This window comes from Streptomyces sp. NPDC048436 (assembly GCF_043200355.1).
GTDB lineage: Bacteria > Actinomycetota > Actinomycetes > Streptomycetales > Streptomycetaceae > Streptomyces.
This window is the reverse complement of the sequence record NZ_JBICXP010000007.1, coordinates 342,641-454,779: the sequence shown is the minus strand read 5'-3', so window position 1 is coordinate 454,779 and position 112,139 is coordinate 342,641. Positions and strand designations below refer to the sequence as shown.

Below are 112,139 nucleotides of genomic sequence, written 5' to 3'. Positions count from 1 at the left end.
GCCGCGAAGCGGCAAGAGAAGGGGCCCCGAGGCAGGGGGGCGGGCACGCCGGTGTAGGCCCAGGGGCCAGGAGAAGGTAGCGTGCGTAGCGCGCCTGCGGCGGTTGTTCTTGGCCGCGCGCCTCTCGGTCATCCCGCAGAATGGATGACGTAGGTGCGCCCGAGGACGTTCGGGCGCGGACGTCGACGCGGCCCTCCGGTCCGCTCCGTCCGCACCCCCGCGTACTGGGTGGCGCACTCGTGAGACGGCGTAATGGAGAAGCGATACCTGTGAGCGCAGCGACAACGCGAAGCCGTACCCCGCGTACCCCGCGTACTCCCGACCGCCTGTGCGCCGAGGCGGTGGGACTGGCCCGTGACGCGGCCGAGGAGGCCGCCGCGCCCGGTGTGGTCGGTGAGCACGTCGAGGTCGTGGTCGAGGGCGACCGCGTCGTCACGCACCTGTTCGAGTGCAAGGAATTCGGCTACCGGGGCTGGCGCTGGGCCGTGACGGTGGCCCGCGCATCGCGCGCCAAGGTCGTCACGCTCGACGAGACGGTGCTGCTTCCCGGCCCTGATGCTCTGCTGGCCCCCGAGTGGGTGCCGTGGAGCGAGCGGCTCCGCCCCGGTGACATGGGTCCGGGGGACCTGCTGCCGACCGACGCCGAGGATCTGCGCCTCGAACCCGGCTTCTCCGGCGAGGAGGAACCGCCGCCGAACTCCGTGTTCTCGGAGGAGATGGCGGAGCTGGTCGAGGCGGAGGACGCGGAAGTGACGGCGGGTTCGCCCGCCGAGCTGCCGGCGGCTCCGGCGCGCGGCTCGATCGCCGCGATCGCCGACGAGCTGGGCATGCGCCGTGCGCGGGTCCTGTCCCGGTACGGCCTGCATGCCGCGGCCGACCGCTGGGAGGAGTCGCACGGCGCGAAGACGGCGATGGCGCAGGCGGCGCCCGCGTCCTGCGTCAGCTGCGGCTTCCTTGCCCCGATCGGGGGATCGCTCGGGCAGGCGTTCGGGGTGTGTGCGAATGAGTTCGGCCCTGCGGACGGTCATGTGGTGTCCCTCGCGTACGGCTGCGGGGGTCACTCGGAGGCAGCCGTCATGCCGAAGCCGCCGCGGCCGGCGGAGCCGGTCCTGGACGAGACCCGGGTGGACGCCATGCCGCTGAGGCCAGCGGCGGATTCGGGCTCGGTACCGGTGGACGGGGCGCCGGAGGAACTCGGCCACTCCTGAGCTCCTGCTGGGGGCGGCGGATTCGCGGAGCCCCCTGCGGGCGGGGCTGACGGTGTCTCTGCTCCTGCTCCTCGCGCCCGTATCCCCGCAGGTGACCCCCAGCCAGGCGGCGACGTACCGGGCATCGGGGGAACCCCGCGACGCGGTACCGTTCGGCCCGCGAACCGAGCGAGGGAGACGACACCGTGAGCAAGACCGTGCGGCCGGCGGCCGAGGGTACTGACCCGTTCGGCACGGCACGGCTCCGGCGGGGAGTTCTCGATGCCTGGGCGGCCAGTCCTGCCCGGTTCAGGGAGGACGCCAACGCCGAGGAGGACCTCGCCCTCGGCGGCTACCGGGACCGGCTGATCGTCGAGCTCGCCCAGAACGCCGCCGACGCGGCAGCGAGGGCCGGGGCTCCGGGACGCCTCGCCCTCACCCTGAGGGACGGAGTCCTCGCCGCCGCCAACAACGGCGCCCCCCTCGACGCCACCGGCGTCGAGTCCCTCTCCACCCTCCGCGCCTCCGCCAAGCGCGAGGAGCAGAACAACGGCGCCGTCGGCCGCTTCGGCGTCGGCTTCGCCGCCGTGCTCGCCGTCTCGGACGAGCCTGCCGTCGTGGGGCGTACGGGCGGGGTCCGGTGGGCGTTGAGCGAGGCCAGGGAACTCGCCGCCGACACCGCGCGGTTCAGCCCCGGCCTCGGGGACGAGATCCGCCGCCGCGACGGGCACGTGCCGCTCCTGCGGCTCCCCTTCGCCGCCGAAGGAACCGCCCCGGAGGGGTACGACACCGTCGTCATCCTGCCCCTGAGGGATGCCGCAGCCGAGGATCTCGTCCTGCGTCTCCTGGACGGGATCGACGACGCGCTGCTCCTCGCTCTCCCCGGGCTTGAGGAAGTCCTCGTCCAGGTCGGCGACCACGCCCCCCGCACCCTCCGCCGTACCGCCGAGACCGGCTACGTCGACGTATCCGACAGCCGCGACGGCGACACCCGCTGGCGCACCGTCAGCCACCAGGGCCCCCTGGAGCCGAAGCTCCTCGCCGACCGGCCCGTCGAGGAGCGGCTGAGGCCCCACTGGGCCGTCACCTGGGCCGTCCCCACCGACCGCGAAGGCGCCCCCCAGGCGCCCCGCAGCGCCCCCGTACTGCACGCGCCGACGCCCAGCGACGAACCGCTCGGCGTGCCCGCCCTGCTCATCGGCTCGTTCCCGCTGGACACCACCCGGCGGCACGCCGCGCCCGGGCCCCTCACCGACTTCCTCGTGCAGCGCGCGGCCGACGCGTACGCCGAACTCCTCGCCGACTGGCGGCCCGTGGGCGAGGGCATCATCAGCCTGGTCCCCGGCCCCCTCGGCAGGAGCGAGCTCGACGGCGCGCTGCGCCAGGCCATCCTCGACCGGCTGCCCCGCACCCCCTTCCTGCCGCCCGCGGTCGAGCCCGTACCGCCGCGGGACGTCGCGCCGGACGTGCCCGAGTGGGAGCTGCCCGTCGCGCTGCGGCCGCGTGACGCGGAGGTCGTGGAGGGCGCGGGCGCCGAGACCGTACGCGTGCTCGCCGACGTGCTGCCCAGCCTGCTGCCCGCGGGGCTCGAACGGCGCGCCGAGCTGCGCACCCTCGGTGTCGCCCGCGTCCCGCTGACCGAGGCGATCGACCGCCTCGCGGGGCTCGAGCGGGACCCGGGCTGGTGGCGGCGGCTGTACGACACCCTCACCGGCGTCGACCCCGACCGCCTCACCGGGCTCCCCGTGCCCCTCGCCGACGGCCGCACCACGATCGGGCCCCGCCAGGTCCTGCTGCCCCTCACCGGCGACGACAGCGACCCCGCCGCCCTCGCCCGCCTCGGCCTCAAGGTCGCGCACCCCGACGCCGTGCATCCCCTCCTGGAGAAGCTCGGCGCGCTGCCCGCCACGCCCCGCGCCGTCCTGACGACCCCGCAGGTCCGCGCCGCCGTCGCCGCCTCGCTCGACGACGACACGTGGGACGAGGACGCCCTGGACGCCGAGGAGCTCGCGGACATCGTCCTCGCGCTCGTCCGCGACGCGAACCTCTCGCCGGGCGACGAGCCCTGGCTGGGCGCGCTCGCCCTCCCCGACGACGAGGACGGCGACCTGGCCCCCGCCGGTGAACTCGTCTATCCAGGAAGCCCCTTCGCCCAGGTCATGCGCGAGGACGAACTCGCCACCGTGGACGCCGAGCTCGCCGAGCGCTGGGGCGAGCAGCCCCTCGCGGCCTGCGGTGTCCTCGCCAACTTCGCCCTTGTCCGCGCCACGGACATCGTGCTCGACCCCGACGAACTGGAGCCCCGCGAGGGCGACTTCGCCGAGCCCGACGACGCCGGTCTGCTCGACGCGGTCGACGTGTGGTGCGAGGACGTCCTGGACCGACTCCCTGAGACACCCGTCCCGCCGGTCGCCACCGAGATCATCGCCGTACGGGATCTGGACCTGGTCGACGAGGACCGCTGGCCCCAGGCCCTCGCGATGCTCTCGCGCCCGCCGCTGCGGGACGCGCTGACGCAGCCGCTGCGGATCCTGCTCCCGGACGGCACGACGGAGACCGTCCGCTCGTACACGGCGTGGTGGCTGCGCGGGAATCCGGTGCTCGGCGGTCGGCGTCCCGCCGGTCTCCGGGCCTCGGGCGGTGACCCGCTGCTCGAAGGTCTCTACGACGCCGCGGACGCCGCCGGGTTCGACGACGAGCAGGTGCTCCGCGCTCTCGGCGTCCGCACGTCGGTGGCCGCCCTCCTGGAGGAGCCGGGCGGCGCGGCAGAGCTGCTCGACCGGCTCGCGGACCCGGAGAGGACCGTTTCCGCGGCCCAACTGCACGCGCTGTACGGCGCCCTGGCCGATCTGGACCCGGAGCAGGTGACGCTGCCGGACGAGGTGCGGGCCGTGGTGGACGGTGAGGTCGTGGTCGTCGACGTGGCGGACGCGGTCGTCGCCGACGCCCCCGACCTGCTGCCGCTCGCGGAGGGCGTGGCGCTGCTCCCCGTGGAACCGCGCAAGGCGCGCGACCTGGCCGAGCTGTTCCAGGTGCGGGGCCTCAGCGAGACGGCGGCGGTGGAGCCGGCGGGGGAGGGCGCCGAGCATCCGGTGCCGGAGTCCGTCCGTACGCTGCTCGGTCCTGCGACCCCGACGACGTACATCGAGTACGACGAACTGGTCGCGGGCGGCGTCGACCTCGACTGGCGGCGGACACCGGACGGCACCGTCCACGCGTCCACCCTGGAGGGCGTGGCCGCGGGTCTGGCCTGGTCGGCGGGGCAGTGGCCGCGGCGCTTCGAGGTGGCGGCGCTGCTGGAAGATCCCTCGCGAACGGATGAGCTGGAGCGGGACCGCTGGTTCGACTGAGGGCCGGGGCGCCCCGAAGGGGCGCGGGGAACTGCGCGGCCAGCCACGACGCACCCGCGGACAAGAATCCGGCCCGGTCACAGAATCTTCACTTCCCGTACAACCAGAGGCCCCCGTCGAGAGTCTGATCTTCCGAGTCAACAGACTCCTAGATCACCGGGCCCCGCGTGACAGCCCCCACGCACCGCGGAGCCCCCTTCCCACCTGGGGAAACACATGCGCATCCGTGCCACCGTGGCCGCACTGTCCGGCACCCTGGCCCTTTCCGCACTCGTCGTCCCGGCCGCGCAGGCCGCCGACGGTCCGTCGTCCACCCCGCGCCTCGCCGCGAAGGCCGTGCAGGCCGTGGAGGGTGCGAACGTCGGCGACACCGAGATCACGAAGGTCTCCGTCAACGGCGGCAAGAACATCGTCGTCGGCACCAGCAACAAGGTGCAGTTCTCCGTGGCCGTCACCGCCACCGACCCGTCGGGCATTGGGGCCGGCAGCGCCTTCCTCTACCACGGCGACATCGACGCCGCCGACGGCCTCCTGACGCCGGACGACTACAACGGCACGTGCAAGGTCATCAACACCACCACCTCGACCTGCACCGTCACCATCACCGTCGACCCGGTGGGAGACCTCTACAACCACCTGGCCGGGTCGGGCTGGAAGGTCTACGCCGCCGCCGGCGCGAACGACGGTGACCGGGCCGAGGTCGAGGCGTACAAGTCGAACGCCAGCCTTCAGCGCAACGCCCGCCTCACCACCAACGCCTCCCCCGAGCCCATCAAGAAGGGCAAGACCCTCACCGTCACCGGCGCCCTCACCCGCGCCAACTGGGACACCTTGAAGTACGCGGGCTACACCCAGCAGCCCGTGAAGCTCCAGTACAAGAAGAAGGGTGCGGCCTCCTACTCCACCCTCAAGACCATCACGTCCGACTCCAAGGGCAACCTGAAGACGACCCTGACGGCCTCCGCGGACGGTTACTACCGCTACGTCTTCGCCGGTACCTCCACCACCCCGGCCGTCACCTCGACCAGCGACTTCGTGGACGTCAACTAGTCTCCACGCCGGAGCATCACGCCGGAAAGCGGCGGCCCACCCAGCGGAAGATGACCTCGATGATCAGTGAGGCCGCCGCCGCGATCGCGACCGCCGACCATGGCATCGTCGTGCCGACCAGCTTCAGCTGGAAGAAGTCCTGAAGCCACGGCACGGTCAGTACCAGCAGGAAGCCGAGACCCATCGCGCCGAGCAGGCCGAGCCGCCACCACGTGTAGGGGCGGGCGATGATCGCGAGGACCCACATGGCGATCAGGAACAGCGCCAGCGTGGCCGCGCTGGTCTCGGCTTCCCGTGCGCCCGCGCCCGCGTAGTGGTGCCGCGCCAGGAGGTACGTACAGAAGGTGGCGACGCCCGCGACGACCCCGCCCGGGATCGCGTACCGCATGACCCTTCGTACGAAGTGGGGCCTGGCCCGCTCCTTGTTGGGGGCGAGGGCGAGGAAGAAGGCCGGGACGCCGATCGTCAGGGTCGAGAGCAGCGTCAAGTGGCGTGGCAGGAACAGGTACTCCACCTGTGAGCAGACCACCAGCAGCGCGATGACGACGGAGTAGACGGTCTTCACCAAGAACAGCGTCGCCACCCGCGTGATGTTGCCGATGACCCGGCGTCCCTCGGCGACCACGGAAGGCAGCGTCGCGAAGCTGTTGTTCAGGAGCACGATCTGGGCGACCGCCCGCGTCGCCTCCGAGCCCGAGCCCATCGAGACGCCGATGTCGGCGTCCTTCAGGGCCAGTACGTCGTTCACGCCGTCGCCCGTCATCGCCACCGTGTGGCCGCGTGACTGGAGGGCGCCCACCATGTCGCGCTTCTGCTGCGGGGTGACCCGGCCGAAGACCGCGTTGTCGTCGAGCGCCTGGGCCATCTCGCCCTGTTCCGTGGGCAGTCGGCGCGCGTCCACGGTGTCCTTGGCGCCCGGCAGACCGAGCTTCCCGGCCACCGCGCCCACCGAGACCGCGTTGTCGCCGGAGATGACCTTGGCGCTGACGTCCTGCTCCTCGAAGTACCGCAGGGTGTCGGCGGCGTCCGGGCGCAGCCGCTGCTCCAGGACGACCAGGGCGGTGGCGCGGGCGCCGGAGGCCACGTCGGGGTCGTCGAGTTCACCGGCGGCGCGGGCCAGGAGCAGCACCCGCAGGCCCTGTTCGTTGAGGCTCTCGATCTCGGTGAGGGACGGGTCGCCGTCGGGCAGCAGCACGTCGGGCGCGCCGAGCAGCCACGTCGAGTCGTCGCCGTCGCCCTCGGTGAAGGAGGCGCCGCTGTACTTGCGGGCCGAGGAGAAGGGCAGCGACTGGGTGCAGCGCCACTCCTCGCTGTCGGGGTAGGAGTCGATGATCGCCTGGAGCGACGCGTTCGGCCGCGGGTCGGATTCGCCGAGGGCGCCGAGGACTTTACGTACGTACGCCTCGTCCGCGCCGCCCAGCGGGCGCAGCTCGGTGACGTCCATGCCGCCCTCGGTGAGGGTGCCGGTCTTGTCGAGGCAGACCGTGTCGACGCGGGCCAGGCCCTCGATCGCGGGGAGTTCCTGCACCAGGCACTGCTTGCGGCCCAGACGGATGACGCCGATCGCGAAGGCGACCGAGGTGAGCAGGACGAGCCCCTCGGGGATCATGGGGACGATCCCGCCCACGGTGTAGGCGACGGACTCCTTGAAGTTGTCGTCCTTGACGACGAGCTGGCTGATGATGAGGCCGATCGAGGTCGGGATCATCAGCCACGTCACGTACTTGAGGATCGTGGAGATACCGGTGCGCAGCTCGGAGTGGACGAGCGTGAAGCGGCTCGCCTCTTCGGCGAGCTGCGCCGCGTACGCCTCGCGGCCGACCCTCGTCGCGGTGAACGCGCCGCCGCCCGCGACCACGAAGGAGCCCGACATCATCTTGTCGCCGGGCTTCTTGATGACCGGGTCGGCCTCACCGGTCAGGAGGGACTCGTCGACCTCGAGGCTGTCGGTCTCGACCGCGTCGCCGTCCACGGGGATCTTGTCGCCGGGCCCCAGCTCCACCAGGTCGCCGAGGACGATCCGGGAGGTGGAGATCTCGGCGGCCACGCCGTCGCGCCGCACGGTCGGTTTGGCCTCGCCGATGACCGCGAGGCTGTCCAGGGTCTTCTTGGCGCGCAGCTCCTGGATGATGCCGATGCCCGTGTTGGCGATGATCACGTAGCCGAAGAGGCTGTCCTGCATCGGCGCGACGAAGAGCATGATCACCCAGAGCACGCCGATGATCGCGTTGAAGCGGGTGAAGACGTTCGCCCGGACGATCTCGGTGGTGGAGCGGGAACTGCGGACGGGTACGTCGTTGACCTCGCCGCGAGCGATCCGCTCGGCCACCTCGGCGGCGCTCAGACCCCTCGCGCGTCCGGTGGGAGGAGCCACCGGGTGGACCGGGTCGAGCTCGGCGCCCGCGTCGATATGCGTCATGGCATCGACGGTACGGGCGGTATGGGGCCTTCACCCCTTGAGCGGCCCAAAGATCCGACCACGGTAGGACAGGGACACTCCCGTGGTTGTACGCGCGACTCCCCGCGGCGCGTGCTATTCCGCCGCCGTCGCCGCCCTGCTCTCCGCGTCCCGCTTGATGGCGGCCTCGCGGCCCCGCACGTACCAGATGCCGATCAGGCCGAGGCCCGCGCCGGCCAGGCAGGTCCACACCCACCAGGTCGTCCCGCGGTCGTCGAACCAGCCGTAGAACGGCAGCTGCGCCAGGAAGAGGACGAACCAGAGGATCGTGCCGCCCGTGATGGTGGCGACGACGGGGCCTTCAAGGGGCTCGGGCGCCTCGTGCTTGGGGGTCCACTTCTCCATGGCTACAGCTTACGAGTAGCGGGGGCGGGGCCTTCCGCGGGCCGGTGGGCCCTGATGCCCCAAGGGTCTACGCGCGGAGATAGCGATTTGAGCCTTATGTATTCATACTGAAACGGCTCGTTAATGGCTGGTTGTTTTCGTAAGAACAAACAAATCGATCAGCAGTCACCTTTTAACGATCTTCCCCCTTCTCTGCGTTTCTCTGAGTCCACGAGGTCCCGCATGCCTTCCTCGGCCACCACACCGGTCGACGCCAGCAAAGAGCCGCCGAAGCCCCCGCAGGGTGGCCTGGACGGCTACTTCAAGATCACGGAGCGGGGTTCGACCCTGGCCAGGGAAGTCCGCGGCGGCTTCGCCACCTTCTTCGCCATGGCCTACATCATCGTGCTGAACCCGATCATCCTGGGCAGCGCCAAGGACATGTACGGGCACCAGCTCGACAACGGCCAGCTGGTGACCGCGACCGCCCTGGTCGCCGCCTTCACGACGCTGCTCATGGGCGTCATCGGCAACGTGCCGATCGCGCTCGCCGCCGGACTCGGCGTGAACACCGTGGTCGCGCTCCAGCTCGCGCCGCGCATGTCGTGGCCCGACGCCATGGGCATGGTCGTCCTCGCGGGCTTCGTCGTGATGCTGCTCGTGGCGACGGGACTGCGGGAGCGCGTGATGAGCGCCGTGCCGCTCGGCCTGCGCAAGGGCATCGCGATCGGCATCGGCCTCTTCATCATGCTGATCGGCCTGGTCGACTCCGGCTTCGTCTCGCGCATGCCGGACGCCGCGCACACCACGGTCCCGCTCCAGCTGGGCGGCGACGGGCACCTCAACGGCTGGCCCGTGCTCGTCTTCGTACTCGGCGCGCTGCTCACGCTCTGCCTGATCGTGCGCAAGGTGCCCGGCGCGATCCTCATCAGCATCGTCGTCATGACGATCGCCGCGGTGGCCATCAACGCGGTCGCGACCGTCCCCTCCTGGGGCCTGACGACGCCCGAGTGGCCCGGCAACCCCGTCGCGAGCCCGGACTTCGGCCTCATCGGTCAGGTCAGTCTGTTCGGCGGCTTCGACAAGGTCGGCCTTCTCACCGGCATCCTCTTCGTCTTCACCGTGCTCCTGTCCTGCTTCTTCGACGCCATGGGCACGATCATGGGCGTCGGCGACGAGGCCAAGCTGACCGACGCACGCGGCAACATGCCCGGCATGAACAAGGTCCTGTTCGTCGACGGCATCGCCGTCGCCGCCGGTGGCGCCTCGTCCTCGTCGGCCACCACCTGCTTCGTGGAGTCCACCGCGGGCGTCGGCGAGGGCGCCCGTACGGGCTTCGCCAACATCGTCACCGGCGGTCTCTTCACCGTGGCGCTGTTCCTCACGCCCATCGCGACGATGGTCCCGTCGCAGGCGGCCACGCCCGCGCTGCTCGCGGTCGGCTTCCTGATCCTTTCCGGGTCGATCGGTCAGATCGACTGGGCGGACTTCACCATCGCGATCCCGGCGTTCCTGACGATGGTGATGATGCCGTTCACGTACTCGATCACGAACGGCATCGGCATCGGCTTCGTCAGCTTCACCGTGTTGCGTCTGGCCTCGGGCCGCGGCCGTGAGGTGCCGGTCGCGATGTACATCGTGTCGGGCGTCTTCGCCTTCTACTACCTGATGCCGGCGCTCGGCCTCACGTAAGGCGACCGGGTTCTGCGCATACACCTTCTGCGCGTACATCTACGGGGCGGCCATCAGGCCGCCCCGTAGAACTTTTCCGTCTCCTCGACGGCGCTGCGGAAACGCTCGTCGAAGTCACCACGGATGAGCGTCCCGACGACATAGTCCTGGACGCTCATACCCCTTTTCGCGGCGTGCTGCTTGAGCCGGTCGAGCAGCTCACCGTCTATTCGCAGGCTGAGCACTGTCGATCCCATGCCTGCCAGGGTCGCTGCCGCCCCGCTCGCCTTGTCTCACTTTTCGAAGCCGCCTCACTCATATGGGTGACGAAAGGCGTCACTGGACGGGAGTGTGGGAACCGAGTGGTCTTTAGCGAGAGTAATGAGTTATTCTAACGAACATGCCGGACCTCTCCCATGGTGACGACGCCGCCGCCGTGAACTCCCTGCGCTCCGCCGTGATGCGCCTGTCCCGTCGACTCAAGCACCAGCGGGTCGACGAGTCGCTGAGCCCGACCGAGATGTCGGTGCTCGGCACCCTCGCCCGCTGCGGCCACGCCACTCCCGGTGAACTGGCCCGCAAGGAACATGTGCAGCCGCCGTCGATGACCCGCATCGTCGCGTTGCTCGAAGCCAAGGGTCTCGTCCGTCTTCAGCCGCACCCCGAGGACCGCCGCCAGAAGGTGGTGACCCAGACCGAGACCGCCGAGGCCATGCTCGAGGAGAGTCGCCGCAAGCGGAACGCCTGGCTTGCCTCGCTGACCGCACACCTCGACGAAGACGAGTGGGCGCGCCTGCGGGCCGCAGCACCTGTCCTGGAGAAGCTCGCGCATCTGTAAAGGCATATCTCTGTAGACCACGGGCCGACAAGGCCGTACGACGCCAAGGAGGCGAACCCACTTTGAGTACGGGATCCGGAGCAGACTCCGCCCCCGTCCCAACCGCCCTCGACAAAGCCCCCGCCGCCAAGACGTCGATGTTCAGCTCGCTGAAGATCCGCAACTACCGGCTCTTCGCCTCCGGCGCCGTCGTCTCCAACACCGGCACCTGGATGGCCCGCATCACCCAGGACTGGCTGGTCCTGAGCCTCACCGGCTCCTCGGCCGCGGTCGGCATCACCACCGCGATGCAGTTCCTGCCGATGCTCCTGTTCGGCCTGTACGGCGGCGTCATCGCCGACCGCTTCGCCAAGCGGAAGCTGCTCTTCTGCACCCAGGGCGCGATGAGCATCAGCGGCCTCTTCCTGGCCGCCCTCACTTTGAGCGGCAACGTCCAGGTCTGGCACGTCTACCTCGCGGCCTTCTTCACCGGCCTCGTCACGGTCGTCGACAACCCGACCCGGCAGTCCTTCGTGTCCGAGATGGTGGGACCCGACCAGGTCCGCAACGCCGTCTCGCTGAACTCGGCGAACTTCCAGTCCGCGCGCCTCATCGGCCCCGCCGTGGCCAGTGGTCTGACCGCCGCGGTCGGCCCCGGCTGGGCGTTCCTCGCCAACGGCCTGTCCTTCCTCGCGCCGCTCACCGGCCTGATGCTGATGCGCACGCGCGAACTGCACCCGACCCCGCGCAAGCCGCGAGGCAAGGGCCAGCTGAAGGAAGGCCTGAACTACGTCTCCAAGCACCCCGAGCTGATCTGGCCGATCGTCCTCGTCGGCTTCGTCGGCACCTTCGGGTTCAACTTCCCGATCTGGCTGAGCGCCTTCGCGGACGACATCTTCCACGGTGGCGTGGGAATGTACGGCCTCTTCAACACCCTGATGGCGATCGGCTCGCTTGCCGGAGCGCTGCTCGCCGCGCGGCGCGGCACCTCACGCCTTCGGCTGCTCGCCGGGGCGGCGATCGCCTTCGGCGTGCTGCAGATCGTGGCGGCCTTCGCGCCCGAGCTGTGGATGTTCGTGGCGCTGATCGTGCCCATCGGCATCCTCGGTCTGACGGTGAACGTCACCGCCAACTCCTCGGTCCAGATGTCCACGGACCCGGAGATGCGGGGCCGCGTCATGTCGCTGTTCATGATGGTCTTCACCGGCGGCACGCCGCTCGGTGGCCCGCTCTTCGGCTGGCTCGCCGACGCCTATGGCGTCCGGGTCAGCATGGCCGCCGGCGGCCTCATCTGCGCCGTCGCCGCGGTCGGCGTGGGCCTGATGCTGGCGCGCGCCGCGAATCTGCGGCTGAAGGTGGATCTGCGGCGCGGGCAGCAGCATGTGCAGTTCGTACCGCGTGAGCAGCTGGCCACGGCGGCGTGAGCCGTTTCCTGTTCGGCTACACCCGCCGGGCCAGGATCTGGCCCGGCCAGGTGCCGTCCTGCCCGAGGAAGGCCTCGGTCCGCGTGAAGCCGTTGCGTTCGTAGTACGCGACGAGCTTGCCGTCACCGCCCGCGTAGCAGTCGACCCGGAGCAGGGAGATCCCCTGACTCCGGGTTTCTTCTGCCGCGTGCGCGAGGAGGGCGGCGCCGGCGCCCGTGCCGTGCCGGGCGGTCAGCAGGTGGATGTACCGCTCCGGTTCGGCCACCGGCGCGAGGTAGGACCCGGGGCCGTCGGTCAGGGTGAGCGTGCCGACGGGTTCACCGCCGGTCTCCGCCATCCAGGCGGAGCCGGTGGTCAGGTACTTCTCGACCAGAGCGACGGTCTTCGGATTCGTCGACCAGGGCTTGTCGCCCCACTGTCCGGTGCGGCCCTGCGAGACGAGCCAGGTGACGGCGTCGTCGAAGAGGGCGAGGACGGCGGGGATGTCGTCGGGGCCGGCGGGTCTGATCGCTATGTGATCCATGCGGTCTTCTCTCCCCACCCGCGGGCTGGTTATCCAGCCTGTCGTGGGGGCCTCGCGCGGCCGTACGCCGAGGGTCTCCCCGCGGCCGTGCGCCGACGCCCTCGCGGAGGGCGGCGACCAGGCTTCGGAGGCGGGCGGTTAACCTCGACTACGTGGACCCCAAGACCAGAAACCGGATCATGGCCGGTGTGCTCGTGATGATGTTCGTCGTGGTGGCGGTGGCGGCCGCGTTCGGTTAGCCGAACGCGGGCCGCCCCGCCTACCCCGAGGGGGACTACCAGGCGAAGGACTCCGGAGACGGCCCGGGCCCCGGGAAGATCTCGTCGAGCGAGTCGAGGATCTCCCGCGACAGTTCGAGCTCGACGGCGCGCAGCGCGGAGTCGAGCTGCTCCGCCGTGCGCGGGCCGACGATCGGCGCGGTGATCCCTGGCCGCGTAAGCAGCCAGGCGAGTGCGACCTCGCCGGGCGCGAGGCCGTGCTTGTCGAGCAGGTCCTCGTACGCCTGGACCTGCGCGCGGACCTCCGGCTTCGCCAGCTCGGCCGCGGCCCGCCCGCCGGTGCGCCGCGAGCCCTCGACCTCCTTCTTCAGTACGCCGCCGAGCAGGCCGCCGTGCAGCGGCGACCAGGGGATGACGCCCAGGCCGTAGTCCTGCGCGGCCGGGATCACCTCCATCTCGGCGCTGCGCTCACCGAGGTTGTACAGGCACTGCTCGCTGACGAGGCCGTAGCTGCCGCGCTGCCGGGCGATCTCGTTGGCCTGGGCGATCTTGTAGCCGGGGAAGTTGCTGGACCCGGCGTAGAGGATCTTGCCCTGCGCCACGAGGGTGTCGACCGCCTGCCAGATCTCCTCGAAGGGGGTGTGACGGTCGATGTGATGGAACTGGTAGATGTCGATGTAGTCGGTCTGCAGCCGCTTGAGCGATCCCTCGACGGCGCGGCGGATGTTGAGCGCGGAGAGCCGGTCGTGGTTGGGCCAGACCTCTTCCCCGTCTGCCGTCATGTTCCCGTACACCTTGGTGGCGAGCACGACCTTGTCGCGCCGCCCGCCGCCCTGGGTGAACCAGGTGCCGAGGATCTCCTCGGTGCGGCCCTTGCCCGAGCTCTGGCCGTAGACATTGGCGGTGTCGAAGTAGTTGACGCCCGCGCCGAGCGCGGCGTCCATGATCGTGTGGCTGTCGGACTCGTTGGTGAGTGGCCCGAAGTTCATGGTCCCGAGCGTGAGCCGGCTGACCTTGAGCCCTGTGCGTCCCAGCTGCGTGTACTTCATGACTACCTAGCCAACGACCTTGAGTGGGCTCTAGGCAAGGGGGCGACGGCATCGGGCGCGCCGGGCCGGATCACGCCCCACCCAGCCACCCCGCCGCGTCGAGCCGGAACGCGTCCGGCGGCACGACCGCGCGCAGGCCGGACTCCAGGGAGCTGAGGCGCCCGGCGCCCAGGGTCGCGGCCCACTCCGCGTGCAGCTCATCGAAGATCACCGCCGAGCGGCGCAGCGCGTCGATGCCGTGGGGGGTGAGGCGGATGAGCTTGCGGCGGGCGTCGGCGGGGTCGTCGGTGCGTTCCGCGTAGCCGAGGGCGATGAGCCGGTCGACGGTCTTGCCCGCTGCCTGCTTGGAGACACCGAGGCGGCGCCCGATCTCGCTGGCGGTGGCTCCGCGCGCCCCGACGGCCTGCATGGCGAAGCCGTGGGCGGGGCGGATCTCGGGGTGCCCCTGCCGGGCGAGCTCGGCGTGCAGCCGGTCGATGAGCGTGCGGAACCCGGCGAAGAGGAGGAGCGGCAGCTCGTAGCCGCGCCCGTCACCTTCGGACGGCACGCCCTCTCCCGCACTGCTTCCCTTGCGGGAATCGACAACCTGGTTTACCTTTTTATCGTCAACCACGTTGTCCATCGTAGGGGGTACACCTTGTTCACCGAACACACCACGGAGACCGCGCCGGCCGAGTCGCGCGCGGCGATGGAGCGCACGGCCGCCGCCTTCGGCAAGACCCCGGACGCGGTGGCGCGCCTGGCGGAGTCTCCCGAACTCCTCAACGGCTTCCTGGAGTTGAGCGCTTCCTTCGAACGTACGACGCTGGAGCCGGTGGCCCGCGAGGTCGTCGTCATGGTCATCGCCGCGCGCAACGACTGCCACATCTGCGTCACCATGCACACCGGCAAACTGCGGAAGCTGGGCGCGGACTCCACCCTGATCGCCGCCCTCCGCGAGCAGCGTGAGCTGACCGACGAACGGCTCGAAGCGATACGGCAGTTCACGCTGGAGGTGCTCAGGACGTCCGGCGCGGTGGAGGACGCGGAGCTGAAGGATTTCCTGGCGGCGGGCTACACGAAGCGCAACGCCCTGGAGGTGGTGATGGGCATCGGCACGTACACGATGTCCACCCTGGCGAACAGGCTCACACGCGCCGCATGAGGCGCTCGTCGAACGGCGCCTCGTAGCGCGCCCCCACCCCCCACGCCTGATGCATCGCGTCCGCGAAGGCCGCCGCCAGCTTGTGCTCGCCGCTCCCGTTGGGGTGCGTTCCGTCGTAGGTGTCCGCGTCGATCTCGTACGAAACCGGCGACGAGGCCAGGAGCAGCGGGGAGACGCCCGTGTCCAGGTCCGCCACCGCCTTCGCCAGAAGGACGTTGAAGCGGGACACCTCCGCCGCGAACGGGGCGTCCGTCCGCGCCCTGATGTTCGGGATCACCGGCAGCAGGACCATCCGGACGCGGGGGTTCGCCGAGCGTGCCGCCGCGACGAAGCCGCGTACGTTGTCCGCCGTCTGCTCCGCGTTCGTGTAGAAGCCCAGGTCGATCAGGCCGAGGGAGATCAGCAGGACGTCGGCGCGCTCGCGCCGCACCGCGTCGGCGATCTGCGGTGCCATGTGCAGCCAGCCCTCGCCCCAGCCCGCGAAGTGGTGGCGCGGGAAGTCGGGGTCCTCGCAGGCGTACGCGTACGAGGACGGCTCGCCGGAGTCCTTGTCGTGCAGCGCACGGCGCGGTCCCACCACGGCGAACTCCGCGGCACCGAGCGACGCTCGCAAGTGGTGCCACATCCGGTAGCGCCAGGTGTGTTCCCCCGCGCTTCCGATCGTCATCGAGTCGCCGACGAACATGAACCTGAGCATTCGCTCATCATCGCGGATCAACGCCCCGGCCTGCGATGTGAGGCTGAACACCCGCCGAACGCCCGGCCCCCGGCGCCGGGGTGGCAGGCTTGGCCCATGCGTTCACTGCGTTCTTTGATGGGTGCCATGAGTGCCATCGGTGCCGGGGCCTTGCTTCTCCTTGCCGTCGGCACAGTCCCCGCCGCCGCCGACGACAGCCACGACGGGTTCACCATCAAGGACCCCCGCATCATCGAGTCCAGCGGCCTCGCCGCCTCCCGTGCCCACCCGGGCGTGTACTGGACGCACAACGACCAGGACAAGGGCGGGGCGCTGCTCTACGCCGTGGACAGCAAGACCGGGAAGACCGTCGCCACCGTCACCATGACCGGGGTCGGCACGCCACGTGACGTGGAGGCCATCTCCATCGGCGGCGACGGGAACATCTACGTCGGCGACATCGGCGACAACCTCGGCGGCACCTGGTCCCATGTCTGGATCTACAAGCTGCCCGAGCCGAAGAAGCTCCGCGACCAGACCGTCCGGGCCACGCAGTACACGGTGAAGTACGAGAACGGGCCGCGTGACGCCGAGGCGATGATGGTGCATCCCAAGACGGGGCGGATCTACATCGCCGACAAGAAGGAAGAGGGCGGCAGCCTGTACGAGGGGCCCGCCGAGATGACCGCCTCCGGCACCAACGTCTTCAAGCGGATCGGCGCCACCGGGCTCTGGACGAGCGACGGAGCCTTCTCGCCCGACGGCAAGCAACTCGCCCTGCGCGGGTATCTGGGCGGAGTGTCGTACGCCTGGAAGGGCGAGGGAAAGATGCCCGCGCGCGAGGGGCGGCTGAGCGTCCCGCTGCAGAGGCAGGGCGAGTCCGTCACGTACACCCCGGACGGGACGACCCTCATGTATGGCACCGAGGGCGAGCAGAGCGACGTCGAGCCCGTGGAAGTGGAGGGTGCCGGTGGCGGCAACTCCGGGTCCGGCGGCGGGAGTTCGAGCGGTGACGGGGGCAGCGGCGGCTCCGGGGTCGACGGTGACCTGAAGGTGGGTGCGCTGGCCGTCGGCGCCGTGCTCGTCATCGTCTTCGGCCTGAAGCGGGCGTCCCGGCGGAAGTAGCCGTGCGCTGCGCCACCAGGACGTCCAGACCGTCCAGGAGGCGCTGCAGGCCGAACTCGAAGTGGTCGAACCGCGGGCCGAACGCGTCGCTCGAGAGACCGGCGAGGTGGGGGTAGCGGCCACTGTTCATGATCCGTTCGAGGGCCGGGGACTGCGCCTCCCAGAACGCCTCGTCCGTCAGGCCGCTCTTCTTCACCGCCTCCGCCTCGTGCACATGGGTGCGGGCGACCCCGGTGACGTACCCCTCGATCATGACGATCACGCTGATCAGCTCGGGGTCGGCCAGGCCCATGGACTTGATGCCGGCCAGGTTCCGTTCCAGGCCGCCGACCGAGCCGGGGCCGAGCACCGGACGGGCCTGGTTGACCTGGAGCAGCCAGGGGTGGCGGCGGTAGAGGACGAGCGTCTCGCGTGCGTACGCCTCCACGGCCTCGCGCCAGCCGCCGGCCGGGGGTTCGGGCTCCCCCGACGGTGTGAACACCCGGTCCAGCATCAGGTCAAGGAGTTCGCCCTTGCCGGGGACGTAGCGGTAGAGGGACATCGTGCCGGTGCCGAGCTCCGTGGACAGGCGGCGCATCGAGACCGCCGTGAGCCCCTCGGCGTCGGCGAGTCGCACCGCCTCGGTGACGATCCGGTCCAGGGTGAGCCCGGGCTTGGGACCCCGCGTGGGCCGTTCGCCCTCACCCCAGAGCAGTTCCAGGCTGCGGGTGATGTCGCTGCCGGTGCGCTGGACGTCGCCGCCGTTGGTGCTCGTCATGGGCTCAGCCTAATCCTCGGGACGTGAATTGGGTACGGCGTACCCAGAGGATGGCTGGAGGCTGCCGTCGTACGCCGATGGGGGCGCCCGGCAGGTGATCACCCGCCGGACGCCCCCATCGGCGTACGAACTGCTGTTACAGCTTCTACAGCCCTTACAGCTTCTCGATGACGTAGTCGATGCACTTCGTCAGCGCCTCGACGTCCGCCGGGTCGATCGCCGGGAACATCGCGACACGGAGCTGGTTGCGGCCGAGCTTGCGGTACGGCTCGGTGTCCACGATGCCGTTGGCGCGCAGCGCCTTGGCGACGGCGGACGCGTCGATCTCGTCGGCGAAGTCGATCGTGCCGATGACCTGCGAGCGCTTGGCCGGGTCCGTGACGAACGGCGTCGCGTACTTGGACTCCTCGGCCCAGCCGTAGAGCGTGCGCGAGGAGGTCGCCGTGCGGCCCGTCGTGAAGTCGAGGCCACCCTGGGAGTTCATCCAGTCGAGCTGCTCACCGAGCAGGAAGAGCGTGGCGAGGGCCGGGGTGTTGTACGTCTGGTTCTTGCGGGAGTTGTCGATCGCCGTCGGCAGGCTGAAGAACTCCGGGACGTGGCGGCCGGACGCGTGGATGCGCTCGGCGCGCTCGATGGCCGCCGGGGAGAACGCCGCGATCCACAGGCCGCCGTCCGACGCGAAGGACTTCTGCGGGGCGAAGTAGTAGACGTCCGTCTCGGCGATGTCGACCGGGAGGCCGCCCGCGCCGGAGGTGGCGTCCACCAGGACGAGCGAACCCGCGTCCGCGCCGGCCACCCGCTTGATGGGGGCCGCGACGCCGGTCGAGGTCTCGTTGTGCGTGAAGGCGTAGACGTCGACGCCCGCCTCGGCCCGCGGCTCGGGGTGCGTGCCCGGCTCGCTGCTGATCACGGTGGGCTCGGCCAGCCAGGGGGCGAGCTTCGAGGCCTTCGCGAACTTGGAGGAGAACTCGCCGAAGGTGAGGTGCTGCGACTTGTTGTCGATCAGGCCGTGCGTCGCGATGTCCCAGAAGGCGGTGGAGCCGCCGTTGCCCAGGATCACCTCGTACCCCTCGGGGAGGGAGAAGAGGTCGCGCACACCCTCGCGCACCTTGCCGACCAGGTTCTTGACCGGGGCCTGGCGGTGGGAGGTGCCGAGCAGAGAGGTACCGGTGGCGGCGAGCGCGTCCAGCGCCTCCGTGCGCACCTTGGAGGGGCCCGCGCCGAAACGTCCGTCGGCGGGCTTGATGTCAGCGGGAATCTGGATCTCAGCCACGGGGTGAGCCTAGCGGCTTCTGGGGCGGGGACCTCGGGGGCGTCCGGCGGGTGAGATCGCCCCGTGCGTCACGTGGACGCCTCGGGGCTCCGCCCCGGACCCCGCTCCTCGATCCGCTCAGCCGTGGGAGGCGTGTGAATTCGCGGATGCATTCTGCGGGCAGGGATACGGGCATGAGTGATCTCGGAGGCGTGGAAGCGGAACTGCGGGCGGCTGTGCGGGGGGAGGTGGACTTCTCCGTCACCGCGCGGGCCCTGAACACCATGGACGCGTCCAACTACCGGCGTGTGCCGGTCGGCGTGCTCGCCCCGCGCGACGCGGACGACGTGGCGGCGGCGCTCGCGGTCTGCCGGGAGCATGGGGTGCCGGTCGTGGCGCGGGGCGCCGGTACGTCCATCGCCGGGCAGGCGACCGGCACGGGGCTCGTCCTCGACTTCACCCGGCACATGAACCGGATCGTGTCCCTGGACGCGGACGCGCGTACGGCGGTCGTCCAGCCGGGCGTGATCTGCGACGCCCTGCGGGGCGCGGCTGCCCCGCACGGCCTGACCTTCGGCCCCGACCCCTCCACCCACAACCGCTGCACCCTGGGCGGCATGATCGGCAACAACTCCTGCGGCTCGCACTCGGTCGCCTGGGGCACCACCGCCGACAACGTCCACCGGCTCTCGGTCATCACATCGGGCGGTGAGCGGCTCGGCCTCGGGCAGGGCTGGGACGGCGCTCCGGAGGGGCTGCGCCCGCTGGTGGACGCCGAGTTGAAGCTGCTGCGGACCGGGTTCCCCGAGCTGCCGCGCCGTATCTCCGGGTACGCCCTGGACGAGCTGCTGCCCGAGCGGAACGTGGACCTCGCGCGGGCCTTCTGCGGCTCGGAGGGCACGCTGGGCATCGCGACGGAGGCGGTCGTACGGCTCGTCGAGGCTCCACGCGCGCGTGCGCTCGCGGTCCTTGGATACGCCGACGAGAGCGCGGCGGCGGAAGCGGCTGCCGGGCTGCTCGTGCACGGGCCGCTGACGGTGGAGGGGATGGCGGCCGATCTCGTACAGGGGACGCGGGGTCTGCCCAAGGGCGGCGCCTGGCTGTTCGTGGAGACGGGCGGCGGGGATGAGAGGGAGGCACGCGCGCGTGCGGAGGGCATCGCGCGGGCGGCTGCCGGGGACGGTGGCGCGGTGGACTCGATGGTCGTGACGGATCCGGCGGGCCAGCGGCTGCTGTGGCGGGTCCGGGAGGACGCGAGCGGGACGGCGACACGGATGCCCGACGGGAGCGAGGCGTGGCCGGGATGGGAGGACTGCGCGGTGCCGCCGGCCCGGCTCGGCGCGTATCTGCGGGACTTTCGGGGGCTGCTCGCCGAGCACGGCCTGCGCGGCACTCCGTACGGACACTTCGGGGACGGCTGCATTCACGTACGCATCGACTTCGATCTGATGAGCGGGGAAGGCGTACGCCGCTTCCGGCGCTTCTCGGAGGAGCTCGCGGAGGTCGTGGTCGCGCACGGGGGTTCGCTTTCGGGCGAGCACGGGGACGGGCAGGCGCGGGCCGAGCTCCTTCCCAAGATGTACGGGACTGACCTCGTCCGGCTGTTCGAGCGGGTGAAGGGGGTGTGGGACCCGGCGGACCTGCTGAACCCCGGGATGCTGGTGCGGCCCGCGCCGCTGGACGTGAATCTGCGGTTCGACGTGCTGCCCAGGGAGCCGGTGGACGTTGCTTTCGGCTACCCGCACGACGGGGGTGACTTCTCGGCGGCGGTGCGGAGGTGCGTGGGGGTGGCCAAGTGCCGTACGACTACCGCCGGTTCGGGCGGCGGCGTGATGTGCCCTTCGTTCCGGGCCACGGGCGAGGAGGCGCACTCGACGCGGGGGCGGGCGCGGTTGTTGCACGAGATGCTGGCGGGGGATGTGGTGACGGACGGGTGGCGCTCGGAGGAGGTGCGGGACGCGCTCGATCTGTGCCTGTCCTGCAAGGGATGCCGGTCGGACTGCCCGGTGGGCGTGGACATGGCCACGTACAAGGCGGAGTTCCTGCACCACCACTACGAGGGCCGCAGGCGGCCTGCGGCGCACTACGCGATGGGGTGGCTGCCGCGGTGGCTGCGGCTGGCCTCGCGGACGCGGGGGCTGGCCGGTGGCCTGGTGCGGGTGGGGGTGTTGGCGTCGCTGGTCAAGAGGCTGGGCGGGATCGCGCCGGAGAGGGGGATTCCGCGGTTGGCGGGGGAGACGTTTCGGGGGTGGTTTCGGAGGAGGGGGGATTCTGGCGCTTCTGCTTCGGTTTCGGGCCCGGCGGTGGTGCTGTGGCCTGACACGTTCACGGAGTACCTGTCGCCGGCGGTGGGGCGGGCGGCGGTGCGGGTCCTTGAGGACGCGGGGCTGCGGGTGGTGGTGCCGCCGGGGGATGTGTGCTGCGGTCTTACGTATGTGTCGACGGGGCAGTTGGACCGTGCGCGGGGGGTTATGCGGAGGACTCTGGAGCGGATGGGGCCGCTGCTGGACTCGGGTGCGCTGCTCGTGGTCCTCGAACCGAGCTGTGCGGCGGCGCTGAAGACGGACCTGGTGGAGCTGCTGGGGGAGGACTCGGGGGCGAGTCAACTGGCGGGGCGGGTAAGGACGTTCGCGGAGGCGCTTGAGGAGCTCGCGCCGGGGTGGACGCCGCCGAGGGTGGACCGTCCGGTGGTGGGCCAGACGCACTGCCACCAGCATGCGGTGCTTGGGGATGCGGCTGAGCGGCGGTTGCGGGCTGCGGCGGGTCTGGAGGGGGAGTTGAGCGGGGGTTGCTGCGGGCTCGCGGGCAACTTCGGCTTCGAGGCGGGGCATTACGAGGTTTCGGTGGCGTGCGCGGAGGAGCAGTTGCTGCCTTCGGTGCGGGGTTCCGTGCCGGAGGCGAAGGGCGGCCCCGTGATCCTTGCGGACGGCTTCTCCTGCCGGACGCAGTTGGATCAGGTTGCGGGGGTGCGGGGGCGGCATTTGGCGGAGGTGCTGGCGGAGGGGTTGGACGGCTGAGCCGCTGGGGGGCTGGGGGGCTGGGGGGGGGCGGTGCCTGCCTGTCCGTCTTGGGGTGGGGGTGCGGGGGAGCCTGGGGTGCGGTGTCTGTCCGTCTTGGGGGCGGGGGCGCGGTGCGGGTGGCCGGGGGTGCGGTGCCTGTCCGGCTGTGGGGCGGGGCCGCGCCGGTATGTCCGTCCTCGCTATCGTCCGGTGGCCGCGGTGTTGCTGCGGCACCGGAGTGCCGCGAACCGTGCTCCGGGCGGAAATACCGACACGTCCCCTCGCGTGCGCTGCCGACTGCGGGTGCGTGTCGTGTGCGGTGCCTGTCCGGCTGTGGGTGCGGGGCCGCGCCGGTATGTCCGTCCTCGCTATCACGGAGCAGTACACGGCCCTCCTGCTTCCAGGGAACCTTCCGGTGCTGCGTACCTTGCGGGTCGTCTACAGCGATGCGGACAGGCCCACCGAGGCGACCGTCGGCGCAGTCGGGGCTCCCGCTCACTTTCATGCCAAGGCCACCGAGCTCTTTTTTGTGATCGGCGGTTCCCTCCAGGTTCTGGTGGGCGATGAGGTCACCGTCCTGAACGCCGGTGACTTCCTCGCCGTCCCTCCGTACACCCCGCACGCCTTCTCCGCCGCCCCCGGCAGCACGGCGGACGTCCTGTTCGTCTTCACGCCCGGCATGGCCCGCTTCGACTACCTGCGGCTCCTCGGCAGTGTGATGCGCGGTGAGGCCGACCCGAAGAAGATCGCGGAGTCCTCCGAGCGCTTCGACAACCACTACGTCGACAGTCCCGCCTGGCGAGAGGCGCTCGCCGCCTCGTGATGTGGACGCCATTTGCGTACAGCAGTCAATCCGCTCCACAATCCTTACGTAGTCCACTACCTTGGACGAGGTAGTTCAGGAAGATGGACTGGCCGAGGGCTGGGGAGACGGAAGGATTCGCTGTGGAAGCGTCGAGGAGCGGTCAGGAGGCCGCAGCCGGTGGGCGATGGGGTGCCCTCGGGCCCGTCGGGCTCGTGCTCGCCGGTGGTGTCTCCGTCCAGTTCGGCGGCGCCATCGCCGTCAGCGTGATGCCCAAGGCCGGGGCCCTCGGCATCGTGACCCTGCGGCTTGTCTTCGCCGCCCTTGTGCTGATGATCGTCTGCCGGCCCAGGCTGCGCGGGCACTCGCGGGCCGACTGGGGGACCGTCGTCGCCTTTGGTGTGGCCATGGCCGGGATGAACGGGCTCTTCTATCAGTCCGTTGCCCGGATCCCCATGGGGCCCGCCGTGACGCTTGAGGTCCTCGGGCCGCTCGCCCTCTCCGTTTTCGCCTCGCGGCGTGCCGTGAATCTCGTATGGGCCGGGCTCGCCCTGTGTGGTGTCTTTCTGCTGGGAGGCGGGGGCGGGTTCAGCGGGCTCGACCCGGTGGGTGTCGCCTTCGCGCTCGGCGCCGGTGTCATGTGGGCCACGTACATCGTCTTCAGCGCGCGTACGGGGCGTCGCTTCCCCCAGGCCGACGGGCTCGCGCTCGCCATGGTCGTCGCGGCCGTCCTCTTCATGCCGCTCGGGCTCATCGAGTCCGGGGAGAAGCTCGTCAGGCCCGAGGTGCTCGGTCTTGGCGCCGCCGTCGCCGTGATGTCCTCCGTACTGCCGTACACGCTCGAACTGCTCGCCCTGCGGCGCCTCCCCGCCTCCACCTTCGCGATCATGATGAGCCTGGAGCCCGCCCTCGCCGCCGTCGCCGGATTCCTCGTCCTGAACCAGGCCCTCTCCGTGAACGAGGCGCTGGCCATCTCGCTGGTCATCGCCGCCAGCATGGGCGCCGTCCGGACCCAGGTCGGGCGCGGCCGGGGCCGGAAGGCCGGGGGCGTGGTGTCGGGTGGCACCCCCGAAGCCGTGGTGGCGGATGCCGTGGATGGCACCAACTCCGTTGACGCCGTCGAGCGGGTTCCGGAGTCGTCCGGAAAGTAATGCAAGCACGCTTGCTTGTTTCTCCGGGCGCTGCCATGCTCCGGGGCACACCGTCGTGCCCCGAGGGAGCGCTCCGTGCCCGAAGCCGTGCAAGCCGTGCCCGTACTCGACGATCTGCGCCGTGAGAGTGAGGAACTCGACCAGCTGGTAGGTGGGTTGGAGGGCGAGCGCTGGACGCTCCCCACCCCCGCCGACGGCTGGACCGTCGCCCATCAGATCGCTCACCTCGCCTGGACCGACCAGGCCGCCCTGACCGCCGTCACCGACGGCGACGCCTTCGGTCGGCTCGTCGAGGCGGCCCTCGCGGCTCCTGAATCGTTCGTCGACGACGGGGCCGCAGAGGGCGCCGAGCTGCCGCCCGGTGAACTGCTCGCCCGGTGGCGCGCCGGGCGCGACGCACTCCTGGAGGCGCTGACGGCCGCCCCCCGCGGCACCCGCTTTCCCTGGTACGGGCCGCCCATGTCGGCCACCTCCATGGCAACCGCCCGGCTGATGGAGACCTGGGCCCACGGCCAGGACGTCGCCGACGCGCTCGGAGTGACGCGGGCGCCCACCGACCGGCTGCGGCACGTGGCCCATATCGGCGTACGGGCCCGGGACTTCTCCTTCGGTGTACGGGGACTGAGTGCGCCGGATGACCTTTTCCGGGTTGAGCTTCAGTTGCCTTCCGGTGAGCCGTGGGTCAGTGGGCCCGAGGACGCCGGCCAGCGGGTGACCGGGCCCGCACTCGATTTCTGCCTCCTCGTCACGCAGCGCGCACACCGCGACGACCTCGCCGTACGGGCCGAAGGCGCCGACGCCGAGCGGTGGCTCGGCATCGCGCAGGCCTTCGCGGGGCCGGCGGGCGTTGGGCGTCCGGCCAAGAACGGCAAGGACGCCCAGGAGCCCCGCCCGTGACCGCCCCCCTGCGCATCGGCAACGCCTCCGGCTTCTACGGCGACCGCTTCGACGCCATGCGCGAGATGCTCACCGGCGGCCCCCTCGACGTCCTCACCGGCGACTACCTCGCCGAACTGACCATGCTGATCCTCGGCCGCGACCGCCTCAAGGACCCCGCGCGCGGCTATGCGAAGACCTTCCTCCGCCAGCTGGAGGAGTGCCTGGGGATCGCCCGGGAGCGGGGGGTGAAGGTCGTCGCCAATGCCGGTGGGCTCAACCCCGGTGGACTTGCCGACGCCGTACGGGAGTTGGCCGCGCGGCTCGGCGTCGATGTGCGGGTCGCCCACGTCGAGGGCGATGACCTCGGAAGCCGCTTTCCCGACGCCCTGACCGCCAACGCCTACCTCGGCGGCGCCGGAATCGCCGCGTGCCTGCGCGCCGGAGCCGATGTCGTCGTCACGGGACGCGTGACCGACGCCGCCCTGGTCACCGGGCCCGCCGCCGCGCACTTCGGGTGGGGGAGCGGGGACCACGACCAGCTCGCCGGCGCTGTCGTCGCGGGGCACATTCTTGAGTGCGGGACACAGGCCACCGGAGGCAACTACGCCTTCTTCGCGGGGCGTTCGCCGAGCGAGCTGCGCCGGCCCGGATTTCCGCTCGCCGAGATCCATGAGGACGGTTCAAGCGTCATCACCAAGCACGACGGAACGGGCGGCTTCGTCGACATCGGCACGGTCACCGCGCAGCTGCTGTACGAGACATCCGGCGCCCGGTACGCGGGGCCCGACGTCACCGCCCGGCTCGACACGGTCACGCTCACCCAGGAGGGGCCCGACCGGGTCCGCGTCTCCGGGGTGCGCGGTGAAGCTCCGCCGCCCGCCCTGAAGGTCGGCCTGAACCGCCTCGGCGGCTTCCGCAACGAAGTCGTCTTCGTCCTCACCGGGCTCGATGTGGAGGCCAAGGCGGATCTCGTACGGGCCCAGGTGGAGGATGCGCTCGGGCGGGCCAAGTCGCCCCCTGAGGAAGTGCGTTGGGAGCTTGTACGCACCGATCGGGCGGACGCGCCCAGCGAAGAGACCGCCTCCGCCCTCCTGAGGCTCGTCGTACGCGACCCGCGGCAAGACCCCGTCGGCCGCACCCTCAGCGGCGCCGCGATCGAACTCGCCCTCGGCAGCTACCCCGGATTCCACGTCACGGCGCCCCCGGGCAAAGGCGCCCCCTACGGAGTCTTCGACGCCGCGTACGTCGAGCGCGGCACCGTCGACCACGTGGCCGTCCTGCCCGGCGGCGAGCGCCACCCCGTAGAGTCCCGCGGCGACACCCTCGTACTCGAAGACCTCGACCGGCCGCCCCTGCCCCCACCCCTCCCACCGGGTCCCACGCGCCGCGCACCCCTCGGCCTCGTCGCGGGCGCCCGCAGCGGCGACAAGGGCGGGGACGCGAACGTCGGCGTATGGGCGCGTACGGACGACGCCTGGCGGTGGCTCGCCCACGAGCTGACCGTCGAGCGGTTCCGTGAACTCGTGCCGGAGGCCGCTGAGTTGACCGTCGTACGCCATGTGCTGCCGAACCTGCGGGCGCTGAACTTCGTCGTCGTGGGGATCCTCGGCGCGGGCGTCGCGTCCCAGGCCCGCTTCGACCCCCAGGCCAAGGGCCTCGGCGAATGGCTGCGCGCCCGCCACGTCGACGTACCGGCCGCGCTCCTTGAAGCGACTGAACCGATGACTGGACCGACGCTCGAACCGACGGAGGTACTCCCGTGACCGTCCTCGCCTCCGCACTCGACCCCGCGAGCGCCGAGTACGCCGAGCACCGCGACGCCATGCTGGCCAAGCTCGCCGAGCTGGACACCGAGCAGGCCAAGGCCCTTGAAGGCGGCGGCGAGAAGTACGTCGCCCGGCACCGGGGGCGCGGCAAGCTCCTCGCCCGGGAGCGGATCGAGCTGCTCCTCGACCCCGACACGCCGTTCCTGGAACTGTCGCCGCTCGCCGCCTGGGGAAGTGACTACCCAGTAGGCGCCTCCATGGTCACCGGCATCGGTGTCGTCGAGGGCGTGGAGTGTCTGATCACCGCCAATGACCCGACCGTGCGCGGCGGGGCGAGCAACCCCTGGACCCTGAAGAAGGCCTTTCGCGCGCACGAGATCGGGCACGCCAACCGGCTGCCGTCCATCCATCTCGTGGAGTCGGGGGGCGCCGACCTGCCCTCCCAGAAGGAGATCTTCATCCCGGGCGGTGCGCTCTTCAAGCACCTCACCCAGTCCTCGGCCGCGGGCATCCCCACCGTCGCCGTCGTCTTCGGCAACTCCACGGCGGGCGGCGCCTACGTACCCGGCATGAGCGACCACGTGATCATGGTCAAGGAGCGGGCGAAGGTCTTCCTCGGCGGGCCGCCGCTCGTGAAGATGGCCACCGGCGAGGAGAGCGACGACGAGTCGCTCGGCGGCGCCGAGATGCACGCGCGCGTGTCGGGCCTCGCGGACTATCTCGCCGAGGACGAGCGCGACGCGCTGAGGCAGGCGCGGCGGGTCGTCAAGCGGCTCAACTGGCGCAAGGCGTACGCCGACCCGGCCCCGGCGACGCTCGTCGAACCTCCCAAGTACGACGAGGACGAGCTCCTCGGCATCGTGCCCGGCGACCTCAAGGTGCCCTTCGACCCGCGCGAGGTCATCGCCCGCATCGTCGACGGCTCCGACTTCGACGAGTTCAAGCCCCTGTACGGGACCAGCCTCACCACCGGCTGGGCCGCGCTGCACGGCTATCCCATCGGGATCCTCGCCAACGCGCAGGGCGTGCTCTTCAGCGAGGAGTCCCAGAAGGCGGCGCAGTTCATCCAGTTGGCCAACCAGCGCGACATCCCGCTGCTCTTCCTGCACAACACGACCGGATACATGGTCGGCAAGGAGTACGAGCAGGGCGGCATCATCAAACACGGCGCGATGATGATCAACGCCGTGTCGAACTCGCGCGTACCGCACCTCAGCGTCCTGATGGGCGCCTCGTACGGAGCCGGGCACTACGGCATGTGCGGACGGGCGTACGACCCGCGCTTCCTCTTCGCCTGGCCGAGCTCCAAATCGGCCGTGATGGGACCGCAGCAGCTTGCGGGGGTCCTGTCGATCGTGGCCCGCGCGTCCGCCACCGCCAAGGGGCAGCCCTACGACGACGACGCGGACGCGGCCCTGCGCGCCATGGTGGAGCAGCAGATCGAGTCCGAGTCGCTGCCGATGTTCCTCTCGGGCCGTCTCTACGACGACGGGGTCATCGACCCCCGCGACACCCGCACCGTCCTCGGCCTGTGCCTGTCCGCGATCCACACCGCCCCCTACGAGGGCGCGCGCGGCGGCTTCGGCGTCTTCCGGATGTGAGGAGCTCCCCATGACCAGCACCAAGACCAGCACCAAGACCAGCACCATGATCAGTAAAGTCCTCGTCGCCAACCGCGGCGAGATCGCCTGCCGCGTCTTCCGCACCTGCCGCGAACTGGGCATCGCCACGGTGGCGGTCTACTCCGACGCCGACGCGGACGCCCTGCATGTCCGGGAGGCCGACACCGCCGTACGCCTGCCGGGCGCGGCGCCCGCGGACACGTATCTGCGCGGCGAACTGATCGTGAAGGCCGCGCAGACGGCCGGAGCCGACGCCGTCCACCCCGGCTACGGCTTCCTCTCCGAGAACGCGGACTTCGCACGCGCCGTCCTGGACGCAGGTCTCGTGTGGATCGGACCGCCCCCCGAGGCGATCGAATCCATGGCCTCCAAGACGCGCGCCAAGGAACTCATGGGCATCGAGCCGATGGGCCTGGCGGACGTCACCGAGGCCGATCTTCCCGTCCTGGTGAAGGCGGCGGCAGGGGGCGGCGGGCGCGGCATGCGCGTCGTGCGCGAACTGGGCTTGCTGCAGCAGGAGTTGGTTGCGGCCCGCGCCGAGGCGGCAAGCGCCTTCGGCGACGGTGAGGTCTTCGTCGAGCCCTACGTGGAGGGCGGTCGGCACGTCGAGGTGCAGATCATGGCCGACGCGTACGACACCGTCTGGGCGCTCGGCACCCGCGACTGCACGCTCCAGCGCAGGCACCAGAAGGTCATCGAGGAGTCCCCGGCGCCGGGCCTCGCCGACGATCTTGTGGAGCGGCTGCACGCGCAGGCCGTGCGGGCAGCGCGCGTCACCGGGTATCGCGGGGCGGGCACGGTGGAGTTCCTCGTCGCGGGCGACCGCGCGCACTTCCTGGAGATGAACACCCGGCTCCAGGTCGAACACCCTGTCACGGAGGCCGTTTTCGGGCTCGACCTCGTGGCGCTGCAGATCCAGGTCGCGGAAGGCGCGCGCCTCCCGGAGGAGCCTCCCGCGGTTCGCGGGCACGCCGTGGAGGCGCGCCTCTACGCCGAGGACCCGGCGGCCGGCTGGGCCCCGCAGACCGGCACCCTGCACCGGCTCTCCGTGCCGGACGTCCGGCTCGACACCGGGTACGCGGACGGCGACTCGATCGGCGTGCACTACGACCCGATGCTGGCCAAGGCCATCGCGTACGCCCCCACACGCGCCGAGGCCCTGCGCAGGCTCGCGGGCGCCCTGGAGCGTGCGGTCGTCCACGGGCCCGTCACCAACAGGGAGTTGCTCGTACGGTCCCTGCGGCACCCGGAGTTCACCGAGGCACGCATGGACACCGGCTTCTACGACCGGTACGTGGGCGAACTAGCCTCGGCCGCACCGGATCCGCACGCCCCGCTGGCCGCGGCGCTCGCCACCGCGCACGGCCGCTCGCGGTTCGGCGGCTGGCGCAACCTCGCCTCGCAGCCCCAGGTCAAACTCTTCCGGAGCGAGCCGGACGGGACCGAGCACGAGGTCCGCTACCGGCACACCCGGGAGGGGCTGAGCGCGGACGGGGTGCGCGTGCTCTCCGTCTCCGGCGAACTCGTCGTACTCGAAGTGGACGGTGTGCGACGGCAGTTCGAGGTGCGGACGTACGGCGACGACCGCGTGTACGTCGGCCATGCCGCCCTCACCGCAATCCCGCTGCTCCCCGAACCCACCACCCGGCAGGAGCCCGGCTCGCTGCTCGCCCCGATGCCCGGCACCGTCGTGCGCCTGGCCGACGGACTCACCGAGGGCGCGCGGGTCACCGCAGGGCAGCCCCTCATCTGGCTGGAGGCCATGAAGATGGAGCACCGCATCACCGCTCCCGCCTCCGGCACGCTCACCGCCCTGCACGCCGCGCCCGGCCGCCAGGTCGAGGTCGGGGCGCTGCTCGCAGTCGTAGACGTCGTCGATGCGACAGACGCCGTAGTTGCCGTAGATGCCGAAGTTGCCCAAGTTGCCGTACAGGAGGAGCAATCCGTATGAGCACCGTCCTCGAAACCGAAGAGCACCAGGCCCTGCGCGCGGCCGTCGCCGCGCTCGGCAAGCGTTACGGCCGCGACTACCTCACCCGTGTCGTGCGGGAGGAGGGCCACCCCGACGAGCTGTGGGCGGACGCCGCCAAGCTCGGCTACCTGGGCGTGAACCTGCCCGAGGAGTACGGCGGCGGAGGGGGAGGAATCGCTGAACTCTCCATCGTCCTGGAGGAGTTGGGTGCCGCAGGGTGTCCCCTCCTGATGATGGTCGTCTCGCCCGCGATCTGCGGCACCGTCATCGCCCGCTTCGGCACCCCGGAGCAGAAGCAGGCCTGGCTGCCCGGGCTCGCCGACGGCACCCGCACCATGGCGTTCGGCATCACCGAGCCCGACGCCGGCTCCAACTCCCACCGGATCACGACGACCGCGCGCAAGGACGAAGCGACCGGCGACTGGCTCCTGACCGGCCGCAAGGTGTTCATCTCGGGCGTCGACATCGCCGACGCGACGCTCATCGTCGGCCGCACGGAAGACGCCAGGACCGGCAACCTCAAGCCCTGCCTGTTCATCGTCCCGCGCGAGACGGAGGGCTTCGAGCGGCGGCAGATCGAGATGGAACTCCAGGCACCGGAGAAGCAGTTCGAGCTGACCCTCGACGATGTGCGGCTCCCCGCGGACGCCCTGGTCGGCGACGAGGACGCCGGGCTGCTCCAGCTCTTCGCCGGGCTCAACCCCGAGCGGATCATGACGGCGGCGTTCTCGATCGGCATGGCGCGCTACGCCCTCACCCGGGCCGTCGGATACGCCAAGGAACGCAGCGTGTGGAAGAGCCCGATCGGCGCCCACCAGGCGATCGCGCACCCTCTCGCGCAGTGCCACATCGACATCGAACTGGCCCGCCTGATGATGCAGAAGGCCGCCCGGCTCTACGACGAGGGCGACGACATGGGCGCCGGTGAGGCCGCCAACATGGCCAAGCTCGCGGCGGCCGACGCGTGCGTGAAAACCGTCGACCAGTCCGTGCACACGCTGGGCGGCAACGGCCTGACGAAGGAGTTCGGCCTCGCGTCCCTGATCGTGGCGTCACGGGTCGCGCGGATCGCCCCCGTGAGCCGGGAGATGATCCTCAACTACGTCTCCCACCAGACGCTCGGCCTGCCCAAGTCGTACTGAGCCGCGCCCTCACCGCCAACCACTGGAGATGTGATGGGACTTGTGCACACGCCCCAGGAGCGCGGCATCGTCACGCTCACCCTGGACAACCCCGCCAACCGCAACGCGCTCTCCGCGGGGCTGCTGCGGGAACTCGCCGGGGCGCTCGACGACTGCGGCAAGGACCCCGCCGTACGCGCGGTCGTCCTCACGCACACCGGCTCGACGTTCTGCTCGGGCGCCGACCTGCGGGAGCCGCCGGACCCGGCCGTCCTGGTGGCGCTGCTGCGGCAGATCGTGGAGCTGCCGAAACCGGTGGTGGCGCGAGTGGACGGGCATGTGCGGGCGGGCGGGCTCGGTCTGCTCGGCGTGTGCGACATGGCGGTCGCCGGGCCAGGGGCGTCGTTCGCACTGACGGAGGTACGGATCGGGGTGGCGCCCGCGGTCATCTCCATGCCGCTGCTCGCCCGGCTCGACCCGAGCGCCGCGTCCCGCTACTTCCTCACCGGGGAGCGCTTCGGCGGGGCGGAGGCGGCGCGCATCGGCCTGGTGACGGCGGCAGGGGACGACGTGGACGCCGAGCTGGCGCCCCTGCTCGAAGGGGTGCGCAAGGCGGCGCCGCAGGCCCTGGCCGAGACGAAGAAGCTGCTCACGGCTAAGGTGCTCGACGCATTCGACCACCACACGGACTCGCTCATCGCCCTGTCCGCGCGCCTCTTCGGCTCAGCAGAGGCGCGCGAGGGGATGGCGGCGTTCCTCGAACGACGGGAGTGCCCATGGGTGCTGTGACCGCGGCCGACCGCTCGCCCAAGCAGGACCGCAGCCGTGCGACGCGGCAGCGGCTCCTGGAGGCGGCCGTGGCGTGCCTCGCCGAGAGCGGCTGGGCGGGGTCCACGGTTTCCGTGGTCGCCGAGCGGGCCGGAGTCTCGCGGGGCGCGGCCCAGCATCACTTCCCTACGCGGGAGGACCTCTTCACCGCGGCGGTGGAGTACGTGGCCGAGCAGCGGTCCACGGCTCTGCGGGAGCTTCCCGCGCAGGACCGGGCGTCAGTGGTGGCCGCCCTCGTCGACCTCTACACTGGCCCGCTGTTCCGGGCGGCGCTGCATCTGTGGGTGGCCGCTTCGAACGAGCCCCAGCTGGGGTCGCGGGTGACGGAACTGGAGGCCCGGGTGGGGCGCGAGACGCACCGGATAGCGGTGCGGCTGCTGGACGCGGACGAGTCGCGGCCGGGGGTGCGGGAGACGGTCCAGGGGCTCCTGGACATGGCGCGGGGCCTGGGCCTCGCGAATCTGCTGACGGACGACGGGGCGCGGCGGGAGCGGGTGGTGGGGCAGTGGGCGAGGTTGCTGGACGCGGCCCTGGGGTGAGTGTCCTCAAACGCCGGACGGGCTGATTTTCAGCCTGTCCGGCGTTTGAGGACGAACCCGGCGGAGCCGGTGACTGTCCTACCGCGCGATGTCCCCGTAGCCGATGACCTCCCGCGGGTCCCGCGTCCCGGGGCCCACGTACCGCGCCGAGGGGCGGACGAGCCGCCCCGTCCGCTTCTGCTCGAGGATGTGCGCCGACCAGCCCGCGGTCCGCGCGCACGTGAACATCGACGTGAACATGTGCGCCGGCACCTCGGCGAAGTCCAGGACGATCGCCGCCCAGAACTCGACGTTCGTGGCGAGGACGCGGTCCGGGCGCCGGGCGTGCAGCTCGTCCAGGGCCGCCTTCTCAAGCGCCTCTGCCACCTCGTAGCGAGGAGCGCCCAGCTCACGCGCCGTGCGGCGCAGGACGCGCGCCCGCGGGTCCTCGGCCCGGTACACCCGGTGGCCGAAGCCCATGAGCCGCTCGCCCTTGTCCAGCGCCTGCTTCACGTACGCGACCGCGTCACCCGTGCGCTCGATCTCCTCGATCATGCCGAGGACACGGGACGGCGCACCGCCGTGCAGCGGTCCGGACATGGCGCCGACGGCGCCCGAAAGCGCCGCCGCCACGTCCGCGCCCGTCGACGCGATGACGCGGGCCGTGAACGTCGACGCGTTCATGCCGTGCTCGGCGGCCGACGTCCAGTACGCGTCGACGGCCTGGACGTGCTTGGGGTCGGGCTCGCCGCGCCACCGCTTCATGAAGCGCTCGACGACCGTGTCGGCCTTGTCGATCTCATGCTGCGGCACCATCGGCAGACCCTGGCCGCGGGCGGACTGGGCGACGTACGAAAGCGCCATGACGGCGGCCCTCGCGAGGTCGTCGCGGGCCTCCTGCTCGCTGATGTCCAGGAGCGGCTTCAGGCCCCACACGGGGGCGAGCATGGCGAGCGCGGACTGGACGTCGACGCGGATGTCACCGGAGTGCACCGGGATCGGAAACGGCTCGGCGGGCGGCAGGCCGGGGTTGAACGCGCCGTCGACCAGCAGGCCCCAGACGTTGCCGAAGGAGACATGGCCGACCAGATCCTCGATGTCGACGCCGCGATAGCGAAGCGCGCCGCCTTCCTTATCCGGTTCGGCGATCTCCGTCTCGAACGCGATGACTCCTTCAAGTCCGGGTACGAAGTCGGACATCAGGCGGCTCCTCGTGACGTGTACGACAGATGGTGGTGACAGACAGCTCGTGACCATGTGTCAGAAGTGGGCGATTCCGGTCCGGTTCCGCGGTCTGCCGGTATGTGTGATTACTGCCGGTTTTCGACTCGCGGTCCGGGTCGGTCACCCCGGTGATGCCCCGTGCGGCTGGTGGTCACCCAACCGATTCGGCAGCGGAACGATATCCCTTGGTGCCACCCTTGGCGATGGCACCCGGCACTCAGTGCCACACGTCACCTCTCCTTGGTGAACGGGGGCCCGCCGTCCGCGCCTTCGTATACGGCAGGATGACGGTGTGACCGATCGAGCCGCCGCCTCCTCATCCGCCTCGTCCGCCGCCTCCTCCGTCCCTCCTGCCTCTGAAGCCCCTGCTGCGCCTTCTGCGCCTTCAATGGCCGACCTCGCCGCCATACGTGCCCACTACGGCATCGACGGACTCCTCGAAGGGGAAGTGCCCGCCACCCCCGTCGAACTCTTCGCGCTCTGGTTCGACCAGGCACTGGCCGCGGCCGGTGCGGGCCTGCTCCACGAGCCGAACGCCATGGTCGTCTCGACGGTGGACACCGAGGGCCGCCCCAGCTCCCGCACGGTCCTGCTGAAGGGCTACGACGAGCGCGGCTTCGTCTTCTTCACCAACTACGACTCCCAGAAAGCCCGCGAACTGGCCGCGAACCCGAACATCGCGCTGCTCTTCCCCTGGCACCCGATGGCCCGCCAGGTCATCGTCACGGGCACGGCGACGCGCGTCGCCCGCGAGGAGACGGTGGCCTACTTCCGCTCCCGCCCGCACGGCTCCCAGCTCGGCGCGTGGGCCAGCGCCCAGTCCTCGGTGATCGGCGCGCGCGAGGAACTTGACCGCGCGTACGCCGACTTGGCGGCCCGCTACCCCGAGGGCGAGCAGGTCCCGGCGCCGCCGCACTGGGGCGGCTTCCGGGTGGAGCCGAGGTCGGTGGAGTTCTGGCAGGGCAGGGCGAACCGGCTGCATGACCGGCTGCGCTATGCGCGGGCGGAGGCGGGTGCGGCTACCGGCTGGGCTGTGGAGCGCCTCAGCCCGTGACAGCCGGGCCCGGGCATCCCTACCCCGTGAGGACCCCGTCCAGGAACGGCTGGATCGCCTCGCGCCACGCCTCCGGCTGGTCGTAGTGCACCAGATGGCCCGCGTCCGCCACCTCCGCGTACTGCCCGCGCGGCATCACGCGGACCATCTCCTGGGCCTCGGCGCGGCCCAGCTCGCCGTCCAGGCCGCGGACGACGAGGGCGGGGCACTGGACCTGGGCGAGGTCCTCCCAGTGCGCGTCGTAGACCCAGGTCTCGCGGGACTTCAGCATCTGGTCGCGGTCGAAGACGGGGCGCCAGCCGTCCGGGCCCTCGGCCATCACCTCCGCGAAGAACTCGCCCCGGGAGGGGTTCGGGCGCTCCACCCAGGGGTCGTCCTCGCCGAACCACTTCCTTACGTCGGCGAGCGTCGCGAAGGGTACGGGCCAGGCCTTGAACCAGTCCTCCCACTCGCGCTGCGATGCCGCGCCGAGCGCGGAGGCCCGCATGTCGCAGATGATCAGGGCGCGGACGAGGTCGGGGCGCTTCGCGGCGAGCTGCCAGGCGGTGAGCGCGCCCATGGAGTGGCCGATGAGGACGGCGGGGGCGAGGCCGAGCTGGACGAGCGCGGCCTCGGCGTCGTCCACGTAGGCATCGCGGGTGAAGGGGCCCTCGGGGGGCTTGTCGCTCTGTCCGTGCGCGCGCTGGTCGAGTGCGACCGCGCGATGCCGCTCGGCGAGCCAGCGGGCGGTGTCCGCCCAATGGGACGCACGGCCCATCAGGCCGTGCAGTAAGAGCACCCCACCGGGTGACACGTCGGCCTCCCTGGACTTGGGAGGATCGGCGAACTCCCAGGCGGCGAGGCGTACGCCACCCGCACCCGTCACGTCGATGCGCCGCACCATGGTTCCTGGCACCCCCCTTGAATCCACTCGGGCTGAACGCCTGGTTCTGTCACGCACCCCCGCACGCTATCGAACTCTTTTTCGAAAGCGGGCGGATCGCCGGCAACACCCCTCGTTCGAGTGACCACCCTCAAGGATTGGCCTTCGGCGCCGAGGGGAGATCTTCATCGGGAGGCGGACCGCTCGGGGAAAACGGTCCGAGGGGGACGACCCTGGGAGCTCGGGGCTCCGGGTCGAAGCAGGGGAGGACAGGCCCCGGCGCCCAAGGGCGCCGGGGCCCTCTGTGCGCACCGGAGGTGCCGGTGCGCACCACTCCCGCAGGCGCTCACCAGATGGGCACATCCTCCTGCCCCCTCTCACGGCCGTGACGGCCAGACCCGGTGCCGACGCGGTCAAGAGCCCTCAGGTCATATGCCTCTCGCGACAGCCTCGCACGCAAAACGTCCCGCCGCTGCGATTCCGCACACTGAATCTTGGACTCCATACGAACCTGGAGCCTTCACAACTGACCGGTAAGCAACGCCAGTTGACGTGAACACCCGGTAACGGCCGGATTCCGTCAGCGCTTGGCCACGAAGACGTGCGACGCGACCTCCGCGTCGAGTTCCGCCGCCTCACCGCTGCTGCCCACGAGCACCCCGCCCGCGGACTCCGTCACGCTCACCACGGAGCCGGGCTGCACGCCCGCGCGCCGCAGCGTGTACATCAGCTGGGCGTCCGTCTGGATCGGCTCGCCGATGCGGCGCACCACGACGGTCTTGCCCTCCGTGCCCGGGTCGAGGTCGACCAGGGAGACCATGCCCTCGTCCAGGAACGGATCGGCGCCGTCCTTCTCGCCCAGCTCCTCAAGGCCCGGGATCGGGTTCCCGTACGGAGACTCGGTGGGGTGGCGCAGGAGCTCCAGGACACGGCGCTCCACCGCCTCGCTCATCACGTGTTCCCAGCGACACGCCTCCGCGTGGACCTGCTCCCACTCCAGGCCGATCACGTCGACAAGGAGGCACTCCGCGAGGCGGTGCTTGCGCATCACGCGGGTGGCGAGCCTGCGGCCCTCCTCGGTCAGCTCCAGGTGACGGTCGCTGGCGACGGCAACCAGGCCGTCACGCTCCATGCGCGCGACCGTCTGGCTCACCGTCGGCCCGCTCTGGTCGAGCCGCTCGGCGATCCGGGCGCGCATGGGGACCACACCTTCCTCCTCCAGCTCGAGGATGGTGCGCAAATACATCTCAGTGGTGTCAATAAGCCCCGACATGGGTGCCCCTCAGATTTCGCTCGTGCGGCCGGCCCTGCCCTCAATACTGACGCATACCACTGACAACCGGGTCTCGTCGGGGTGAACCCCGGGTCAGGCGGTCGTCGACGGGGTGCCCGGGCCGTATTGACAGGGCACTGGTCCAGACCGCAACGTGATCCGCGGCACACGGGAAACACGTGCAGGAAGTACGTGCGGGCCGTATGTGCAGGACATGCATACAGGACATACGTACCCGGAAAGGTTCCTCGGCGCATGGGCTCGAAGAGCGAGAGCAAGCTGGCCGGTCAGTACATCGACGCCGCGATCGGCCTGCTCGGACGGGTGCGCGACGAGGAGGGCGGGAACGTCGACGCGGCGGGCACGCTCCTTGCCGACGCCGTCGAGGCGGGCGGCAGGCTCTTCGCCTTCGGCGCCGGACACTCCTCGCTCGCCGCCCAGGACGTCGTCTACCGCGCGGGCGGCCTCGCCCTGATGAACCTCCTGGCCGTCCCCGGGGTCGTCGGCATCGACGTCATGCCCGCCACGCTCGGCTCGGCCCTTGAGCGCGTCGACGGGCTCGCGGGCGCCGTCCTGGACTCCTCACCGGCCCGCCCCGGCGACGTACTCGTGATCATCTCCCTCTCCGGGCGCAACTCGCTTCCCGTGGAGATGGCGATGAACGCCCGCGCGCTCGGCCTGAAGGTCATCGGCGTGACGTCGGTGGCGTACGCGACGGAGACGAAGTCACGGCACAAGTCGGGGACCTTCCTCAAGGACCACTGCGACGTCGTGATCGACTCGAAGATCGCCCTCGGCGACGCGGAACTCAGCCTCGACACGGTCGACGCCCCCTTCGGGCCCGCCTCCAGCGTCGTCACCAACGCGATCATGCAGGCCATGATGGCGACGGCCGTGGAGGAGCTCGCCGCGCGCGGTGTCGAGCCGCCATTGCTGCGTTCGGGGAACGTGGACGGCGGGCACGAGTGGAACGGCCGCGTGTTCGCGGAGTACGGCGACCGGATCTTCTACCGCCGCTGAGAGTTCGGAGGCCCCCCGGGGCCCCCCGGGAGGCCCCACCCTCAGTCGCCCAGCACCCGAGCCAGATCAAGCGAGGCCGCGACCCTCGCCGCCACGCTCTCCGCGTACGTCGCGTCCGCCCGCTCGAACTGCGTGCGGCTCGCGCCCCGCAGGAACGTCACCACCCCCAGCGTCCGCCCCCGGCTGCGCAGCACCGCGCACAAGGCGTGCACCGTGTCCTGCGGCCACTGCCTCGCCGCCGCCCACTCCCGGGCACGCTCGGGCGACGCGTTGCCCGCGCTGGCCCGTACGCAACCCACCCGCTCCACGCACTGCGGGGCAGGGTGCCCCTCCAGATAGCGGACGGGCAGCCCCGCCCTGGCCACCGGCAGGCACGGCCCCGGCGCCCCCGCGGGCGTCGCCGCGGCCCGCACGAGCCGCACCGGCTCCGCCTCACCCGCCACCAGATCGATCAACGCGTGGTCGGCGAAACCGGCCAGGGCGAAGTCCAGCTGGACGGTCGCCGCCTCCGTCGGATCCTCGCACTCGGCGGCGGCCCGCGCCGAACGGTGCAACTGCTGCGAACGGAACCGGAGTTGCACCGCCTCCAGCTCCGTCTGCTTGGCCTCCGTCACGTCCTGGAAGAGCCAGCCGACCCCCAGCGGAACCGGCTCCTCCGCGAGCGGCGAGGCAAGCCGCACGAAGCCGCTGCGCCAGCAACGCCGCTCCTGCTCACCGCTCTCCGGGCTCCGCAAGGCCACCCACATCTCCGCGGGAGCGGGCGGCGCACCCTCGGCGAGCACATGGCTCAGCGCGCCCTCCAGCTCCTCCACACCCTGCCCGAGCAACTCGCCAAGAGGCCGCCCCAGCAAGGCCGTACGCCCCATCCCGAGCGCCCGGGCGGCATGTTCATTGACCACGGCGGGCCGCAGATCGGCGTCGACGAGCACCACACCCCACGACGCGTCCTCGAACAGCGCCTCGCTCAAGGCGATGGAACGCTCCAGGTCGATCTGCGCGTGCACCTCGCTGAACGCGCAGTACACACCGGCGGGCTTACCGTCCCCGCCCCGCACGGCGGCGGACTGGGTCCGCACGAGCACCCGCCCGCCGTCCTTCGTGAGCAGAGCGAACTCATGCACCTGCCGCCCCGGAGCCTCCATGGCGGACAACAGCCGCCGCTCGACCTCCGCCGCATCGGCGGTCCGCACCGCCCACCCCGCGAACCCCCGCCGCCCGACGGCCTCCACCGCCGACCACCCGAGGATCCGCTCGGCCTCACGATTCCAGTGCGTCACCACCCCATCGGCATCGAACGCACACAACGCGGCGTCCATGCCGTCCAACAACGCCGCGAGCAATTCGGCCCCACCGGGCTCGGGCTCTTCAGGCCCCAACTCGTCGGTGGTCCCGCTACGCCGGGAAGCACTCACCTGGCACCCCCTGCAGGCCGTGTCCTCATGAGCTGCATGTTCTGCGAGTTCCGCGTGTACCGCACGTCAGATCATTGAACTCGAACGTGACGCAGCCCACAGGTGCTTCCCAGAAGTCAGACGAAATCGTTGCCCCGATTTAACGTCACAGGCCGCCCCCAACGTTCCCGTGGGCATCGAGCCGACAGCATCGAACTGAAGCCCGTCCCTTGCACGGACAGGCCGAGTGAACAGCCCAAGTCATCAAGACAGCCCGCTCTGGAATCCGCGAGAGCAGACACCCTCTGGAGCAAGGACGAAACGGCTCACGGACTCCCCGCCACCGCGCGGGGCACCGGTGGGGAACATGGGCGAGGGGAGACCGGCGGGCAGCGCGTCAGAGCCCGTCGGCGGCACGTCGAATCAGTCGCCACGGCGGCGCAGACGGCAGAGACCGGGAGCGGTGACGCTCCCAAGTCCTCTGGATACACCGGAGGCATCGGTGCGAGCAGAGTCTTCGTACTGGCAAGGGACCGGCGGCCGTTGATGCCCTGCCACCCTGCCCGCGCCCGCGAACTACTCGGCAAAGGACGCGCCGTAGTCCACCGGCAAGTCCCCTTCACTATCAGGCTCAAGGACCGCACGCGCGCCGACTCGGAAGTCACCGGCGTGCAGATGCGCATCGACCCCGGCTCCAAAGCGACCGGCCTCGCCCGCACGGACGAAACGACGGAACCCGACGATGGCCAACCTCCGTTACCGGGCGCCGAGAAGCAACAACCGCACCCGCCCGGAGGGGTGGCTCGCCCCGTCAGTGCGTCACCGGGTCGACACATGAGCGCGGGAAGGCGGCTCAAGGGTGCCGAGTACCAGAACGGCCCACTCGCTGGTATCGGCGCCCGTTCCTACCTGTTCGCTGCCGGGGGCAGAGCCTGCGCCTACTGCGGAGCTACTGGTACTCCTCTGAACATCGACCACGTTCATCCCGTCAGCCGCGGCGGTTCCAGCAAGCTCTCCAACGTTGTGCTCGCCTGCGTTCCCCGGATCGACTCGCTAAGGTCCTGGGGCGGACGCGCACGCCGTTGCGTGATGCCGCCGTCATGAACTCGACCAGGCGGCAGCTCATCGAGCGGCTCGGCGCGCTCGGTCCATCGGTCCACGCCTGGCCCGGCGGCTTAACCCACCGGAACCGCACGGCGGCCGGACTGGACAAGACCCACACCATCGACGCCATCGCCGTCGGCAAGCATTCCGCTGATGACGGCAGGATCGTTCGGGTGCCTGCCCGTGTTCTGGTGATGAATGCCGCCGGACGAGGCTCCTACGCCCGCACGACTCCCGACCGGTTCGGCTTCCCCCGGCTTCGGCGGGCCCGGGCCAAGCGTGCCAGAGGGCAGCACAGCATCGCCACGCCGGCCGGGCGGATCAACGTCTCGCACCAGAACCTGCGGCTGCTTCAGCGCGGCGACGGATACGCCTACGGCACCCGGCAGGAGTCCGTCTCACCACCGGTTCGAAAAACCGGTTGAGCCGAGCCGTCCCGCTTCCTAAGGTGTGTGTCATCACGGAGAGGAGGTGGTTCGGCAGATGTATCGAAACCGGACGCGTGAGGTGACTGCGGGCTAGTGGCCCGTCGTCGCAACTCGATTTCGGCGCCGGACCAGCACGTGTGATGTGCGTGCAGCCGGCCCAATCCCAAGCAGTCACCCGACCCGCGAGCCGCCGGTAAGTCCGGCCGGCTCCCCGCCGTTTCGTACGGCGGGGACCATGGCTCGCGGGTCGTCTGCGTTCCCGGAGAGGCAGAGGTCCTCAGCCCTTGCTTACCGCCGTCAGGATCTCCGGCAGCCGCCGCGCCACCCTCGGTGCCGCGAGCCGCAGGCCGAAGTAGGTGATCACCGCCCCGTAGGCCCCGCCCAGCGGTAGCAGCACCCAGGACCAGGAGCCCCCGCCCGAGACGTGCAGCCAGATGGTGAAGGCGAGCACCGGGGCGCAGAGCAGGGCCGCGGCGACCATGCCGCCGAAGATCGAGATCCAGGCCAGGCCCGCCTGCCCGGGGGCCACGTTCTTGTAGCCGTCCTGGGGGATCGAGTAGGGGAAGCGGGCCGATGACCAGGCGCCCGTCGCCAGCATCGCGCCGAGCAGGGCGAAGGAGAGGCCGAGCGCCTCCGGCAGGCCGGTCCAGTCGCCGAGCACGGCCGCGGTGACCGCCGTGACCAGCGTCGCGTACGGGAGGGTGATCACGAGGAGGGCCAGGGCGCGGGCACGGAGTTCGGTGTAGGCGTCGTACGTCGAGGAGATCGTCATCGCGACCATCCAGAACGCGGAGGTGTCCTGGCCGAACTGGTTGTACATGAGGACGCCGAGCATCCCCGCCGCGAAGCACGCGAAGTAGATCGATCCGGTGCCCTGGAGGGCGTTGAAGAGGGGCACGATGAGGCCGATGGCCAGGGATGTCACCCAGGCGGCCTTCGTCTTAGGGTCGCGCCACACATAGCGCAGGCTGCGCTCCATGACCGTGCCGGTGCGTCCGGCGGGGAGCAGGCGGCCGAGGCCGCGGGCCGAGCGGGCCTTGGTGGGTTCCGCCGCCGCGAGTGTCGAGCCGTCGGGCGTCGTCATGAGGTGGGTGAGGCTGCGCTGCCAGAGGGTGAGGAGGGCGGCGAGGGCAGCGCCGCTCAGGGCGAGTTGGGCGATGCCCATCCCGTACGAGCCCTCGCTCACCGAGTCGACGGCGGCGATCGCGGACGCGGGCGGGATCCAGCGGACGACGTCCGCCGCCGGGTCGAGCTGCGAGAGCCCCGACGAACCGAGTTTCTGTGCCCCGAAGTTGACGAGCTGCGCGCCGATCGCGATGACCAGGCCGCTCAGTACGGCGAGGTCGCGTCCCTTGCGGCTGGTGAGCAGGCGGATGTTGGCGGTGGCGACGGTGCGCGCGAGGGCCACGCAGATCAGGAGGGTCAGTGCGATGGCGAGGACGCCGGTGACGGCCGCCGCCGCGCCGTGCGCGAGCGAGATCACCGAGCCGAGCGCGAGGCAGAGGGTGAAGAGCGGGCCGATGCCGACCAGGGACGCGACGAGGAGTGCGCGGGTCAGCGGCCGGGGGCGCAGGGGGAGCATGACCAGGCGCGTGGGGTCGAGGGTCTCGTCGCCGCTGGGGAAGAAGAGCGGCATCACGGCCCAGCCGAGCGCGAGGACGGCGGTGAGCAGGATGGAGAGGGTGGCGGCGTGTTCGTTGCCGCGCAGGGCGATGAGCCCGAGGAGCTGGAGCGCGGCGACGAGGAGGGCCGCGACGACGGATGCGATGTAGGCGGCGCGGCGTCCGCTCGACTGGTGCAGGCCGTTGCGCAGGAGCGAGAGCTTCAGTCGTACGAAGACGGGGGTGATGGAGGGTGCGGATGCGCTCTCCCGGGCGCCGCTCATCGGGTGCCGCCGCCCAGCCAGTCGAGGTGCGAGCCGGTGTCGCGGCCTCCCGCGCCGACGAGTTCGAGGAACGCCTGCTGGAGCGAGGGGGCGGCGCCGCGCACCTCGGCGAGGGTGCCCTGGGCGCGGATGCGTCCCGCCGCCATGACGGCTACCCAGTCGCAGAGCGATTCGACGAGTTCCATGACGTGCGACGAGAAGACGACGGTCGCTCCGGATGCGGTGTAGCGCTCCAGGACGCCGCGGATGGTCTGCGCGGAGACGGGGTCGACGCCTTCGAAGGGCTCGTCGAGGAAGAGGACTTCGGGGTTGTGGAGGAGGGCTGCGGCCAGGCCGATCTTCTTGCGCATGCCGGTCGAGTAGTCGACGACGAGTTTGTGCTGGGCGCCGCCGAGGTCGAGTACGTCCAGGAGCTGGGTCACCCTCTTGTCGACCTCGTCGCCGGGGAGTCCGCGCAGCCGGCCGGTGTAGGCGAGGAGTTCGCGTCCCGAGAGGCGTTCGAAGAGGCGCAGGCCTTCCGGGAGGACGCCGATGCGGGCCTTGACCTGGACGGGGTCGGCCCAGACGTCGTGGCCGACGACTTCGACCGTGCCGCGGTCGGGGCGCAGGAGCCCGGTCACCATGGAGAGGGTGGTGGTCTTGCCCGCGCCGTTCGGGCCGACGAGCCCGATGAACTTGCCCGCGGGGAGGGTGAGGTCGATTCCGGCGACGGCGACTTGCTGGCCGAAGGCCTTCCACAGGCCCTGCACTCGTACCGCTGCGGGCGGCGCCGCCGGATCTGCCTGCGTCACGGTGTCCGCCCGCCCTTCGTCGTGGCCGTCTCGGACTGTGCACGATACGTCTTGGGCACCGTCATCACCGGCTTCGCCGAGTTCGTCCTCAAACGCCGGACGGGCTGAAAAAGTCCCGCGAGGCCGCCTCTACCGCCGGGCCTCGCGACCGCACGCGTACGCCAGAGGCGAGATGATCTCCTCCGCGTCCGGCAGCCACCGGTTCGCCTGTGTGGGGCGGCAGGCCCACTGCACCGCGCCCGAGGCGCCGAAGCGGGTGGGGGGCGCGGCCACGTACGCACCTTCGCCGAGCGAGATCAGGTCGATCGCGGCGGGCGGCCAGCCCAGCTTGCGTACGAGGTCGGGCACCTTCGCCGTGGCTCCGGGCAGGACGAAGAACTGCATCCGGCGGTCGGGGGTGCACGTCACGGGGCCGAGGGTGAGCTCCATGCGTTCCATGCGGGCCAGGGCGAGGAACCCGGCGATCTCCGGTACGTCGATCGCGTCGAACGTACGGCCCGTCGGTAGCAGGATCGAGGCCTTCGGCTGCTTCGCCCAGAGCCTGCGCGCCGCGGTCGCGCTGCCCGTCGCCTGCGTGGCCCAGTCCTCGCGCGCCGGGTGCGAACCGGGGGTCGCGCACACCGTGTCACCGCACGAACAGATTTCGGCCCCCTCGACGGACTCGAGCCACGTCCCGGGAAACACGTCCCAGTGGCGCTCTTCCGCGTATCGCACGGCCGTGTCCAGCAAGGATTCTCCGCGCTGCTTCGGGATGTGCGCGGCTGACGTGACTCCCATGGTCTCTTCCACGGAGTTCTCAACTCCGCCCGCCACCTACGGTTACGGCCCGCGCGTGCGCGGGGGCGGAGCATCGATCCTGCACCTGGGGCGCATGGGTGCACGGGTGGGGGCGCGCATGGGCAATGGGTTCCATGTGCGGGTAGCCAGGTGTGAGGCGCCCTTCGGGGCGCACAGAAGAAGCCCAGTTGCTGACTTATCGTCCGTTTGTGGTGCATCTTCCGTTTGCTCCAAGGGCATTGATCACCGCGGGCGGCTGATTCCGGCCCCTGTCCAGGTGATCCACAGTGCACATCAGGGGGTACGCCATGGCCGCAAGGCCGCTCGTCGCGCGGCAGCCCAATGAAAGGCTGCAGGCACTCATTCAGGAAGCGGGTTGCTCGAACGCGGGCCTGGCCCGCCGCGTCAACATGTGCGGCGCGGAGCACGGTCTCGATCTGCGCTACGACAAGACGTCCGTCGCCCGGTGGCTGCGCGGTCAGCAGCCGCGCGGCAGGGCGCCCGGCATCATCGCGGAGGCGCTCGGCCGCAAGCTCGGCCGGACGGTCACGATCGACGAGATCGGCATGGCGAACGGCAAGAACCTCGCCTCCGGTGTCGGACTGCAGTTCTCGCCCACCGTGCTCGGCGCCATCGAGCAGGTCTGCGAGCTGTGGCGCAGCGACGTGGGGCGGCGGGACTTCCTGTCCGGTTCGTCCGTCGCCGCTTCCGCGCTCGTCGAGCCCAGCCGCGACTGGCTGATCTCGTCGCCGGACGCGCAGGTCGGGCGGATGGCCGGGCCGCGGGTCGGGCTCTCCGACGTGGCGGCGGTGCGGGCCATGACGGAGGCGCTGACGCAGCTCGACCACCAGTACGGCAGCGGGCATGTGCGGCCGGTGGTGGTGCACTACCTCAACAGCGTGGTGTCGGGTCTCCTCGCCGGTTCCTACCGGGAGTCGGTGGGGCGTGAACTGTTCGCTTCCGTCGCCCGGTTGACGGAGCTCGCCGGGTACATGGCCGTGGACACGGGCCAGCCCGGCCTGGCCCAGCGCTACTACATCCAGGCGCTGCGGCTCGCGCAGGCGGCGGGCGACCGGGGCTACGGCGGTTACGTACTGGCCGCGTCCATGAGCCATCTCGCGGCGCAGCTCGGGAACCCGCGGGAGATCGCGCAGTTGGCGCGGGCCGCCCAGGAGGGGACGCGCGGGCGGGTGACCCCGCGCGCGGAGGCCATGTTCTACGCCGCCGAGGCGAGGGGGCACGCGCTGCTCGGGGACGGGCGTTCGACGCAGGCCGTCGCGGGCCGGGCGGTCGAGGCGATGGACCGGGCCTCGGGAGAGGCGGATTCGGGCGACGACCCGGTGTGGATCCGGCACTTCGACCATGCGTATCTGGCCGATGAACTGGCGCATTGTCACCGTGACTTGGGTCAGGCCGACGCGGCGGCGCGCAGCGCGGAGGAGTCCCTCGCGGGGCATCCCCAGACGCGGGCGCGGCGGCGGGCGATCGGCCTCGTCCTGCTCGCCACGGCGCAGGTGCAGCGGCGGGACATCGAGCAGGCGTGCCACACGGGCCTGAAGGCGGTGCAGCTCCTCGGCACGCTGCGGTCGAACCGCGGCGCCGAGTACCTGGAGGACCTCCAGCAGCGGCTCGAACCGTACCGGGAGGAGCCGGTGGTAAGGGAGTTCGGTGCGCGCATGGACGTCCAGGCGGCGTGAGGAGCGCGGTCCTGCCGGTCCGCGATGAGGAGCGTTAAGGGTTTGTGACGTGCGTCGCGTGTATGTGAACGCGGCTCGTCCTTGCCCTTTCCGCACCGTGAACGGCCAACTCCCGTACGCGATCGGCCTTCGCGGTGCCTTAATCAGCGTTTCGCCGAGAGGTTTTGTTACTTCCGAGATTGAGGCGGTGGCGGAGGTTTGAGCTGCGTGGCAGACGGCTGGGCCGACCCGGTAGCGTGAGCCGACGGTTCCGTAGGTCCCCCATTCGTAGGAGTCCCGGTGACGCAGCAAGGCGGGCAGGGCGCCGCTTCCTCCGATCCGCAACCCGCGGACCGGCACGCGCACGAAGGCATCGTGCTGCCTGCCGACGGAAGCGAGCCCCTGATGCCGGGCACCACCGGCGACCAGGTCGCCCCGGCGGGCGGCAGCCCCTGGGGCCAGCCGTGGGGCCCCGCCCCGGCGGACCCGCCGCCCGGCTCCGGCCAGGCGTGGGGCGCACCGGAGGGCGCGGCACCGGGCCAGGGCCAGGGCCAGGGTCAAGGCCAGGGGCAGGGCGCGGCGCCCGGCGGGCAGCAGCAGACCTATGGCGGGGCCTCCCCGCTGCCCCCCGAGGGCACGCCGCAGCCGCCTCAGTACGGGGCACAGCAGCCTCAGTACGGGGCACAGTCACCCCAGTACGGAGCACAGCAGCCCCAGTACGGGGCGCAGCCGCCCGCGGCCGACACCGCGTACGGAGCGCAGTACGGCAGGCCCGCAGATGCCTCGTACAGCGACGCCTCCTACGGCGGCCAGCCCGCGGGTGGGGCGCACGCGAGACCGTCGGCCGGTGGGGCGCACGCCGGGCCGCCCGCGGCTGCCGCGTACCCCGAGCAGTCGGCGCAGCCCTCCGGCCAGCAGCTCCCCGGCCAACTTCCCCCCGTCGCGCAGGCGGGCCAGCTTCCGCCCGCCGTGGGCGCGATGCCGCTGCCCCCGGCCGGGGCCGCCGCGGGTGACGCCGACGCCACGCAGTACATCCCGCCGGTGCCCGCGGGACCGCAGCCTCCCTACGGGGCGCAGCCGCAGCCGCAGCCGCAGCCGCAGCACGCGGCGCCGGACGAAGGCGCCACCCAGTACATACCCCCGGTCGCCCCCGGCGCCCTGCCGCCCGAGGCCCCCGCGGGGGAGGCCACGCAGTTCCTGGGCCGCGGTCCCATGCCCAGCGCGCCCATGCCCAGCGGCCCCATGCCGCCGGCCGCCGGTTCCGACAGCGAGCCCACGCAGTACATAGCCCCCGTGCCCGCCGAGCCCGGCACCGCGCCCTTCGGGATCAGGCCGGGCGCCCCGGGTGACCGGCAGCCGCCCGCCGAGTTCGACAGCCTCTTCCGCACCGAGCAGCCGGAGGCCGAAGGCCCCGCCTCGACGCAGCAGATGCCCCGCTTCGAGCCGCCGCAGCCCGCCGCCGCCCACGCGGGCCACGGAGCCCACGGCGCCCACGGAGGCGACGGCGGGGGCCGCGCCGCACGCCGGACCGCCGCGGCGGCGCCCGATCGCGGCGGCCGTACGGGGTCGAAGGTGCCGCTCATCGCGGCCATCGGCGTCGTCATCGCACTGCTCGGCGTCGGAGCGGGCGCACTCCTCAGCAGCGGCGGAGGCGACGAGAAGAAGGACAGCCCTCAGACCGTCTCCGAGTCCGCGCCCGCCGACGACAAGCCGTCGCCGTCCGTCGACCCCGCCAAGGAGCAGGCCGTCGCCCTGGACAAGCTCCTCGCCGACAGCAACAACAGCCGTGACTCGGTGATCGCCGCCGTACGCAATGTGGGCAAGTGCACCGACCTCGGCAAGTCGGCCACCGATCTGCGGAACGCGGCCAAGCAGCGCAACGGCCTGGTCACGCGCCTTTCGGGGCTCACCGTGGACAAGCTCCCCTCCAACGTCCGGCTGACCGCCGCCCTCACCAAGGCGTGGAAGGCGTCCGCCGCGGCCGACAACCACTACGCCGCGTGGGCCGACCAGGTCGCCGGCAAGAAGGGCTGCAAGAAGGGCCGCGCCCGCATCACCCCGCAGGCCGCCGCCGCGAACAAGTCGAGTGGCGAGGCGACGACGGCCAAGGAGGAGGCGGCGGGGCTGTGGAACCCCATCGCCCAGCAGCACCAGCTCACCACGCGAGACAGGTCACAGCTGTAGGCGGGCGGGGGCGAGGTGGCCGCCGCACCCCGCCTCGCCTCACCTCACCTGCTCCAGCGTCTTCGCCACGTTCACGAAGCCCTTCCGCGCGGGTACGAGGCGGCCGTCCCGCACCACCTGGAACGTGACGTCCGCGTTCACCAGGCGCGGGAAATCGCTCGCCGCCAGCATGTCCTTGAAGCGCCAGCTCAGGGTGGGCGTCAGTCCGCCCGTCCGGACCTGGAGCCCGTCGTCGAGGGCGCGCCGCAGCGTCCGTGCGGAGACCTCGCCGCCGTCGAGCGACTCGACGGTCCGCTTCAGGACGGTGTAGGCGATCCACGTCGTCTGCACGCCCGCGTCCGTCGCGTCGACGCGGTTGTCGCCGAAGGCCTGCTGTCGGATGACTTCGCGCATGTCGCCCCACCGGGCGTCGCTTGCCGCCGGGTACCAGCCGGTGACGTAGGCGCCTTCGTACGGTCCTTCGCCGCCGCCCGTGCGGTCGATGAGGGACTGGTCGACGCTGCCGAGCACGGAGGAGATCTTCGCGGGCGGGTACGCGTCCTCGGTGCGCCGGAAGGAGTCGTAGAACGTGTCCGTGCGGGCGCCGAGAGCCGCCGTCACACAGCCGCTGGTGCCCGCGCGGGTCAGCGCCTGCTCGGCCTGCGCCGTGAAGTCGGTGCCGTCCTCGGGCGCCCGGACGTCGGAGGCGGGCTTGCGGCGGCCCTCCGCGAGGCCCGCGTCCAGGAGCCCCGGCAGGTCGTCTCCGGCGATGGTGTCGGGACGTACGAGGGATACGCGCTCGCAGCTGGCGGCGAGCTGGCGGCCGTTGCCCGCCATGAGCGCCGGTTCGCCGCCGTTGACGGGGTACGACAGGGGGCTTGTGAACTCCTCGTCGGTGACGCCGTAGCCGCCGATGTAGGGGATTCCGGCGACTTCGAGGGGGGAGAGGAAGGACCGGCCGTGCTGGCTGTAGGAGCCGACGACGGCCGCCACCTTCATGTCGACCGCCTTGCGGGCGCAGTCGGCGGCGCCCACCGGGTCGTTGTGGTCGTTGCAGGTGACGACCTTGAGCTGACGGCCGTCGAGGCCGCCGTGGGCGTTGACCCAGCGCGCGTACGCCTGCGCCATCGCGGGGATGCCGGGTTTGTTCGTCGCCTTGGTCTTCTCCGGGGCCCAGGTCATGACGGTCACGGGGTCTTTCCCGGATGCCTGTGCGGAACCGGGGATGACCCCGCACCCGGCGGTCAGGGACGCACACGCCGCCACCAGGGCGATCGCGGTGAGCGCTGCGGACTTGGAGGGGCGGGGAAGCAGGGTGCGTCGCGAGACGGGCATGGTCATGCACGATTCCGCCGCGTGACCAACCAAGGAGTGACGCACTCTCAACGCATGGTGACAAGAAGGTGAATGGCAGGGTGCGATTCAGCCGCGCGATGGGGGAACGTACGATCGATGACCGTGCAAGGTTCGGAGAACTCTTCCCGTCGTGGCCGTCGCTCAAGCACCATGGGCGGCATGCCGACGAATGACATGCCGTGGTGGCGCTGGCGCAGCAATGTGCGCTCGGCGCTTCACATGCTCTCCGACCCGGGGTTCCAGCGTGAGTGCTGGCTCGCCGGGCGCGAGGAGTACGGGGACGTGACCGACGCCGTGTACCGGCTGGTCGAGGACACGTGGCTCGACAACTGGTCCGCCGAGAAGTACGTCGGGACGATCTTCCGTGACGAGGAGGAGGCGGCCCTCGTCGACGCGGCGGTCCTGCGGGTGCTGCGGATCATGCACGAGGTCGGGCCCGACGCGTTGGTCTCCGCCTATCTCGACCACCCCGGGTGGCCGGAGGCGGTTCACGCCGCACGGGAGGCGCATGTGCGGCTCGCCGTGAGCGACGGGGAAAGCCCCGACGAGGCCCCCCGAACGCTTGAGGTGCTGCGGATTCTGACTCGGTCGCCGGGCTAGGTACTTCCCGCGGGTGCGTCGTGGCTTGTCGCGCCGTTCCCCGCGCCCCTTCGGGGCACGGACCGTGGTCCCGTGGGGTGCCGTGGCTGTGGGAACCTTGGGCGCATGAATGAGAAGGTCCCCGCCCCCGCTGAGCAGTACGTCCTCACCCTCTCCTGCCCGGACAAGCAGGGCATCGTGCACGCCGTGTCGAGTTACCTCTTCATGACCGGCTGCAACATCGAGGACAGTCAGCAGTTCGGCGACCACGACACCGGACTCTTCTTCATGCGCGTCCACTTCTCGGCGGAGCCGCCGGTGTCGGTGGAGAAGCTGCGGGCGAGCTTCGCGGCGATCGGTGACTCCTTCCACATGGACTGGCAGCTGAACCGCGCCGACGACAAGATGCGGGTCGTCCTGCTCGTGTCGAAGTTCGGGCACTGCCTGAACGACCTGCTGTTCCGCTCGCGTATCGGCGCGCTGCCGGTCGAGATCGCGGCGGTCGTCTCCAACCACACGGACTTCGCCGAGCTGGTCGCCTCGTACGACATCCCCTTCCGCCACATCCCGGTGAACAAGGAGAACAAGGCGCAGGCCGAGGCCGAGCTCCTGGAGTTGGTGCGCGCGGAGAACGTCGAGCTCGTCGTCCTCGCCCGCTATATGCAGGTCCTCTCGGACGACCTCTGCAAGCAGCTCAGCGGCCGGATCATCAACATCCACCACTCCTTCCTGCCGAGCTTCAAGGGCGCGAAGCCGTACCACCAGGCGCACGCGCGCGGTGTGAAGCTGATCGGCGCTACCGCGCACTATGTGACGGCGGACCTCGACGAGGGGCCGATCATCGAGCAGGAGGTCGAGCGCGTCGGGCACGACGTCACGCCGAACCAGCTGGTCGCGATCGGCCGTGACGTGGAGTGCCAGGCGCTTGCGCGGGCCGTGAAGTGGCATGCGGAGCGGCGGATCCTGCTGAACGGCCGCCGCACGGTCGTCTTCGCGTAGTCCCTCTGCGGGTCGGTTGCGGGTATTACATCCGGCTCAGCGAAGCCGCCGCGAACAGCACATCCCTGATCGCCTGGCGGTCCCCGTCCTGCCCCGCCGCAGCCTCCTCCGGAGACACGTGGCCCGCGGCCAGGCGGCAGAACTCGACGCCGTCCAGGGCGATATGGGCCACCTCACGGTCCGCCGACGCCTCGGCGCCGGGCGAGTCGAGCGGGATGAACCACTCGCCGCCGCCCATGCCCTCGACCTCAAGGCGCAGGCTCCTGCCGGGAGCGCCCGCCGCCACCAGGCCGTGCGACGGGGCGGCGAGCCCCGCGCGGCGGCGCTCGGCGAGCGTGCCGGGGAGCAGCCGGGCGGCGAGATCGATCATGCGGTGCAGATGGCGCGGGGACGGCGGGTCGTACGGATAGTCCACCGCCTCCGCGATGTCACCGGCGTGGATCCAGCACTCGAAGGCGCGGTCGAGCATCGAGTCCCGCAGCGGCAGTTCGACGCGGCGGCCCTCGTCGTCCGGGCCGCTGTACGGAACGGCGAGGCCGCCGGACCCTGCTCCCGCGCCGCCGCTCGTGAAGGAGACCGTGCGGATCAGTTCGTGGGTCTGCTCGCGCCAGGGGCCGCGCACCGCGCGGGTGGGCGGGAAGTACGAGGCACGCCAGTACGCCTCGGTGCGACCGCCCGGGTCGGCAGGTGAGAGCGCGGGCCTGTCCAGCGGGTCGTCGAGGCCGAGGGCGAGCGCGACCAGGCCGTCGACGGCCAGGAGATGGGCGATGACCCCGGCCACCGTCGTCTTGCGGCTTGCCGGGCTGTCCTCGTCGAACCACCGCAGCCGCACCGGGGCGTGCCACTCCGCGTCGCCGATGTCCCGCAGGAGAGCGTCGAGGCGTGCGGTCTCTGCGTCGTACGGAACGGCCCACTCGGGCACCGGGATGCGGGGCGGGCGCCGGCCGAGGCAGCTCTCGATGACGCGGTTGCGCAGGCCCGGGTCGAGGTCGAGGCTCTCCTCCCGATGCAGCAGGCCCACCGCGTCGCGCAGCCGCAGCGCCTCGTCCGCGCAGGGCCCGCAGTGGCCGAGGTGCTCCTCGACGGCGACGGCTTCCTCGGCGGAGCAGGCGGCGAGCGCCCAGGCGCCGAGGAGGGACTTCAGGACGCGGTGGTCGAGGGCGAGCGGAGGATCGGGCAAGGGATTTCCGGTGTCCTCTATGGAGGTGCGCGGCAGCGGTATGCGGGCCGGGCGAGGGGCGTCCTGCTGCCCGTCGCCGCTGCCGTCCCCGGAGCTGCTGCCCCCGCCACCGTTCTCGTACGGCTCCTGCGGATCAGGCCCGTTCACAGCGCTCTCCCGTAACCGGGGGGCGGCCCGGATGAGGAGTGGGGTTCCGTCGGGGCGGCGGCCGTGTCGTTGGCGGTGGAGAGCAGCTGGAGGCCCAGGCGGAGGCGGCGGCGGGCCTCGTCCTCCGTCACGCCGAGGTCGGCCGCCGTCTGGCGGTAGTCACGGCGCTGGAAGTAGGCGAGTTCGAGCGCGGCGCGCAGCGGGGCGGGCATGGCCGTGACGATGTAGTCCGCGCGGGCGGCGGCGGACGCGCGGCGCACCTTGCGCTCCAGGTCCTCCGTGGTGCCCTCGCCGCCACGGGCCAGCGCGGCGGACTCGGTCTGGCGCAGGCGCCGGACGGCCCGCTGGTGGGTGAGCGTGGCGACCCAGGACCGCAGCGGGCCCTGCTTGGGGTCGTAGGCGTCAGGGTTCTCCCAGACGTGGGCGAAGACCTCGCGGGTGATCCGGTCGGCGGCGTCCTCGTCGCCGAGCACGCGATGGGCGAGGCCGTGCACCAGCGAGGCGAAGCGGTCGTACAGCTCCCCGAGCGCGGCGGCCTCGCCGTGCGCCAGGCGCTGTTGCATGCGGCGGTCCCAGCGACGCGGCGCGTCCTTCGCCATGCGGCCCCCTCTGAGCCCGTACCGACAACTACGTCTCGTCGTCTCGTTCGAAACCTTCCATCGAATGTAGTCGCCACCACCGACAACGCACTCCCTTTACCGCAAAGTACGCCCGCACCCGGCCTCGGATGATAGAGACCGGTGTTCCTGGTGTTTCATGGTGGGGAGGCGGGGCAGTCGCGACGAAGGAAAGCGTAGGGACGGCTTCCGGATCGGGCCGGGCACGAGCGAGCGGAATCAGCGAGCGAGAGGCGTGCGAGTGACGCTACGAGTGGCGGTGGACGAGCAGGACGGCTGGGCCGTGCTGAGGGTGTCCGGCGAGATGGACATGGTTTCCTCGCCAGTAGTGCGCCAGCGCGTGCACGACGCGGTCGCCGACGGCCGCCACAGCCTCGTCCTCGACCTCTCCGACGTCCTCTTCTGCGACTCCAGCGGCGTCAGCGTATTGATAGCGGCCCGCCGCCTGTTCCGCTCCTGCCAGGGTCACCTGCGCCTGATACTGCCCGCCAAGGGCGCGGAGGACGGCTCCCACGTGAACCGCGTCCTCGCCGCCCTCGGCGTACGCCGCCTGTTCGATGTCTACCCGGACGTGACGGCGGCGGTGGACGACGAGGCGCTACCGCTTTCCGCTTGACGCCGCTCTCCGTGTGACGCCGCCCCCCGCACGTATCCGCTGACTCAGTCCCGCCTCAGTCCCGCCGGATCAGCTCCGGGTCGATGCGCCGCCCCACCAGCGGCAGCGTCCCCACGACCGCGAGGACGAGCACCCCGGTCATGGCGGCCACCAGGAGCGGAACGCCCGCTCCGTCCCAGAAGACCTCGCCGCCGCCGGTGACCAGATAGGCGGACTCCGCCAGCTTCCCCGCGAGCAGCGCGAGCACCAGGCCCACGGCCAGCGGCAGCACGACCTGCGTGCACTGCACCAGGCGCAGGGTGCGGGCGCGCGCGCCGATCAGGGAGAGCGCCGTGACCTGGGGGCGGCGCTCCACGGCGCGGTCGGTGACGGAGACCAGGAAGGCCGCGACACCGATGACCAGGCCCATCACCATGCCGAGGGCCAGCAGGGTCTCGATGACGGTGATCTGCTGGAGGCCGTCGATGTTGATGCCGACCGGGTCGACGGCCACGGTGGGCGCGACGGCGCCGATGCGGTCGAGGGTGTCGCGTACGGCGCCGGGGTCCGAGCTTGTGGCGAGGATCAGTGTGGCGGCGGCGGGCGCCGCGTGCTTCGGAATCCTGTCGGGCGGTATGAGGAGGCCGGGGCTCGGCAGGTCGGTGACCTCGTAGCCGTCGAAGAGGACGGTCTCCTCGGGCACCTGGATCTTCAGCGAGGTGCGCTTGTCGCCCCGCTTCATCACGTACGTCGATGTCTTGACGGGCGACTCGGAGGCCTTGGGGTCCTGGAGCCGCAGCACCTTGCCCTCCTCGCAGCCCGCTGAGTGCCGCACCAGCTCGGCGAGTTGGGCGCAGGTGGCGACCAGGGCCGGCGCCTGCCAGTCGCCGCCCTCCTTCTCCGGGTCGATGCGGGGTTCGAGCAGGAGCGCGTCCCCGTGGACGCCGGGCAGGTCACGCAGCCGGTGCTGCCGGCCCGCGTCGAGCTGGGAGAGCGGCAGCCCGTACTCCTGCACCGGTGAGTCGGAGCGCGTGATCTGCCGCTCCTCGACCAGGACGCCCTGGGCGAGCGAGGCCGAGAACACGAGCAGGACGAGCCCGGTGACCACCCGCATCGCGCTGCCCGGCTCGACTTCGTTGCGCCGCATGGCGAGGCTCAGGGCGAGGTTCCCGGAGCGGGCGAGCCGGGTGGCGATCGCGTACGAGAGCAGCGGCATGACGGTCACCAGGCCGAGGCCGGTGAGCAGTACCCCGGCGGGTACCAGGAGTGAGTTGGCGCCGGTGCTCTGCGCGGGGTGGTCGGTGAACCCGGTCGCGCAGTAGCCGATGACGATGCCGAGCCCGGTGACCAGCAGCAGGCCGCCCCAGACGCGGGGTGCGCGGGGAGCCGCCGTGCGCCGGGTGGAGAGCGGGTTGGTGGCCGCCGCGCGGGCGCCGGCCCGGCCCACGAACCAGCTCAGGGCGGTGCAGCCGATCAGGCATACGGCGATGGTGGGCAGGGAGAGCGCGCCGTCGGCGGGGTACCACTTCAGGCCGGGGAGTCCGGTCCTCGCCATGATCTGGTTGAGGAGCCAGAACTCGGCGAGGCCGAGGACCGCGCCCAGGAAGGCCGCGACGACGGTCTCCGCGGCGTTCACGCGCTGGGTGCCCTTGGCGCTGAGGCCGAGCAGGCGCAGGGCGGCGAGGCGGCGGTTGCGGCTGGCGGCGGAGAGTTTGGCGCAGACCGAGAGGAAGACGGCCAGCGGCAGCAGCACGAGGACGGCGAGGGTGAAGCGCAAGATGTCGAGGGTGGACTTCTCGACGGCGGTGGTGGGCGGATGCTCGGAGCCGAAGCTCTTCAACGCGCGTGCGTCGTCGCCGAGTTCGGCCCTGGTGGTCCCGACGTAGGCGTAGAGCTCGTTCGGGTCGGTCAGTCCCGCCGGGCCGATCAGGCCCTTCTCCTTGCCGGGCAGGAGACCCTTGAGGCCGGGTTCGCCGCGGAGCTGGTCGTGCAGGGCGGGAGAGACGAACACCTCGCCGGCGGCGGGGAGTTCGTCGAGGCCGGGCGGCGGTGCGATGGCCGTGCCGTCCTTGCCGGGGGCGATGAAGACCCGGCTGAAGGGTTTGGAGCCGTACGGGTCGGAGCGCTCGACCACGAGGGTCGCCCCCGCGGACTGCCGGCCGGTGTGGACGCGGGGGTCGCGGTCGGCGGCCCGCCCGTCGTGCGCGTCGAGGATCGCCGGGATGGTCAGGACGAGCGCGAGGCAGCACACGCCCAGCGAGCCGCCGAGGGTCATGAGCAGGAAGCGGACGCGGCTGCCGCGTCCGGAGCCGAAGAGCAGCCGCAGGCCGAGCAGGAACTCCCTCATACCGAGGCGCCCTTCGCGGTGAGGATGCCGTCGGCCATCGAGTAGTTGCGGTCGGCCTGGGCGGCGACCGTGGCGTCGTGCGTGACGAGCAGGACGGAGGTGCCCTGCGAGCGTGCGAGGCCGAGGAACTCCTTGAGCACGGTGGAGGCGTTGGCGCTGTCGAGGGAGCCGGTCGGCTCGTCGGCGAAGACCACGGCGGGCCGGTGTACGAGCGCCCGCGCCACGGCGACGCGCTGGCTCTGCCCGCCGGACACCTGGGAGGGCCGCCGCTCGCGCAGGTCGGCGATCCCGAGACGGTCCAGGACCTCGGCTGCCGCCTTGAGCGCGGGCCGCTTGCGCTGTCCGGCCAGGCGCAGCGGCAGGGCGGTGTTCTCCTCGATGGTCAGCTCGGGGAGCAGCTCGCCGTACTGGAAGACGAAGCCGAAGCGTTCGCGGCGCAGCGCGCTGATGCCCTCGTCGTCGAGTGAGCCGTACGCCGTGCCCTCGAACCGCACCTCACCGCGCGCGGCCGGCAGCACACCGGCGAGGCAGTAGAGGAGCGATGACTTGCCGGAGCCGCTGGCCCCGGTGATCGCCGCGATCTCGCCGCGGGCCAGGCTCAGATGGGCGCCGCGGACGGCGGGCGTGCTGCCGTAGGAGAGGTCGACTCCCGTGGCGCTGAGGACTTCTGACGTACTGATCGCTTCCCCCAAGAAGGCGAAGGGCCCGGGGCGGGGGCCCGGGCCCGGCGTGCACCGGTGGCGGCTGGTCAGGGCCGCCGGTCATGCGTGGCAGCTGGTCGGGGCTGCCGGGTTCTGCGGGTGGTGACTAGCGCGTGTACTTCTTGGTCACCGAGCAGTTGTCCGGGTGGAAGGAACCCCGGTCGCGGCAGGCGCGTATCCAGGCGTCGCTGGTGTAGCGGGCGGCGCCGTCGTACACGAGCTTGTCCTTGTGAACGGTGTGCTTCTGCTTGCCGTTGAAGCGGTTCCAGTCATAACCCTCGACCTTCACCTGCATGTAGACATTGTTGCCGTCACCGGCCGACGTGTCCTGGAGGTCGCCCTTCCAGTGAAAGGCACCGTGGTTGACGCCCGGCGCCTCGAACTTGTAGTAGCCGTTCTTGAACTTGACGCCGCTGCTCGACAGCGTCGGGATCTTGTGCCACGAGGCCGTCGCCTCGACGTCCCCGTTCCCCGCCCCCGCGGTGGCGAAAGCGGTCCCCGCGCCCGTCAGAAAGAGCCCTGCCGAGAGCAGACCGACGGCCAGCTTCCGATTCATTTGTGTTCTCCCGTTTTTGATGGTCATCCCCTTTGTGATCAGGGGAGGCAGGAACGTAACACCCCTGTACGACAGCGTCCGTTGGGATTCCCCGCGCATGGACCGTCCGGCGGCCCTCACCATGCGTTCGCTTTGTGCGTACGTAAATGATCTTTGGTCGAGACATGGGGCGCGGGAGGTTTGGACCACGGAGCGTGATCGCGTGGGAGCGCGCACATCGACGGCATGTGACAGAAGGTCAAGCGGGCCCCAAAAGATCACCAAGGGTGGGCCCCTGGTACAACCTCTCTTGTCCCGGTCTTGGCACAAGCGCCGGCTTCGCGCCTCCGGGTGCCCGCCGAAGACGTACGCTCGCTGCCAGGACAGCCAGGGAAGACCCTGTGCACACGTACCCAACCGCAGAAGTGAGGCGGCCCGAACACCATGGACAGTGCCGAGTACGAGCGTAAGATCGCGGCCCGGTTCGCCACCTTTGACCAGGACGGCAACGGCTACATCTCCCGTGAGGACTTCAGCACGGCGGCCGCCGCCCTGCTCACAGAGTTCGGCGCCACGGCACGCTCCGAGAAGGGCCAGGCCCTCTACATCGGGGCCGAGGCCTTCTGGCAGGGCATGGCGGGGATCGCCGACCGTGACGGTGACCAGCGGATCACCAAGCCGGAGTTCGTGGGCGGTGCCGTCAAGCGCCTGCGGGACAACCCGGCCCGGTTCGCCGAGATCGCGCGGCCGTTCCTGGACGCGATGATCGCCGTGGCGGACGGTGACGGGGACGGCGCGGTCAGCCCCCAGGAGGTCGAGCGCGCGCTGAAGGCACTCGGCGCCGAGGCCGGCGTCGCGGGCGCGGCGGGGGCCTCGCTGGACACGGACGGGGACGGGCGCGTGACGGAGCAGGAGATCGTGGCGGCGTTCGCCGCGTACTTCACCGTTCCTGAGTGAGCGAGTGAGTTAGTGAGCGAGTTAGTGCTTCGGTGAGCTGGAGCGCTACTGAGCCGAACCAACGGCCTGGAGCGTCCCCGCCGCCGTGAACGCGTCGGTGATCGGCGCGATGAGCGAGGCGAAGCGGCGGGCACCCTCGTTGCCGATCGGCGCCCAGAGTGCGGCGCAGTGCTCGTCCGTTTCCACCTCGATCCGCTCGCGGGCCGCGCTGCCCGCGTCGGTGATCATGGCGTTGGAGTCGACCCAGCCGCGTGTGGCGAGACGGGCCGTCGCCGCGCTCCACTCCTCGTCGTCCCACTGGCGGGTGGCCCGCGCGAGAGCCGTCGGGAGGATGCCCGTCGCGGTGTGCAGAACGAGGCAGTCGCACGGCCCGAGGCCGTTGTCCGCGAGCACGACGAGATGCGCGTCGCCGCGCCATTCGCGCGCCACCGCGATCTGCTGCCACAGCGCGACGAGGGGATCGGACGGAAGCGCGACCGAGGCGTTCGCGGCGGCCAGCACCTTGCCGGCGTAGTCGGCACCGGCGACGACCTGGTCTATCAACGAGCGGGCCTCGGTGAGTTGGCCGTCCGTGAGGCGTGCGCCGACGCGCCGCATCGCCCGCTCGGCGGCCAGGAATCGCGCGGCCTGCCACCGCTCGGGCGGCGCGGTGTCCCACACACCCGCCATGGCCCGCACCGCCCGCGGGCTGAAGTTGTAGAAGGCCGCCAGCGTGACCTGCCACGGAACCGCGCCCATCGCGGCCGACCGGAAGGCCAGGTACGCCACTCCGCGGTCGGTCACGCCGAGTGCGCCCGCTTCCTCAGCGCTCTCGGGGGCGAAGTAGATGAACAGGTGGGCGGCGCTGATGGCGCGGCTGACGTCGCGGACGGCGTTCAGGTCAAGGTCGTCAAGGTGCATCGCGGTTACTTCTTCCTGGAGTCGGGGGCGCCTGTCAGGCGGCGGTTTCGGCGGTGGCAGTCAGCACCGCGCGGCCATGAATCGACCATAGCAGCAATAATCGATTATCGAGGGGGTCGTTTACGCTGACTCCATGACTGGCACCCCCCACACCTCGGCTCCCTCCGGGAAGCAGATGCTTTCCGAGCAGGTCTACGCACACCTGCGGGACGCGATCATGCGCGGGGAGTACGCCCCTGGTGCTGCCCTCAAACCGCAGGACCTCGCCAAGGCGCAGGGCGTAAGCCTGGCCGTCACACGCGAGGCGCTCGTGCGGCTGGTCGGCGAGGGGCTCGCCGACCGGCTGCCCAACCGCGGATTCGCGGTCCCGTCCTTCTCCGACCGCCGCTGGCAGGAGATCGGGGAGGCCCGCCGGACCATCGAACCTGTCGTACTGCGCATGTCGATCGAGCGCGGCGACGTCGACTGGGAGGTCCGCGTTCGGGCCGCCCACCATCGACTGGTTCGCACTCCGGCGTACGCGCCGGAGGAGGGCGAGCACTACACCGCCGCTTGGGCCGAGGCCCACAGAGCCTTCCACCGCACGCTCCTGGAGGGATGCGAAAACCCAGCCCTGCTGGAGACCTTCGACCGGTTGTGGACCGCGAGCGAGCTGGCCCGCCGCTGGTCGGCGCACCGCAACCCCGACCGGGACGGTGCGATGGAACACCGCAGGCTGGAGGAGGCCGCGTTGGCCCGCGACGCCGACACCGCGGCCGCGGTCCTGCTTCAGCACCTCACCTTGACCGCGGCCGCTCTGACCGACCTTCGCCCGCTTGGTTGACGGCCGCCACCAAGGACTCGAAGTCCGATGCGGCACTAGTCCTGCGTGAACCGCTCACGCAGCTTGTACTTGAGCACCTTGCGCAGCGTCTCGTTGCGGGGCAGGGCCTCCACCAGCTCCAGTTGCTCCGGCAGCTTGTACGTGGAGAGCCCTTCCCCGCGCAGATACGCGGTCACGGACCCCAGAGTGAGCGTCGACGCGCCCGGTGACTGTTCGATCACCGCGCAGACCCGCTCGCCCCGTTCGGGGTCCGGGAGACCGATGACGGCCGCGTCCCCCACGGCGGGATGCCGGTGGAGCAGATCCTCGATCTCCTTGGCGGAGATGTTCTCGCCCTTGCGGATGATGATGTCCTTGGCCCGCCCGGTCAGGACCAGATGCCCGCTCGGCCGTACGTGGCCCAGGTCGCCGGTGATCAGGAAGCCGTCCGCATCGAAGACCCCCGCGCTCTGCTCGGGGTCGAGGTACCCCTGGCAGACCGCCTCCCCGCGCAGCCGCACCTCACCGTCGACCCCGGCGGGCACCTCCTTGCCCTCGGCATCCGTGACCCGGATCTCCATGCCCTGAGGCGGAAGTCCCTCCGTCGTCGCGAGGTTCTCTGCGGTGTCGTCCGGTGCGCCCATGGTGATCATCGGCACCTCGGTCATGCCGTACCCGTGGGTGAGCTGGCACCCCATCTCGCGTACGACGGCGTGATAGATCTCCGGCGGCTTCGGCGCCCCGCCGCCCGCGAGGAGGCGCAGGGTGGGGATGACCTTCTCGCCCGGCGGAAGCTTGCGCTGCTCGGCGAGGAACATCGAGTAGAACGCGGTCGACCCGCCCGCCACCGTCACGCCGTGCCGCCGGTAGCCGTCAAGGGCGTCCGGCAGCGCGAACTGCTCGAACATGACCGCGGGGAAGCCGTACAGGAGCAGCATCACGGTGTAGTCGGGGCCCGCGATGTGCGCGAAGGGGAACGCCATCGAGCCGATGTCGTCCGCCGAGAGGTGCAGTGCGTGAGCGAGGCACGAGCCGCCCGCTATCAGTGAACGGTCCGTGTGCAGTACGCCCTTGGGGTCGGACGTCGTGCCCGATGTCCAGTAGATCCAGCGTACGGATGTGCCGTCGGATGGCGGCGGGGGCAGGGTGGATGGATCGGCGTCCGGCAGATCCTCGTACGCGTACGCCTTGAAGACGTTCCGCGCACCAACGCGCCCCGCCATCTCCGTGTGGTCGAAGCCCCGCCACACCCCGGGCACGGCGAAGAACTCCGCCTCCGACTCCCTTAGCGCGAAGCCGACTTCGCGGTCCCGGTAGAAGGGGATGACCGGCGACTGGACCGCGCCGATGCGGGCGAGCGCGAAGGAGAGCAGGGCGGTCTCGATGCGGGTGGGCAGCTGCCAGGCCACCACGGTGCCGGGGCGTACGCCCATCTCGTAGAGCCCGGCCGCCACCCGCTCGCAGCGGTCGCGCAGCTCGCCGAAGGTCAGCGTCCGGTCGTCGGCGGGGTCGGCGGCGGCCTGGATGAGGACCGGTGCGTCGGGTGTGAGCGCGGCGCGGCGCTCGATGAGCTCCCAGAGGGTGCGGGACGCGCCGAGCGCGTGGGCGGTCTCGTTCTCCGAGGTCCTCATGCGATCCCCTCATGGCAGGACGTGAACTGAATGGCAGGACGTGAACTGACGGCCAGTCAGATCGTGCCGAGAGCGTAAGCCTCACCGCCTTGTCGGTCCAGAGGTGCGGGGCTAGCCTGCTTTCTGACGGGTCATCAGATCGCCGGGAGTGGCCGGAGAGATGACCGGAGGCGCCTTGAAAGGCAGGACACCATGACCGAGCTTCCCCGGATCGTCAGCGTCGACGACCACGTGATCGAGCCCGCGCACCTCTTCGACACCTGGCTGCCCGCCAAGTACCGCGACCGCGGACCGAGGCCCCTCACGGCCGGTATCGGCGAACTCGCCTACGTGGCGGGCAAGTACCAGATCACGATGGACCCGGACGGCCCTCCCACCGACTGGTGGATCTACGAGGACCTCAAGTTCCCGTACAAGCGCAACATCGCGGCCGTCGGCTTCGACCGCGACGACATGACGCTGGAGGGCATCACGCGCGCCGAGATGCGGCGCGGCTGCTGGGATCCGGTCGAACGCCTCAAGGACATGGACCTGAACCACGTCGAGGCGTCCCTCTGCTTCCCCACCTTCCCCCGCTTCTGCGGCCAGACCTTCGCCGAGGCGCACGACAAGGAGGTCGCCCTCGCCTGCGTACGCGCCTACAACGACTGGATGGTGGAGGAGTGGTGCGGCGACAGCGGAGGACGGCTCATCCCGCTCTGCATCATTCCGCTGTGGGACATCGAGCTCGCCGTCGCGGAGATCAAGCGCAACGCGGCGCGGGGCGTCCGCGCGGTCACCTTCTCCGAGATCCCCACCTACCTGGGCCTTCCGTCCATCCACTCCGGCTACTGGGACCCGTTCTTCGCGATCTGCCAGGAGACCGGCACGGTCGTCAACATGCACATCGGGTCGAGCTCCCAGATGCCCGCCGCCTCACCGGACGCCCCGCCCGCCGTCCAGGCCGCGCTCTCCTTCAACAACGCGATGGCCTCGATGATGGACTTCCTCTTCAGCGGGGTCCTGGTGAAGTTCCCGACGCTCAAACTCGCCTACAGCGAGGGCCAGATGGGCTGGATCCCGTACGCCCTCGAACGCGCCGACGACGTCTGGGAGGAGCACCGCGCCTGGGGCGGCGTCCGCGACCTGATCCCCGAGCCCCCGTCGACGTACTACTACCGGCAGATGTTCTGCTGCTTCTTCCGCGACAAGCACGGGGTCGCCTCACTGGACGTCGTCGGCCGCGACAACGCCACCTTCGAGACCGACTATCCGCACGTCGACTCGACCTTCCCCAACACCAAGGAAGTCGCACTCGACCACGTGAAGGGCCTCGACGACGAGACGATCTACAAGCTGATGCGCGGCAACGCCATCCGCATGCTGGGCCTCGACCTCGACCGGGGCCGGGTCGGCTAGTGGACCTCACCTACACACAGGAGGAGGAAGCCTTCCGGGCGGGGCTGCGCGAGTGGCTCGCCCGGACCCTCCCCGAACTGCCGCCGCGCCCCGACCCGCTCGACTGGCCGGGGCGCCGCGCGTACGACATGGGGTGGCAGCGCAGGCTGTACGACGCCGGGTACGCGGGACTGCACTGGCCCGTCGACGCGGGCGGCCGTGGAGCCACCCCCACCCAGCACCTCATCTTCCTGGAGGAGACGGAGAAGGCGGGCGCGCCCTACGTAGGGGCGGGTTTCGTGGGGCTGCTGCACGCGGGCCCGACCATCGCCTCCGAAGGGACGCCAGAACAGCGGGCCCGGTGGCTGCCGCCGGTCCTGCGCGGCGACGAGGTGTGGTGCCAGGGATTCAGCGAACCGGACGCCGGATCGGACCTCGCGTCACTGCGCACGCGCGCGTGGAGGGACGGCGACGACTACGTAGTGAGCGGGTCCAAGATCTGGACCTCGCACGCAGAGGTCGCCGACTGGTGCGAACTCCTCGTGCGTACGACACCGGTGAGCGAGGACGTGCCCAAACACCGGGGCATCTCCTGGCTCGCGATGCCGATGGACGCCCCCGGGATCACCGTCCGCCCGCTGCGCACGCTCGCCGGGTCCACCGAGTTCGCGGAGGTCTTCCTCGACGAGGTGCGCGTCCCGGTCGCGAACCGGGTCGGGGCGGAGAACGACGGCTGGCGCGTGACCATGGTGACGCTGTCCTACGAGCGGGGGACGGCCTTCGTGGGGGAGGTCGTCGCCTGCCGCCGGGTCCTCGGCGAGCTGGCCCGCGAGGCCCGCAAGAACGGCCGCTGGGACGACGCGGTCCTTCGCCGCAGGCTCGGCAGGCTCAGCGCGGAGTTCGGGGCGCTGTGGCGGCTCACGCAGTGGAACGTGAGCGAGTCGCAGCGGGCGGGGAGCGGGGTGCCGGGGGGTGGGGTGCCCGGGATCGCGGTGCCGGGGATCGGCGGCTCCGTCTTCAAGCTGCGGTACTCGCACGCCCGGCAGGAGCTGTACGAGGCCGCGGGCGAGGTCCTCGGGGCCGGCGCGCTCGACCTGGGCCACGAGTGGACCCTGGACCGGCTCTCCTCCCTCTCGTACACGATCGCCGCCGGGACCTCGCAGATCCAGCAGAACATCGTGGCCGAGCGGATACTCGGCCTGCCGAAGGGGCGGTGAGTCAGCGCGTGGACTTCCAACTCACGGAAGATCAGCGGGCGTTGAAGTCCGGGGTGCGGGAACTCCTGGAGGGGCGCTTCGGTGCGGACGCGCTCCGGGAAGCGGCGGCGGGCTCGGGGCTCCCTTCGCTGGACCGGGACCTCTGGCGGGAACTGGGGGACGCCGGGTTCTTCTCGCTGCGGCTGCCGGAGGCGGAGGGTGGCGTCGGGCTGGGGCTCGCGGAGGCCGTCCTCGCCTTCGAGGAGGCGGGGCGGGTGCTGCTCATGGGGCCGCTGGTGTCTACGTTCCTCGCGGCGCGGAACGTCACGGGCGCGGCACAGGGCGTGACCGTGGTGACGGCGGCCTCCGGGGGGCTTGTTCCGTGGCTCGACGCGGCGGACGTCGCTCTGGGTGACGTCTTGGGTGCGGTCCCGCTGTGGTCGGTCGACCCGCTGACGCCGCTGCATCGGGTGCCTGTGCCCAGTGCTTCGAGCGAGGCCGAAGCTGAGGCGGAGGCCGACCTCCTGCTCGCCGCCGAACAGCTCGGCAGCGCGGCGAAGACCTGCGAGCTGGCCGTCCGTTATGCCCGAGAACGTACCCAATTCGGCCAGCCCATCGGGGCGTTCCAGGCCGTCAAGCAACTCTGCGCGCAGATGCTCGTCCGCGCGGAGGTCGCCCGCGGTGCCGTGTACGCCGCGGCCGTCACCGGCGACGTACTGGAGATCGCGGGAGCCAAGCTGCTCGCCGACGACGCGGCGGTGCGAAACGCCCGGGACTGCCTGCAAGTGCACGGCGGGATGGGCTTCACCTGGGAGGCCGAGGTGCATCTGCACCTGAAGCGGGCCTGGGTGCGGGCGGGCCTTGGGCGGTCGGCGGCCGGGGCGGAGGAGGAGCTCGCGGCGGCGCTTTGATCGACTTGTGCGGATACCGAAGTGGGGGGACGCTACTGAGCGTCGATATCGGGTTGTGTCCTAGGCGTGACTCGTCACGGCATGGAGTCGGGCTTCCGCTCCGGTACCTTGTGTGAGATGCGAGTGGTTCTGAGGTTGAGCCATCACGGTGTTGCTCCTGAGGCAACCCCGGACCCGGCGATGCGCGCCGCTCGCAGTGCAGGAAGGGGCTATATGCCCGCCTGTTCGACCCCCCGCAGTGCGCGTCGCACAGTATGCCGCACGCGTACTCCTTCGCGCTGGAATATGCCTGAAGCGCTTGTTGGGGTGACTGAACGTCAACCATGCTGTCTCTCAAGGGGATCACGTTCCGTGACCCCGTGGAGTCGCGAGGCGATGTGTCCGCCGGTTCGGATGGTGTGAGCGGTGCAGGTGCTTCAAGTTCAGCTGGAGGTCAGGCCCGACCCCGCAGAGGTGGGGCGGGCCCGGAGGTGGGCGCGTTCGCGTCTCGCCGGGTCCGGGATAGGGGTCGACGAGCCACTTGCCGAGACGCTGATTCTGTTGATCTCGGAGCTGGTCACCAACGCGGTGGTGCACACGGGCTGTCCGGCCGTGCTGCGCATGCGGCTCCCTGACTCCCCTGACGTCGCCGAGGAGGCCGCGCCGGGCGCGGAGGGCGCGGCGGCCGGCCTCGGGACGGTCCGGGTCGAGGTCGCCGACGCCAGCGCCCGCGCTCCGAGGCCGCGACACGCGGACGGCGACGCGACCAACGGCCGGGGCCTTGAACTCGTGGACGGCCTCGCGGACCGCTGGGGCTGGCAGGCCGAAGGCGCGGGCAAGAGCATCTGGTGCGAGGTGGACCGGTGTGAGCCGGGTGTCGAGGCGGCGGCGTTCCATGGGACGACGTACGAGGACGTGGCGTACGAGGCGGTCTGAGCCCGCAGTCATGGTTCAGTCCCGCCCGGCACTTCGCAAGCGGGTATTGACGTACCGTGTCCGATTGATCACGCTTGTGTGCAGCGATTCGCCGCGAGGGGACGTCGAGGACGGTGGCCTGTGCCCCCGGACCTCGGCGAGATGTGAGTCGCCGTCGGCGGCAGTCCCTTCGTGGCCGAAAGGGCAGGACTTGTGCGCCGGGGTCGGATGGCGGCGCGTGCGGCAGCGCGCTCGGGGCGGTGGCCGGGTGCCGCCATCCGAAGGCTCGGGGGTTGTGGGCTGTGGGTTGCGACGTTGTGGGGTTGCGGGCTTATGGGTCGGTCGGGCCTACAGGACCGCCACGGGTGCCACCGGTGTTCCCGTGCCGCCGATGAACGGCTCGGGCATCGCGGAGAGCAGGAAGCTGTAGCGGGAATCTTCTGCACAGGCTGTGGACAACTTTTCCAGATTCCAGTTCTGGCCCTGCAGCATGCCCATCTCGACCAGGTCGAGCGCGTGCACCGGAAGCCAGAGGTTCTCGATCTCGGGCGGGAAGATCTCGAAGGTCAGGGTGTCGTTGGCGACCGCCGCGACATCGCGCGCGTGGAACCACTCCGGGGTGCGGACCGAGAGGCCGGGGGACGGGTAGCCGTACGCGTGCTTGTCGCCCGCCAGGTAGGTCTGGATCTGCCCGGTGCGTACGAGGACGATGTCGCCGGCGCGCACGGTGACCCCCGCGAACTCCTCGGCCTCGTCCAGGTCTTCGGGGGTGACCGCGTGATCGCCGGGAAGCCGGTCGACGCCTTTGGCGCGGGCGACGTCGAGCAGGACGCCGCGCGAGACGAGGTGCGCCACCTTGTCGATGCCGCTGAACTGGGCGCCGGTGTGGGCGGTGATGGTGCCCGCCGGGCGGCCGTTGTAGATCTTCCCGGAGTGGGAAGCGTGGGTGAGCGCGTCCCAGTGGGTGGCCGTCTGCAGCCCCATCGTGACCGCGTCGTCGCTGGTGGCGATGGTGCCGGGGCCGAAAAGCTCCTGATTGATCTGCACCATCGTGTGCAGGGGGTTGATCCGGCCGGGTATCAGGCCCGTCTGTACGCCGTCCTCCTTGAGGGGCAGCGCGAGCGGGATGCGGCGGCCCGAGCGGATGGCGGTCGCGGCCTCGCGTACGACGGCGTCGGTGATGAGGTTGAGGGTGCCGATCTCGTCGTCGGAACCCCAACGGCCCCAGTTGTTCACGCGTTTGGCGATGTCGAAGAACTCCGGAGGCAGTGCGGGTTGCGCGGAAGCTGCGGGTGCCGAGTCTGACATGGGTCCTCCGCGGGGCTTGTCTTTGAGTATCTGACGGGTCATAAAATCTAACGGTCCGTCAGAAACCGCGGGAAGGGGCCGGACGTGGGGAACTTCTTGGCAGGCAAGGTGGTGGCCGTGACCGGCGCTGGGCGCGGCATCGGCCGGGCGGTCGCGCTCGCCGCCGCGGCCGAGGGAGCCAGGGTCATCGTGAACGACTACGGCGTCTCCATGGAGGGCGGCGAACCGACGAGCGAGATAGCCGACGGCGTGGTCAAGGAGATCCAGGCGGCGGGCGGTGAGGCCGTCGCCGTCGCCGACGACATCTCGACCATGGCGGGCGGACAGCGCATCGTCGACGTCGCGCTCGCCGAGTACGGACGCGTCGACGGCGTGGTGTGCGTCGCCGGGATCCTGCGCGAGCGGATGCTCTTCAACATGTCCGAGGAGGAGTGGGACCCGGTGGTCGCCACGCATCTGAAGGGCACGTTCACCGTCTTCAGGGCCGCGTCGGCGGTCATGCGCAAGCAGGGGACGGGAACACTGATCGGCTTCACCAGCGGCAACCACCAGGGGTCCGTCGCACAGGCCAACTACAGCGCGGCCAAGGGCGGGATCATCTCGCTGGTGCGGAGTGCGGCGCTCGGCCTGCACAAGTACGGGGTGACCGCCAACGCGGTCGCGCCGGTGGCGAGGACCCGGATGTCCGCCAACGTGCCCATGGAGCTGAAGGAGATCGGGGAGCCGGAGGATGTGGCGGCCCTGGTGACCTATCTGCTGAGCGAGCGGGCGCGGGAGGAGGGGATCACGGGGCAGGTCTACACGGTCGCGGGCCCGAAGATCGCCGTATGGGCACAGCCGCGTGAGCTGCGGGCCGGGTATGTGGAGGGCGGCTGGACCCCGGAGAAGATCGCGGACTTCCTGCCGGGGACGGTGGGAGTGGACCCGATGCCGATGCTGGCGCAGCTGGAGGCGATGGCGGAGGCTGCTGCTGCCGCGAAGGCTGAGGCCGCGAGGGCTGACGCCGCGAAGGCTGCGGCTGCTCGCCCTGGACGCCCTGCCCGCCCTGACCGGCCGAACGCGTAGGCGGGGGCGTGGAGTTCGGGTTCGGGGCTGCGGATGAGGAGTTCCGGGCGGAGGCGCGGGCGTGGCTGCGTGAGCGGTTGGAGGGGGCCGGGGCTTTCGTCGGCGTGGTGGGGCGGGGTGGACCCGGCAGTGAGCATGTCGGGGCCGAGGAACGGCGGGCCTGGGAGCGGGAGTTGGGCCGGGGCGGATGGATCGGCCTCGGGTGGGACTCGGACGCGTACGGGAACCGGCGGGCGACGCTGACCCAGCAGGTCGTCTGGGCCGAGGAGTACGCGCGGGCCCGGGCCCCCGGGAGGTACGGCCACATCGGCGAGAACCTGCTGGCCCCGACCCTCCTCGCCTACGGCAGCCAGGAGCAGCGGGACGAGTTCCTGCCGGCGATCGCCCGGGGCGAGGCGCTGTGGTGCCAGGGGTACAGCGAGCCGGGGGCCGGGTCGGACCTGGCGGGGCTGCGGACCGTGGCGGTGCGGGAGGGCGATACGTACCGCGTGACCGGACAGAAGGTCTGGACGTCGCTCGCGCAGGAGGCGGACTGGTGCTTTGTGCTGGCGCGGACGGAGGGGGCGGCGGGTTCGGTTGCCGGGGGGCGGGGGCATGCGGGGATCTCGTTTCTGCTGGTGCCGATGGATCAGCCCGGTCGCGTCGAGGTGCGGCCCATACGGCAGTTGACGGGGACTTCCGAGTTCAACGAGGTCTTCTTCGACGGGGCCGTCGCACGTGCCTCGCACGTGGTGGGCGGTGCCGGCAACGGGTGGCGCGTGGCCATGGGGCTGCTCGGGTTCGAGCGGGGCGTCTCCACGCTCGTACAGCAGATCGGCTTCGCGGAGGAGCTGGCCGGGGTGGTGCGGGAGGCGGTCGACAGCGGGGCCGTCGATGATCCCGTACTGCGGGAACGGCTTGTGCGGCAGTGGGCTGAGCTGCGGGTCATGCGGTGGAACGCGCTGCGGACGTTGGGGGGTTCGGGGGCAAGCAGTGGTGTGGGCTCGCCCAGTGTGGCCAAGCTGCTGTGGGGCGGGTGGCATCAGCGGCTGGGGGAGCTGGCCATGGCGGTTCGGGGGGTGGGGGGTGCGGTCGGGCCCCTGGACTGGAGCGAGGACGCCCCGTACGAACTCGACGCACTCCAGCGGCTTTTCCTCTTTACGCGGGCCGACACCATCTACGGCGGCTCGGACGAGATTCAGCGGAACATCATCGCCGAGCGCGTGCTCGGCCTGCCGAGGGAGGCGCGATGAGGGGTGTTGTGTTCGACGGGAGCAGGGCCGAGGGGAGCGGGGGGCTGGGGAGCAGGGTCGAGGTTGTCGACGATCTTGAGGTGCGGGGTCCGGGGCCGGGGGAGGTGCTGGTGGCCATCCGGGCCGCGGGGTTGTGCCACAGCGACCTCTCGGTGATCGACGGGACCATTCCGTTCCCCTCGCCTGTGGTGCTCGGGCATGAAGGGGCGGGGGTGGTGGAGGAGGTCGGTGCGGGGGTGACTCATGTGGCGGCCGGTGATCACGTGGCGCTCTCCACCATCGCAAGCTGCGGGGCGTGCGGGGAGTGCAACCGGGGGCGGCCGACGATGTGCCGGCGGGCGATCGGGATGCCGGATCAGCCGTTCTCGCGGGGCGGCAAGCCGGTGTACCAGTTCGCGGCGAACTCCGCGTTCGCGGAACGCACCGTGGTGAAGGCCGTGCAGGCGGTGAAGATCCCGGAGGACATTCCGCTGACGTCGGCGGCGTTGATCGGGTGCGGGGTGGTGACCGGGGTCGGAGCCGTGCTGAACCGGGCGAAGGTGGACCGGGGGGACAGCGTGGTGGTGATCGGGACCGGCGGGATCGGCCTGAACGTGCTGCAGGGGGCTCGGATCGCGGGGGCGACGAAGATCGTGGCCGTCGACGCGAACCCCGCGAAGGAGGCGGTGGCCCGGCAGTTCGGAGCGACGCACTTCCTGTCGTCGGCGGCGGAGGGCGGCGGGGTGAGGGAGATCCTGCCGAGGGGGGCGGACCATGCCTTCGAGTGCGTGGGCAGGGTGGAGCTGATCCGCCAGGCGATCGACCTCCTGGACCGGCATGGGCAGGCGATCCTCCTTGGAGTACCGGCGGCTACAGCCGAGGCGTCGTTCCTGGTCTCGTCCCTGTTCCTGGACAAGTCAATCCTGGGCTGCCGCTACGGCTCGGCCCGACCGCAGCGGGATTTCGCGCTGTACGCGGAGCTGTACCGGGAGGGGCGGCTGCTGCTGGACGAGCTGGTGACGACGACGTATCCGGTGGAGGACTTCGCGAAGGCGGTGGAGGATGCGGAGGGGGGGAGGGTGGCTCGGGGGGTTCTGACGTTCTGAGGGGTCTGGCCGGGGGCGGGGCGCGTGCGCTGGCTTGAGCGGGGGCGCGGTGCCGTTTCGTCTTGGGGGCGGGGCCGTGGTGCGGGTGGCCGGGGGTGCGGTGCCTGTCCGGCTGTGGGGCGGGGGCGCGGTGCGGGTGGCCGGGGTGCGGTGTCTGTTCGTCTGTGGGTGCGGGGCCGCGCCGGTATGTCCGTCCTCGCTATCGTCCGGTGGCCGCGTGGGTGCTTCGGCTCCGGAGTGCCGCGAACTGTGCTCCGGGCGGAAATACCGACACGTCCCCTCGCGTCTCGCTGCCGACTGCCACCGAGTGGAGGCCGTCCCCCGCCCGCCGCTCGCGCGGGAAAGGCGGCACCCTGCCCCGTCTCGATGCCGACTGCTACCGAACGGGCCGTCCCCTCCCCCCTCCCCCTCCCCCCGGCCGCTCGCGCCGGATGGGTTTTTTGCCCACCCACCCCCCACCCGCCCCCCTCAACCACGGTTTGTTCGCAGGGGTGTTGATGCGGGGCAATCGGGTGGGTGGGCGGGAAAGGCTTGTTCGTCCAGGGCTGGATGCGGGGGGAACGGGCGGGTGGGTGGGAGAGGTCCTTGGGTGGGGCCCGCCCCCGGGAGGAATTGAGTGGCCGCTGGCCCGGCGGGAGCCCTAGCGTCACCGCATGAGCTATCGCGACGTCGCCACGAAGCCCGTCCTCGCCTGGGCCACCGTAGCCATCGGCGCAAGGATGCCCGTCGCCATGGCCCCCCTCGCCCTCGTGTTCCTCACCCGCGAACGCCCCGGCGGCTACACCCTGGGAGCGATCCTCGCCGCCGTGTACGTCATCGGAGAGATCGCCGGTGCGCCCCTCCTGGGGATGAGGATGCGGGCCGCGAAGGCAAGGCCCCAGCTCGCGGCGGGCCTGACCGTGGGAGCCCTCGGCTTCGCCGCGCTCGGCGCGCTGCCGGACGCCCACCCCCTCGTACTCGGCGCCGCAGCCTTCCTCGCGGGCGCCGCCCCCGCCGCCGTACCCGGCGGCCTGAGGGCCCTGCTCACCAGCCTCGTGCCCGAACGCGCCGTCGCCCAGGCGCTGTCCGCCGAGTCCGTGCTGACGTTCAGCGTGTGGGCCGTCTCGCCCGCGGCCGTCACGGGACTCGCACTCGGCGTCGCGCCCCAACTGCCGCTGGTCCTGGCCGCCGTACTGATGGCCCTCTCCGTGGCGGGCCTCTGGCTGCTGCCCGTGGGGTGGAAGTCGGATGAGGACGACCGGGGAGGTGAGTCGATGCTCCGCATCATGGTGCGGGCCTGGCCCATCTACGTCACCGGCGCCGCGAGCCTCTCGCTGCTCGCCCTCGCCGAACTCGTGCTGCCCGCGCTTCTCGAACAGCGGGGGATAGCCGTGGGGTGGGCCGGGCCCCTGCTTGCGGGGCTCGCCATCGGGTCCGCCGTCGGCTCGCTCGTCTACGGGCTTCGGACATGGCCGGGACAGCTCCGTACGCAGAGCATGGTGCTCATGTTCGCGGTCTCGGCCTGCATCGCCGTCGTCGCCGTACTGCCGACGACGGGACTGCTCGCCACCGGCCTTGTCATGGCCGGGCTGCTGCAGGCCGGGGCCATGCTCACCCGGAACCTGAGCCTGCGCGAAGTCCTCCCGCCGAGCGCGCTCGCCGCCGGGTACTCCGTCATGTACGCGGCCGTGGGCGCCGGTTACGCGGCCAGCGGCTCCCTCGCGGGCGCCCTGCTCAGCGTCGTCGCGCCGTCGACGGCGATCCTCGCCGGGGTCGGCCTCACCCTCGTACTCACGGTCGTGGGCGTACTCGGCGAGGTCCGGCCTGCCGCCTCAGCGGGCGGGCACACCACCGACGGTGTCCCGGAACGTGCGCCGGTATGCGGTGGGGGTGACACCTAGAGCCGCCTGTAGGTGCTGCCGCATCGACTGCGGCGTGCCGAAACCCGCGTCCCGCGCGACCTGGTCGACGGACAGATCGCTGGACTCCAGGAGGTGGCGGGCCCGCTCGACGCGCTGCTGTGCGAGCCACTGGCCGGGGCTGATGCCCACCTCCTCGCGGAAACGGCGCGTGAAGGTGCGTACGGACATGGATTCCTGCTCGGCCATGTCGCGGAGCTGGATCGGCTCGTGAAGGCGGCCGAGTGCCCACGCGCGTGCCGCTGTGGTGGACGCCAACTGGGGCTCCGGGAGCGGGCGTTGGATGTACTGAGCCTGGCCGCCGTCCCGGTGCGGGGGCACCACCGTACGGCGGGCCACCTCGTTGGCGACCGCGGAGCCGTGGTCGCCGCGTACGACATGGAGGCAGAGGTCGAGGCCCGCCGCGACGCCCGCCGATGTGAGGACGTCGCCGTCGTCGATGAAGAGCACGTCCGCGTCCACCTTGACCTGCGGGAAGAGGCTCTGGAAGTGCTCCGCCGATGACCAGTGGGTGGTGGCGGTGCGGCCGTCGAGGTAGCCGGCGGCGGCGAGGACGTAGCCGCCGGTGCAGATGGAGATCAGGCGGGTGCCGGGCCTGATGTGGGCGAGCGCCGCCGCCAGTTCCGGGGTGAGGCGGCCTTCTTCGTAGACCGGGCCCAGTTCGTACGACGCGGGGATCACGACGGTGTCGGCGGTGGCCAGGGCTTTTGGGCCGTTCTCTACGAGGATCGCGTAGTCGGCGTCCGTGCGTACCGGGCCGGGCGGCCGGATCGAGGCCGTCACGACCTCGTAGAGCGGTGTGCGGTCGGCGGCGGTCCGTGCGCGGCCGAAGATGCGCTGCGGGATGCCCAGCTCGAAGGGGATGACGCCGTCCAGGGCGAGGACCACCACGCGGTGCCGGGGGCTCCGGGGCTTCCGGGGCTTCCGGGTGGTGGTGGTCGGGGTGGCGGTCGCTGAGGCCATGGCCCGATCATAGCGAATGCTGTCCTTTGGGCCACTCGTTCGGGGGTGCCCGGGGCCCGATGCTGTTGTCGTGACCCAGACAGACGTGAACCAGACGGACGCGAACCGGACGGACGTGCCGCCGGTGGATGCGGTGGCGGTGGATGCGGTGGCGAAGCCGCGTCGCCGCATCCACCGGGCGTGGTTCGTCGCCGCCGTCACCTTCGTGACGATCATCGGCGCCGCCGCGTTCCGGTCCCTGCCGGGGCTGCTCATCGACCCGCTGCACCAGGAGTTCCACTGGTCGCGCGGCACGATCGGCCTCGCGGTCTCCATCAACCTCGCGCTGTACGGGCTCACCGCGCCGTTCGCCGCCGCGCTGATGGACCGCTTCGGCATCCGGCGGGTGGTGGCGGTCGCCCTGATCGTGATCGCGCTCGGCGCCGGGCTCACCGTATGGATGCAGTCCGCCTGGCAGCTGCTGCTGTGCTGGGGGCTGCTCGTCGGGCTCGGCTCGGGATCCATGGCGCTCGCCTTCGCCGCCACCGTCACCAACCGGTGGTTCACCACCCGGCGCGGGCTCGTCACCGGCATCCTCACGGCGGCCTCCGCCTCAGGGCAGCTGATCTTCCTGCCGCTGCTCTCCTGGATCGTGGAGGAGCACAACTGGCGGCCCGCCGCCGTGACGGTGGCCCTGGCGGCGCTCGCGGTCGTTCCGTTCGTCTGGCTGCTGCTGCGCGACCACCCCGCCGACGTGGGCCTGAAGCCGTACGGCGCCGAGGAGTTCGTGGAGAAGCCCCCGCCCGTCACGGGCGCCGCGCGCCGCGCGGTCACCGTGTTGTTCAAGGCGGCCCGAACCGGCCCGTTCTGGCTGCTCGCCGGGACCTTCGCCATCTGCGGCGCCTCGACGAACGGCCTGATCCAGACGCACTTCGTGCCCGCCGCTCACGACCACGGCATGCCGATCACGGCCGCCGCCTCGCTCCTCGCCGTCATCGGCGTCTTCGACGTCGTGGGCACGATCGCGTCCGGCTGGTTCACGGACCGCTTCGACGCCCGGCGGCTGCTCGCCGTGTACTACGCGCTGCGCGGCGTCTCGCTGCTCTTCCTGCCGCTGCTGCTCCAGTCGTCCGTGCAGCCGCCGATGCTCTTCTTCATCGTCTTCTACGGCCTCGACTGGGTGGCGACCGTGCCGCCGACCCTGGCCCTGTGCCGCGAGCAGTACGGCGAGGACAGTGCGATCGTCTTCGGCTGGGTGCTCGCGTCGCACCAGGTGGGCGCCGCGATCGTGGCCGTCGTCGGCGGTGTCGTACGGGACAACTTCGGGTCGTACGACGTGATGTGGATCGCCTCGGGGGCGCTGTGCGCGGCGGCGGCACTGATGGCCCTGGTCATCCGGCGGCGCGGCGACGAGGCGGGCGTGCCGCCCGCTCTCGTGTAGCGGCGCCCGCTCTCCTCTCAGGTGGCGAGGGTGCCGAACTTGCCCCGGTGGAAGAGGAGCGGGCCGTCGTCGTCGGCAGTGCTTGTTCCCAGGGCGTCCACCCTGCCGACCACGATCAGGTGGTCGCCCCCGGTGTGCACGGCCTGGATGGTGCAGTCGACCCAGGCCGGTACGCCGGCCAGGCGGGGCGAGCCGCTCACCGGAGCCGCGTCGTACTCGACGCCGGCGAACTTGTCGGCGCCGCTCACCGCGAAGCCACGGCAGAGCGGGCCCTGGTCGGCGCCCAGGACGTTGACGCAGAAGACGCCCGCGCGTGCGATCCGGGGCCATGTCGTGGACGTACGAGCGACCATGAACGAGACGAGGGGCGGGTCGAGGGAGAGCGAGGAGAAGGACTGACAGGCGAATCCGGCGGGGCCCGGCTCGCCTTCGGATGCCGGTGCCGTGACAACGGTCACCCCGGTCGCGAAGTTCCCGAGTACGCGCCGGAACTCGCCCGCGTCGAGCGGCGCCCGCTCGTCGTCCCCGACGGCCCGGAGCTGCGGACGCGGCAAGGCCTCGACCGGTCCGGTGGTGGTCGGTTCGCCGACCGACCTGAGGTATCTGATGACGGTGGCCGCCATCCCTGCGTGTCCCATCACATCAGCCATTGAAGCTGACGGGGTGTCAGATTGGAAGGGGTGGGGGCACCGCATCGGGGTGTTCGAGCCGGCGGCTCTGTACGTTCGGGTCAGTGGCCCCTTGCAGCACTCGTACGTTCGGGTCAGCGGCCCTCGTACGAAGGTGAACGGCGCTCCACGAAGCTGGCCACGCCCTCGTTCGCGTCCGCCGTCGTCATGTTGATCTCCTGCGCCGCCGCCTCCGCCGCGAACGCCGTCGTACGGTCCGATTCGAGGGCGGCGTTGACCAGTTGCTTGGTCATGGCGATCGCGCGGGTCGGCCCCGTCGCGAGGCGTTCGGCCCAGGCTCGGGCCGTCTTCTCCAGTTCGTCGGCGGGGACGACGCGGTTGACGAGGCCGAGCCGTTCGGCGTCCGTCGCCGGGACGGAGTCCCCGAAGAACATCAGCTCCTTGGCCCGCTGCGGCCCGATGAGGCGGGGCAGCAGATAGGCACCGCCGCCGTCCGGCACCAGGCCACGACGGACGAACACCTCGATGAACTTGGCCGGTTCGGCGGCGATGACCAGGTCGCAGGCGAACGCGAGATGGGCGCCGATCCCGGCGGCGGTGCCGTTCACGGCGGCGATCACCGGCTTCTCGCAGTCCAGGACGGCGGCGATCAGACGCTGGGCGCCCAGCTTGATCGTGCGGGCCACGTCACCGGGCACGCGCTCACCGCCGCCGGGAGCTCCGCGCAGATCGGCGCCCGCGCAGAATCCCCTGCCGGTCGCGGTGATCACGACGGCGCGGATGCCGGGGTCGGCGGATGCTTGGGCGAGCAGCGATATGACGCGTTCGCGCTGGTCCCAGGTGACGGCGTTCATGGCTTCGGGCCGGTTGAGGGTGATCCACGAGACGGCGTTGTCAGTGGCGTGGAGTACCAATGAGTCGAGGGGATCAGTTCCGGCTTCGGGGGAGGTGCTTGTCATGGGGGAACGGCTCCGTTCGTTCATGTCGCGCTGCGGGGTAATCGGGTGGGTGGGCGGGAAACCTTCGCCGCGAAGCGGCGTCCTGAAAGCCCACTCACCGGCAGACGGCGAGCGCGTCCAACGCCACCGCCCCCTGCCCCTGGGGCAACACCATCAACGGATTGATGTCCAGCTCCGCAAGCTCATCGCCCAGTTCAAGGGCCATCCTCTGCACCCTCAGGACGACTTCGACGAGCGCGTCGACATCGGCAGGGGGCGCCCCCCGAACGCCGTCCAGCAACGCACGCCCCCGCAGCTCGGAAAGCATCGCCAGCGCCTGGGACTCCCCGAAGGGCGGCACCCGCACGGACACATCCCGCAGGACCTCGACGAGGACCCCGCCGAGCCCGACCGTCACCGTCGGCCCGAACAGCTCGTCCTGGGTCACCCCGACCACCATCTCGACGCCCCGCTCCACCATCTGGCAGACCAGCACGCCGTCCAGCGAGATCCCTTCGTAGCGGGCGATGTCGGTCAGCTCCCGATAGGCGTCGCGCACCTGGCTCGCCGACGTAAGGCCGATCTTCACCAGGCCCAGTTCGCTCTTGTGCGCGAGCCGCGCCCCGGACGCCTTCATCACCACCGGGTAGCCGACGAGCCCGGCCGCCCGCACGGCCGCCGCCGCGCTGGTCACCAACTGCTCGCGCGGTACGCGAATCCCGTACGCGCGCAGCAGCTGTTTCGCCGCGTGCTCGCTCAGCTGCTGAGCGGGCCGCATCAGGGCCTGGGCCTTGCGGTAGGAGGGCGAGGCGGTGCGCGGGGCCTCGGCGAAGGGGGAGCGGTAGCGGTCGGTGAAGCGGTGGTGGTCCAGATAGGCGCGCACCGCCGTGATGCAGTTGGCGAAGGTGCGGAAGGTGGCGACGCGCGAGGAGCCGAGCAGCGTCGTGCGGTAGGCATCCTCGGTGCCGACGGGCGAGCCCCACACGACGCACACCAGTTTGTCCGTCTGTTCCGCCGCGTCCACCAGGTCCTGCGCCAGCTTGTCGCTCATGGGCGGAAAGGGCCCGGTGATGGGGCAGATGAGCACCCCCACCTCCGGGTCGTCCAGGATCGCGTCGATGATCTTCCGGCCGCGCCAGTCGCCCACCGGGTGCCCGCCGTTGTCGACGGGGTTGGCGACGTTCAGGTAGTCCGGTATCCACTGGTGCAGCTGCGCCTGCTTGGCCTCGGAGAGCGTGGGGAGCGGCAGCCCCGCCTCGCTCGCCAGGTCGGAGAAGTGCGCGCCCGTGCCGCCCGAGATCGAATACACGACGACGCCTTCGGCCAGCGGCGTCCGCGCCCGCGCCAACAAGGCGGAAGTGTCCTGGAGTTCGTCCAGTCCGTCCACGCGGATCACGCCGTACTGCCGCATCGCCGCGTCCACGACCGCGTCGGCGCCGGTGAGCTTGCCGGTATGTGAGGCGGCCATGCGGGCGCCGGTCTCGGTGCGGCCCACCTTGACCGCGACGACGGGTATGCCGCGCTGGGCGGCGCGGTCGGCGGCGAGCAGGAAGGAGCGGCCGTCCTTGAGGCCCTCGACGTAGCAGGCGATGGCGCCGACCTCGGGCTGTTCGGCGAAGTAGGAGATGAAGTCGGCGGTCTCCAGGTCGGCTTCGTTGCCGGTGGGCGCCCAGTGGGAGAGGCGTACGCCGATCTCCTGCATCGCGAAGACGGGACGGCCCTGGTGTCCCGACTGGGTTATCAGCGCGATCGCCGGTCCTTCGAGGTCGTCACGGAACTTCTCGAAGGCGTTGAGGTTGGTGTTGGGGCCGAGGAGCCGCAGCCCCGAGCGCTCGACGGCGGCGGTCAGCCGGGCCTGCGCCGCCGCGCCCTCCTCCCCGGTCTCGGCGAACCCGGAGGCGAAGGCGACGGCGAACTTCACCTTGGACTCGGCGAGTTCCTCGATGAGAGGGAGGGGGTCACTGACGAGGAGTACGGCCAGATCGACCTGTTCCGGCAGGTCCGCGACGGAGGGGAAGCAGGGGGTGCCGAAGACGGTCCTGCGGGTGGGGTGGACGGGATGCAGCCGGGCGCCGCCCCGCTCGGCCCAGGCCATGAGCTGGCGCGTGATGCCGGTGTTCGGCCGGCCGTCGGCGTCCGAGGCGCCGATGACGGCGACGGACTCGGGTCGGAAGAACCGGTCCAGATCCGGTACGTCGGCGTGCAGGGGCCGGCCGCTGACGTCCAGGTCGTCCGCCGTGGCGGCCTGGCCGTGGACCGCCGGTGCCGGAACTTCGCCGCAGGCCACTACACGCGCGCGGCGGGGGTCGGTGGTGAAGGTGCCGTAAGTCGATCCAAGCATCGGTCCGCCCGCTCCTGTGTGACAGCAACTCAACTGACGCAGTGTCAGATTACTGAACTGACGCTGTGTCAGGAACAGTGCTGCACGCAAAGAGTGGGGTCGGCCCTTTAGCGGTACCCAGGACCTCGGGGGCGCTACCCCTCTCCCGGCGGTCGGTGCCGCCGGGAGGGGGGGGCGCCGACCGCCGCCGCCAGCCCCGCGAAGTGCAGTCGGGCAGCTGCGGCACCATCGTGGCTGGTCGCGCAGTTCCCCGCGCCCCTGGGGGGGGGGGCTTCGCCCGGTCCCGTCAGCGGGCTGCGTCCTGCGTTCTTGCCACTGCCTTCGCGATCTTCTCCGCGTCCCTGGCCAGCTCGCGGAGCATCCCGCTGATGGGGTTGGTGAACCCGGTGAAGTACAGGCCGGGGGCCGACTCCGGGGTGTGGGCACCCTGGACCAGGGGTGCGCCCTTCTCGTCCAGTACGCCGAGGTCGCCGAGCAAGGGCTCAAGGGCGCGGCGGTAGCCCGTGGCCGCGATGACCACATCGGGGCCGATCCGGGTGCCGTCCGCCAGGACGACCTTGCCGTCCTCGAAGGACTCGACGGCCGCGACCGGTCCGACCCGGCCCCTGCGTACGGCGTCGATCAGGCCCACGTCCTGCACCGGGATCGCGCCCTCGCGGACGCGTGAGTACAGGCCGCTGTCCGGCCGGGGCAGACCCCGCGCCGTCAGATCGGGGACGCTGATCTTGGCGATCGGACCCGCGAGACGGTCCACGAGCCGGACGGGCAGTCTGCGGCACAGGATTGCGCTGCGCTGCGCGGGCCACCCGGCCGTGGTGCGGCGCACGATGTGCGGCGCGGTGCGTACGGCGAGGCGGACGCGGGCCGCGCCGCCGTCGATGAGGTCGACGGCGATCTCGGCGCCGGTGTTGCCGACGCCGACGACGAGGACGTCCTTGCCCTCGTAGGGGCGGGGGTTGCGGTAGGTGCTCGCGTGCAGGAGTTCGCCCGCGTACGTGTCCCGGCCCGGCCAGGACGGGAGGTGGGGCGTGTGGTTGTAGCCGGTGGCGATCACCACCGCGCTGCCGGTCAACTCCCGTCCGCCGGTGGCGTGCAGCAGCCAGCCCTTGCCGTCGGCCGTCCGCTCCAGGCGGGAGACCTCGACGCCGGTGACGATCTCCAGCTGGTGGAAATCGGCGTACTTCTCCAGGTAGCGGAGCACGTTGTCACGTGACACCCACCGCCCGAAGGCCCGGGGTATCGCGAGGCCCGGCAGCGCGGAGAGGCGGCGCGTGGTGTGCAGGTGGAGGCGGTCGTAGTGCGTGCGCCAGGAGGCGCCGACCCGGTCGGACTTCTCGAGCACGACCGCGCGGACGCCGCGTGCGCGCAGGGCGGCCGCCACGGAGAGCCCGCCGGGCCCGCCGCCGATGACGTACACGGGGCGCTCTTGCTGGGGTGCCGGTGGGGGAGTGGAGTCGGGCATGGACTGGAGAGTAACCACCCGGTCACTTGATGTGGGCCGGTCAAGGCTGAAACCGGTTGCGAATTGATCACGGGTGCGAGGCGGGCGTCCCTTGCGTGCGCCGCCCGCGTATCGCCTCTTGCGTAACGCCTCTTGCGTACGGGTCGGGCATGCGCTGAACTGACGTACCGTCAGAAAGCTGTATCCGGAGGCCTCAGGGGCATCCAGAGGCATTCAGGGGCATCCGGAGCACCCGGAGTGGGAGAGGCCGCGGCATGGACACGATCTGGCTCACCGGCGCCGAATGGCTCGCCGTGCTCCGCATAGGCCTCGGCCTGTGGTGGCTGGAGAGCTGGCGGCACAAGGACAAGAAGGGCTGGTTCGAGCGGGGCACGGGGATCGCCTGGGCGGCGGACGTGGCCGGAAAGCACAAGTGGAACGCGGTCCGCAGCGGCTTCGACACGGTGGTCAAGCCCCGGCCGAGGACCATGGCGTACGTCGTCGTCTACGCCGAACTCGCCCTGGGTCTCGGCCTGATCGTCGGCTTCCTGACCCCCATCGCGCTGATCGGCGGCCTGCTGCTCAATCTCCTCTACCTCGTCCTCATGATCCACGACTGGGCCGAGCAGGGGCAGAACGCGATGATGGCGCTGATCTCGCTGGTGGCGCTGTTCGCCATGTCCTGGCAGGCGTGGTCCCTGGACAACGCGATGGGACTGTTCCTGTGAGTGCCGCGGAGGCGCGTGGCACGGCAGCCCCGCCGAGCAAGGCGGCCCCCCGCTTCGACCTCCCCGAGCCCGACGCCTTCACGCAGCCCTACTGGGACGCCGCTGCCGAGGGCCACCTGCTGCTGCGGCGCTGCGGCGCGTGCGGCAAGGCGCACCACTACCCGCGTGAGTTCTGCCCGCACTGCTGGAGCGAGGACGTCACCTGGGAGCGGGTGAGCGGCCAGGCCACGCTCTACACCTGGTCCGTCGTCCACCGCAACGACCTGCCGCCGTTCGGCGCCCGCGTTCCGTACGTAGCCGCGGTCGTCGACCTCGCCGAAGGCCCGCGCATGATGACGGAGATCGTCGACTGCGAGGAGGGCGAGGGCGAGGGCGAGCTGCGGATCGGGATGGCGCTTGAGGTGGCATTCCGCAGCGAGGCCGACCATGCCGTTATCCCCGTCTTCCGGCCGCGTAGCGCACGGTGACACGCCGCGCTACAAGCCGCTGCCGCGCGGTACGGCACGCTGGTGGCGTTGACCACCGTGCCCGTATGAGTGCCCGTATGAGTGCGCGGACGTGGTGGCGGTCGGCCTGATCCGGCGGGTGCCGTAATCCGTTTCTGCTGAGGCCGTGATCCGGGGGATCATGGCCCATGACTTCTCCCGACGCGCGCACGGCCTGGCAGTTGACCCATGACCTGGATCAATTCCTTCCCCGCGCTGCGAACTTCCTGCACTCCGAGCCCGCCCTGCACACCGCGCTGCTCAGCGTCACCGACATGCTGCGTACGCGTGGGCTCCATGTGTACGGGGATGAAGATCCGCTCTTCGGGATACGCGCCGACGGCGAAGGCACCGTGAGCGGCGCCTTCGTATGGACCCCGCCGCACGCCCTCGCACTGAGCCCGCTCACCGACGATGCCGCAGCCGACGAGCTCGCCGGGATCCTCGGTGACGCGGGCCGGAAGCCGCCCGGGGTCGGCGGCGAGAGTGCCACCGCCGCCGCGTTCGCCGCGGCCTGGCAGCGGCGCACCGGCGCCGACGCCACCGTCAGCTTCCCCCAGCGGCTGTACCGCCTGGGCACCCTCACCCCGCCCGAGCCCTCACCCGCCGGCAGCGCGCGCGTCGCCACCGGCGCGGACAGGGCACTGCTCGCGCGCTGGCACGGGGAGTTCCACGAGGCCATCGGGGAGAAGGGCGGGATGGACGCGGGCGAGTGGGCCGACGCCCGCATCGCCTATGGGGGCGCCACCCTCTGGGAGACACCGGACGGGACGCCCGTGGCCATGGGGGGCAACACCCGCCTGGTCGCGGGCCAGGTCCGGATCGCCCCCGTCTACACGCCTGCCGCCCTGCGTGGCCGTGGCTACGCGGGCGCGGTCACCGTCGCGGTGAGCCGGGCGGCGCTGGCCGCGGGCGCGGACGAGGTGCTGCTCTTCACCGACGTGGGCAATGCGACGAGCAACGCGCTCTACCAGCGGATCGGGTTCCGCCCGGTGCGGGACTTCACGCAGTACGACTTCACCAGGGCGGGTTGACGCAGGGCGGGTTCACGCAGGGCGGCGCCCCGCGCTGGCCCCTCACGGCCACAGCAGGTCCTTGCCCCAGGTCCCGTCCGTCCCCCTCCGGTACCGCAGCCGCACATGCCGGCGCCGTGCGTCCCCCTGGAAGAACTCGACCTCCTCCGCTTCGAGTACGTACAGGGTCCAGCTCGGCGCCGGTGCGTCCGGTTCCGCCTGCGCGTGCTCCCAGGCGGCCTGGCTGGCGGCCACCAGATCCCCGTACGACGGCAGCACCTCGCTCTGCCTGCCGACCAGTGCCGACGCCAGTGCCCCGGGCGAACGCCGTGCGAGATCGGCGCGGCTTTCGGCGGCGCTCGCCGCCGTGACCCGGCCGCGTACCCGGACCTGACGGCCCTGCACCGGCCAGTAGAAACCGAGCGCGGCCTCGGGGCGTGCCGCGAGCTGGCGGCCCTTCGTGCTGCCCGAGTGCGAGCCGAAGTGCCAGCCCTCCGCGTCCGCGTCGTGCAGCATCAGCGTCCGTACGTCGGGGCGGCCCGACTCGTCCGCCGTCGCCAGGGTCATGGTGTGCGGCTCCACCTGGCCCGCTTCGGCCACGTCCACGAACCACTGCCAGAAGAGGGCCAGCGGGTCGGCGGGGGCGGCCGCCAGGTCGAACGGGGGCAGATCGGTGTCCCAGACCCGCAGGGTGCGCAGGAGGGCGCGGCCGTGGGTGATGTCATCAGGCCTGGTGTCGGAGTCGGAGTCGGAGGCGTCCATGCGGGCGAATCTACGGGAACGGCGGTCGCCACGTGCCGTGCCCGACTGGCGCGGGGAGGGGCCCCTCAGCTCCGTTGCGGGCCGCCTCAGCCCCGCCCCAGCACCACCGTCCCCGAAGAACAGAACCACCCGCCCGTCCCCGACGCCACCGCCACCTCCGGCAGCCTTCCCCCCGCCTTCCGCACCTGGCGGCCCTCGCCCGCGTCCCCCCGCAGCTGCCGTACCGCCTCCACCAGCAGGAACAAGCCCCGCATTCCAGGGTGTTGGGCCGAAAGGCCGCCACCGTCCGTGTTCGTCGGCAGTTCGCCGTCCCTCAGCAGGCGGCCCTTCTCCACGAACGCGCCCCCCTCTCCCTTCGCGCAGAACCCCAGGTCCTCCAACGTCACCAGCGTCATGTAGGTGAAGGCGTCGTAGATCTCCGCCACGTCCACGTCCTCGGGGCGCACCCCCGCCCGCTCGAAGGCGATACGGCCGCTCACCGCGGCCGGGGAGACCGTGAAGTCCTCCCACTCCGACATCGTCGTATGCGAGACGTGCCCGCCGGTGCCGAGGACCCAGACCGGGGTCGACGCGCAGTCGGCCACGTACTCCTCCGCCGCCAGGAGCACCGCGCAGCCGCCGTCGGAACGTATGCAGCAGTGCAGTTTCGTGAACGGGTCCGCGATCATCGGGCCGCTCAGGACCTCGTCGACCGTGATCGGGTCGCGGTACATCGCCTCGGGGTTGGACGCGGCGTTCGCCCGCGCCTGGACCGCCACCGAGGCGAGCTGTTCGAGTGTCGTGCCGTACTCGTGCATGTGGCGGCGCGCGGCCATCGCGTACTTGGAGATCAGGGAGTGGCCGTACGGGACCTCGAACTGGAGGGGGCCACGCGCGCCGAACGACAGGTTCGACGTGCGCCGCCTCGCCTTGATGTCCGCCCTCGCCGTGGACCCGTACACAAGAAGGACGGCGTTCGCGCGCCCCGCGGCGATCGCGTCCGCCGCGTGTGCCGCCATGACCTCCCAGGTGGAGCCGCCGACGGAGGTGGAGTCGACCCAGCGGGGCTTCAGGCCGAGGTACTCGGCGACCTCGACCGGGGCGAGCGTGCCGAGGCCCGCGGACGCGACGCCGTCGATGACCTCGCGGCCGAGGCCCGAGTCGGCCAGGGCGCGGCGGGCCGCCTGGGCGTGCAGGGCGTAGGGCGTGGCCTCGTCGACTCGGCCGCAGTCGGAGAGGGATATGCCGACGACGGCCACCTTGCGAGGCCCGGCTGCCGTCTCACGGGAGCTTGGGGAGAGGGGAGTTGGCATGAATCTGACGGTACATCAGATTCGAGTGGACCAGACAGGGTGTTACGTGGCGTCGCGGGCCTGTGCATCTGACGGGCGCCGTCCTAGCATGACGGCCCGTCAGATCTGGGTCGCCGGTAACGACCGCGACCCGGGGGAGGAGCCCGCCGATGGACGCCGCCTTCACCGCGGAGCAGGAAGAAATCCGCCGCACCCTTCGTGAGCTCGTCACCAAACGCTGCGGCCCGGACGAGGTGAAGGCCGCGGTCCGCACCCCCGCCGGATACGACCCCGCCCTCTGGACCGCCCTCGCCGAACAGCTCGGCCTGCCCGGCCTCGCCCTCCCCGAGACGTACGGAGGCGTCGGGTGCGGCCCGGCCGAGCTCGCGCTCAGCAGCGAGGAGCTGGGCCGTGCCCTCGCCCCCTCGCCCCTCTTCGCCACCGCCGCCCTCGCCGCCCCCCTCCTCCACCTCCTCGGCACCGAGCGGCAGCGGGCCGAGCTGTTGCCCCGGATCGCCGCGGGGGGCCTCACCGCCGCGCTCGCCGTACCCGGCACCGGGCTCGCCACCGCGCTCGGCCTCGTCGGCGACAACCTCGGCGACTGGGCGGGCGGCGGTCGCGCGGGCGGCGTACAGGCCAAGCTGTCGGACGGGGCCTGGCGGCTCTACGGCCAGGCCGAGCAGGTCCTCGACGGGCACAGCGCGGGGCTGCTGATCGTGGCCGCGCACACGGGCGGCTTCGCCCGCTCCCGTACGCTCCTCTACCTCGTGCGCGAGGGCGCCCCCGGTCTCGTACGGACCCGGCAGACCTCCCTCGACGAGACCCGGCCGCAGGCGCGCGTCGAACTGCGGGACGTGGGGGCCGAGTTGCTCGGCGCGGAGAGCGACGACGCCGATGACGCCCAGGTGCCTCGCGCGCTCGCCGCCGTGGGCGACGCCGCCGCCACCATGCTCGCCGCAGAGGCCGTGGGCGCCGCGGACCGGGCCCTTGAGCGGACCGTCGAGTACGTCAAGCAGCGTGAACAGTTCGGGCGCGCGATCGGCTCCTTCCAGGCCGTCAAGCACCGGCTCGCGGATGTGTATGTGCAGGTGCAGGCCGCACGCTCGGCGGCGTACTACGCGGCGTGGGCCGCCGGAGCCGGTTCCGGTCCTGCCGGGGGACTCGCGCTCGCGCAGGCCCTCGACGCGCTGCGGACGGCCGCATCGGAGGCCGTGCAGCTGCACGGCGGCATCGGCTTCACGTGGGAGCACGAGGCGCATCTGTACTTCAAGCGGGCGTCGAGCGACGAGCTGCTCTTCGGCCCCGTGCACCGGCTGCGGGGCCGCGCGGCGGAACGGGCCGAGCTGTTCGCCCCGCCATCGCCGGAGCCGGAGGCGCACCCCGCACCGCACCCCGCGCCGGACCCCGCTCAGCCGACGGTGGCCGTCTGATGGCGCCCGGCGTCAAGCTCATGCAGAAGATGTCGTCCACCCGGACCTTCGCGAAGATCGCGCCGCACTTCATCCCCGCGATGGACCGCACGGTGCACCGCCTCACGCGTGGCAAGGTGCTGCTCAGCGCGAAGATGCTGCCGGGGGTGATCCTGACGGCGCGGGGCGCGAAGAGCGGTCTTCCGCGGCGTACGCCCCTGGCCTGCATGCCCGAGGAAACCGGGAGTTGGATCCTGATCGGCTCCAACTTCGGGCGCCCGGGACACCCCGCCTGGACCGGCAACCTGCTGGCCCACCCGGACGCCGAGGTCAACTGGCTGGGCGCGGACATCCCGGTCAGGGCACGGCTGTTGACGGGGGAGGAGCGGGCGGCGGTGTGGGAGGCGACGCTGGGGTTCTGGCCGCCGTACGCGGCGTACCAGGCCCGTGTGGAGCGGGAGATCCGCCTGTTCCGCCTGGAGCGGCGCACGGACTAGCCGTACGGACTGGCCGTCCGGGGAACACAGCGGCGGATCACAGGTATACCGTGATCCGCCGCCGTGGTGACAGGACTTGAGGAGAGGGAGAGGAAGAGGGAGCGCCAGAAGGGACGTACAGACTGCCCAACGGCTGCCCTATGGATGTCCTACTTCATCGGCTTCTTTCCCGTTACTCCCAGATATACCAACAGCGCCAGGTTCGGCTTGAGTTCGGCCTGCTTGACGCCCCAGGTCTGGAAGCCGCGCTGGTGCGAGGCGACCGCGGCGAGCATCGCCACCAGGGAGCCCGCCATCGCCGTAGGGCTGACGTCCTTGTCGACCTTGCCCTTGGCCTGGAGTTCCTTGACGGTGTCCGTAAGGGAGTTGTTGACCGAGTTCAGGATCTTCATGCGGATCTTGTAGAAGCGTTTGTCGCCCTCGGCGGCGCCAAGATCGACGACCCTGAGGATCGCGTCGTTCTTGCGCCAGAAGTCGAGGAAGCCTTCGACCAGCTCCTGTGCGGTCTGCCATCCCGCCTTGCCGACCCAGGAGCGGCCGTCGAGGAGCTGGGTCAACTCCGCGCCCTCCGCCGCCATTTGCTCGGCGATTTCGAGGACGGCGCCCTCGACGTCGGGGAAGTACTGATAGAAGGTCGCGGGTGAAGTCCCAGCCTTCCGGGCGACGTCGATGACTTTGACGTCCCGGTAGGGCGAGGAGCTGAGCATCTCGCTGAGGCAGTCGAGCAGCTTCTGACGCGTCGCCTGACCGCGCCGACCGGCCACGCGGCCGTCGACGGTACGTACCTGTCCTGTCATGCCGTCAGCTTACCGAGGGGTGATCGGAGCGCGATTCGGCCGAGTGCAAATGGGGTTGAGGGCCGTATTCGTCTCGATCCCGCGCGCCGGTCCGGCGCCCCAGTCGAATGGTTCAGACGTTCGAATCAAGTTTCGCTCACACATCTGATCCCTCTTGCGGTCTTCTTGCGTCTTTTTTGTCCCACAACACCCCGATCCCGCCCCGGGTTCGCCACCACCGCCCCGGACAGGAAGAATCAGGGTGCGTGCCGCCGTAGCGGCTCGGTGGTGAGACGCTGCACGGGGTCGCTCGATACGGCGCCCGCGTACGGGGAGGTGGCAGGGCAAGTGGTGGATCAGCTGACGCAGCACGATCCGAGGCGGATCGGCCCGTTCGAGGTGCTCGGCCGGCTCGGAGCCGGTGGCATGGGCCTTGTCTACCTCGCGCGCTCCGCGTCAGGCCGGCGCGTGGCGATCAAGACGGTCAGGACCGAGCTCGCCGAGGACCAGCTGTTCCGTGTCCGCTTCACGCGCGAGGTCGAGGCGGCCCGGGCGGTGTCCGGTTTCTACACGGCCGCCGTGGTGGACGCCGACCCGCGTGCGGCGGTGCCGTGGCTGGCCACCGCGTACGTGCCCGCCCCCTCGCTCGAAGAAATAGTGAACGAACACGGGCCGCTGCCCACCCAGGCCGTGCGCTGGCTGGCAGCGGGCGTCGCCGAGGCCCTGGAGTCCATCCACGGCGCCGGCCTCGTCCACCGTGACCTCAAGCCGTCGAACGTCCTCGTCGTGGAGGACGGCCCGCGTGTGATCGACTTCGGCATCGCGTCCGGCGTCTCCAACACCCGGCTGACCATGACGAACGTCGCCGTGGGCACGCCCGCGTACATGTCGCCCGAGCAGGCGAAGGACTCGCGCAGCGTCACCGGCGCGAGCGATGTCTTCTCGCTCGGCTCGATGCTCGTCTTCGCCGCCACCGGGCACGCGCCCTTCCACGGGGCGAACCCCGTGGAGACCGTCTTCATGCTCCTGCGCGAAGGCCCTGACCTGGAGGGACTCCCGGACGAGCTCCGTCCGCTCATCGAGACCTGCATGCAGATGGAGGCGGCGCTGCGGCCGAGCCCCAACGACCTCCAGGCCCAGCTCGCCCCGCACCTCTTCGCCTCGGAGAGCGACGACGGCGACAGCGGTACGGCGTCCGCGTGGCTGCCGGAGCGCGCCGTCGCGCTCATCGAGGCGCGCAGGGGCGGTCGGCCGCCCGCGCGCGCCGCGCTCGCCTCCTCGGGCAGGAGCGGGGGACGGGGCGGCGCCCCCGCCGTCGCGCCCCTGGCCCCTCCACGGCACGCGCCGCCCGCGCCGCCGACGCAGCCGCCGCCGTTCGGGGGCGTGCCGGACGCCGGTCCTGTGCATCTGGCCGGGGCGAAGGTGCCGATCGGCCCTGGCCCCCGGGTCGCGGACGCCCGGGCCGCCGCCGTGAGCGCGGTGCCCGCCGACTCGGGGCTCGCCGCCTCGTGGTCGCGGTCCAAGGCCGCGGTGAACGGCGCAGACCCCGTGGTGCCCGCGCCCACCGTGGCGCCGGACGCGGGGTCGGCCTGGCGGCCGTGGCGCTTCCGGATGTCGAACGACGTGTGGGGTACGCCGGCCGTGGCGGGGAATCTTGTGTACGTCACGTCCTTCGAGGTCCACGCCCTGGACGTCGGTACGGGCCGCCGCAGCTTCAAGACGCGGGACGTCGCCTGGTCCATGGCGGTCGCCGACGGCCGTATCCACGCCTCCGACGGCCCCACGCTGTACGCCCTGGACGGCGCCGACGGCACGGACCTGTGGCGCCTGTCGACGGATGCCTGGGTGTACTCCCTCCAGGCCGACCGCGGGACCGTCGTCTCCGGGACGCGCGGCGGCGGCGTACAGGCCTGGGAGGCCGCGAACGGCGAGAAGCTCTGGGAGATCACCGGGGCCCAGACCGACTTCGAGACCCCGGAGGCCGGGCCCGTCGTCCGCGACGGCACGGTTTACGTCTGGAAGGACGCCAGGCTGCGCGCCCTGGAAGCCCGTACGGGCGACGAGCGCTGGTCCTACCCCATCGGCGACGCGGCCTCCTGCGGAGGCGTGCCGGTGCGGATCGCCCCGGCTCCGGATGGCTACGTGTACGTGTCCGCGGGGACCCGGGTCCTCGCGATCGACGTGGCGGCCGGTCACGTGAGGTGGCACTTCGAGGCGCCCGCGGCCTTCCTGTGCCCGCCCGCGTTCGCACCGGGACCTGCCGTCACCGGCGGTGGCGTGTACCTGGCGGACTACCTGGGCACGGTGTACGCCCTCGACGCGGCGGACGGCCGTGATCGCTGGCGCATCGCCACGGAGTCCCGGGCGTCGATCGAGCCCGTGCTGGTCGCCGACGGCCACGTCCACGTAGGCAGCGGCAAGGGGCTCTACACGCTGGACGCGGTGACGGGGACGCCGAAGTGGCGCTTCCAGGCGGGCGGCGAGGTCGTCGGCACGCCTGTCGTAGCCGACCGCCGCATCCACTTCGGCTCGACGGACCACCTGCTGTACACCCTGAAGGCGGACGACGGCCGCCTGCGCTGGAAGCTGGCCACGGGCGGCGAGATCACCGGGGCGCCGGTGGTGCGGGACGGCGTGGTGTACGCGTGCAGCAAGGACCGGTGCGTGTACGCGCTGGACGCGGAGCGGGGGACGGGCACCGCACGGTCGTGACGGCCGTCGCACCAGCTTGGAAGGGGATCCGGACGGCGGCCGTCCATTCCTGACGCTACGCCGAGTGCGTGATCCTTTCCAGGCGGCGGACGGGCCAGCGGCGGACGGCCCTTTGCTACCTGGTCCGGAAGTCCGAGCGGCGCCCCGCGAAAAGACCCGCCTGCCGCTCCGGCGGCAGATTGCCGAGCGCGATGAGGTGCGGCGCCTGCGCGAGGGCCTGGCTGCGGGCCGCCTCCTTCGCCGACCAGAGCGCCCGCACCGTGCCCTGGACGGCCTCGGTGGGGTAGGAGGCGATGACCTCCGCCGCCCGGGTCGCCGCTGCCCGCAGAGCGTCGGGCGCGGCGAGTTCCGACACGAGGCCCATCTCGTACGCCCGCCGCGCGGAGATCCGCTCGGCCGTACCCATCAACGCCATCCGGGCCACCTCACCGAACGGCATGCGCTGCGCCATGAGGATCGCCTCGTACGCGCTGACCATGCCGTACGTGGTGTGCGGATCGAAGAACGTGGCGTGCTCGGCGGCGACGACGAACTCCGCCTCACCCAGGAGATAGAAGGCGCCGCCGCACGCCATGCCGTTGACGGCGGCGACGACCGGCTTCCAGAGGTCGTTGGACTTGGGGCCGACGGAGAGGAGCGGATCGTCCATCGAGTAGGGGGAGCCGGGCTGCGGGACGCTGGTATCGCGGTCGATCCCGGTGCAGAAGGCCTTCTCCCCGGCACCGGTGAGGACGATCGCCCGTACGGTGTCGTCGAACCGGAACTCCCGCCAGGTGGCGATGAGTTGCTCGGCGGCATCGATGTCGACGGCGTTGTGACGGGTCGGGCGGTCGAGTGTGACGACCGCGACGCCCGTGTCCTTGTCGATCTCCGTACGCACACTCATGGCCGCTCCAGGAGCCAGCGGGGCATCGCGATCCCGTCGACGTCGGTGAACGTGACCTGGACCTTCGCGCCGATGCGGAGGCGGTCGGGCTCGACGGAGTTCAGCGGGGCGTCCGGGGAGGTGACGAGGTTCCCGACGAGACGGATGCGGGGGGCTTCGGCCAGCTCGACGATGATCGCGTTGTACGGGGCGTTTGCCGCGTACGCGGGGAGCAGGGGTGGGTGTGGTCTTACGTAGGACCAGATGCGGCCGCGGCCACTCATGCGTTGCCACTCCGCCTCGAAAGACTGGCAGTGGGGGCAGCAGGGCCTTGGCGGGAACCGGAGCTCGCCGCAGGCGGGGTTGGCGCAGGCCTGGATCCTTAGTTCGCCCTGGGCTGCGTAGGCCCAGAAGGGAGCGCCGTCCGTGTCGATGGTGGGGGACAGTAGGGGCTCGGTTGTCGCGTCTGCCATGTTCTCGCCTCTTTCGGGTGCGGGCCGTCGTGGTTGCTCGCGCAGTTCCCCGCGCCCCTACGGGGCCCGCAGCAGTACCGCCGACGTCGGTACGCCCTCGCCCGCGGTCACCAGGCAGGTAGAGGCATCCGGCACCTGCGCCGTGCTCACGCCCCGCAGCTGCTTCACGCCCTCGTTGATCAGGTTGAAGCCGTGTACGTACGCCTCGCTCAGGCCGCCGCCCCCGGTGTTGATCGGCAGCCGCCCCCCGCTCTCCAGCGCGCCGCCCTCCGTGAACGCCCCGCCCTCGCCTCGCCCGCAGAAGCCGTACCCTTCCAGGGACAGCGGGATCAGTGGGGTGAACGCGTCGTAGATCTGGGCCACGTCCACGTCCTGCGGTGCGAAGTCCGCCTGTTTCCAGAGGTGTCGGGCCGCCGTCCAGGCCGGGCCGGTCAGCGGGTCGTCGTTCCAGTAGTTGACCATTCCGTGGTGCTGCGCGGGCAGACCCTGGGCGACGGAGTGGACGTACACGGGCTTCTGCCGGCAGTCACGCGCCCGCTCGGCGGAGACGATGACGCACGCCAACGCGCCGTCTGTCTCAAGGCAGTTGTCGAACAGGCACAGTGGCTCGCTGATCCACCGCGAGGACATGTACATCTCGCGGGTCAGCGGGCGCTCGTACATCATCGCGGCCGGGTTCTGGTTCGCCCGGTTCCTGCACGCGAGCGCGACGTTGAAGAGGTGGTCGCGGGTCGCCCCGTACTCGTGCATGTAGCGGCGCGTCAGCATCCCGATCTCGTCCGCCGGGCGAAGCAGCCCGAAGGGGCGCGTCCACTGTGCGGGTGTGGGGAGTTGGACCGCGGTGTTCTTCCAGGGGCGCGGGCCGCTGCCGCGCTTGCGGGAGCGCCAGGCGATGCCGACGCTCGCCTGGCCGGTGGCGATGGCGGACGCGAGGTGCGCGATGGTCGCGCAGGAGCCGCCGCCGCCGTAGCCCACCTTGCTGAAGAACGTCACGTCCCCCGCGCCGATCGCCTTGGCGACCTCGACCTCGTCCGTCTCCTCCATCGTGTACGAGGCGAACGCGTCGACCTCTGACGGCGCGATGCCCGCGTCGTCGAGCGCGGCGATGATGGCCCGGCAGGCCAAGGTCTTCTCGTCGTCGGGCAGTTGTTTCGCGAACGCGGTCTGCCCGATCCCGACTATCGCTGTAGCGTCTTTGAGTGAAGCCATGGGCAACGACACCTCCGCGTCCGGCGAGGCCCCGGGGCTTCGCCATACGTCGTCCCGACTGCTGACAGCGCGTCAGGTTACAGCTAATCTGACGGATAGTCAGCTACTGCGGCGGAGGGGCTTGCGATGCGCGGCGACCTGGAGTGGGGCAGCATCCCGGGACTGGTCCGGGCGGCAGCCGAGCGGTACGGAGACCGGGAGGCGGTCGTCGAGGGCCGCACCCGCGTCACGTACGCCGAGCTCGGCCGGCGCGTGGAACGAGCCGCCGCCGCGTGTATGGCCCACGGAGTCAACTCCGGTGACCGCGTGGCCGTCTGGGCCCCTAACACACTGGACTGGATCGTCTCGGCGCTGGGCGCGGTGTCGGCGGGCGCGGTCCTGGTCCCCCTCAACACCCGCTTCAAGGGCGCCGAAGCCGCCTACGTCCTGGACCGCAGCCGCGCGAAGCTGCTCTTCGTGACGGGCACCTTCCTCGGCACGTCGTACGTGGCTTCGCTGCGGCGCGCGGCGGCCGACGGAAGCGGCGACGGCCCCCTCCCCGGCCTCCCGCATCTGGAGCAGGTGGTGGTCCTGTCCGACGACGCCCCGGAGGACTTCCGTACCTGGAAGGAGTTCGTGGCCGGCGGTGACAGGGTGAGCGGCGACGACGTACGGGCGCGCGCGGAGGGCGTCGAGAGCGCGGCGCCCTCGGACATCATCTACACCTCGGGCACGACCGGCCGCCCCAAGGGTGCGGTCATCACCCACGCCCAGACCCTGCGCTGTTACGGCGTCTGGAGCGAGCTGGCGGGCCTGCGCGAAGGCGACCGCTACCTGATCGTGAACCCCTTCTTCCACACCTTCGGCTACAAGGCGGGGATCATCGCCTGCCTGATGCGCGGCGCGACGATGATCCCGCAGCCGGTCTTCAACGTGGACACGGTCCTGGCGAACGTGGCGGCGGAACGGATCTCCGTCCTCCCGGGCCCACCCACCCTGCACCAGTCCCTCCTTGACCACCCCGCCCGCGACCAGCACGACCTGTCGGCCCTGCGCCTGGTGGTGACGGGCGCGGCGGTGGTCCCGCTGCGGCTGGTCGAGCGCCTGCGCACCGAACTGCACATCGCCACCGTCCTTACGGCGTACGGCCTTTCGGAGGCGAGCGGCATCGTCACGATGTGCCGCCAGGGAGACCCCGCGCGCGTCATCGCGGCCACCTCGGGCCGGGCCATCCCGGACACGGAGGTACGGGTGGTGAGCCCCGGCGGCGACACGCTCTCGCCCGGCCACGCGGGCGAGATCCTCGTACGCGGACACAACGTCATGCAGGGCTACTTCGAGGACCCGGCGGAGACGAAGAAGACACTCACACCGGACGGCTGGCTGCGGACGGGCGACGTAGGGGTCCTCGACGAGGCGGGCAACCTCCGCATCACGGACCGCATCAAGGACATGTTCATCGTCGGCGGCTTCAACGCCTACCCCGCGGAGATAGAGCAACTCATCGGCATCCACCCCCAGGTGGCGGACGTGGCGGTGATCGGCGTCCCCGACTCGAGGCTCGGCGAGGTGGGCAAGGCATATGTGGTGCGGAGGCCGGGAGCCGTACTCACGGCGGACGACCTGATCGCGTGGTCACGCCGCGAAATGGCGAACTACAAGGTGCCGAGGGCGATCGAGTTCGTGACGGAGCTGCCGAGGAACGCGAGCGGAAAGGTACTGAAACGCGAACTGCGGGGCGCGGGCGCCTAGTTACGACTCCTGCCGCTCGGCGAGGCTGCGCTCGACGCAGAACTCATTGCCTTCGAGATCGCTGAGGGTGACCCAGCCGCGCCCGTCGGGCACCCGGTGGTCGCCCACGACCTCGGCGCCAAGTCCGAGGAGCCGCTCGACTTCCTCGTCGCGGGTGCGGTCCTGCGGCTGGAGATCGACGTGGAGGCGGTTCTTGACGGTCTTGGCGTCGGGCACGGTGACGAAGAGGATGGTGATGCCGTCGGCCTCGACGAGGGCTTCCGGGTCACCGGGAGAGTCGTCGTCGGCGAGTTTCCCGCCGAGTACCTCGGCCCAGAAGGTGCCCTGGCGGTAGGCGTCGGAACAGTCGAACGTGAGGTGGCGCACGAGAGAGGACATGCGCCGCACTATCGGCGAGGGGCGCCGCAGCTGTCCAACGAGTTTCCACTTGCTCGGCGGCCTCGCCGACCGGGCTTTTTGCCGACTCGGCAAAGTTGCTCGCGGGCGGTGGGGGCGGGAGGCCAGGATCATGACGTAGGTACTCATTCCCTGCGTATCCATTGATGTTGTCCCTGATCCGGGAGGAAACATGCCACACCCCGCACAGCACCGATTGGTGGATGTCTCCGGTCGGCGGATCCATCTGGTGGAGCAGGGCACGGGCCCTCTCGTCCTCCTCGTCCACGGCTTCCCCGAGTCCTGGTACTCCTGGCGTCACCAGCTTCCGGTCCTCGCCGAAGCGGGCTTTCGCGCGGTGGCGGTCGACGTGCGCGGATACGGGCGCTCGTCCAAGCCGCGCGAGGTCGAGGCGTACCGGATGCTTGCCCATGTCGCCGACAACGTGGGGGTCGTCCACGCGCTCGGCGAGAAGACCGCGACGGTCGTGGGTCATGACTGGGGCTCGGCCATCGCGGCGAACTCGGCGCTGCTCAGGCCGGACGTGTTCACGGCGGTGGGGCTGCTGAGCGTGCCGTACGCGCCTCGGAACGGGTTCCGTCCCTCGGACGCGTTCGCGCTGATCGGGAGCGAGGACGAGGAGTTCTACGTCTCGTACTTCCAGGAGCCGGGGAGGGCGGAGGCGGAGATCGAGACGGATGTGCGGGGGTGGCTGCGGGGCTTCTACGCGGGGCTCTCGGCGGACACGATGCCGGCGGCGGACACCGCACCGGCCTCCGGCTTGCACTTCGTGGCCAGGGGAGGGCGGATGTCGGACCGCTTCCCGGGCTCCGGGGTGCTCCCGTCCTGGCTGACCGAGGACGATCTCGACGTGTACGCGGGCGAGTTCGAGCGTACGGGTCTGACCGGCGGGCTCAACCGCTACCGCAACGTCGACCGCGACTGGGAGGACCTCGCCGCGTGGGACGGTGCCCCGATCGTCCAGCCCTCGCTCTTCATCGGCGGCGAGCAGGACGCGTCGACGACGTGGATGGCCGACGCGATCAAGGCATTCCCGGAGACGCTGCCCGGGCTGGTCTCCTCGCACATTCTTGAGGGGTGCGGGCACTGGGTTCAGCAGGAACGGGCGTACGAGGTCAATCGGATCCTGGTGGGGTGGCTGAAGGCATTGGAATGAGGGTGAGTGGGTGGGGGCGCGTCCGATTCGTGCAAGAAGACGGGGCCGGTGGCCCACTACCGTCGCCGCCATGAACAGCAACGACGGCAACGACAAGGCATCCCTCCACCTGGGCATCGCCATCGACCGCCCCGCCGCTGAGGTCTACACCTACGCGTCCGATCCGGCGAACCTGCCCGCATGGGCCCATGGGCTGGGCGGTTCCATCCGGAAGGTCGGGGGCCAGTGGATCGCGCAGTCCTCCGCCCTGGGGCGCGTAGTGGTCGCCTTCGCGCCCCTCAACGAGCTGGGCGTACTCGACCACGACGTCACGTTGCCCTCGGGGGAGACGGTCTACAACCCGGTCCGTGTGATCGCCGACGGGGTGACATGTGAGGTGGTGTTCACCCTTCGCCGGCGGCCGGGGATGAGCGACGCCGACTTGCGGCGTGACGCCGACGCGGTCACCGCCGACCTGGCCCGGCTCAAGGAGCTGACGGAGTCCGCCGCCGACTAGGCCACGGTCTGCGCCCGGAACTTCTCCACCAGTTCCGCCGGGGCCTTCTGCGGGGAGCCCGCGTCGTACGGAGGCTGGGGGTCGTACTCGATGAGCAGCTGTACGGTCTGCGCGTGCGCGTCGCCCGCGATCTTCCCGGCGAGGGTGAGGCCCATGTCGATCCCGGCGGAGACGCCCGCGCCGGTGACGTACTTCCCGTCGAAGACGACGCGCTGCCCCGTCGAGTCGACCCCGAATTTCTTGATCTGCTCAAGCGCCAGCCAATGGGACGTGGCACGGCGGCCCTTGAGCAGCCCAGCGGCCGCGAGGAGGAGCGAGCCCGTGCAGACGGAGGTCGTCCAGGTGGTGGTCGCGTCGACGGCACGGAGCCAGCCGAGCAGGGCCTCGTTCTTCAGATCGGGCTCAGGGCCGCCCGGTACGACGACGATGTCCGGGCTGCTGACCTCGGCGAGGGACTTCGTGGCGACGAGGGAGAGGGAGCGGGTGTCGTCGAGGACGGGCCCCGCCTCCTCGGCGACGAAGACGACTTCGGCGCCGGGCAGGTGGGCGAGGGTCTGGAAGGGGCCTACCGCGTCGAGGACGGTGAACCCGTCGTAGAGAAGGATGGCTATCTGCATGGGGATGTGACCCTTCGGGAGGGGGTGGCGATGCGGCCTGGCGCCGATTCTTCCGACACCCACCGACGTCAGCAATGACGAGTGGCCCACCTTTACTGCCATGGCTGGTTGGTCGGCTTGGTCGGCCCCAGTTATCCACAGGCTGATCCGCGCAGCACCGATGTACGGCAGCCTTGGGTGATGGGGGGTTCGAGGGGGTCGCGGGAGGCGGGGCGCTGGGTCGGTCTACGGGAGTTGGCCGTGGAGGGGGTGTTGCTCACGCGCTGGGCCAGGGAAGCGGGTTGGCCGGCGGGCACGCTGTCCAGGAGGCTGGCCGCCGAGGGGTGGACGCGCATCCCGGGCGGGGGTTGGGCGGAGCCCGGGCGCAAAGTCGATCTGGCGGTGCGTCTGTGGGCCGGGCAGTTGACGATGCCGGATCTGGTGGCGAGCCACCGGTCGGCGGCGGTGCTCTGGCGCATCGAAGTGCTGCGGGAAGAGCTGGAGTTCACCGCCCCGCAGGGGGCCCGCCGCAAAACGGGCGCCCGCGTTCACTGGCTTCCCCTGCCGCCCGCCGAGATCACCGTGGTGGGGGAGCTGCGGGTGACGGCGGTCGTGCGTACGTTGGCGGATCTGCTGCGCGACGGCCCCCGGGACGACGCGCTTGTGGCGCTCGACTCGGCGCTGAGCAGCCGCCGCTACGGAGGCCGTTACCGGCGGGGTCCGTTGATCGGCGGCGTCGGTGAGGTGGCCGTGGCCTTGGATTCCCCACTCCCGGCGGGGACGGCGAGGGCGCGTCAGTGGCTGACCCTGGCCGACGCGAGGGCGGGCTCACCGGCGGAGACGATCGCGCGACTCCGGATACATGACGCGGGGCTGCGCCCGGAGTCCCAGGCGGAGCTGTTGACCCCGTCCGGCCGAATTCTGCACCCGGACTTCTTCTTCCGGGAGGCGGGCGTGGTGGTCGAGATCGAGGGCTACGCCTACCACGGCTCCCGCGAGGCCCACCGCCGAGACCTGGCCCGGTACAACGACCTCGCGTCGTGCCCCGAGGTCCGATTGGTGCTGCGCTTCGGCGCGGAGGAGGTCTTCCGGGCGCCGGAGGCATTCGTGGGGAGGGTGCGGGCGGCGGTGACGGGGGCGGGGGCGGGGTGAGTTGCAGAAAAGTTCCACTCAAGGCCGGGCCTGAGCACGGGAATGTGGAATTTTCTTGCAACTCACTCGGGTTCCCTACTGGGCCACGGAGTTGAAGGTTCCGCTCTTTACGCCGCGTATGAGGTGGGCGAGGCGTTCGGGCGTGAGGGCGAGTTCCGTGGACGGGGCGTCGCTCTCCCGGAGCTTGACGGTGCCGTTCTGTGCGCGGAGCTCGACGCAGTCGGACGAGTCACCGCCGCCGGAGTACGAGGACTTCTGCCATGCGCTCTGCTGTGTCATTCGGGGCCCTTCACATGCTCTGCATGACGCGGTGGATGAGATCCCTCGACTCTATGACTCCCAACGCCGCCCCCTCCACCTTGCGCAGAACCTCGCGGTAGCGGCTGAGCTGCGCTTCCGCGTCCAGGAAGGCGCCACCGTGCGGGGTATCCATCAGTACGGTGTCCAGTTGCGGTACGGGGCCCCGGGCGTACAGCAGTGTGTCGGCGATTCCGGCGAAGTTGTCCACGTCGAACGGGACGACACGGACGGTTACTTGGGGGTGTTCCGTCTGCTCCAAGAGGTGCTGCAACTGGGCCCGGGCGACCTTGCTGTCGGCGGCCCGAATTCGCAGCGCTGCTTCGTGGACCACTGCGTCGTAGCGGAAAGCCCGGTCGCCGTCGAGGATCTTCTGGCGGCGCAGGCGGAAACGTACGCGTACTTCGAGTTCCTCCTGGGAGAGCCTTGGGACCGTGGAGGCGAAGATCGCCCGCACTTGATCCTCGGTCTGGAGGAGAGCGGGGATGTGGACGTTCTGGAAGGTCCACAGGTCGGCCGCGTGGTGCTCGAGTTCGGCCAGGTCCAGGTAGCCCGACGGCACCGACTCCCGGTACTCCTCCCACCAGCCTCGTGTCCGCTCGGCTGCCATGACGGACAGGGCGTCGATCAGCGCGCTGTCGTCGCAGGCGTACTGGCTGGCCAGGTGGCGGACTCGCTCCTCGCTCACCCCGACGCGGGCCGCCTCTGTCGCGGACACCTTGGTCTCGGCGATACCGGCGGCCCGGGCCGCCTCCCGGCCCGTCAGGCCCGCCCGTTCACGCAGCTTGCGCAGCTCGGCGCCGAGCCGTTCCTGGCGTGCCGTGATGACGCTTCTCGCCGGCATGTGCGGTTCTCCTTCGGGGAGTTGGAGGAGCCCCGAGTATCGCAGTTGCGATTGACGGGGTTCAACTGAACCCCTACTGTCAGTAATGCAACGCACACGCAGCGAAATGCCGGGACTCGGAAGCGCACCGCCCCGTCACGCCTAGACGGCCGCGGCATTGCCACCGCCCGAATTGCGCCGCACTCCTCAACTCCACCCGCCCCCATGGGAGTACCGCCATGCCAGAAGCGAACTCTGCCCAAGCGACCTGCGCCGAGCCGGATGAACCATGGGAGTACACCCTCTACATCCCGCACGACCTACGCGCCGTCACGATCGGCCGCCGAACCCTCCGCCTCATCCTCGCCGCACACGGCCTGCCGCACATCGCGGAGGCGGCCGAGCTGGTGGCCACCGAGCTGGTCAGCAATGCCCTGCGGCATACGAAGGGTCCTGCCGCGCTGCGGCTGCGGTGGGCGGGGCGGGTGCTGCGGATCGGGGTGTGGGACACGGACCCGACGCCGCCGGAGCCGCCGCCGGACGTCGTCTCCGCGTACGCGGAGGAGGGGAGGGGGCTGGCTCTGGTGCGGACGTGTTCTGACGGGTGGGGGTGGTATCCGCTGGCGGGGGTGGGGGATGCCGGGAAGTTTGTGTGGTGTGAGTTGGCTGCCGCGTAGGGCGGGGGCGGGGGCGGGCAGCACGATGGGGCCGAGCTGGATGCTTCGGCCCCATCGTGGTGGTGGCGGTTGCTGCTGATTCAGCCCTGGGGGCTGACCGGCGTGTGCCCCTCGCCCAGGGGGCTGACCGGCGTGTGCCCCTCGCCCAGGGGGCTGATCGGGGTGTGGCCCTCGCCGAGCGGGCTGATCGGGGTGTGGCCCTCGCCGAGCGGGCTGATCGGGGTGTGGCCGTCGCCGGGCGGGACCGGGCTGTGGTGGTCGCCGAGCGGGCTGATCGGCGTGTGGCCCTCGCCGAGCGGGCTGATCGGGGTGTGGCCGTCGCCGGGCGGGGCCGGGCTGTGGTGGTCGCCGAGCGGGGTGACGACCCCGGCGTGGTTGTCCGCCATGGCCGGGGAGGCGCCGCCGGCAGCAGCTGCGGCTGCGATGGCAACGGTTACGAGGATCCTTTTGGCGCGAGTCATTCCAACTCCTGCGGGAGAGCGAATGTGCGGTCGGCAGGTGACGCTAGTGCCAGGGGAGTCAGTTGTTCGAGAGCGTCGAACGGTTCCCGCCACTGATTGGCCCGAACCTGGTGCCCGACATGCGTCGGCCGCGGTGGCTCCCCCTCCGCGCCACCGCGGCCGATCCCCGTGCAGAAAGGTCTAGTTCGCGGGCTCGGACCCCGCGTGGCTGTCCTGCGTCGTGTAGTCCGCAGGCTCGGACCCCGCGTGGCTGTCCTCTGTGGTGGTCTGGCCGTTGTCCTCGGACCCGGCGTGACTGTCCAGAGTCGTGGGGTCTTCGGTCTTCTTGGTCTTCTTTGTCTCGCTCATCGCGATGAACTCCCGTTGTTGTGGCGAACGGTCTGGGATCGAAGCCCGCCCGGCAACTCCCCCGAGGGCCGCCGGACGGGCTACTTGGAGCCGTACACCTTAACGGTGGGGCTCATCGCCAAGCCGCCTGCCCCCCGACGCGACGGTTCGACAACCATGAGAGTGCCGGAGGGCGATAAACGAACGATGAACGCCTGATACAGAACCTAGGCCGCCACCGCTGGGTCGAGCAGCGTGCGCACTTCGTCCGCTTCCGTGGCTCCGGACTGCTCGTAGATGGCGAGCGCCTCCCCCCAGCATGCCTTGGCCCGGTCGGCCTGACCGATGGCGTCCAGTGCTCGGCCGAGGGTGGTCAGGACGTTGCCCCGCATCCATTCACCGCCGATGCAGCGGAGCGCGAGGGCCTGTTCCGCGTGCTGTGCGGCCTGGGCGGGCCTACCGGCGGCGAGGTGTGCCTCGGCCATGCGGAAGTGGGTTGTTCCTTGCCACAGTCGCTGCCTGTTGTCCGTGAAAATGTTCAGGGCATCCGAGAGCTGGTCGAGAGCCTCTGAGTGACGGCCTGCCTTGGTCAGCGCGATACCCAGGGCGAAACGCCCGTTGGCCAGTCGCAGCGTGAGACCCAGCTTGTCGTAGATGTCGATTCCCTGCTGGGCGAGGTCGACGGCACCAGAGGTGCGGCCCATCGATACAAGAATGCGGGACAGGTTGCACAGGGCGCTGGCCTCGCCGGGTTGGTTGCCATCGGCGCGGAAGGCCGTGATGGCTTGCTGGAGGTAGATTTCGCCGTCAGCGTGCTGACTCCGGTAGATGGCGATGATGCCCCGCTCGTTCGGTGCGTTTCCGCTCGTCCAGGGGTCTCCGGACTCCCGGCCGAGTTGAGCGGCGTATTCGGCCTCTGCCGCTGCTCTGTCGAAGTGGCCGGCGTTGCTGAGGACTTGCGTGAGCGTGACCCGAGCCCGCCCCTCCGCATGTGCGTCCTCCACGGCCTTCGCCGCGTCCCGCGCGGCTGACGTAGCCAGTTCGTACCGCAACGAACTCGCCCCCGACTCCGCCAAGTCCTTCGAGGCCAGCAGCAGGTCAACCGCCCGGCGCAGTGTCTCCGCGCCCAGGGACTGCTGTACACAAGCCAAAATGCAAGCCGCCTCCGAGTGCAGCCAGTCCAGGGCCTTGCCGTCGTCGGTGAAATCCTGGCCCGCGTGCTCCGTGACCTCCAGGTGATCCACAGTCCGATCCCCAGGCCGCTCAATGGCATAAACCTGCGCCGCAGAAGCCAAGTAGAAGTCCAGCAACCGCGACATCGCCGCCCCCCGCTCACTCGGCGGCGACTCGTCCCGCTCGGCGCACGCACGCGCGTAGAGGCGGACCAGGTCGTGGTAGCGGTAGCGGCCCGGAGCTGCCGACTCCACCAAGGACGTGTCCACCAGGGCCTCCAGGAGGTCCTCCGTGGCTTCGAGGGGGAGGTCCAGGATCGCTGCGGCTGCTGCCAGGGAGAGGTCGGGGCCGTCTGCCAGGCCCAGTAGGCGGAATGCCCTCGCCTGCGCCGGCTCCAGTTGCCCGTAGCCCAGTTCGAACGTGGCCTTGACCGCGAGGTCGCCCGCCTGGAGTTCGTCGAGGCGGCGCCGCTCGTCGGCCAGCTTCGCCGCCAGCGTCGAGACCGTCCACGTACGGCGGGCCGCCAGGCGCGAGGCCGCGATACGGATCGCCAGGGGCAGGAAGCCGCACGCCGCCACCACGTCCAGCGCGGCCTTGCGCTCCGACTGGACCCGCTCATCGCCGACGATGCGGGTGAAGAGGAGGAGTGCTTCTTCCGGGGACATCACGTCCAGGTCCACCAGATGCGCGCCCGCCAGGTCCACCATCCGTACCCGGCTCGTCACCAGGGCCGCGCAGCCCTCCATGCCCGGAAGGAGCGGCCTCACCTGGGCCGCGTCGCGGGCATTGTCCAGGACGACGAGGACTCGGCGGCCGTCGAGTACCGAGCGGTAGAGCGCTGCTCTCTCCTCCAGCGAGTCCGGGATCGCCGAGTCCGCCGTGCCCAGGGCGCGCAGGAACGCGCCAAGGACCGTCTCCGGTTCCGCCGCCCTTGATCCGGCGCCTTGGAGGTCCACGTACAGCTGGCCGTCAGGGAAGTGGGAGCGGGCGTCGTGCGCGACGTGTACGGCAAGCGTCGTCTTGCCCACGCCGCCGATCCCCGCCAGGGCGGAGACCGCCATGACCCGGCCCTCGGCGGCGGAGAGGATGTCGCTCAGCTCGTCCACGAATGATTTGCGGCCCGTGAAGTCCGGGACGGTGGCGGGGAGTTGGGCCGGGCGGACCGACTTCGCCGCGGGCTCGGGTGACTGCGCCGGGGGCTCCGCCAGCGTGGGGTCCGCCTGGAGGATTCGCTGCTGGAGTTCCTTCAGGCCCGGGCGCGGGTCCACGCCGAGTTCGTCGTCGAGGAGGCGGCGCGTGTCCGCGTAGACCGCGAGGGCCTCCGCCTGGCGTCCGCTGCGGTACAGCGCCAGCATCAGGAGCTCGCGCAGGCGTTCGCGCAGGGGGTGGGCCGCCGTCAGGGCCGTCAGTTCCGAGACCGCCTCCGCGTGGCAGCCCTGCTCCAGGTCCATGTCCAGGCGCGATTCGAGCAGCTGGAGGCGCCACTCCTCCAGGCGCGTGCGCTGCGTGTCCGCGTACGGTCCCGGGACGTTGGCGAGGGGCTCCCCGTCCCACAGGCCGAGCGCCTTGTTGACCAGCGAGCGCGCCTGGCACAGTTCGCCGACCCCGCGGGCCTTCTCCGCCTCGGCCCACAGGTCCTCCGCGAGCGCGAGGTCCAGGGCGCCGTCGGCCACCGCGATCGCGTACCCGCCCGCCTCGCTGACCAGGACCCCGGCGGGGAGCACCTTGCGCAGCCGGGAGGCGTACGTACGGACCGCCGCCAGCGCCTGCGAGGGCGGTTCATCGCCCCAGAGTGCGTCGATCAGTTCCGAGGCCGTCGCCGTGCGGCCGTCCCGCAGCAGGAGCGCCGCGAGCAGGGCGCGCTGCTGCGGAGAGCCCATCGAGAGCTGCTCGGCGCCGTGCCACGCGCGTACGGGCCCGAGCACGCTGAAGTGCGGTCTCGGTTCCTCGGGGGCGTTCCCCGGGGCCGGACGCCGCTGGTCCGGTACTCGCGGTACAACGTCCATCGCTCCCCCTGCTGCCCTGCCGTGCCCGGCCGTGACCGTGCCTGGTCGTGCGCCGCGGGGCTGCCCTTCCCGCGGTTGCCGTTCCTATACCTGGTTCCGTTCTTTACCCGGGACCGTTTCTTACCGGGTCCCGTTTCTTACTCGGTTGCGTTCGTTACTCGGTTCCGTTGCTTACCCGGGACCGTTCGTGACCAGGTTCCGTTCGTGACCGGGTTCCATTCGTAACCCGGTTCCGTTCTTTACCCGGTTCTTGCTCCCCGCCAGTTTGCCTTGTTCATGGCGGATGCGTCAGCTGTGCGAGACGGCTCTCACAGGGTCCACGCACCTGCGACTCGGCGGGTCCACGCGCACATGGCCCGGGACAGCCCGCGTACCGATGGCCGCCAAGGAGCTGACGGGTCGTCAGATGGGCGCTACCGTGGACGACATGGAGACCACGGAGACCTTGCCGACGTTCCCGAGGATCATCTCGGTGGACGACCACACCGTTGAGCCCGCGAATGTCTGGCGGGACCGGCTCCCGTCGAAGTACCACGACAGCGGGCCACGTGTCGTCCGCGCCCCCCTGAAGGAAATGACCTTTATGGGCGGGAAGTTCGCACCCGTGATGGGGGCGAAGGGGGACGAGGGCCCCATAGGCGACTGGTGGGTCTACGAAGACCTGCACCGGCCCCTCACCCGCCTCGACACCGCAGTCGGCTACGACCGGGACGAGATCAAGCTCGAAGTCATCACGTACGAGCAGATGCGCCCGGGATCCTTCAGCGTGCCCGACCGCCTCGCCGACATGGACGTCAACCACGTCCAGTCCGCCCTCTGCTTCCCCACCTTCCCCCGCTTCTGCGGGCAGACGTTCACCGAGGCCAAGGATCGCGAGCTCGGTCTGCTCGGCGTGCGCGCCTACAACGACTGGATGGTGGAGGAGTGGTGCGGGCCCGAGGCGCGGGGCCGGCTGATCCCCCTCACCCTCATTCCGCTCTGGGACGCCGAGCTCGCCGCCGCCGAGGTCCGCCGCAACGCGGCCCGCGGCGTACGCGCGGTCGCCTTCTCCGAGATACCGCCCCACCTGGGCCTCCCGTCCATCCACACCGACGAGTGGGACCCCTTCCTGCGGGCCTGCGACGAGACCGGCACGGTCATCGCCATGCACATCGGGTCGAGCAGCAAGATGCCGAGTACGTCCGCGGACGCGCCGCCCGCCGTGGGGTCCACCATCACCTTCGCGAACTGCTGCTTCTCGATGGTCGACTGGCTGATGAGCGGGAAGTTCGAGCGCTTCCCCAACTTGAAGATCATGTACGCGGAGGGGCAGATCGGCTGGATCCCGTACATCCTGGAGCGCGCCGACGTCGTCTGGGAGGAGAACCGCGGCTGGGGCGGGGTCGCCGACAAGGTGCACCGGCCGCCGTCCGAGCTCTTCACCGAGCACGTGTACGGCTGCTTCTTCGACGACGCCTTCGGGCTGAAGAACCTCGACGCGATCGGGGTCGGCAACGTGTTGTACGAGACCGACTATCCGCACTCCGATTCGACCTGGCCGAAGTCCCGCGAGGTGGGGGAGGAGCAGATGGGGCACCTCGCGCCGGATGTCGTGGACCGGATCGTGCGAGGGAACGCGATCGAGCTGCTCGGACTGACCGATGACGGGCTGTGGGCGGGGCCCGGAGCGTAGGAGCGGGAGCGGGGTACCCCCGGCAGTCCGCCCCCACCCCTTGCCTGACGGTGCGTCAGCTACGACGATGAGTGCCGTCGCCGTACATGACGTACCGTCAGATCAAGGTGAGGGGTCGGTTACCCATGACTGCCAACGCGTTGGCGCACATCTTCCCGCAAGGGCGACTCGTGTACGGGATGCAGCTCCCGATCCAGTCGCAGAGCGTCATCTACGCGGAGGCGTGGGAGGCGGACGCCACCGTCGACGACCTCGCCGAGATCGCCCGCACCGCCGACCGCGGCGGCTTCGCGTACATCGCGAGCTGCGACCACGTGGCCATTCCGCGGCGGCTCGCGGACTCCATGAGCACGGTCTGGTACGACCCCGTGGCGACGCTTTCCTTCCTCGCCGGGATCACCGGGAACGTACGGCTGATGAGTCATGTCGCCGTGGTCGGGCTCCGGCATCCGCTCGTCACCGCCAAGCAGTACGCCACCCTGGACCGGCTCAGCGGCGGGCGGCTGATCCTGGGGGTGGGGGCCGGTCACGTACAGGAGGAGTTCGAGGCGGTGGGGGCCGACTTCGAGCGGCGCGGGCCCGTCCTCGACGAGACCGTCGACGCGCTGAAGGCCGCCCTCGGCCCTGACGAGTATCCCGAACACCACGGCGAGCGCTACGACTTCAGCGGCCTCGGGCAGCAGCCCCGTCCCGCGCAGCCCCGTGTGCCCATCTGGGTCGGCGGCTCCTCGCCCGCCGCCGTACGCAGGGCCGCCGTCCGCGGTGACGGGTGGCTGCCGCAGGGGGATCCGCGCGACAAGCTGCCCGCGCAGATCGAGAAGCTGAAGCGGCTGAGGGAGGAAGCGGGGGTCCAAGAGCCGATCGTCGTGGGGGCGATCGCCGAGCCCCTCTATGTGGGCGAGCCCTCGTGGTCCGTGGGGCGGCGCACGCTGAGCGGTAAGCCGGACGCGCTCGCGGAGTCGCTGCGGGCGTACGGGGCGATGGGCGTGCAGCAGATCCAGGTGCGGTTCCGCAGCCGTACCCGCGGCGAACTCACCGACCAGATGGCGGCGTTCGCCGCCGAGGTCGCGCCGCATCTCAACTGACGGCCCGTACTTCTACCAGCAATCCGCACCGCAATCGAAGGCTCGACTGAGGAGACTCGTATGGGCAAGCTGGACGGCCGCGTCATCATCGTCACGGGTGCGGCGCGTGGGCAGGGCGAGCAGGAGGCGCGGCTCTTCGCCGCCGAAGGGGCGAAAGTCGTCATCGGCGACGTGCTCGACGACCAGGGCGAGGCGCTCGCCAAGGAGCTCGGCGAGGACGCGGCCAAGTACGTCCACCTCGACGTCAGCCAGGAAGCCGACTGGACCGCGGCCGTCGCCGCCGCCAAGGACGCCTTCGGGAAGATCGACGGGCTGGTCAACAACGCGGGGATCCTGCGCTTCAACGAACTGGTCAGCACCCCGCTCGAAGAGTTCCAGCAGGTCATCCAGGTCAACCAGATCGGCTGCTTCCTCGGCATCCGCACCGTCGCGCCCGAGATCGAGGCGGCCGGCGGCGGGACCATCGTGAACACCGCCTCGTACACGGCGATGACGGGCATGGCGTACGTCGGCGCGTATGCCGCGACCAAGCACGCCATCCTCGGCCTCACCCGCGTCGCCGCGATGGAGCTCGCCGCCAAGAACATCCGCGTCAACGCCGTCTGCCCGGGCGCCGTCGACACCCCGATGACCAACCCCGCCCAGCTCGACCCCGACGCCGATCCGACCGAGGCGCGGGAGGCCGTCGCCGAGCTCTACAAGAAGCTCGTGCCCCTTGGACGGATAGGGAAGCCGGAGGAGGTCGCCGCCCTCGCGCTCTTCCTCACCGGCGGCGACTCGGCGTACATCACGGGGCAGCCGTTCGTCATCGACGGGGGGTGGCTCGCGGGGGTCAGCATTGTCTGACGCTCGGCGGCTGACGGTACGTCAGTAACAGCGCGCCCAGGTATTGACGGTCCTCGCGACCGGTGGAACAGTCGACCACATCAAGATCTGACGGTTCGTCAGAAACTCACGAGGATGGTGAACCTCCTTGGAATTCGGTCTCTTTGTACAGGGATACGTGCCCGCCAAGCGGGCCAAGGTCGACCCCGAAGCAGAGCACAAGGCGCTCATCGAGGAGACCGAGTACGTCATCCAGGCGGACAAGTCCGGCTTCAAGTACGCCTGGGCATCCGAGCACCACTTCCTGGAGGAGTACTCACACCTCTCCGCCAACGACGTCTTCCTCGGCTATCTCGCCCACGCGACCGACCGCATCCACCTGGGCTCGGGCATCTTCAACCCGCTCGCGCCCGTCAACCACCCGGTGAAAGTCGCGGAGAAGGTCGCCATGCTCGACCACCTCTCCGAGGGGCGCTTCGAGTTCGGGTCGGGGCGCGGCGCCGGATCGCACGAGATCCTCGGCTTCATGCCGGGCATCACCGACATGAACCACACCAAGGAGATATGGGAAGAGACCATCTCCGAGTTCCCCAAGATGTGGCTCCAGGACGAGTACGTCGGCTTCCAGGGCAAACACTGGTCCCTGCCGCCCCGCAAGATCCTGCCCAAGCCGTACGGGAAGTCGCACCCGGCCATGTGGTACGCCGCCGGGTCCCCGTCCTCGTACGCGATGGCCGGAAAGAAGGGGCTCGGGGTACTGGGCTTCAGCGTGCAGAAGGTCTCCGACATGGAGTGGGTCGTCGAGTCGTACAAGACGGCCGTGAAGGAGGCGGAGCCGATCGGCGCCTTCGTCAACGACAACGTCATGGTGACGTCCACGGCGATCTGCGCCGAGACGCACAAGAAGGCCGTGGAGATCGCGGTCGGCGGCGGGCTCAATTACCTGCAGTCGTTGCTTTTCAGGTACCACGACACCTTCCCGCGGCCCGAGGGCATCCCCCAGTGGCCCGAGCTGCTGCCCGAGTACAGCGAGGAGATCATCGAGCTGCTCATCGCCGAGGAGCTGATGATCTGCGGGGACCCGGACGAGGTGCTCACGCAGTGCAAGCGGTGGGAGCAGGCCGGGGCCGATCAGCTGTCCTTCGGGCTGCCGATCGGGATCTCGCCCGAGGACACGAAGAACACGATCAAGCTGATCGGTGAGCATGTGATTCCGAAGATCGATACGGATCCCGTTCATCGGACCACGCGTATGCGGGGTGCGTCCGCCTCCGGCGGTTGAGCCCGGCCTTGACTGCCCCGGCTTCCTCTTCCCGGACGGAAGTCGGGGTTCCCCTCTTCGCCCTTCGGGCGTGTCCTCAAGCGCCGGACGGGCTTCTCCCGCCCGCCCACCCGTTCTGGACGGGTCGAATCCGCACCGTAAAAACACCTTCAAGGGGGACGACCTCGCCATGCTCGACCACCTCATCAAGGGCGCGACCGTAGTCGACGGCACCGGCGCCCCCGCGTACATCGCCGACGTAGGCATCCGCGACGGCCGCATCGCCCTCATAGCCGAGCCAGGGACCACACCCGAGGACGCCCGCACCAGCGAAGACGCCCACGGCCGCATCCTCGCTCCCGGCTTCGTCGACCCCCACACGCACTACGACGCCCAGCTCTTCTGGGACCCTTACGCCACGCCCTCCCTGAACCACGGCGTCACCACCGTCGCGGGCGGCAACTGCGGGTTCACGCTCGCCCCGCTGCATCCGGACCGGCCCGAGGACGCCGACTACACGCGGCGGATGATGTCCAAGGTCGAGGGCATGTCTCTGGTGGCCCTCGAAGAGGGTGCGCCCTGGTCGTGGAGTTCGTTCGGGGAGTATCTCGATGCCCTCGACGGGCGCGTCGCCGTCAACGCGGGGTTCATGGTGGGGCATTGCGCGCTGCGCCGGTACGTCATGGGCGCGGACGCGGTCGGCGGGCAGCCGACCCCCGAGCAACTGGAGGAAATGCTGCGGCTCTTCCATGACGCCATGGACGCCGGAGCCTGGGGGCTCTCCACCACGCAGTCCTCCACGCACTCGGACGGCGACGGGCAGCCGGTGGCCTCGCGGCACGCGAAGCCCGAGGAGCTGCTTGCTCTCAGCAGGGCCGTCGCCGAGCACGAGGGCACGCAGCTCGAAGCCATCGTCGCCGGGTGCCTCGACCAGTTCAGCGACGACGAGATCGATCTGTTCGTCGAGATGAGCGCCGCCGCCGGACGGCCCCTCAACTGGAACGTCCTCACCATCGACGCCGCCGTGCCCGAGCGCGTCCCGCGCCAGCTGATCGCCAGTGAGCGCGCCCGTAGGTCCGGCGGCCGGATCGTCGCCCTGACCATGCCGATCCTCACCCCCATGAACATGTCCCTCGGCACCTTCTGCGCCCTGAACCTGATCCCCGGCTGGGGAGACGTCCTCGGCCTCCCCGTCCCGGAGCGCATCGCCAAGCTGCGCGACCCGGCCACCAGGGGCGAGATGCTGCGGCGCGCCGACAGCAAGGAAGCCGGGGTCTTCAGGCGGCTCGCGCACTTCGACCGCTACGTCATCGGGGACACGTACTCCAAGGAGAACGAAGGCCTCACCGGACGCGTCGTGCGGGACATCGCCGCCGAGCGCGGCCAGGAGGCCTTCGAGTGCCTCGTCGAGATCTGCGCCAACGACGACCTTCGTACGGTCCTGTGGCCCATGCCCTCCGACAACGACCCCGACTCGTGGGCCCTGCGCCAGCAGACCTGGCAGCACGAGGACGTCATGCTCGGCGGCTCCGACGCGGGCGCCCACCTGGACCGGATGTGCGGCGCCCCCTACACGACCCGGTTCATCGGGGACTGCCTGCGAGGCCGCAAACTGGTCGGCCTCGAAGAGGCGGTGAAGATGCTCACCGACGATCCCGCGCAGCTCTTCGGGCTGCGGGAGCGGGGCCGTATCGAGGAGGGCTTCCACGCCGACCTCGTCCTCTTCGACCCCGAACGCGTCGACGCGGGCAAGGCCACGCTCGTCCACGACCTGCCGGGCGACAGCCCGCGCCTGGACTCCAAGGCGATCGGCATCAACGCCGTGTGGGTCAACGGCGTCGAGGCGATCCGCGAGGACCAGGTGACGGGCGCGACACCCGGCACGGTCCTGCGGTCGGGCCGGGACACCAGGACGGTGAGCACCAAGTGAGCGCCGAACTCCCGCAGGAACAGCGGCTGTTCATCGGCGGCGAGTGGGTGGAGCCGTCCGGCGGCTACTACGAGGTGATCAACCCGGCCACGGAGGACGTGGTCGGCCTCGCCCCCGAGGCGAGCCGCGAGCAGGTGCACCAGGCGGCCACCGCCGCCCGCGAGGCCTTCGCCACCTGGTCGCGTACGACTCCCGATGAGCGGGCCGCGATCCTGGACCGCGCCGCCTCGATCATGCAGCGCGACTTCGCCTCGTACGCGGAACTTGCCCAGGCCGAGAGCGGCGCGACGACCGGCACGGCGCGCGGGATGCAGGTCGCGGTGTCGGTGGCGCGCTTCAGGCGGTACGCGAAGGGGGCCCTGGAACCGGTCGAGACCGGGCTTCCGCCGCAGATCAACGAGGCGGGGCCGATGGGGAAGGCAGGCGTCATGGGCGCCCTCGCCGTGCGTCAGCCCGTGGGTGTCGTCACCTGCATCACCTCGTACAACAACCCCTGGGCCAACCCCGCGGGCAAAGTGGCACCCGCCCTGGCCATGGGCAACACCGTCGTCGTGAAGCCCGCGCCGCAGGACCCCCTGTCGGTGTACCGGATGGCGGCGGCCCTTGAGGAGGCCGGGGCGCCGGCCGGTGTGGTGAACGTGGTGAGCGGCGCACGCCCGGAAGTGGGCGAGGCCGCCGTGGACTCGCCGGACGTCGACATGGTGAGCTTCACCGGCTCGACGTCGGTGGGGCAGCGGATCGCCGAGGTGTGCGGCCGCGACATGAAGCGGCAGCTGATGGAGCTGGGCGGCAAGGGCGCGGCGCTCGTCTTCGAGGACGCGGACCTGGACTCGGCGGTGGCGGGGATCGGCACGACGTACGCCTTCTACAGCGGACAGATCTGCACGGCCCCGACCCGGGTCATCGCGCACCGGGCGATCTACGACGACCTGATCGAGAAGCTGACCGGCTACATCGGCTTCATGAAGGTCGGCGACCCGCGGGCGCAGGGCACGATCGTCGGCCCGGTGATCTCGGCGGCGCACCGGGACCGCGTCGAGTCGTACGTGGAGCTTGGGCGGAAGGAGGGCGCACGGGTCGTCGCGGGCGGCGAGCGCCCGGCGGGACCGGGCCTCGACCGCGGCTTCTACGTCGCCCCGACGCTGCTCGCGGACTGCACGAACGACATGCGGGTGGTCCGGGAGGAGATCTTCGGCCCGGTCGTGGTGGTGGTCCCCTTCGACGACGAGGAAGAGGGCATCGCGCTCGCCAACGACAGCGACTACGGCCTCCTCGACTACGTCTGGTCGGGCGACGTGGCCCGCGCCTTCCGGGTCGCGCGGCGGCTGCGGGCCGGCGGGGTCGGCGTGAACACGATCGGCCGGAACATGGAGGCGCCGTTCGGGGGGTTCAAGAGGAGCGGGGTGGGCCGGGACGTGGGGTCGTACGCGCTGCACGCGTACAGCGAGGTGCAGTCGATCGTGTGGCCGGGGTAGGCGGGGTAGGCGGGCACAGCTGTCC

General features: G+C 70.9%; 98 protein-coding genes and 1 pseudogene. 56 read left to right on the top strand and 43 right to left on the bottom strand.

All coding sequences use genetic code 11. From position 1 onward, the window contains the following. Positions 1–269 precede the first annotated feature (269 nt). The 3 genes from ACGFX9_RS25845 to ACGFX9_RS25835 all read left to right on the top strand — a co-directional run bounded on the left by ACGFX9_RS25845 (position 270) and on the right by ACGFX9_RS25835 (position 5,587). Complete coding sequence (locus ACGFX9_RS25845) at positions 270–1,208, top strand: DUF3027 domain-containing protein (protein WP_393476463.1); 939 nt, start codon at positions 270–272, stop codon at positions 1,206–1,208. 185 nt (positions 1,209–1,393) lie between these two features. Then, complete coding sequence (locus tag ACGFX9_RS25840) at positions 1,394–4,537, top strand: sacsin N-terminal ATP-binding-like domain-containing protein (protein WP_393476460.1); 3,144 nt, start codon at positions 1,394–1,396, stop codon at positions 4,535–4,537. 216 nt (positions 4,538–4,753) lie between these two features. After that, positions 4,754–5,587: a calcium-binding protein gene (locus ACGFX9_RS25835; protein ID WP_393476457.1), complete on the top strand. Its 834-nt coding sequence runs from the start codon at positions 4,754–4,756 to the stop codon at positions 5,585–5,587. Between the two features lie 16 nt (positions 5,588–5,603). Here ACGFX9_RS25835 and ACGFX9_RS25830 read toward each other — a convergent pair whose 3' ends face one another. Together ACGFX9_RS25830 and ACGFX9_RS25825 are read right to left on the bottom strand one after the other, a co-directional pair. Beyond that, a complete protein-coding gene (locus ACGFX9_RS25830; RefSeq protein ID WP_393476455.1) occupies positions 5,604–8,006 on the bottom strand; it encodes an HAD-IC family P-type ATPase in 2,403 nt (800 codons plus the stop codon). Between the two features lie 114 nt (positions 8,007–8,120). Then, positions 8,121–8,390, bottom strand: a complete 270-nt coding sequence (locus tag ACGFX9_RS25825; RefSeq protein ID WP_393476453.1) for a DUF2530 domain-containing protein — start codon at positions 8,388–8,390, stop codon at positions 8,121–8,123. Between the two features lie 222 nt (positions 8,391–8,612). Between ACGFX9_RS25825 and ACGFX9_RS25820 the strand changes: the two genes are divergently transcribed. Continuing rightward, the gene (locus tag ACGFX9_RS25820) at positions 8,613–10,061 is read left to right on the top strand and encodes an NCS2 family permease (protein WP_393476450.1); all 1,449 of its coding nucleotides are present in this window, start codon (positions 8,613–8,615) and stop codon (positions 10,059–10,061) included. A gap of 53 nt (positions 10,062–10,114) precedes the next feature. Here the strand turns inward: ACGFX9_RS25820 and ACGFX9_RS25815 are convergent, their stop codons facing one another. Then, the gene (locus ACGFX9_RS25815; RefSeq protein WP_367043109.1) at positions 10,115–10,297 is read right to left on the bottom strand and encodes a ribbon-helix-helix protein, CopG family; all 183 of its coding nucleotides are present in this window, start codon (positions 10,295–10,297) and stop codon (positions 10,115–10,117) included. A gap of 143 nt (positions 10,298–10,440) precedes the next feature. Between ACGFX9_RS25815 and ACGFX9_RS25810 the strand changes: the two genes are divergently transcribed. Both ACGFX9_RS25810 and ACGFX9_RS25805 read left to right on the top strand, forming a co-directional pair. Next, positions 10,441–10,878 (top strand): MarR family winged helix-turn-helix transcriptional regulator, encoded by a 438-nt coding sequence (locus ACGFX9_RS25810; RefSeq protein WP_393476447.1) that lies wholly within the window; start codon positions 10,441–10,443, stop codon positions 10,876–10,878. A 62-nt stretch (positions 10,879–10,940) separates the two neighbouring features. Continuing rightward, on the top strand, positions 10,941–12,281 hold the full coding sequence (locus ACGFX9_RS25805; RefSeq protein WP_393476444.1) for an MFS transporter: 1,341 nt from the start codon (positions 10,941–10,943) through the stop codon (positions 12,279–12,281). Positions 12,282–12,297: 16 nt separating this feature from the next. On the opposite strand, the gene ACGFX9_RS25800 is transcribed toward ACGFX9_RS25805, so the two are convergent. The 3 genes from ACGFX9_RS25800 to ACGFX9_RS25790 form a co-directional block, all read right to left on the bottom strand. Next, positions 12,298–12,804 (bottom strand): GNAT family N-acetyltransferase, encoded by a 507-nt coding sequence (locus ACGFX9_RS25800; protein ID WP_393476442.1) that lies wholly within the window; start codon positions 12,802–12,804, stop codon positions 12,298–12,300. 274 nt (positions 12,805–13,078) lie between these two features. Further along, positions 13,079–14,071, bottom strand: coding sequence for an aldo/keto reductase (locus tag ACGFX9_RS25795; RefSeq protein WP_393476439.1), 993 nt, complete (start codon positions 14,069–14,071; stop codon positions 13,079–13,081). 70 nt (positions 14,072–14,141) lie between these two features. Next, on the bottom strand, positions 14,142–14,693 hold the full coding sequence (locus ACGFX9_RS25790; RefSeq protein WP_393476436.1) for a MarR family winged helix-turn-helix transcriptional regulator: 552 nt from the start codon (positions 14,691–14,693) through the stop codon (positions 14,142–14,144). Between the two features lie 15 nt (positions 14,694–14,708). Between ACGFX9_RS25790 and ACGFX9_RS25785 the strand changes: the two genes are divergently transcribed. After that, positions 14,709–15,215 carry a carboxymuconolactone decarboxylase family protein gene (locus tag ACGFX9_RS25785; protein ID WP_393476433.1) on the top strand — a complete coding sequence of 169 codons (507 nt, stop codon included), beginning with the start codon at positions 14,709–14,711 and terminating at the stop codon, positions 15,213–15,215. Here the strand turns inward: ACGFX9_RS25785 and ACGFX9_RS25780 are convergent. Continuing rightward, complete coding sequence (locus tag ACGFX9_RS25780; RefSeq protein WP_393476430.1) at positions 15,199–15,912, bottom strand: SGNH/GDSL hydrolase family protein; 714 nt, start codon at positions 15,910–15,912, stop codon at positions 15,199–15,201. The genes ACGFX9_RS25785 and ACGFX9_RS25780 overlap by 17 nt on opposite strands. A 117-nt stretch (positions 15,913–16,029) precedes the next feature. Between ACGFX9_RS25780 and ACGFX9_RS25775 the strand changes: the two genes are divergently transcribed. Beyond that, the gene (locus ACGFX9_RS25775; protein ID WP_393476615.1) at positions 16,030–17,016 is read left to right on the top strand and encodes a WD40 repeat domain-containing protein; all 987 of its coding nucleotides are present in this window, start codon (positions 16,030–16,032) and stop codon (positions 17,014–17,016) included. Here the strand turns inward: ACGFX9_RS25775 and ACGFX9_RS25770 are convergent. Continuing rightward, positions 16,976–17,773, bottom strand: coding sequence for a TetR/AcrR family transcriptional regulator (locus ACGFX9_RS25770; RefSeq protein ID WP_393476427.1), 798 nt, complete (start codon positions 17,771–17,773; stop codon positions 16,976–16,978). The two genes, ACGFX9_RS25775 and ACGFX9_RS25770, sit on opposite strands and share 41 nt — an antisense overlap. A gap of 154 nt (positions 17,774–17,927) precedes the next feature. Beyond that, positions 17,928–19,046 (bottom strand): phosphoserine transaminase, encoded by a 1,119-nt coding sequence (serC, locus tag ACGFX9_RS25765; RefSeq protein ID WP_393476424.1) that lies wholly within the window; start codon positions 19,044–19,046, stop codon positions 17,928–17,930. Positions 19,047–19,219: 173 nt separating this feature from the next. On the opposite strand from serC, the gene ACGFX9_RS25760 reads away from it, so the two are divergent. From ACGFX9_RS25760 to ACGFX9_RS25715, 10 genes are all read left to right on the top strand, one after another. Next, positions 19,220–22,042 (top strand): FAD-binding and (Fe-S)-binding domain-containing protein, encoded by a 2,823-nt coding sequence (locus tag ACGFX9_RS25760; RefSeq protein WP_393476421.1) that lies wholly within the window; start codon positions 19,220–19,222, stop codon positions 22,040–22,042. 337 nt (positions 22,043–22,379) lie between these two features. Beyond that, positions 22,380–22,847, top strand: coding sequence for a cupin domain-containing protein (locus ACGFX9_RS25755; protein ID WP_393476418.1), 468 nt, complete (start codon positions 22,380–22,382; stop codon positions 22,845–22,847). A 122-nt stretch (positions 22,848–22,969) separates the two neighbouring features. Then, complete coding sequence (locus ACGFX9_RS25750) at positions 22,970–23,977, top strand: DMT family transporter (RefSeq protein WP_393476415.1); 1,008 nt, start codon at positions 22,970–22,972, stop codon at positions 23,975–23,977. Between the two features lie 75 nt (positions 23,978–24,052). Next, a complete protein-coding gene (locus ACGFX9_RS25745; RefSeq protein WP_393476412.1) occupies positions 24,053–24,874 on the top strand; it encodes a TIGR03084 family metal-binding protein in 822 nt (273 codons plus the stop codon). 56 nt (positions 24,875–24,930) lie between these two features. Next, positions 24,931–26,619, top strand: coding sequence for an acyclic terpene utilization AtuA family protein (locus tag ACGFX9_RS25740; RefSeq protein WP_393476612.1), 1,689 nt, complete (start codon positions 24,931–24,933; stop codon positions 26,617–26,619). Further along, on the top strand, positions 26,616–28,223 hold the full coding sequence (locus tag ACGFX9_RS25735) for an acyl-CoA carboxylase subunit beta (protein WP_393476409.1): 1,608 nt from the start codon (positions 26,616–26,618) through the stop codon (positions 28,221–28,223). Before ACGFX9_RS25740 ends, ACGFX9_RS25735 begins: the two co-directional genes overlap by 4 nt. Before the next feature lie 46 nt (positions 28,224–28,269). After that, positions 28,270–30,195 carry a biotin carboxylase N-terminal domain-containing protein gene (locus ACGFX9_RS25730; RefSeq protein ID WP_393476610.1) on the top strand — a complete coding sequence of 642 codons (1,926 nt, stop codon included), beginning with the start codon at positions 28,270–28,272 and terminating at the stop codon, positions 30,193–30,195. Then, positions 30,192–31,358, top strand: coding sequence for an acyl-CoA dehydrogenase family protein (locus ACGFX9_RS25725; protein WP_393476406.1), 1,167 nt, complete (start codon positions 30,192–30,194; stop codon positions 31,356–31,358). Before ACGFX9_RS25730 ends, ACGFX9_RS25725 begins: the two co-directional genes overlap by 4 nt. Positions 31,359–31,391: 33 nt before the next feature. Beyond that, on the top strand, positions 31,392–32,126 hold the full coding sequence (locus ACGFX9_RS25720) for an enoyl-CoA hydratase family protein (RefSeq protein WP_393476403.1): 735 nt from the start codon (positions 31,392–31,394) through the stop codon (positions 32,124–32,126). Beyond that, positions 32,114–32,704 carry a TetR/AcrR family transcriptional regulator gene (locus ACGFX9_RS25715; protein WP_393476401.1) on the top strand — a complete coding sequence of 197 codons (591 nt, stop codon included), beginning with the start codon at positions 32,114–32,116 and terminating at the stop codon, positions 32,702–32,704. Before ACGFX9_RS25720 ends, ACGFX9_RS25715 begins: the two co-directional genes overlap by 13 nt. A 78-nt stretch (positions 32,705–32,782) precedes the next feature. Here the strand turns inward: ACGFX9_RS25715 and ACGFX9_RS25710 are convergent, their stop codons facing one another. Then, complete coding sequence (locus ACGFX9_RS25710; RefSeq protein ID WP_393476399.1) at positions 32,783–33,883, bottom strand: citrate synthase 2; 1,101 nt, start codon at positions 33,881–33,883, stop codon at positions 32,783–32,785. Positions 33,884–34,295: 412 nt separating this feature from the next. Between ACGFX9_RS25710 and pdxH the strand changes: the two genes are divergently transcribed. Continuing rightward, positions 34,296–34,961: a pyridoxamine 5'-phosphate oxidase gene (pdxH, locus tag ACGFX9_RS25705; RefSeq protein ID WP_393476397.1), complete on the top strand. Its 666-nt coding sequence runs from the start codon at positions 34,296–34,298 to the stop codon at positions 34,959–34,961. A gap of 19 nt (positions 34,962–34,980) precedes the next feature. Here the strand turns inward: pdxH and ACGFX9_RS25700 are convergent, their stop codons facing one another. After that, a complete protein-coding gene (locus ACGFX9_RS25700) occupies positions 34,981–35,844 on the bottom strand; it encodes an alpha/beta fold hydrolase (RefSeq protein WP_393476607.1) in 864 nt (287 codons plus the stop codon). A gap of 559 nt (positions 35,845–36,403) precedes the next feature. Next, positions 36,404–37,096 (bottom strand): metal-dependent transcriptional regulator, encoded by a 693-nt coding sequence (locus ACGFX9_RS25695; protein WP_160505687.1) that lies wholly within the window; start codon positions 37,094–37,096, stop codon positions 36,404–36,406. Positions 37,097–37,351: 255 nt separating this feature from the next. Between ACGFX9_RS25695 and ACGFX9_RS25690 the strand changes: the two genes are divergently transcribed. Further along, entirely contained in the window at positions 37,352–38,116 is a 765-nt protein-coding gene (locus tag ACGFX9_RS25690) for an SIS domain-containing protein (protein WP_393476394.1), read from the top strand. A 41-nt stretch (positions 38,117–38,157) separates the two neighbouring features. Here ACGFX9_RS25690 and ACGFX9_RS25685 read toward each other — a convergent pair whose 3' ends face one another. Beyond that, a complete protein-coding gene (locus tag ACGFX9_RS25685) occupies positions 38,158–39,528 on the bottom strand; it encodes a PAS domain-containing protein (RefSeq protein ID WP_393476391.1) in 1,371 nt (456 codons plus the stop codon). Positions 39,529–40,053: 525 nt separating this feature from the next. On the opposite strand from ACGFX9_RS25685, the pseudogene ACGFX9_RS25680 reads away from it, so the two are divergent. From ACGFX9_RS25680 to ACGFX9_RS25670, 3 genes and pseudogenes are all read left to right on the top strand, one after another. After that, a pseudogene (locus ACGFX9_RS25680) lies at positions 40,054–40,345 on the top strand (RRXRR domain-containing protein). Then, on the top strand, positions 40,342–40,611 hold the full coding sequence (locus ACGFX9_RS25675; protein ID WP_393476388.1) for an HNH endonuclease: 270 nt from the start codon (positions 40,342–40,344) through the stop codon (positions 40,609–40,611). Before ACGFX9_RS25680 ends, ACGFX9_RS25675 begins: the two are co-directional and overlap by 4 nt. Then, complete coding sequence (locus tag ACGFX9_RS25670; protein ID WP_393476385.1) at positions 40,608–41,036, top strand: hypothetical protein; 429 nt, start codon at positions 40,608–40,610, stop codon at positions 41,034–41,036. The genes ACGFX9_RS25675 and ACGFX9_RS25670 overlap by 4 nt, the downstream gene beginning before the upstream one ends. A gap of 280 nt (positions 41,037–41,316) precedes the next feature. Here ACGFX9_RS25670 and ACGFX9_RS25665 read toward each other — a convergent pair whose 3' ends face one another. The 3 genes from ACGFX9_RS25665 to ACGFX9_RS25655 form a co-directional block, all read right to left on the bottom strand. After that, complete coding sequence (locus ACGFX9_RS25665; RefSeq protein ID WP_393476382.1) at positions 41,317–42,924, bottom strand: transporter; 1,608 nt, start codon at positions 42,922–42,924, stop codon at positions 41,317–41,319. Further along, positions 42,921–43,715, bottom strand: coding sequence for an ABC transporter ATP-binding protein (locus tag ACGFX9_RS25660; protein WP_393476379.1), 795 nt, complete (start codon positions 43,713–43,715; stop codon positions 42,921–42,923). The genes ACGFX9_RS25665 and ACGFX9_RS25660 overlap by 4 nt, the downstream gene beginning before the upstream one ends. A 129-nt stretch (positions 43,716–43,844) precedes the next feature. After that, positions 43,845–44,492, bottom strand: coding sequence for a bifunctional DNA primase/polymerase (locus tag ACGFX9_RS25655; RefSeq protein ID WP_393476377.1), 648 nt, complete (start codon positions 44,490–44,492; stop codon positions 43,845–43,847). Between the two features lie 308 nt (positions 44,493–44,800). Here ACGFX9_RS25655 and ACGFX9_RS25650 point away from each other — a divergent pair, with 308 nt between their 5' ends. Beyond that, positions 44,801–46,189: a transcriptional regulator gene (locus tag ACGFX9_RS25650; RefSeq protein ID WP_393476374.1), complete on the top strand. Its 1,389-nt coding sequence runs from the start codon at positions 44,801–44,803 to the stop codon at positions 46,187–46,189. A 279-nt stretch (positions 46,190–46,468) separates the two neighbouring features. Next, positions 46,469–48,352, top strand: a complete 1,884-nt coding sequence (locus ACGFX9_RS25645) for a hypothetical protein (protein ID WP_393476372.1) — start codon at positions 46,469–46,471, stop codon at positions 48,350–48,352. Positions 48,353–48,391: 39 nt separating this feature from the next. On the opposite strand, the gene ACGFX9_RS25640 is transcribed toward ACGFX9_RS25645, so the two are convergent. Beyond that, positions 48,392–49,672 carry an ABC transporter substrate-binding protein gene (locus ACGFX9_RS25640; RefSeq protein WP_393476370.1) on the bottom strand — a complete coding sequence of 427 codons (1,281 nt, stop codon included), beginning with the start codon at positions 49,670–49,672 and terminating at the stop codon, positions 48,392–48,394. A gap of 111 nt (positions 49,673–49,783) precedes the next feature. Here ACGFX9_RS25640 and ACGFX9_RS25635 point away from each other — a divergent pair, with 111 nt between their 5' ends. Further along, entirely contained in the window at positions 49,784–50,287 is a 504-nt protein-coding gene (locus ACGFX9_RS25635; RefSeq protein WP_393476367.1) for a hypothetical protein, read from the top strand. A gap of 105 nt (positions 50,288–50,392) precedes the next feature. Continuing rightward, on the top strand, positions 50,393–51,265 hold the full coding sequence (purU, locus tag ACGFX9_RS25630; protein ID WP_393476364.1) for a formyltetrahydrofolate deformylase: 873 nt from the start codon (positions 50,393–50,395) through the stop codon (positions 51,263–51,265). Positions 51,266–51,290: 25 nt separating this feature from the next. Here the strand turns inward: purU and ACGFX9_RS25625 are convergent, their stop codons facing one another. Beyond that, on the bottom strand, positions 51,291–52,592 hold the full coding sequence (locus ACGFX9_RS25625) for a zf-HC2 domain-containing protein (protein ID WP_393476361.1): 1,302 nt from the start codon (positions 52,590–52,592) through the stop codon (positions 51,291–51,293). Next, positions 52,589–53,191 (bottom strand): sigma-70 family RNA polymerase sigma factor, encoded by a 603-nt coding sequence (locus ACGFX9_RS25620; protein WP_393476358.1) that lies wholly within the window; start codon positions 53,189–53,191, stop codon positions 52,589–52,591. Before ACGFX9_RS25620 ends, ACGFX9_RS25625 begins: the two co-directional genes overlap by 4 nt. A gap of 259 nt (positions 53,192–53,450) precedes the next feature. Here ACGFX9_RS25620 and ACGFX9_RS25615 point away from each other — a divergent pair, with 259 nt between their 5' ends. After that, positions 53,451–53,825: an STAS domain-containing protein gene (locus ACGFX9_RS25615; protein ID WP_393476355.1), complete on the top strand. Its 375-nt coding sequence runs from the start codon at positions 53,451–53,453 to the stop codon at positions 53,823–53,825. 55 nt (positions 53,826–53,880) lie between these two features. Here the strand turns inward: ACGFX9_RS25615 and ACGFX9_RS25610 are convergent, their stop codons facing one another. The 3 genes from ACGFX9_RS25610 to ACGFX9_RS25600 form a co-directional block, all read right to left on the bottom strand. Beyond that, positions 53,881–56,151, bottom strand: coding sequence for an ABC transporter permease (locus ACGFX9_RS25610; RefSeq protein WP_393476352.1), 2,271 nt, complete (start codon positions 56,149–56,151; stop codon positions 53,881–53,883). Continuing rightward, the gene (locus ACGFX9_RS25605) at positions 56,148–56,843 is read right to left on the bottom strand and encodes an ABC transporter ATP-binding protein (protein ID WP_393476350.1); all 696 of its coding nucleotides are present in this window, start codon (positions 56,841–56,843) and stop codon (positions 56,148–56,150) included. Before ACGFX9_RS25605 ends, ACGFX9_RS25610 begins: the two co-directional genes overlap by 4 nt. Positions 56,844–56,958: 115 nt before the next feature. Further along, a complete protein-coding gene (locus ACGFX9_RS25600) occupies positions 56,959–57,408 on the bottom strand; it encodes a hypothetical protein (protein WP_393476348.1) in 450 nt (149 codons plus the stop codon). A 423-nt stretch (positions 57,409–57,831) separates the two neighbouring features. Between ACGFX9_RS25600 and ACGFX9_RS25595 the strand changes: the two genes are divergently transcribed. Continuing rightward, positions 57,832–58,344: an EF-hand domain-containing protein gene (locus tag ACGFX9_RS25595; protein ID WP_393476346.1), complete on the top strand. Its 513-nt coding sequence runs from the start codon at positions 57,832–57,834 to the stop codon at positions 58,342–58,344. A 45-nt stretch (positions 58,345–58,389) separates the two neighbouring features. Here ACGFX9_RS25595 and ACGFX9_RS25590 read toward each other — a convergent pair whose 3' ends face one another. Then, positions 58,390–59,244, bottom strand: a complete 855-nt coding sequence (locus ACGFX9_RS25590; RefSeq protein WP_393476343.1) for a hypothetical protein — start codon at positions 59,242–59,244, stop codon at positions 58,390–58,392. A 133-nt stretch (positions 59,245–59,377) separates the two neighbouring features. Between ACGFX9_RS25590 and ACGFX9_RS25585 the strand changes: the two genes are divergently transcribed. Beyond that, positions 59,378–60,067 (top strand): GntR family transcriptional regulator, encoded by a 690-nt coding sequence (locus tag ACGFX9_RS25585; RefSeq protein ID WP_393476341.1) that lies wholly within the window; start codon positions 59,378–59,380, stop codon positions 60,065–60,067. Positions 60,068–60,102: 35 nt separating this feature from the next. Here the strand turns inward: ACGFX9_RS25585 and ACGFX9_RS25580 are convergent, their stop codons facing one another. After that, positions 60,103–61,677 carry an AMP-binding protein gene (locus ACGFX9_RS25580; protein WP_393476338.1) on the bottom strand — a complete coding sequence of 525 codons (1,575 nt, stop codon included), beginning with the start codon at positions 61,675–61,677 and terminating at the stop codon, positions 60,103–60,105. Positions 61,678–61,869: 192 nt separating this feature from the next. Between ACGFX9_RS25580 and ACGFX9_RS25575 the strand changes: the two genes are divergently transcribed. From ACGFX9_RS25575 to ACGFX9_RS25560, 4 genes are all read left to right on the top strand, one after another. Then, entirely contained in the window at positions 61,870–63,075 is a 1,206-nt protein-coding gene (locus tag ACGFX9_RS25575; RefSeq protein WP_393476336.1) for an amidohydrolase family protein, read from the top strand. Further along, positions 63,075–64,271, top strand: coding sequence for an acyl-CoA dehydrogenase family protein (locus tag ACGFX9_RS25570; RefSeq protein WP_393476333.1), 1,197 nt, complete (start codon positions 63,075–63,077; stop codon positions 64,269–64,271). Before ACGFX9_RS25575 ends, ACGFX9_RS25570 begins: the two co-directional genes overlap by 1 nt. Positions 64,272–64,279: 8 nt before the next feature. Further along, positions 64,280–65,161, top strand: coding sequence for an acyl-CoA dehydrogenase family protein (locus ACGFX9_RS25565; protein ID WP_393476604.1), 882 nt, complete (start codon positions 64,280–64,282; stop codon positions 65,159–65,161). Positions 65,162–65,566: 405 nt separating this feature from the next. Next, positions 65,567–66,076 (top strand): ATP-binding protein, encoded by a 510-nt coding sequence (locus ACGFX9_RS25560; RefSeq protein WP_393476331.1) that lies wholly within the window; start codon positions 65,567–65,569, stop codon positions 66,074–66,076. Positions 66,077–66,403: 327 nt separating this feature from the next. Here ACGFX9_RS25560 and ACGFX9_RS25555 read toward each other — a convergent pair whose 3' ends face one another. Continuing rightward, positions 66,404–67,363 (bottom strand): cyclase family protein, encoded by a 960-nt coding sequence (locus tag ACGFX9_RS25555; RefSeq protein ID WP_393476328.1) that lies wholly within the window; start codon positions 67,361–67,363, stop codon positions 66,404–66,406. Between the two features lie 84 nt (positions 67,364–67,447). Here ACGFX9_RS25555 and ACGFX9_RS25550 point away from each other — a divergent pair, with 84 nt between their 5' ends. The 4 genes from ACGFX9_RS25550 to ACGFX9_RS25535 all read left to right on the top strand — a co-directional run bounded on the left by ACGFX9_RS25550 (position 67,448) and on the right by ACGFX9_RS25535 (position 72,625). Further along, positions 67,448–68,428 carry an SDR family NAD(P)-dependent oxidoreductase gene (locus ACGFX9_RS25550; protein WP_393476326.1) on the top strand — a complete coding sequence of 327 codons (981 nt, stop codon included), beginning with the start codon at positions 67,448–67,450 and terminating at the stop codon, positions 68,426–68,428. An 8-nt stretch (positions 68,429–68,436) separates the two neighbouring features. Continuing rightward, complete coding sequence (locus ACGFX9_RS25545; protein ID WP_393476324.1) at positions 68,437–69,660, top strand: acyl-CoA dehydrogenase family protein; 1,224 nt, start codon at positions 68,437–68,439, stop codon at positions 69,658–69,660. After that, positions 69,657–70,745 carry a Zn-dependent alcohol dehydrogenase gene (locus ACGFX9_RS25540; RefSeq protein ID WP_393476322.1) on the top strand — a complete coding sequence of 363 codons (1,089 nt, stop codon included), beginning with the start codon at positions 69,657–69,659 and terminating at the stop codon, positions 70,743–70,745. The genes ACGFX9_RS25545 and ACGFX9_RS25540 overlap by 4 nt, the downstream gene beginning before the upstream one ends. Positions 70,746–71,398: 653 nt before the next feature. Continuing rightward, a complete protein-coding gene (locus tag ACGFX9_RS25535) occupies positions 71,399–72,625 on the top strand; it encodes an MFS transporter (RefSeq protein ID WP_393476319.1) in 1,227 nt (408 codons plus the stop codon). Here the strand turns inward: ACGFX9_RS25535 and ACGFX9_RS25530 are convergent. Beyond that, positions 72,557–73,606 carry a GlxA family transcriptional regulator gene (locus tag ACGFX9_RS25530; RefSeq protein WP_393476316.1) on the bottom strand — a complete coding sequence of 350 codons (1,050 nt, stop codon included), beginning with the start codon at positions 73,604–73,606 and terminating at the stop codon, positions 72,557–72,559. The genes ACGFX9_RS25535 and ACGFX9_RS25530 overlap by 69 nt on opposite strands. A 16-nt stretch (positions 73,607–73,622) precedes the next feature. On the opposite strand from ACGFX9_RS25530, the gene ACGFX9_RS25525 reads away from it, so the two are divergent. Next, a complete protein-coding gene (locus ACGFX9_RS25525) occupies positions 73,623–75,026 on the top strand; it encodes an MFS transporter (RefSeq protein ID WP_393476313.1) in 1,404 nt (467 codons plus the stop codon). Between the two features lie 17 nt (positions 75,027–75,043). On the opposite strand, the gene ACGFX9_RS25520 is transcribed toward ACGFX9_RS25525, so the two are convergent. The 4 genes from ACGFX9_RS25520 to ACGFX9_RS25505 form a co-directional block, all read right to left on the bottom strand. After that, entirely contained in the window at positions 75,044–75,664 is a 621-nt protein-coding gene (locus ACGFX9_RS25520; RefSeq protein WP_393476310.1) for a flavin reductase family protein, read from the bottom strand. A gap of 125 nt (positions 75,665–75,789) precedes the next feature. After that, entirely contained in the window at positions 75,790–76,614 is an 825-nt protein-coding gene (locus tag ACGFX9_RS25515) for an enoyl-CoA hydratase/isomerase family protein (RefSeq protein WP_393476307.1), read from the bottom strand. 94 nt (positions 76,615–76,708) lie between these two features. Then, positions 76,709–78,934: an acetate--CoA ligase family protein gene (locus ACGFX9_RS25510; protein WP_393476304.1), complete on the bottom strand. Its 2,226-nt coding sequence runs from the start codon at positions 78,932–78,934 to the stop codon at positions 76,709–76,711. Between the two features lie 286 nt (positions 78,935–79,220). Beyond that, on the bottom strand, positions 79,221–80,396 hold the full coding sequence (locus tag ACGFX9_RS25505; RefSeq protein WP_393476301.1) for a flavin-containing monooxygenase: 1,176 nt from the start codon (positions 80,394–80,396) through the stop codon (positions 79,221–79,223). Between the two features lie 254 nt (positions 80,397–80,650). On the opposite strand from ACGFX9_RS25505, the gene ACGFX9_RS25500 reads away from it, so the two are divergent. From ACGFX9_RS25500 to ACGFX9_RS25490, 3 genes are all read left to right on the top strand, one after another. Continuing rightward, on the top strand, positions 80,651–81,103 hold the full coding sequence (locus tag ACGFX9_RS25500; RefSeq protein ID WP_393476299.1) for a DoxX family protein: 453 nt from the start codon (positions 80,651–80,653) through the stop codon (positions 81,101–81,103). Further along, on the top strand, positions 81,100–81,570 hold the full coding sequence (locus ACGFX9_RS25495) for a Zn-ribbon domain-containing OB-fold protein (RefSeq protein ID WP_393476296.1): 471 nt from the start codon (positions 81,100–81,102) through the stop codon (positions 81,568–81,570). Before ACGFX9_RS25500 ends, ACGFX9_RS25495 begins: the two co-directional genes overlap by 4 nt. Positions 81,571–81,737: 167 nt before the next feature. Further along, positions 81,738–82,622, top strand: coding sequence for a GNAT family N-acetyltransferase (locus ACGFX9_RS25490; RefSeq protein WP_393476293.1), 885 nt, complete (start codon positions 81,738–81,740; stop codon positions 82,620–82,622). Between the two features lie 42 nt (positions 82,623–82,664). On the opposite strand, the gene ACGFX9_RS25485 is transcribed toward ACGFX9_RS25490, so the two are convergent. Beyond that, the gene (locus tag ACGFX9_RS25485) at positions 82,665–83,363 is read right to left on the bottom strand and encodes a pyridoxal 5'-phosphate synthase (RefSeq protein ID WP_393476290.1); all 699 of its coding nucleotides are present in this window, start codon (positions 83,361–83,363) and stop codon (positions 82,665–82,667) included. A gap of 86 nt (positions 83,364–83,449) precedes the next feature. Next, complete coding sequence (locus ACGFX9_RS25480) at positions 83,450–84,655, bottom strand: acetyl-CoA acetyltransferase (RefSeq protein WP_393476288.1); 1,206 nt, start codon at positions 84,653–84,655, stop codon at positions 83,450–83,452. Positions 84,656–84,804: 149 nt separating this feature from the next. Between ACGFX9_RS25480 and ACGFX9_RS25475 the strand changes: the two genes are divergently transcribed. After that, positions 84,805–86,064, top strand: a complete 1,260-nt coding sequence (locus tag ACGFX9_RS25475; protein WP_393476285.1) for an acyl-CoA dehydrogenase family protein — start codon at positions 84,805–84,807, stop codon at positions 86,062–86,064. Continuing rightward, positions 86,064–86,540 (top strand): nitroreductase family deazaflavin-dependent oxidoreductase, encoded by a 477-nt coding sequence (locus ACGFX9_RS25470; protein ID WP_393476282.1) that lies wholly within the window; start codon positions 86,064–86,066, stop codon positions 86,538–86,540. The genes ACGFX9_RS25475 and ACGFX9_RS25470 overlap by 1 nt, the downstream gene beginning before the upstream one ends. 149 nt (positions 86,541–86,689) lie before the next feature. Here the strand turns inward: ACGFX9_RS25470 and ACGFX9_RS25465 are convergent, their stop codons facing one another. Continuing rightward, the gene (locus ACGFX9_RS25465; RefSeq protein ID WP_393476279.1) at positions 86,690–87,337 is read right to left on the bottom strand and encodes a TetR family transcriptional regulator; all 648 of its coding nucleotides are present in this window, start codon (positions 87,335–87,337) and stop codon (positions 86,690–86,692) included. 327 nt (positions 87,338–87,664) lie between these two features. Here ACGFX9_RS25465 and ACGFX9_RS25460 point away from each other — a divergent pair, with 327 nt between their 5' ends. Continuing rightward, positions 87,665–90,028: a PQQ-binding-like beta-propeller repeat protein gene (locus ACGFX9_RS25460; RefSeq protein ID WP_393476275.1), complete on the top strand. Its 2,364-nt coding sequence runs from the start codon at positions 87,665–87,667 to the stop codon at positions 90,026–90,028. Positions 90,029–90,143: 115 nt separating this feature from the next. Here ACGFX9_RS25460 and ACGFX9_RS25455 read toward each other — a convergent pair whose 3' ends face one another. The 3 genes from ACGFX9_RS25455 to ACGFX9_RS25445 are packed head-to-tail and all read right to left on the bottom strand — an operon-like array spanning position 90,144 to position 92,575. After that, positions 90,144–90,914, bottom strand: a complete 771-nt coding sequence (locus tag ACGFX9_RS25455) for an enoyl-CoA hydratase/isomerase family protein (protein WP_393476272.1) — start codon at positions 90,912–90,914, stop codon at positions 90,144–90,146. Beyond that, positions 90,911–91,366 (bottom strand): Zn-ribbon domain-containing OB-fold protein, encoded by a 456-nt coding sequence (locus ACGFX9_RS25450; RefSeq protein ID WP_393476269.1) that lies wholly within the window; start codon positions 91,364–91,366, stop codon positions 90,911–90,913. Before ACGFX9_RS25450 ends, ACGFX9_RS25455 begins: the two co-directional genes overlap by 4 nt. 57 nt (positions 91,367–91,423) lie before the next feature. Beyond that, positions 91,424–92,575, bottom strand: coding sequence for a lipid-transfer protein (locus ACGFX9_RS25445; protein WP_393476266.1), 1,152 nt, complete (start codon positions 92,573–92,575; stop codon positions 91,424–91,426). 126 nt (positions 92,576–92,701) lie between these two features. Between ACGFX9_RS25445 and ACGFX9_RS25440 the strand changes: the two genes are divergently transcribed. Beyond that, on the top strand, positions 92,702–94,306 hold the full coding sequence (locus ACGFX9_RS25440) for a FadD3 family acyl-CoA ligase (protein WP_393476263.1): 1,605 nt from the start codon (positions 92,702–92,704) through the stop codon (positions 94,304–94,306). Here the strand turns inward: ACGFX9_RS25440 and ACGFX9_RS25435 are convergent, their stop codons facing one another. After that, on the bottom strand, positions 94,307–94,684 hold the full coding sequence (locus tag ACGFX9_RS25435) for a VOC family protein (RefSeq protein WP_393476260.1): 378 nt from the start codon (positions 94,682–94,684) through the stop codon (positions 94,307–94,309). It abuts the gene before it with no gap. 190 nt (positions 94,685–94,874) lie between these two features. Here ACGFX9_RS25435 and ACGFX9_RS25430 point away from each other — a divergent pair, with 190 nt between their 5' ends. Both ACGFX9_RS25430 and ACGFX9_RS25425 read left to right on the top strand, forming a co-directional pair. Beyond that, positions 94,875–95,858, top strand: a complete 984-nt coding sequence (locus tag ACGFX9_RS25430; protein ID WP_393476257.1) for an alpha/beta fold hydrolase — start codon at positions 94,875–94,877, stop codon at positions 95,856–95,858. 70 nt (positions 95,859–95,928) lie between these two features. Next, a complete protein-coding gene (locus ACGFX9_RS25425) occupies positions 95,929–96,354 on the top strand; it encodes an SRPBCC family protein (protein ID WP_393476254.1) in 426 nt (141 codons plus the stop codon). Here the strand turns inward: ACGFX9_RS25425 and ACGFX9_RS25420 are convergent. Further along, positions 96,351–96,971 (bottom strand): DJ-1/PfpI family protein, encoded by a 621-nt coding sequence (locus tag ACGFX9_RS25420; protein WP_393476251.1) that lies wholly within the window; start codon positions 96,969–96,971, stop codon positions 96,351–96,353. The genes ACGFX9_RS25425 and ACGFX9_RS25420 overlap by 4 nt on opposite strands. A gap of 180 nt (positions 96,972–97,151) precedes the next feature. On the opposite strand from ACGFX9_RS25420, the gene ACGFX9_RS25415 reads away from it, so the two are divergent. Next, positions 97,152–98,102, top strand: coding sequence for an endonuclease domain-containing protein (locus ACGFX9_RS25415; RefSeq protein ID WP_393476248.1), 951 nt, complete (start codon positions 97,152–97,154; stop codon positions 98,100–98,102). Positions 98,103–98,177: 75 nt separating this feature from the next. Here ACGFX9_RS25415 and ACGFX9_RS25410 read toward each other — a convergent pair whose 3' ends face one another. Next, positions 98,178–98,381 carry a DUF397 domain-containing protein gene (locus tag ACGFX9_RS25410; protein WP_393476245.1) on the bottom strand — a complete coding sequence of 68 codons (204 nt, stop codon included), beginning with the start codon at positions 98,379–98,381 and terminating at the stop codon, positions 98,178–98,180. A 10-nt stretch (positions 98,382–98,391) separates the two neighbouring features. Further along, positions 98,392–99,243, bottom strand: a complete 852-nt coding sequence (locus ACGFX9_RS25405; RefSeq protein WP_393476243.1) for a helix-turn-helix domain-containing protein — start codon at positions 99,241–99,243, stop codon at positions 98,392–98,394. A 218-nt stretch (positions 99,244–99,461) separates the two neighbouring features. Between ACGFX9_RS25405 and ACGFX9_RS25400 the strand changes: the two genes are divergently transcribed. After that, a complete protein-coding gene (locus ACGFX9_RS25400) occupies positions 99,462–99,899 on the top strand; it encodes an ATP-binding protein (protein WP_393476240.1) in 438 nt (145 codons plus the stop codon). A gap of 80 nt (positions 99,900–99,979) precedes the next feature. Here ACGFX9_RS25400 and ACGFX9_RS25395 read toward each other — a convergent pair whose 3' ends face one another. The 3 genes from ACGFX9_RS25395 to ACGFX9_RS25385 all read right to left on the bottom strand — a co-directional run bounded on the left by ACGFX9_RS25395 (position 99,980) and on the right by ACGFX9_RS25385 (position 103,866). Continuing rightward, positions 99,980–100,360 (bottom strand): hypothetical protein, encoded by a 381-nt coding sequence (locus ACGFX9_RS25395; protein ID WP_393476238.1) that lies wholly within the window; start codon positions 100,358–100,360, stop codon positions 99,980–99,982. A gap of 180 nt (positions 100,361–100,540) precedes the next feature. Then, positions 100,541–100,708, bottom strand: a complete 168-nt coding sequence (locus ACGFX9_RS25390) for a hypothetical protein (protein ID WP_393476235.1) — start codon at positions 100,706–100,708, stop codon at positions 100,541–100,543. A gap of 206 nt (positions 100,709–100,914) precedes the next feature. Beyond that, entirely contained in the window at positions 100,915–103,866 is a 2,952-nt protein-coding gene (locus tag ACGFX9_RS25385; RefSeq protein WP_393476232.1) for a BTAD domain-containing putative transcriptional regulator, read from the bottom strand. A 445-nt stretch (positions 103,867–104,311) separates the two neighbouring features. Between ACGFX9_RS25385 and ACGFX9_RS25380 the strand changes: the two genes are divergently transcribed. From ACGFX9_RS25380 to ACGFX9_RS25355, 6 genes are all read left to right on the top strand, one after another. Next, complete coding sequence (locus ACGFX9_RS25380) at positions 104,312–105,538, top strand: amidohydrolase family protein (RefSeq protein ID WP_393476601.1); 1,227 nt, start codon at positions 104,312–104,314, stop codon at positions 105,536–105,538. Between the two features lie 125 nt (positions 105,539–105,663). Beyond that, the gene (locus ACGFX9_RS25375; protein WP_393476229.1) at positions 105,664–106,623 is read left to right on the top strand and encodes an LLM class F420-dependent oxidoreductase; all 960 of its coding nucleotides are present in this window, start codon (positions 105,664–105,666) and stop codon (positions 106,621–106,623) included. 60 nt (positions 106,624–106,683) lie between these two features. Continuing rightward, positions 106,684–107,469 (top strand): SDR family NAD(P)-dependent oxidoreductase, encoded by a 786-nt coding sequence (locus tag ACGFX9_RS25370; protein WP_393476226.1) that lies wholly within the window; start codon positions 106,684–106,686, stop codon positions 107,467–107,469. Between the two features lie 127 nt (positions 107,470–107,596). After that, complete coding sequence (locus ACGFX9_RS25365; RefSeq protein ID WP_393476223.1) at positions 107,597–108,730, top strand: LLM class flavin-dependent oxidoreductase; 1,134 nt, start codon at positions 107,597–107,599, stop codon at positions 108,728–108,730. A gap of 169 nt (positions 108,731–108,899) precedes the next feature. After that, complete coding sequence (locus ACGFX9_RS25360; RefSeq protein WP_393476220.1) at positions 108,900–110,639, top strand: amidohydrolase family protein; 1,740 nt, start codon at positions 108,900–108,902, stop codon at positions 110,637–110,639. After that, complete coding sequence (locus ACGFX9_RS25355; protein WP_393476217.1) at positions 110,636–112,114, top strand: aldehyde dehydrogenase family protein; 1,479 nt, start codon at positions 110,636–110,638, stop codon at positions 112,112–112,114. The genes ACGFX9_RS25360 and ACGFX9_RS25355 overlap by 4 nt, the downstream gene beginning before the upstream one ends. Positions 112,115–112,139 lie beyond the last annotated feature (25 nt).

What these genes read in the sequence shown, in the direction of transcription:
- ACGFX9_RS25835 (WP_393476457.1), top strand. Translation starts at nt 4,754, where the DNA reads ATGCGCATCCGTGCCACCGTGGCCGCACTGTCCGGCACCCTGGCCCTT.
- ACGFX9_RS25830 (WP_393476455.1), bottom strand. Translation starts at nt 8,006, where the DNA reads ATGACGCATATCGACGCGGGCGCCGAGCTCGACCCGGTCCACCCGGTG.
- ACGFX9_RS25825 (WP_393476453.1), bottom strand. Translation starts at nt 8,390, where the DNA reads ATGGAGAAGTGGACCCCCAAGCACGAGGCGCCCGAGCCCCTTGAAGGC.
- ACGFX9_RS25820 (WP_393476450.1), top strand. Translation starts at nt 8,613, where the DNA reads ATGCCTTCCTCGGCCACCACACCGGTCGACGCCAGCAAAGAGCCGCCG.
- ACGFX9_RS25815 (WP_367043109.1), bottom strand. Translation starts at nt 10,297, where the DNA reads ATGGGATCGACAGTGCTCAGCCTGCGAATAGACGGTGAGCTGCTCGAC.
- ACGFX9_RS25810 (WP_393476447.1), top strand. Translation starts at nt 10,441, where the DNA reads ATGCCGGACCTCTCCCATGGTGACGACGCCGCCGCCGTGAACTCCCTG.
- ACGFX9_RS25800 (WP_393476442.1), bottom strand. Translation starts at nt 12,804, where the DNA reads ATGGATCACATAGCGATCAGACCCGCCGGCCCCGACGACATCCCCGCC.
- ACGFX9_RS25795 (WP_393476439.1), bottom strand. Translation starts at nt 14,071, where the DNA reads ATGAAGTACACGCAGCTGGGACGCACAGGGCTCAAGGTCAGCCGGCTC.
- ACGFX9_RS25790 (WP_393476436.1), bottom strand. Translation starts at nt 14,693, where the DNA reads ATGGACAACGTGGTTGACGATAAAAAGGTAAACCAGGTTGTCGATTCC.
- ACGFX9_RS25780 (WP_393476430.1), bottom strand. Translation starts at nt 15,912, where the DNA reads ATGCTCAGGTTCATGTTCGTCGGCGACTCGATGACGATCGGAAGCGCG.
- ACGFX9_RS25775 (WP_393476615.1), top strand. Translation starts at nt 16,030, where the DNA reads ATGGGTGCCATGAGTGCCATCGGTGCCGGGGCCTTGCTTCTCCTTGCC.
- ACGFX9_RS25770 (WP_393476427.1), bottom strand. Translation starts at nt 17,773, where the DNA reads ATGACGAGCACCAACGGCGGCGACGTCCAGCGCACCGGCAGCGACATC.
- ACGFX9_RS25760 (WP_393476421.1), top strand. Translation starts at nt 19,220, where the DNA reads ATGAGTGATCTCGGAGGCGTGGAAGCGGAACTGCGGGCGGCTGTGCGG.
- ACGFX9_RS25755 (WP_393476418.1), top strand. Translation starts at nt 22,380, where the DNA reads ATGTCCGTCCTCGCTATCACGGAGCAGTACACGGCCCTCCTGCTTCCA.
- ACGFX9_RS25740 (WP_393476612.1), top strand. Translation starts at nt 24,931, where the DNA reads ATGCGCGAGATGCTCACCGGCGGCCCCCTCGACGTCCTCACCGGCGAC.
- ACGFX9_RS25730 (WP_393476610.1), top strand. Translation starts at nt 28,270, where the DNA reads ATGATCAGTAAAGTCCTCGTCGCCAACCGCGGCGAGATCGCCTGCCGC.
- ACGFX9_RS25725 (WP_393476406.1), top strand. Translation starts at nt 30,192, where the DNA reads ATGAGCACCGTCCTCGAAACCGAAGAGCACCAGGCCCTGCGCGCGGCC.
- ACGFX9_RS25720 (WP_393476403.1), top strand. Translation starts at nt 31,392, where the DNA reads ATGGGACTTGTGCACACGCCCCAGGAGCGCGGCATCGTCACGCTCACC.
- ACGFX9_RS25715 (WP_393476401.1), top strand. Translation starts at nt 32,114, where the DNA reads ATGGGTGCTGTGACCGCGGCCGACCGCTCGCCCAAGCAGGACCGCAGC.
- ACGFX9_RS25710 (WP_393476399.1), bottom strand. Translation starts at nt 33,883, where the DNA reads ATGTCCGACTTCGTACCCGGACTTGAAGGAGTCATCGCGTTCGAGACG.
- pdxH (WP_393476397.1), top strand. Translation starts at nt 34,296, where the DNA reads ATGGCCGACCTCGCCGCCATACGTGCCCACTACGGCATCGACGGACTC.
- ACGFX9_RS25700 (WP_393476607.1), bottom strand. Translation starts at nt 35,844, where the DNA reads ATGGTGCGGCGCATCGACGTGACGGGTGCGGGTGGCGTACGCCTCGCC.
- ACGFX9_RS25695 (WP_160505687.1), bottom strand. Translation starts at nt 37,096, where the DNA reads ATGTCGGGGCTTATTGACACCACTGAGATGTATTTGCGCACCATCCTC.
- ACGFX9_RS25690 (WP_393476394.1), top strand. Translation starts at nt 37,352, where the DNA reads ATGGGCTCGAAGAGCGAGAGCAAGCTGGCCGGTCAGTACATCGACGCC.
- ACGFX9_RS25675 (WP_393476388.1), top strand. Translation starts at nt 40,342, where the DNA reads ATGAGCGCGGGAAGGCGGCTCAAGGGTGCCGAGTACCAGAACGGCCCA.
- ACGFX9_RS25670 (WP_393476385.1), top strand. Translation starts at nt 40,608, where the DNA reads ATGAACTCGACCAGGCGGCAGCTCATCGAGCGGCTCGGCGCGCTCGGT.
- ACGFX9_RS25665 (WP_393476382.1), bottom strand. Translation starts at nt 42,924, where the DNA reads ATGAGCGGCGCCCGGGAGAGCGCATCCGCACCCTCCATCACCCCCGTC.
- ACGFX9_RS25655 (WP_393476377.1), bottom strand. Translation starts at nt 44,492, where the DNA reads ATGGGAGTCACGTCAGCCGCGCACATCCCGAAGCAGCGCGGAGAATCC.
- ACGFX9_RS25650 (WP_393476374.1), top strand. Translation starts at nt 44,801, where the DNA reads ATGGCCGCAAGGCCGCTCGTCGCGCGGCAGCCCAATGAAAGGCTGCAG.
- ACGFX9_RS25640 (WP_393476370.1), bottom strand. Translation starts at nt 49,672, where the DNA reads ATGACCATGCCCGTCTCGCGACGCACCCTGCTTCCCCGCCCCTCCAAG.
- ACGFX9_RS25635 (WP_393476367.1), top strand. Translation starts at nt 49,784, where the DNA reads ATGACCGTGCAAGGTTCGGAGAACTCTTCCCGTCGTGGCCGTCGCTCA.
- purU (WP_393476364.1), top strand. Translation starts at nt 50,393, where the DNA reads ATGAATGAGAAGGTCCCCGCCCCCGCTGAGCAGTACGTCCTCACCCTC.
- ACGFX9_RS25620 (WP_393476358.1), bottom strand. Translation starts at nt 53,191, where the DNA reads ATGGCGAAGGACGCGCCGCGTCGCTGGGACCGCCGCATGCAACAGCGC.
- ACGFX9_RS25610 (WP_393476352.1), bottom strand. Translation starts at nt 56,151, where the DNA reads ATGAGGGAGTTCCTGCTCGGCCTGCGGCTGCTCTTCGGCTCCGGACGC.
- ACGFX9_RS25600 (WP_393476348.1), bottom strand. Translation starts at nt 57,408, where the DNA reads ATGAATCGGAAGCTGGCCGTCGGTCTGCTCTCGGCAGGGCTCTTTCTG.
- ACGFX9_RS25595 (WP_393476346.1), top strand. Translation starts at nt 57,832, where the DNA reads ATGGACAGTGCCGAGTACGAGCGTAAGATCGCGGCCCGGTTCGCCACC.
- ACGFX9_RS25590 (WP_393476343.1), bottom strand. Translation starts at nt 59,244, where the DNA reads ATGCACCTTGACGACCTTGACCTGAACGCCGTCCGCGACGTCAGCCGC.
- ACGFX9_RS25585 (WP_393476341.1), top strand. Translation starts at nt 59,378, where the DNA reads ATGACTGGCACCCCCCACACCTCGGCTCCCTCCGGGAAGCAGATGCTT.
- ACGFX9_RS25580 (WP_393476338.1), bottom strand. Translation starts at nt 61,677, where the DNA reads ATGAGGACCTCGGAGAACGAGACCGCCCACGCGCTCGGCGCGTCCCGC.
- ACGFX9_RS25575 (WP_393476336.1), top strand. Translation starts at nt 61,870, where the DNA reads ATGACCGAGCTTCCCCGGATCGTCAGCGTCGACGACCACGTGATCGAG.
- ACGFX9_RS25555 (WP_393476328.1), bottom strand. Translation starts at nt 67,363, where the DNA reads ATGTCAGACTCGGCACCCGCAGCTTCCGCGCAACCCGCACTGCCTCCG.
- ACGFX9_RS25540 (WP_393476322.1), top strand. Translation starts at nt 69,657, where the DNA reads ATGAGGGGTGTTGTGTTCGACGGGAGCAGGGCCGAGGGGAGCGGGGGG.
- ACGFX9_RS25535 (WP_393476319.1), top strand. Translation starts at nt 71,399, where the DNA reads ATGAGCTATCGCGACGTCGCCACGAAGCCCGTCCTCGCCTGGGCCACC.
- ACGFX9_RS25530 (WP_393476316.1), bottom strand. Translation starts at nt 73,606, where the DNA reads ATGGCCTCAGCGACCGCCACCCCGACCACCACCACCCGGAAGCCCCGG.
- ACGFX9_RS25525 (WP_393476313.1), top strand. Translation starts at nt 73,623, where the DNA reads ATGCTGTCCTTTGGGCCACTCGTTCGGGGGTGCCCGGGGCCCGATGCT.
- ACGFX9_RS25520 (WP_393476310.1), bottom strand. Translation starts at nt 75,664, where the DNA reads ATGGGACACGCAGGGATGGCGGCCACCGTCATCAGATACCTCAGGTCG.
- ACGFX9_RS25515 (WP_393476307.1), bottom strand. Translation starts at nt 76,614, where the DNA reads ATGACAAGCACCTCCCCCGAAGCCGGAACTGATCCCCTCGACTCATTG.
- ACGFX9_RS25510 (WP_393476304.1), bottom strand. Translation starts at nt 78,934, where the DNA reads ATGCTTGGATCGACTTACGGCACCTTCACCACCGACCCCCGCCGCGCG.
- ACGFX9_RS25505 (WP_393476301.1), bottom strand. Translation starts at nt 80,396, where the DNA reads ATGCCCGACTCCACTCCCCCACCGGCACCCCAGCAAGAGCGCCCCGTG.
- ACGFX9_RS25500 (WP_393476299.1), top strand. Translation starts at nt 80,651, where the DNA reads ATGGACACGATCTGGCTCACCGGCGCCGAATGGCTCGCCGTGCTCCGC.
- ACGFX9_RS25490 (WP_393476293.1), top strand. Translation starts at nt 81,738, where the DNA reads ATGACTTCTCCCGACGCGCGCACGGCCTGGCAGTTGACCCATGACCTG.
- ACGFX9_RS25485 (WP_393476290.1), bottom strand. Translation starts at nt 83,363, where the DNA reads ATGGACGCCTCCGACTCCGACTCCGACACCAGGCCTGATGACATCACC.
- ACGFX9_RS25480 (WP_393476288.1), bottom strand. Translation starts at nt 84,655, where the DNA reads ATGCCAACTCCCCTCTCCCCAAGCTCCCGTGAGACGGCAGCCGGGCCT.
- ACGFX9_RS25475 (WP_393476285.1), top strand. Translation starts at nt 84,805, where the DNA reads ATGGACGCCGCCTTCACCGCGGAGCAGGAAGAAATCCGCCGCACCCTT.
- ACGFX9_RS25470 (WP_393476282.1), top strand. Translation starts at nt 86,064, where the DNA reads ATGGCGCCCGGCGTCAAGCTCATGCAGAAGATGTCGTCCACCCGGACC.
- ACGFX9_RS25465 (WP_393476279.1), bottom strand. Translation starts at nt 87,337, where the DNA reads ATGACAGGACAGGTACGTACCGTCGACGGCCGCGTGGCCGGTCGGCGC.
- ACGFX9_RS25455 (WP_393476272.1), bottom strand. Translation starts at nt 90,914, where the DNA reads ATGAGTGTGCGTACGGAGATCGACAAGGACACGGGCGTCGCGGTCGTC.
- ACGFX9_RS25450 (WP_393476269.1), bottom strand. Translation starts at nt 91,366, where the DNA reads ATGGCAGACGCGACAACCGAGCCCCTACTGTCCCCCACCATCGACACG.
- ACGFX9_RS25445 (WP_393476266.1), bottom strand. Translation starts at nt 92,575, where the DNA reads ATGGCTTCACTCAAAGACGCTACAGCGATAGTCGGGATCGGGCAGACC.
- ACGFX9_RS25440 (WP_393476263.1), top strand. Translation starts at nt 92,702, where the DNA reads ATGCGCGGCGACCTGGAGTGGGGCAGCATCCCGGGACTGGTCCGGGCG.
- ACGFX9_RS25435 (WP_393476260.1), bottom strand. Translation starts at nt 94,684, where the DNA reads ATGTCCTCTCTCGTGCGCCACCTCACGTTCGACTGTTCCGACGCCTAC.
- ACGFX9_RS25430 (WP_393476257.1), top strand. Translation starts at nt 94,875, where the DNA reads ATGCCACACCCCGCACAGCACCGATTGGTGGATGTCTCCGGTCGGCGG.
- ACGFX9_RS25425 (WP_393476254.1), top strand. Translation starts at nt 95,929, where the DNA reads ATGAACAGCAACGACGGCAACGACAAGGCATCCCTCCACCTGGGCATC.
- ACGFX9_RS25420 (WP_393476251.1), bottom strand. Translation starts at nt 96,971, where the DNA reads ATGCAGATAGCCATCCTTCTCTACGACGGGTTCACCGTCCTCGACGCG.
- ACGFX9_RS25415 (WP_393476248.1), top strand. Translation starts at nt 97,152, where the DNA reads ATGGGGGGTTCGAGGGGGTCGCGGGAGGCGGGGCGCTGGGTCGGTCTA.
- ACGFX9_RS25410 (WP_393476245.1), bottom strand. Translation starts at nt 98,381, where the DNA reads ATGACACAGCAGAGCGCATGGCAGAAGTCCTCGTACTCCGGCGGCGGT.
- ACGFX9_RS25405 (WP_393476243.1), bottom strand. Translation starts at nt 99,243, where the DNA reads ATGCCGGCGAGAAGCGTCATCACGGCACGCCAGGAACGGCTCGGCGCC.
- ACGFX9_RS25400 (WP_393476240.1), top strand. Translation starts at nt 99,462, where the DNA reads ATGCCAGAAGCGAACTCTGCCCAAGCGACCTGCGCCGAGCCGGATGAA.
- ACGFX9_RS25395 (WP_393476238.1), bottom strand. Translation starts at nt 100,360, where the DNA reads ATGACTCGCGCCAAAAGGATCCTCGTAACCGTTGCCATCGCAGCCGCA.
- ACGFX9_RS25390 (WP_393476235.1), bottom strand. Translation starts at nt 100,708, where the DNA reads ATGAGCGAGACAAAGAAGACCAAGAAGACCGAAGACCCCACGACTCTG.
- ACGFX9_RS25385 (WP_393476232.1), bottom strand. Translation starts at nt 103,866, where the DNA reads ATGGACGTTGTACCGCGAGTACCGGACCAGCGGCGTCCGGCCCCGGGG.
- ACGFX9_RS25375 (WP_393476229.1), top strand. Translation starts at nt 105,664, where the DNA reads ATGACTGCCAACGCGTTGGCGCACATCTTCCCGCAAGGGCGACTCGTG.
- ACGFX9_RS25370 (WP_393476226.1), top strand. Translation starts at nt 106,684, where the DNA reads ATGGGCAAGCTGGACGGCCGCGTCATCATCGTCACGGGTGCGGCGCGT.
- ACGFX9_RS25360 (WP_393476220.1), top strand. Translation starts at nt 108,900, where the DNA reads ATGCTCGACCACCTCATCAAGGGCGCGACCGTAGTCGACGGCACCGGC.